Below are 115,343 nucleotides of genomic sequence, written 5' to 3'. Positions count from 1 at the left end.
TAGAGCAACGACTGAAAAATAGCCGTTGCTCTTTTTCGTTAAGAAAGTAAAGGTTGCAAGACTGACTAGCATATATCCTGAAAGTCGAGCATATATCCTAGCAGTCGAGCATATATTTCGAAAGTCGAGCATATATCTAAAATAAAGATAACCTTTATACAAGTAACGTGTTTTTATGATGAATAATCTAATAAAAATGAAAATTTTTTAAGCTTTTTTTATTCCTAAAACGTTTTTTTAACCGATTTTTGTGTTTATTTAACTAAAAATAGAAAAATGGAGGCTGAGCAAAAGTCAGATTTTTGCTCAACCTCTTTTTACATTACTTTTTCGAAAAGTCCTAATAAACTACATAGGCTATTTTAGATTATCCCACTGAAAATATATCATTGATCACTTTTTCCGTACTTTCATCTGCTAAAAGAAGAATATAATCATTTGGTTCAATAACGGTATCTCCCCGAGGAATGATGACCTCATCCTCCTTACGTAAAATGGCGATTAAGACACAATTAGAAGGAATATTAAGTTCTTTTATTGCCTTTGAAACCGCGTTTGATTTGGAATTAACGGTAACCTTAGCAATCGACAAGCTGCCACGATTTAATTTCATTAAAGTTGATATATTCTCCATATCCATCTCTTCAACTACCATTTGTGCGATTAATTCTGATTGATTGATAGCCACATCAACCCCCATATTACTATCATATAGCCATGCATTACGGGGATTGTTTACCCGTGCTACCACCCGAGGGATAGCAAATTCGAACTTACCGATTGTAGCAGCTACTAGATTTACTTCATCACTGCCAGTCACAGCTACTAATACATCGGCAGATTCAATTCCTGCCAGTTCCAAAGTGGTTGGGTCAGTACCACTGCCCAAAATAGCGATATCTTCAGAAAAATCCTTTTTTAATTTTTCAAAAAGTAATTCTCGGTTTTCAATAATTTTAATGTTGATATCATTTTCTAACAATAAGTGTCCGATATGAGATCCTGCTTGACCTCCACCGATTATAATGACATGCATGGTATTCTCCCCCTATTCTAAACCTAACATTGCCTTTAACTTACTGATGGCAGATGTGGCGACTACAATATAAAGGACATCATGTGCTTCTAAAATGGTTCCAGATACCGGGATAAAAGCATTATTTTCACGGGCAATTGTGACTACTTTTATTTCCCCGACACTTCCTAACTCCCGTACAGCATGACCAATTAGCAAAGGTGGTGTTTCAATTCTTATCATTTCGACATTCCCATTTTCCGGTACCCAAACATTATCTAATTGGTTATAGCTTAATAATTCGGTTACCCTTTGAATTCCCCACATGATAGGTGATATGGTTTGAATCCCAAAACTTTGATAAATATCTGCTTTCCTCGGATCGTATATACGGGCAATGACACGAGGGACACCATATTCATTTTTTGCAATACGGGCTAATAGTGCATTTGTTTCATCGCTATCTGTACAGGTAACGACTGCATCAGCCCTATTAATATTAGCAGCTTCTAAGACTTCCTTATCAATTCCAAATCCGACAATGGTTTGACCCGAAAAACCACTAGGTACTTTCTTAAAAGAATCTTCTTGCCGATCTATTATCGTTACTTCATGTCCCTTTTCTTGCAGTTTCATAGCTAAACCAGACCCCATATGGCTACATCCAACAATAATATCTTTCATGTTTTTTCACTCTTTTCCACTTTTTTATGGTTTCACTTGTGTTTGAGCTAACCTTCTGGAAAAAGCTTTTCGTATTTCTTCAAAAGCTAAGACAATCGGTGGAATACAGAATAGGAAGAGCCAACTTTTCATTCCTATTGGTGCTGTACCAAATGCTACTTGTAATGCAGGAACATACATAATCAATACGAGAAAAAGTACTTGTAAACTAATTCCAATGTTAATGGTTCGATTTTTCCAAAGTCCTTTTTTAAAAATAGATTGATTTTCAGTACGACAATTCATTACGGCAGCAATTTGACTGAAAACAATCGCTGATAGGGTCATCGTAGTAGCTACATTATAAATGTTGCTACCTACTGGAGCCCATCCATGTGCTGAATATCCATTGATATAGTTGACGAAGAAATAGGAAAACATCGAGGCAATAGATGCAAGGACACCATACCAACAGAAGGCTTTTAAAATAATCTTTTTATTCAATAAAGACTCATGCAAGTTTCTCGGAGGTTTGCTCATAGTCCCTTTCTCCGGTTCCTCGGAGCCTAATCCTAATCCGGGAACTAAATCTGTACCTAAGTCTATGAATAAAATTTGCATAATTGTTAATGGCAAAGGTATAATCCCTTTTGAAAACAAGAAAAACACAGATGGAACAGCTTCAGCCATATTGCTATTTAATATATATAGTAAAAATTTCCGAATATTGTTATATACCGCACGGCCTTGTTCAACCGCATTCACAATAGACGCAAAATTATCATCAGTTAATATCATATCGGCTGCTTCTTTTGCAACATCCGTACCAGATATCCCCATCGCGACACCAATGTCTGCTTTCTTTAAAGCTGGCGCATCATTGACACCATCACCGGTAACAGCAACAATTTCTCCCATTTGTTGCAAATTATCCACCACTCGATACTTTTGCTCTGGAGCCACACGGGCAAAAATGATTTCCCCATTTAAGGCAGTTTTTAACTCATCATCAGACATTTTTTCCAATTCCATACCAGATATCACACGTGGATGATCGCCTTCAACAATGCCGATTCTTTTTGCAATACTTTCGGCGGTTAATCCATAATCACCAGTAATCATGACAATACGAATCCCTGCTTTGTGGGCTTCTGCTACAGCATCAGTTACTTCAGGACGAGGTGGATCAGCCATAACTACTAATCCAATAAATGTCATCTTTTGTTCGATATTCTCCGGAGTATAAGAGCTTAAATTAGCGGGGATATCCTTGTCATCTTTACCAATGTAACGGACAGCTAAAGCTAAAACGCGCAACCCTGAGCGAGCATACTCATCATTAGCTGCCATTGCACTTAATTTGATGTCATCTGCTAATGGTGAGACGGTTCCATTGATAAATACTGTATCACACAAATCGATCAATTCTTTTGGAGATCCCTTTGTATAGGCGACGCGATTCTTTTCATTTATTGGTTGACTTAATTGATGAATGGTTGTCATTCTTTTCCTTCTTGAATCAAAATGCAATTCACGAATTCGTGGCAGTTCTTTTTGTAAATATTCAATATGAATCCCTGCTTTTTCGGCAGCCACTCCCAAACATGCCTCTGTCGGGTCACCCAGAACAGTAAAACGTGAATTTTCTTCACTGGGTGCTACAACTCTAGCATTAATGCAAAGACTTGCAGCTGTTACGATTAATTTTAACGCTGAGCTTGATTCTACTGAAATGGCTTGACCATTATCCAATATTTTTCCTTCTGGAGCATATCCAGTACCTGTGACTTCTAATTCTCTGTCTGGCAACCATATATGGTTGACGGTCATTTCGTTTTGGGTTAAAGTTCCGGTTTTATCTGTACAAATAACAGTAGTACAACCCAAAGTCTCAACCGAAGAAAGATGTTTAACCAGGGCATTTTTCTTTACCATCCGTTGTACGCCCTTTGCTAATGAAAGTGTAACAGTTGGATATAAGCCTTCTGGAATAAAAGCAACAATTATCCCTAGTGCAAAAATAAACGATTCCGCAATTGGGTTTTTTACAAAGAATATTGCCATTAAAAAGAAGGCCACACCGAATGCTAGGGCAATAATTGAAATTTGTTTCGTCAACCGATTTAGTTCTTTTTGTAGAGGACTTAATTCATGTGTAACATTTTGAGTTAATTTAGCGATTTTTCCAAATTCAGTATCCATACCGGTCTTTATAACAACAGCTTGTCCAGAACCAGTGGAGACGGTACTCCCTGTAAAAATTAAATTGGAGGTTTCAAAGCTTGTTAAATCATCTCGAAGAATCGCATCGGAAAATTTTCTTACGGGATTCGATTCACCTGTTAAGGCAGATTGATTAATTTGTAATTCGCTTGCTCTAACTAGTCGCGCATCGGCAGATATTTTGTCGCCTTCTTCAACCAACATCACATCTCCTGGAACAAGATCATCCGTTAGAATTTGTACTTCCTGTCCATCCCGAATGACACGGGCGTAGGAGGAGAGCATTCCTTTTAATGCCTCTGTTGCTTTACCAGCACGAAATTCTTGAATAAAACTAAATATCCCATTAATAATATTGACACACCACACGGCTATACCCAGTTCCGGCATCTGAGCAAAAAAGGCAATAGCGCCACTTATCCATAGAAGAATAGCCATCATACTAGTAAAGTTGGCTAGAAATTGTAAATAGAGAGGTTTTCCTTGTTTCTCTTTAATAGTGTTTTTACCGTACTGTTCTAACCTATTTTTTGCTTCTTTTGTCGTTAACCCCTCTTCTTTTGTATGTAATTGTTCAAATACTTGACTTGGAACCAATTTAGATATGGTTTGCTCTACATCCTCAAACTCTTTTTTTGCATCCATTTTAAAGTTCCCCCGTGTATAAACTTTTTAGAATCTTAATAACATACATTTTTATGCTCATAGCGATTTTCTTAATCTTCCCAGACTTTATATGTAAGGTTAAAAAGAGTAACAATTTATTAATTTTTATAGAATTTGAGTATGTAAGTCCTCTCTCTAATCGTAAGAGTATAAATGATTCCTAACGTTTCATAATTTAATATAAAAAATGTTAAAGAAACCACAAATTATATTGTCAATATAATAGTACTACCATTTATGTTAAGTGTATATTTTAATTTTTACGAATTTTGGAAAATAACTTATTAAACCAACCTAATGTATATATCTAACAGAAAATTCCCGGAAATATGATAATAAGGGCTGTATTAAAGTTCATTGTTGATTTTGCTTACATGTAAAAAAACAACCGCAAGCCTTACATAATGAAGGGCTTGCGGTTGTTTGTTATTGATCATCATTTTATAGTGCGAATTACCTAATAATGGTGCATCTATGTTTGAATAGGTTGTGAATTTCTTCTGTTACACCATTCTCCTTCATTAGTAAAAATAATTATAAACATTTTTTGCTAACAATAAAATGGTGACTAATATAAACAGTGCGCGGACATAGCCACTTCCGCGTTTAATCGCAAATTTCGAGCCACAAATCGCTCCCGCAATCTGCGCAAGACCCATCGGTATACCATAGGCATAATTGATTTGTCCTAAGAACATGAACATCAACAATGCTGCAATATTACTACCAAAGTTTAAAAACTTCGCATTCCCGGCAGCCTCTAAAAAATCAAAGCCAATCATTAAAAAAGTAAAAATTAAGAATGACCCTGTGCCGGGACCGATAAATCCATCATAGAACCCTATAACAAAGATAAGCATGATAAAAATAATAAGATGGCGGTTTGCTAATTTTTTATAGGTTGAAATACTGCCCCAATCTTTCTTGAATATGGTATAAATGGCCACAATTGCAAGCATAACAAGCATCAATGGCTTTAGCACTTCAGGATTCATCAAATGGACGGTCCAAGCACCCATCATCGAGCCAATAAAGACGAGTGGAAATAGCTTATAAACGGACGATAAATTGAGCTTACCTGAACGATAAAACATAATCGTACTGGTAAAGGAGCCGACTGACCCAGCTAATTTATTCGTAGCAACAGCTGATGCTGGCGTCAGACCCGTAAAAAGCAACGCTGGTAAGGTAATGAGCCCACCACCACCAACAACAGAATCAATAAATGCCGCTAAAAAGCCAAAAACAATCAAAATGATTAATAACGATGGATCTAAATCAAAGTGCATCTAATCAGCCTTTCTTTTTGTTAATACTGCAAATATATTTGTGATTACTTAAAAATTATTCTACTATCATATAATAATAGTTTACCAGAGTTAAATTAAAAAGGGCTTTACTCCAAAAGAAGTAAAGCCCATCCCTTATACATGTTTATTTGTAACGAGTGATTCAATGACAAATGCTTTTTCAAATCCCTCTTTTATGGCATTTGTAATGGAACCAGGATTTTCGGCATCACCTAAAACAAATACATTGTCAAAATGGTTTTGATAGGACTCTTCTAAAGGATTGTAGGCCTGTGTTCCCATGGAGAACACAACATGATCTACATCAATTACCCTCTGATTCCCTGATTTTCCATCCTCAACAATGATTGAATTCGGAAGAATTTTTGCTACTCTTTGATCTGTGATAATATCAATATTGGCCTTTTTTAGTCGATTCAATAACAGCTCTCTTGTAGGTGGTGTTACTTTGCTACCAGTCTCGGTAGGTACTTCAATCAAAGTCACTTCATTTCTCTGTTTGGCAAGCTGGCTAGTTACACTGTAACAAACCATTCCACTACCCACTACAACGATTTTTTTGTCTGAAAAATCCTTTCGATCCAATAAAACATCTTCATAATCACATACATTCTCAAGGTTAATACCCTCTAAATCCGGCAAAATTGGTTTTGCACCTGTCGCTAAGAAAACAGCATAAGGATTGATTGCCTTGATAGCCTCAATGGAAGCCTCTGTATTTAGGCGAACATCAATATTTAATCGGTCCATTTCATTGCTATGATATTGAATAATCCAATCCATTTTCTCCTTAGCGATTGGTTGTTTCACTAGGTTCAATTGTCCACCGAGTTTATCATCTTTTTCAAAAATCGTAACATCATACCCTTTTAATGTAAGAATTCTAGCCGCTTCCATTCCACCTGGGCCACCACCAACGACTGCCACATTGCGTTTTTCATCAATCGGTTTGATTTCCTTAAACTCTAGTTCTCGGCCTGCACTTATGTTGACTGAGCACTCAATATGGCCATTACCTAATGCCATTTTGACACAATTTAGGCAGGAAATACATTTCCTTATTTCTTTTTCTCGGCCCTCTAATGTTTTCTTAGCCCATTCAGGATCTGCAATTTGCCCACGCCCAATGGCAACAAAGTCGGCTTTCCCCTCTGCTAAAACGGATTCAGCAAACTCAGGTTCCCTAATTACCCCAACAGTAATCACAGGGATGTTAACTTCTTTTTTAATTTCCTCTGCAAGGTAAACTCTCCAGCCTTGTTCATATATTGAAGACTCTATGACTTTATCCATAGAATCATAGTTTCCGGCACTAATATGAAGTCCGTCTACACCAAGTTTTTCTAAATATCGAGAAATGTTCTTACTTAATTCTAAGTCAATTCCTCCATCAACAAACTCATCTGCACTTAATCGGACCGTAACCGGGTAATCCTCACCACATTTTTCCCTAATGCCAATGATAATTTCCTCTAAAAATCTGATTCTATTTTCAAAGCTTCCACCATATTCATCTGTTCGTAAGTTTGTATACGGGCTTAGGAACTGGTTAATTAAATAACCGTGAGCAGCGTGCACTTCTACACCGTCGACACCAGCGGACTTACATCTAACAGCAGCCCTTACAAATTTATTCACTAATTCCTTCACTTCTGCAGTCAGTAGTTCTCTTGGTTCTTCTCCAATCATTGCACAAGTAACTGGACTCGGGGCTACGATTTGGTTCCCACCATTCAGTAGCGAACTTGCTTGTCTTCCGCCATGATGAATCTAGGACCAGCCAGATTGGTTCCCATTGGAGGCATGACAATTCTGTTCTTCAAGGTTAAACTCCCAATTCTTCCTTTTTCAAATAAATGACGATAATTCATAGCCCGTCCTCCTCGAAAGTTTGTTCAATATTTCACAAATAAACATATAATAAATATTTCCAATATTAATTATAAACGAACAAGCCAGAAATTATTGTGAAATAAAAATGAAATTTATTCAGTCGTCTATTTACGAGGGAGATCGATTGTAGCTATGTCCCCCCCTTGGAAGAAAGTTATTTGGGTATTAGAATGGGTATTTTGCATTTATTTGTTTACTTCTATTATAGAAAAACACTTATTTATTGTTTTTCTTTATCTAAGCGTAATCAAAAAGTTTTTTTAATTAAGGAAGATTTTGTCTAAAAAATCGGGGAGATTTTCACTTCTTAAACAATTATCACAAATTAGTAAAACTGTTTTTTCTTTATCTTTTTCAATATCTTCTTCATTATACCCACAAACATTACAAACATTTTCCATTTTTCATCACTCCTTAATACATTTATATGCTTATTTTCGCCTATATCGACCCTTTTAACTCCTATTAACAATAAAAAAATATATAAAAAGCCCAATGAAATCATTGGACTTTTTATATATTAGGTTGAAGATTAATCTTTTAAATGAAATGGAACTGTCGAAACCACAACGTCTTTTCTCTTCAAAAGTAAAGTGCGAATACGAAATGCTGATTGATTGTGTAAAAGGCGATGCCACCACTTATGGGTAATAAATTCAGGTAATAGGACAGTTATTCTCTTTTGGTTACCGTAACGGTTCTCTGCTCGTTTAATAAAATCAATTAATGGCTTTATCAATGTACGGTACCGTGATACCACAACCACTAATCTAACACCTGGATTCCATATTTCCCATTTGGCCTCCATTTTTTTCGCATCCTCAGGTGAAAAAGCAACATAAAAAGCTACAACATCCGGGGTAAGAGATTTTGCATACGAAATGGTGGATACAACCACCTTATGGATACCAGCCACTGGTACAATTACAACCGTTTCCACATTTGGAACAGGCTCGCTTAAGTCAAATCTTAATTGATCAGCTACATTATCATAGTGTTTGCTAATTTTTGTGATTAACCATAATAATAAAGGTGTTATGATGATTACAATCCAAGCACCTTCTTCAAATTTAGTGATACTAAAAATGATTACAACAAAGAAAGTTACAACTCCACCTATTCCATTGATAATTGCTTTTCTTTGCCATCCTTGTGATTTATCTTTACACCATTTCAAGACAAGACCAATTTGTGCCAGAGTAAAAGATAAGAAAACACCAATAGCATAAAGTGGTATTAAAGCTTCAGTTCTGCCACGAAATACAATTAATAAAACACTTGCTAATATTCCCAGTGTGACTATTCCATAGTTAAAAGCTAAACGTTCTCCTCGATTACTAAACATTCGTGGCATATTTTTATCCTGAGCCATTATCGATGCTAAAATCGGAAATCCATTAAAGCTGGTATTTGCCGCTAATACCAATATCGACATAGTTGCAAGCTGAATAATATAATAAAACGCACCACGCCCAAACGCATCTTCTGCAACCAAAGATAATACCGATTTTGCTCCTGTCGGGTCTGGTTGAATATTATAGACTTGTGAAAGCATAGTTACTCCACCAAATATTACAGCCAACAATACCCCTAATGTTAGCATTGTTAGTTTCGCATTCTTTTGGGAAGGATTCCGAAAGTACGGTACAGCATTAGAGATTGCTTCAACTCCTGTAACCGCTGAACACCCCGAAGAAAATGCTTTTAGCAAAATGAACCAAGTTAAACTTGCTGGTAATTCTGTAGGAATAGAAGGATGGGAAGTTGCCTGACCTGTTCCCGTTAGCCAGTCGAAAAAACCTTTCCCTACTAAGATTAACATGCAAATAATAAACAAATAGGTAGGTAAAGCAAAAACATTACCAGATTCAGATGTTCCTCTAAGATTCATCCAAACCATAAACCAAATAAAAACAAGACCAATAGGGACTACATACGGCAAAGCAGAAGGGTAAGCTGAGGTAATTGCCAGTACCCCTGCTGATATAGAAACTGCTACTGTTAATGTATAGTCAATGAGTAATGAAACACCTGCTAAACGCCCCCAAATCATTCCCAAATTTTCTTTTGCGACCATATAGGCTCCTCCGCCTTGAGGATACGCATCGATAACTTGTCTATAACTGATAATAAGAATTGTAATTAATAAAATGATTGCAATAGCAATAGGTAATGAAAAAGAGAACGCAAATGCACCAACAGTTGCAAGTTCAAGTAGAATCATTTCTGTACCATATGCTACTGAAGAAAGAGCATCTGAAGATAAAATAGGTAATGCCTTCCAAATCGGCATTTTTTCTGCTTCTGCTTCTTCTGATTTTAATGGTCGCCCAAATAATATCCTTTTAAATGTCATTAATTCTTCCCCCTGAATATAGGTTCTTTTTTTATAAATAAAAAAAACCCCAATGAATTAAGTAGAGTATTCATCTGAAATGAGATGAACATTATGTTCTAAATTGATAAGATTAATGAACTTTTTTATATCATTTTCCGATTCACTAATACCAATATGCTCAATCCAAAGGGAATTATTTGTTTTTTGAATACATGTCATTGAACAAGGAAAGTGTTTGCATGATTTTATGATATACCACCCTGCTTTTTTCCCTTTCCAATTTTCTTGATAATTTGTATTATTAGGTAATTTAATTCGTTTTTCCCAAAGTCCTTTTTCCTGTTCCTCTCGAATGACTTGATAAACATCAGCAATTTGATCTACTTGATTTACAAGGTTTTTCCATTGACCACAATTAATATAGTTAATTAAATCGTTCTTATTATCACTAAACCAGTAACCGTTTATATATCTGAAACCATTTTGTATATTCCAGACAGCACCAAACATCCTATAACGCATTGTAAATATATCCAGTTGCTTATTCACTATCCCAAAATAAGTTTGAACAGCGTTATTTTTTAAAAAAACTTTTTCCTTTAAAGCCCTAAGAGATTGGTTCAATTTTTAATCCCCCCTATTCCTTACATAATCAGTATTTCCAGAAATTAAAAAAACATGAAAATCTGTATTCTTAAGTTAGAATAATCATTAAAATCTTTATTACTGCAGTAATGAAACCAACATTTCAAAATGTATCACTTATCATAGGCTTTTTTATATTCAAAGAGTTCATTTTTTAGCTTCCTTTTTCTCCCTTTTATTTTTTGCAAACAAAAAAAGACCTCAAAATCATGAGAAGGCTTTTCTTGTAAAAAGAGCACAAAAAAAGCACCTTTCATCAGGTGGTCTTTTGACCTCCTTCGCTTTAGCCGACGAAGTTAGCTGACGGGTAGGATGGCGAAAGAGTTTCACATCCCTTCTACAAATTTGTAGAATTAACCCCAAAAAAATGGTTCCTCCGTTCCCTTTCGGGATTAGACTGTATAAGATTATTTGCTATGAGGATGATATTACTCCCAAGGGTAATAAATGTAAAAGTCCAAAATAGCTCAAAAACAACTTAATTTGGCTATAATCACGGTAAAAAACGCTTTCATTTAAATAATGCTAATTAAATCTCATTATTTTGCTGTTTTTCTTAAATTTTTAATTTGTTTTAAAAATAAATCAGAAGATTTCTCTTTGACTTGAAATGAACAGAGTTAATAAAAGGCTAACATCCTATAATTAGTAAAACCATCTCATCCCCAAATGAATAATGGAGCAGTACAAAAGTTTTCGTGTATTTATTAAAATGCAGCTTACCAGCCATCAACTGCATTCTATCATGTCAAAACTTAATATACTTATTTTTCATTTTAAATTATCAGTAATTAATGATAATATCAGTAATACTCCCATCACAGACCCCGCCAAAATGGCTATTCTTAGACCTTTCTTATTAATTGATGAGGTTTTTTTGCTTCTTGAAAGGGGTGAACGAAAATATAGAATAGCACCTAAACCAATAATAACTGCCTCCAGAATTAAACTAGCAATGGGCCATTTCCAAAGACCAAATCCTAATAAAGGAAGATTTCCAAAATCCCCTGGAAAATGGGCATTTCCGGCCGGTGTAGGATTAAATCCAGAATCCAATGACTCAATACAGTCGCGGCGATTACAATCCCTCTCATCTTCCCCCACGTTCTCCACGCCAGCCACCCCGCAATCATTACAATAAGCAACGCTAATACTAAAGAGTGGGTGTAATTAGCATGAATGAGTATTACCTTTCCTTCTCCATTTCCTATTGGTTCTATCGTTTCCACTCCAGCCACAAACAAAGGGACAGTATGAATTAATGTTTGTGAACTGTACTAAATCGCAAATGTAACTGCCCTCCCTATCAGCATGCTAAGGAATGCCCGGAGATAGCCTTCAATCGTTGTCCGGATTCCCCGAACAGTAAACTTAGGTGCTCGCTGGCAATAAAAAATATATTAAGAATTAATTAGGCTGGTCTTATCCGTTCCGTATACTTTTTGCCATTGCTCTTTAAAGACTAAAACATCATCAAGAGTAGATGGGAATGCGATAAATTTCTCGATTAAATCTGGTCCAACCGTTACTGTATGTGCTCCAGAAAGACATACATCATGTACTTGTTGAACATTTTTAAAACTGGCGGCTAATATTTCAGTTGGTAACTGATAGGCCGAAAATAATTCTGCGATTTCCGTAACCACCTTAACACCGTTTTCAGTTAAATTATCTATTCGGTTCACATATGGTGATACATATTTTGCACCTGCCAGTGACGCGATCAGTGCTTGAAATGAAGTATATATCGTTGTTCCCAGTGTGGGAATATTGTCTTTTGCAAGTAATTTTATGGCTTTAATGCCTTCTTTGGTTACTGGAATCTTAACAACTACCTTGCCTAATAACTGGTGGTTAATAAATTTGGCCTCATCAACCATTTCTTCTGTGGTATCACCCACAACTTGGACAAATAATTCCTTTCCCCCGCCAATTACTTCTCTAATTTCTTTTAGTAGCCCTAAGTAAGGACGATTTTCTTTGGCAATAATAGACGGATTAGTTGTAACACCAGCAATAGGATAATAATCATTTAGGTAGGCAATTTGTTTTACATCTGCTGAATCAATATAAAGTCTCATCTGTTTTTTCCTCCCATTAATAGAAGCTTAACCATAAATAGATTAAGTCTTTTGTTTAGTATTCAACTATTAAAAGGGATATAAACGTAAAATATCTTCTCACTTACTATTTTTAGTTCCGAATCCAATCCAATATCGGGAATTTCTTTATCTTTACCTACCTTACCTCATCGCTAAGCCTTATCCTTCCTTTTATCACGGATAAGCGTGATTTAAAGATTCCTGTCATGCTCTCAACTGAGAGGGGGGAAGACCTAAGGTTAATCAACAAAATTGAAAAAAGCAATATACAGCACAGTTGAAGGGTAAGCTGAAGTAATTGCCAGTTCCCCTGCTGATATTGAAACTGCTACAGTTAAGGTATAGTTATTATTGTTAAAAAGAGCACAAAAAAAGCACCTTACATAAGGTGTTCTTCTGACCTCCTTCGCTTTAGTCGACGAAGTTAGCGACGGATAGGATGGCGAAAGAGTTTCACATCCCTTCTACAAATCTGTAGAAATAACCCCCAAAAAATGGTTCCTCCATTCCCTTTCGGGATTAGACTGTATAAAAATTATTTACTATGAGGATGATATTACTCCCTAGGGTAATAAATGTTAAAGTCCAAAATAGCTCAAAAACAACATAATTTGGCTTTTATCACCGTAAAAAACGCTATCATTTAAATAATGCTAATTAAATCTCTTATTTTGCTGTTTTTCTTCAATTTTCAATTTGTCTTTTAAATAGATGAGTAGATTTCTCTTTGACTTGCAATAGCCAAAGGCTAACATCCCATAATTAGTAAAACCACCTCATCCCAAATGAATAATGGAGCAGTACAAAAGTTTTCGCGTATTTATTAAAATGCCGCTGACCAGCCATCAACTGCATTCTATCTAGTCAAAACTTACTTTTCTTATTTTTCATTTTAAATTATCAGTAATTAATGATAATATCAGTAGCACTCCCATCACTGACCCAGCCAAAATCGCTATTCTTAGACCTTTCTTATTACTTGATGAGGTTTTTTTGCTTCTTAAAAGGGCTGAACGAAAATATAGAATAGTACCTAAACCAATAATAACTGCCTCCACTATTAAACTAGCAACTGGCCATTTCCAAAGACCAAATCCTAATAAAGGAAGATTTCCAAAATCCCCTGGTAAAATGGGCATATCCGGCCTGTGTACGATTAAATCCAGAATCCAATGACTAAATACAGTAGTGGCGATTATAATCCCACTCCTCTTCCCCCACCTTTTCCATGCCAGCCACCCCGCAATCATTACAATTAATAAGGCTCCCACTAAAGAGTGGGTGTAATTTGCATGAATAAGGATTTCCTTTCCTTCTCCATTTCCTATTGGTTCTATTGATTCCACTCCAGCCACAAACAAAGGGACAAAAAGGATATCAAGTAATTGTGTGCTGATCATCAATGCCCATAGAGGGACTTTAGGTTCTTTCGCCTTTACGACTGCAGCCAATCCGAAATGACCTGCAAACATTATTCCACTCCCTTTGTCTCATTTTTAGAAATACGAGCATCCATCCAACCGCAGCCAAATGTGAAAAGAAAAACAAATAAGATAAAAGCCATTGTTTATCATCTCCTCTTGATAGGATTCCGTCTCCCAACATAAAACCAAAAAAATGTTCGGGGAACCTTCCATTTGTTAAAAGATCCCAGAAGTTTTTTCTGCTCCTTTATTCCTCTTATTAGGAATCTATTCGGGAAGTCACTGTCCCTTGCATACTAATTTTGTTATCTAGTTTTCTCACAAAGTTAAATAAGCTATAAAGGATTGGAACATTAAAAATGTTAGGAGTGTCGAAGATAAGGGATATCCACATTGGGATACTTCTCATTCTTAACCTCTCTCCAGGTGTATACTCCTTCATAATCGATCTCATCATAAATTTCCTCTCACATCCTCTCGTTGTTTTTTCGTTTTTTCTTCTAATTATAAGATATATTTTTACAATTCATCCAAAATTTACAAAACTGTTACAAAACATTATTCTTTATCCCTATTTTCGTTCTCATATGGAGTTACTGTCCTTAAATTTGACCCACCCTGTTTGTTCACCAGATTAAAATTAAAAAGAGCTTTACTCAAATATTAGTAAAGCCCCCCGCCAATTAAATTTAAACATATATACAGTTAATACACTTCAAGAAATATGGAACATCCTTTATTCAAGATTTTTCAAGAATCACTGTGACACGTAAAGGAAATACACTGCCAAAATATTCTTAACTGTTAGTCTATCGGTTACGTCCAGATTTATTCTTACCAACATTATCATTAGGCGAATCGCCCGTTCCATTCTTACTTCTACTTTCCGGTGTTCCATATATTTGATTATCTTTTGTAACTTTAGCGCCCTCTAGAAAATTATCCTTAGTCTTCATTCTTCTCATCTCCTGAACAATAGTAAATAAATGAATGACTGGCCTAGTATGAGGACTATCTAATTCGTCCTTCTATCCCGTCATCTCCAATAATCTTCTCGCCAATTTTAGGCTTGCCTGCGAGTTTGGACTCCTTTGTATCGTGTTTAAACTCAGCTTCTGTAGCTCCAGTTGATATTAAAGGTTCTCCCACAAAATCATATGACTTATTGTTTTCTGGCATTTTATCACTCCTTTCCAACCTTCATATGTTTTGTTTAGAAGACAAGAAACATACAAAATAATCAATTTAAACTTAGGTTTTGGATAGGACTGAGAAAAGGAACTGCTTTTTATGTAAATAGATTGTCTTCCTTTTCTTTTCGATAATCAGTATCATAAACCTGATCGTAGTTATTTTTAAATCTACCTTCTTTTAAAATGTGATGACCAATTGCATCGGGTACTTCACTAAGTGTATTCAATGTAAAATATGCCCCTTTAGGCTCCACCTTTACTTCCACTTCGTTGTATTGCCATTCTATTTCAGCAGGAATATATATCGCATTGAGTTCCTTTTCCAGTGCTGGCACGATATCCGTTCTTAATGAGTTTCCAATCATCCAAGTGATTTCCGGATCGGCATCAATTGTTTTCAATATATCCGATAATGCGGTGGTATCTTTATGTTCTGAAATAAAGATACGGTGATCAAAATAGGTAGTGAGTTCTAACTGAGCTATTTTCCTCCGTTGATTAGCCTCATCTCCACCTGTGTGCAAATACAATTCGTGCCCTTCATCTTTTAGGCGTTTCAGTGTTTCATTCATAAAAGGAAGAGGTTCTACAGGAATTTTAAATACCTTAAAACCCAATTCTCTTAAAAATTCGATATTAGATTTCTTCTTTTCTTTTCCTGTTAAGTCACAAAAGTAATAATACGAATTAACAAAGGACTCAGGAAAACGATCTGATCTTAAACCGTGCGCTGAAATGGCTTCTAAATCTATTTCAAGTTGTTTCTGTCTAATTTCTTCTCTTGTTAAAGAGTCAAACCATGTGGTCATTTGATCTACAAACATTCCTATAACTTGGTTAAAATATCTATTACAATAGGCTAGTGTATCGTCAAGATTAAATAAAATAGTTTGCTTTTCCATTTTCCGCCCTTCCTTCTCCTGATTTTCTCCGGCTCTCCTTATATTCCCACCATTTTTGGTCAATATAACTTTTTTCCAAAAAAAAGAGCGCAGGGACGGTTCTATGCATCCTTTGGAAGCATAAGATCCGTTCCTGCGCTCGCTAGCACTCACTTTATTGTTTACAAACAAAACTAAACTCAAATAAAGGACTGACTGATTTTTCATTATGAATACGGTTAATGGCCTCTACCAACAATGGGGCAACTGATAGGATCGTCATTTTATCTATCATTTTCCCTTCAGGCACTTTAATGGTGTTTGTCACTACTAATTCTTTAATCGGGGATGCCTCAATCTTTCTGATTGCGGACTCTAAGAAAACAGCGTGTGTGCAGCAAGCATAGATAGCTATTGCCCCTTCTTTTTCTAAAGCGTGAGCGGCTGTTGTAATGGTTTCTGCAGTATTAATTAGATCATCAAATAAAATGGCAGTTTTCCCTTTTACATTTCCAATAACATTCACGTTTTCGGTGAAATTTTGCTCAGGTGCTCGTTCATCGATTAAAGCAATCGGAGTATTTAACTGGCTGGCCATTTTTCGTGCTCTCGTAACCCCACCTTTATGTGGTGCAACTACAACGACATCTTCCAGTCCTTTTTTTTCAAAATAATGAGATAGGATAGGAGCACCTCTTAATTCATCTACAGGTATATCGAAAAATCCCTGCATTTGTGGAGAATGGAAGTCCATTGTAATAATCCTTGTTGCTCCTGCTTTTTCTAAAAGGTTTGCTACTAATTTCGCTGAGATTGGTTCACGTGGACCGGCTTGACGATCTTGTCGCGAGTACCCGAAGTAAGGTATCACAACGTTAATCTCTTTGGCTGAAGCCCTTTTCATTGCATCAACCATAATGAGAAGTTCCATAATATGTGTATTGACTGGCTGTGAAGTGGACTGAACTAGATATACATCACATCCGCGGACACTTTCTTCAATGTTAATTTGAATTTCCCCATCACTAAATTGTTTAACGGAGCAGTTTCCCAATTCACATCCCAAAAGCTGTGCCATCTCTGCTGCAAGTTCTGGATTGGAATTTAATGTAAAAATTTTAAGACCATTTTTGAGTTGATTATTCACCTTTTTCCCCCTAGTAAAGATGTTCTCTATCAATTACCTATTCAACTTTATTTTACTATAACCGCCTCTAGGCTTCACTGAAAATATTAAAAAATTATTTTAATGTTAAAATAAATTAAATTTGACCCCTGTTTAAATCTGAATTTTCCTGAACAAACTAAGGTTTAATGACTTTTGTGTTTAGGAGGAAATTCCATCATAAATTTTTTTGAAAAAGGGTCCGGAGAGCCGCTTCTTTTAATTCACGGCTTAGGCAATAATCTTCAGCTTTGGAACAGTCAAAATATTTTGGCTAACAACCATCATTTAATCATTCCTGAATTAAGGGGGCATGGCGATTCAACCATTTCAACTGGGATGAATGTTACTACATATGTTTCCGATATCCTTGCACTTTTAAACAGGCTTAAGCTAGAAAAGGTAAATGTGTGTGGTTTATCATTAGGAGGGATCATTGCCCAAGAATTGTATTTGAGGAAACCTTCAGTGGTTAAATCATTAATTCTATGTAATACGATTTCTTACACACCTTTCATTTTTAGAAATTTCATTTTATTTTTCGGCTTCAAAAACATCCTCGAAAAATCAAAGGGAGAATTAATAAAATTTTTCGCATCACAATGTATCTATAACAATGGGGATGCAGAGTTATTGAGAACTGCCGAATCCACCTTTTCAATCAATAAAATGGCTTATATTCAATCTTCTCTCTCTTCTTTGGCTAGGAATTATCTCCCGTTTCTCCCTTTTATTAAAATTCCCGTTTTAGTTTTGGGCAGCAACAAAGATAGGGTTACACCTGTTTTTTCTGCTCTGCAAACCTATTCGTTTATACCTCATTCCGAATTACATATCTTCAAGGAATGCGGACATCTTTCGAATATCGAAAAAAAGGATGAATTTAATCATAAGGTCCTTTCCTTTTTGTCCAAAATTAGTTAAAAGAGCATGGGGACGGTCTTCATCCTTCCTTTGGAAGCAGAAGAACCATCCCCATGAATTCCCTCATTTTACAGTTTGAACAGTCAGACTTGCTAATTTCAAAGCTTGATCAATATCTACTATAATATCGTCTATGTCTTCCAAGCCAACAGAAATGCGAACGAGTTCCGGAGTCACGCCGGTTCTGACCTGCTCTTCTGGTGATAACCTCGAATGCGATGTACTAGCTGGATGAATCACCAATGTCTTAGAGTCCCCTATATTCGCGACATGGGATAGCAATTGAACAGAATTTATGAACCGTTTTGCTGGCTCCAAGCCACCCTTAATTCCAAAACTAAAGATGGAACCCGCACCTTTCGGTAAATATTTCTTGGCAATATCATTTTGGGGATTACCTTCTAGTGTCGGATAATTCACCCATGAAACTTGTTCATGATGGGCAAGATATTCTGCTACCTTTTGTGCATTACTAACATGCTGTTTCACTCGAAAGGATAATGACTCTAAGCCTTGAATGAATAACCAACCATTAAACGGGGATAAAGAAGCACCTAAATCATGCCCCAGTTCAAAACGTACTTTCGCAATAAAAGCTTTCTCCTGCGCCACTTCCACAAATGAACGATGATTTAAATTTGGATTCACTTCCGTAAACTCAGGAAATTTACCGTTTTCCCAGTTAAACGTCCCTGCATCAACAATTGCCCCGCCAATCGACGTACCGTGACCACCAATAAATTTAGTAGTCGAGTGAATGACAATATCGGCACCAAAAGCAATCGGCTGGATTAAGTATGGTGTTGTAAACGTATTATCAATGACTAACGGAACCTCATGTTGATGCGCGATTTGACTTAAAGCTTCAATATCGGCAATTTGCAAACTTGGATTTCCGATTGTCTCTGTATAAACCGCTTTTGTTTTTTCATTAATGGCTGCTTCAACCGCACTCAAATCATTCCCATCCACAAAACGAACGTTCACGCCAAATCTCGGGAAGGTTTTAGCAAATAACGCAAAAGTCCCTCCATATAAAGCGTTGGTGGCAACAATTTCATCTCCAGACTTTGCAATTGTCAGCAAGGCTAGAGCAATCGCTGCCTGTCCAGACGAAACAGCAAAAGCCCCAACTCCACCTTCTAACCCTGCTAGTCTTTTCTCAAACACATCAATCGTTGGATTAGCATTTCTAGAATATATATAGCCCTCACCATTCATTTTGAAAAGTTCCGCAGCATGTTCGGTACTATCAAACAAATAGGACGTTGTTTGATAAATGGGCACAGCTCTTGAACGTGTAATCGGATCAACGGTTTGCCCTTCATGTAATGCAATCGTATCAAAATGGAATGATTGATTTCTTTCATTCGTCATAATGTTAACCCTTCTTTTTTTAGGCTCTGTTAAACTCCCTCAGTTTAATGCGATTTTCTCCCGAATGCTCGCTAATTCGCAGGATTTCATAGTCCCATATTTTGAATTAACAGTTAAGTGGAATGAATTCAGATCATTATTGGCTCGTGGAGGCATAGTGAAATAAAGGGATAAATAATAACCCCAATTTTTACCATGTGATGTACATGCTCCACGCCGCCCCTGGAGGCTTTCCCTCCCATGTCTCAACGGGTCAATTGCCCTTTCATTCCTTCGTCATGCCTACCCAAGGGGTGGAGGCCAGTCAAGCTAGATTAATGGGTCTATGCCCTTTTGTTTAACAAATCTGGTACTCCGTACATATTTATTATCCTGCGAATAAGCCAGCATTCGGTTTATACAATTCTGTTATCTAATTTATTTTTGGTGTCACATTTAAGAAATCAGATTTAGTTCAAGGTTCTATCGTAACTATGCTGCCAACACAATAATGTGGTTAACTTTTTCAGGACAGTAGAACTCATTTCGGCGAGCGATGCCCACAAAAATCCTCGCAAGTTTCCCAATCAATTTCATGATTGACTTCATTTTCTTCATCTTTTTTACTTTTACATTATAGGAGTGTATTGCTTTAAATTCCGGATTATTCACTACAAGACTCATTGTAGCTAAATATAGGAAACGTCGTAGTCTAGACCTTCCTCGCTTAGAGATGACAATTTGACCTTTCCACTTCCCTGAACTTGCTTCAGCTAAGTGTAATCCAGCATGGCGAAGCAAAGAATTCCCATGAGAAAAACCACTTAAATCTCCTGCCTCACCTAAAATACCTGCCAATGAAATTACACTAATGCCTTTAATGGCAAGTAATTTATAAGCGAAAGGGATCTTTAATAGAGCATCAGTAACTTGTTCCTCCACTCTTTCGAGTTGTTTTAAAGCTAAATCATATTCCTCTAATAATTGTTCCAAATGAAATTTATAAGCATCAAGTGCTTGCTTTGTTCCAACTGATTTTCCAGCTACCTGAATGAGTAATAGTGCCTTTTTTAAACCAGGTTGTCTCTTCATGATTGATTTCCAACCCATTATTACTTCCTCGGGCTCCATAGTTCCTAATTCTACAGGGGATGGGAATAGACGAAGGGTTGCAATTGCCCCTTTAGCGGTAATATCTTTAAACACCTGTCGGAGTTCGGGAAATACAATATCTACCCACCGATTTAATTGGTTAGTAGAACTTACGAGACGCTTAACAACTACATCACGATTAGACATAAGAACCCTAAGTTTTTCAAATGACTCAGATGTAGGCCTAACCTCAGAGTAGTAACCGTTTTTCACCATATCAGCTATAACCAAAGCATCTTTTTTATCACTTTTAGATTGAGTATTATCACGATTTTCTTTATTTCTTTTTACTAAATAGGGATTTACCGTTACCACTTCAATATTATGCTTAAAAAGCCATTTTGAAAGATTAATCCAATAGTGTCCAGTAGGTTCCATCCCAACAATAGATTCATCTAAATTGTTTATTCTTTGAAGATTATTAATCCATTTTAATAAACTAGAAAATCCTTCTTCATTATTAGTAAATGTAAGTGGATCACCAACTACAATTCCGCGGAAATTAACAGCTCGGGCTACATGTAATTGTTGAGCAATATCTATCCCAACAACAAGATGTTTAACGGAAATTCTTTCTATTAGTTGATTTTGTTTGTTTTGCATTTTAAACTTCAAAGTAGGGTTCCTCCTTAAGGTTGAGTTTGAGTGGTGTCTTACTCATATCTTACTGAGGAGCCCTATTTTTTTCAAACTCGAAAAATAACGTTCTACAGGAATGCTAGAATGTTGATTTCCGTTCCAGGCGCTTCGCTTTCCGCGGGGTGGGCGGTGAGCCTCCTCGGCGCTAAAGCGCCTGCGGGGTCTCACCTGTCCCACTGCTCCCGCAGGAGTCTTCGCGCCTTCCACTCCAATCAACATAGAGCAAAAAAACAACATTGTGCTTTAACACAGCCTATTTTTTAAAAAAATCGTTTAAAAATTTCGCCTCAGCCTATTTTCTAAAGTCCGTTATTTTACAGCTACAGCTTGTTGTTTGGCAAATTCAGCTCCTAAAAACTTCGCCAATTCTAACATTCCAAATTTTCCAGCTGCTTTTTCAGCATCACTATTGTAATTGGTGTTCGTATTAATATCGTACGTGTAAATGTCACCAGCGCTGTTTTTAATAAACTCTATTCCGGCAACCGCTATATGATTGGCTTTTAAGAATGCTTCATATTGCGCAATGATGGGCTTATTCAATCCTTCAATGATTTGAAACTTAGGTTTTTCCTCGACTTGCTCACCAACTGGACAAAAAAGGTCACCAATATTGCAGGCATCCGCCGGGCATAGCTCAAATCCTCCCGATGTATCAACTTGAACAGCATAGAAAAACTTCCCACCAATAAACTCGCATCGGGTAATAGATTGTTCAGGAGATTTTATATATTCCTGAATTAATGTAATTCCGTCAACGGGCTCATCAAAGGTTGGTCCGTTTACATACTGTTTTAACGCTTCAACTGAATGGAATAATTGCACCCCTAATCCTTTACCAGCACGATTATGTTTAGTAATAAAAGATTCAGCACCTAATTCCTCAGCTGCTTTAATAATTTGTTCCTTCCCAACAGCAGCGATGGTTTTTGGCGTTTTAATCCCTGCTTTTGTAAGTGCCGTATATTGCTTCACCTTACTAAGCTCCAAACTTAACGCAGTACTACCATTAAATACCACCCGTTCATGTTGCTCTAACCAGGCAAAGACATTATCCGCCAATTCCGGTGCAAAACGGTGACCGCGAGTATGGGAAGACGCGCTCATTCGACTGTAAAAAATCCCTTCAGGAGGTTGTTCAGACAAATCAACCAAACCTTCATTTAAATGCCATTCTTCAAAGGGTAAATCTAATTCTGATAATCTTTTCGTTAAATGCACGGTCCACTCATTATTCTCATGTATGATATAAATCTTGCTCATTATCCATTCTCCTCTGCTTGCATGGTTATGCTCTACGCATATACCTTTTTACTTTTAGCTTCAACTAACGGTTTCACTTGAGTCGCAAAACGTTCCATTTCCTCTAAATGCGGAGAAAATTGTAAAATAAATAAATCGAGTCCAGCATTTTCATATTCTAAAATTTTATCAGCAATTTGTTCCGGTGTTCCAACGAGATTTGGACGAAGACCACGATTGGATACCGAATAATCCTGTAGAGCTAAATCAATTTCAAGTTGGGATTTATTTTTAAAATCATCATAGCCTGCATAACCACTTGTCGCTTTCACATCGGTAATGCGCGCCAGTTCAGCTTGTGCCTCTTCCTCTGTATCTCGGCAAATGACATAGGCAGCCATACCGAATCTACTAAAGGGCTCTTTACCTGCTTCAGCTTTTAACGCTTGCATTTCGGCTATTTTTTTAGCGATTTCTTCAACCGTACCGCCATGCATGACATAGGCATCACATTTATCAACAATGGCCTCTTTCCCGCGTGTACTTTCACCACCCGCATAAAGAATCGGATGAGGTCGTTGAACAGGCTTTGGATAAAGCTGTGCATTTTCTATATGATAATATTGTCCATCATATGAAAATGTATCTTCAGTCCATAGACCTTTTAACACATCAATATATTCTTCTACTCGATCATAACGATCATCGTGAGCCGTGAACTGCCCGGCATATTGACGAGCTTCCTCTTCCCACCACGCTGACACAAGGTTTAAATTAAAACGGCCATTACTGATATGGTCAATGTTAGCCGCTGCCTTGGCAATTACTGCCGGGTTATGAAATCCAGGTCGGATTGCTGTAAGGATTTCAATTTTTTCCGTTACCGCTGCTAATGCAGCAGCTGTTGACCAGGCATCTAACACATCCGCTTCTGGACCTTTAATATCATTTAAATACAGTTCAGGGACTAGCGTCATATCATAGCCCAACTTTTCCGCAGCTTGAGCCACTTCTTTTACATATTCAAATGTTGCAGGCATGTTCTCATCCTCAACATTTCGTAACCACCCTCCAAAGATTGGTGACCAATAACCAAATTTCATCATCATTCCTCTTTTCAATTTTTTTAAAATGAATCCTTATTCCGTGTACAATCCTTTTTTCCATCGAGTAAATCTAGACTCAATTAAGGCTAATAAATAATTTAAGCCTAACCCTAAGAAAGCCAGTAAGATGATTCCGGCGTACATATGGGGAATTTGGAATATTTCTTGTGAATTTAGAATGTAAAATCCCAGGCCGGACGAAGCACCAATCATTTCTGCTGCAACTAAAGCAGTAATGCAATAAGCTCCTCCAAGTCGGATCCCTGTGAAAATACTTGGTGCAGCTGCTGGGATAATGACTTTTCTAAAAATAAATCCTTGTCCCGCTCCCATCGACTTTGCTGAATCAATTAGTAGCTTATCAACATGCTTCACACCACTCACGGTATTGATTAGAATCGGGAAAAAAGCTGCCCAAAAAATAATCCCTGTCTTCGATGCTTCACCTATTCCTAAAAACAAAATGAACACCGGAAAAAGGGCAAACGCCGATATTTGGCGAAATAATTGCAATAAAGGATCAATAAATGCTTCAAATTTCTTAAACCACCCCACCACTAGACCCAGTGCAACTCCGGCAATAATAGCAAGAACCAAACCTGATAATGAACGCTGTAAACTGGCAATCAGATGCCCCCAGAGTTCTGCAGATACGATTAAATCTTTAATGGCTACAATGACAGCCGTTGGCGGACTCAAAAATGAACGGCTTACCATACCAGATCGAGGGAGTATTTCCCAAACAACAAGAAATAATAGAATCGCTGCACTTCTATACCAAACTTGATAAAAGATGTTAGACCACTTTTTCATTCAATACCTTCCCTTTCACTAGTTTGTTAACAGTCTCTGATTGGGGAATATCTTGCTCCTGAGCATGTTGCACCTCATCCTTTAAAACATCCCAGGCTTGTTGACGGAATTTTACAAATTCTCTAGAGTTGCGAATGTCAAATGATCGAGGTCTTGCTAATGGAATATCAATAATTTCCTTCACTTTACCTGGCCTGGCCGTCATAACCGCCACTCGATCCGATAAATAAACCGCTTCATCTATACTGTGAGTAATAAAAATAATCGTCTTATTACTAGATTCCCAAATTCTCAATAATTCCGTTTGGAGCACTTCACGTGTTTGCGCATCTAGTGCTCCAAACGGTTCATCCATCAATAAGACATCCGGATTATAAGCGAGTGAACGTGCAATCGCTACCCTTTGCTTCATTCCCCCTGATAATTCATGTGGGTAACGATTCGCAAATGCTTGAAGTCCTACAAGATTGATATATTCTAAAGCAATTTCTTTTCGTTCTTTCTTTTTTATTCCCCTTATTTCTAACCCTGTCTCTACATTTTCCAACACCGTTCTCCACGGGAACAAGGCATAGCCCTGAAATACGACACTATGCTTTTGATTAATGCCATTTACTTCTTGCCCATCAACTGTTAAATTCCCACTAGATTTAGAAGCCAAACCAGCCAAAATACTTAGAAAAGTTGATTTACCACAACCACTTGGTCCAAGAATAGAGATGAATTCACCTTCTTTTATTTCAAGATTAAAATCATCTAAAACAACCAAACTACTTTTTTTCCCAGAGTCATTACGGACTTTGAACTCTTTTTTCACGTTGACTGCACTAATTTTTGCCAAATGATTTCCCTCCTGTTCATCAATAAAATTTTTCTCAAGTGAAGTGGTCCAATCCAAACCCCAGATTCATTCCATTTGTTATTGGAACGAATCTAGGCGCTTGCGCTTTTCTTATTTACTTGCCGTTTCTTGTTTTACTTTTGGATTGTATTCATTTGTGTACACATCTTTTGCTTTCACTGAGCCTTTTTTAATTTTTCCTTCTTTTTCTAAAATATCAATATAGTATTGTACTGGAGCTTCAGTAATCACTTGGTCTTTTACGAAAGCATAGCTTTCAACTTTATTAACATCCATACCCAGCCTTTTCCCAATCAGTTTACGAGCTTCTTCTGGATTTTCATTTACCCAGTTACCTGCTTTAGAAATGGCTGCTACAAAATCTTTTACTGCTTCTGGATGTTCTTTCGCGAATTTACCATTAACTGTATATGGAGACATACCGCCTAAACCATGATCTAAGTCATAATCAGTCCATAAACGCTTAAGCTCAGGATTTTTTTCTGCTCCTCCTGAGTGTGGCGGGTGAATAATGGCTAAATCAACGCCACCACTAACCACTGCTTGTTCATTTTGATCATCTGGAACAACGACCCATTTAATCGAATCCACATTGACGCCCTGCTTCTTTAACCATTTCTTCGTAACAAATTCTGAGCACGCTCCAAAACTGTTGATTCCAATCGTTTTACCTTCTAAATCCTTCGCTTCCTTAATTCCTGAATCTTTTCGAACAAAATATTTCATATGTGGTGCCTTTTTTAATGTTTCTCCACCTGCTGCAACAACCTCCATATCTGCACCACTAGCAATCGCAGAAATAACAAGGGGAACCATTCTTGTACCAAAATCAATATCCCCTGTACCAACTAGAGGGATGATTTGTGGTGAAGCGATCTTCCCAACGTATTTTGGTCGTGTATTTGTTTTTTCAAAATAACCTAATTCATCTGCTAAATAAACTAAATCGAATACTGGATTATCTGGATAATTAAAATAAACAATTTTTTCTTTTGAACCTTTTTCTTCTTTTTTTGTTTCCTCTTTACTTGCTTGATCAGACGAGCAAGCTGTCAGCAACAAAGCAACCATTAGCATCATAGCAAGCCCTATTTTTGAAAATTTCCCCTTATTCATTCCAAAATCCCCTTTTTTATTACTTTTCTTTTTTTTCGACAGATATTGGTGGTTTGACCTTTTACTTAACATCAAAAGAGAGCGTAGGCATCTCGTGGAACCACTCATAATACACATGAGCTACCAATTGTTGTTGCCCGGGTGAAGAGAACATTGTCTTGATTATGTACTTGCCATCTCCTACATACTCAGAATTCCCTTTATCTACCTGTACTCCATTTTTTACAATCTCAAAATCTACTATTGTGTCATTGCTAATGTCAAGATTGTCAAACTTCAAATCAACTGTGACTTCTACTGGTTCATTCACCTTTAGCTCTTTTTTGTTACGATCAATCGTCACCAATAATTCCCCGAGCTCCGGATCGGTTTGTTCTACATCAACTGAACAATATTCAATGCGTTTTGAATCGGTTTGTTGTTCATTTCCTGAACAACCCACTAATAATAGTAGAAATCCTGCAATGATTGCTCTAATGAAAATACCAAGCTTTTTCGTTCAAAATAGATTTGTTTTTAAGCATCAGCACTTTTCAAAATGCTTGATTGCCTACGCTCACATCTTCTCCCTCCTTCTTGTTGAGTAATCATGCTTAAAAAATAAAAAAGCCATAAATCCAAATCATTGAAATGATTTGGATTTATGGCCTCTGGTAATCCAGTCAGCGTATTTATATTCTTTAAACTTATTAATTCCTATCTGTTTAGTCATATTAACAACATTTCACATTTCTGTCAATATTATTTCCAAAAACCTAGTTTCTACTAATAATATTTCAATGGAGGCATGGCCCAAAAAGGACCAGGTGCCTTCCGTATTCGGATAGTATCTGGTCCTTTCCACTTTAAATTGTATACTTAGGTTCAATCTAATTTTTATTCAAATAAGTCTGTTGATAAACTAATATTCTGATTATCCATTCACCCTTCTATTTGTTTCCACCAATTATCGATAAGCCCGTGCCAGTTATAGAAAAGCGTGCTTCTGGGCGCCAAAGAGATTCGACCAAAATCGGTGTCATTAAGGACTTCTGATCCGAACACATGTATAGCATCATGAAGGGATGAAGTTAAGAGGTACCGTCCTAGCTCATCAGCCGATTTAAAGGAAGCCAGGTTTCTGGTTATTCGATTTTCAGCATCTTGAAGCCTTCTGCTCCATCTCGGATGCCTTTTTATTTCCAAAGGAATGGAAGACCAAGGCTCTACTAATCTAGGATTCTGTCCTTGTGCTTCATACCACTTCAAGGATCTTTTTAAAAAATCACGATGAAATTCAAGGAATTCTAATCCATCCCCTGAACGTTCCCCCATCCCCATATTCGAATGCCATGAAGCATGTTCTCTTAGTAAACGTTGTGGAAAGTTTGGAATTGAAGCCATACAAAACTCCTTTTTTCCTACACCATATGAAAGATTGGTTGGCTTTGCTTGTATGTTTGTCTCTTCTTCAGAGTTCCTTTAAGTTAGTTAATTTTTTTGCTATTTTTACAATAACAAAAAGTGCAATCCAGTTTCTTTTTCGTAAGCTTCGAACATTAGATTAAAAAAAGCCTGTTCTTTGGCCCACATAATATGCCAATGAACAGACTACGTTTACATAAAATTCAATTGTTATTTTTCAAAATAACACCGTTACAAGGAAGGATGCAACTATTTCAGTTCTGTTACAAAAACCAATTTAACACAATCATTGGTTATTCATCTTCTGAATATGACTCCGTTGTTGCATCCCTGCATTCCCAACATTCAACCCGGTTTCTCTCCATAATCGCTAATTCCATCCCACAAGAAATACAGAAATCCATAAAAACTCCCCTTTCAAGTGAAAATTTTATTATAAATTTATATGATATGTTATGCCCAAACATTCCATTGGTGTTTATATAAACATACTAAAAGCAATAAGGCCCTACTTCTCTTTGAAGTAAAGCCCCTGTTCGTAAAAGAAGGTATTAATTAGAATTCGATTATTCCGCGGCTATAGCCTGTGCTTTAGTTAAGTGAACCGTACCAGATGGATGTTGTGGAGGAGCATATATAGAATATAGTTTTAATGGCGTATTACCTGTATTGGTTACATTATGCCAGGTGCCAGCAGGTATCATAATGGCAAAATCATCATAAGCTATGTGAACAAAGTTTAAATGATCTTTTCTCCTGCCCATTTGTACAACCCCTTGACCTTGTTCAATCCGTAAGAATTGGTCAACGTTAGGATGAATTTCTAAACCGATGTCTTCACCAACATTAATACTCATCAATGTAACTTGCAAATGATCTCCTGTCCACAAAGCTGTACGGTAGGTATTGTTATGCTTCGCAGCCTCATTAATGTTGACCACAAATGGTTTCCGCCCATAATCTTTTACCTTATTTCTTGCGTCATCATAAATATTCCAGTATTCAGGCTGTCTTATATAATTATTATACATTTTGACATCAGCACAATAAACATTAGGTTGATATGGGTATGGATACACCCAAGTGGTATAGTACATTTTATTCAATCCCTTCACAGATTTATACAAATTATCGTATGCACTTTTTTATGGGAATGTACTTATGTACAGGGCGAAATCGAAAAACAGCAACCCACAATTAATCTGTCTTAATTACTTTATTATCTGCATTCTGAAACCGTATAAAAGTCGAAAAAAAAAACACTGATAAAACGCCTTTTGGCCATTTATCAGTGTTTTTAGATAATCTTACATCCCTTTCATTTCCGTCATATTTGATATAATTGACGGATCCACCATTCCAGTAATCATAGCAACGTGTGCGAGTACTAAAAACAAGCCAACAAAAAATACATGAACCTTTAATCTTTCTTCTACTGATTTGCTTCTATAAATAATATTTAAATCCAAAAGAGCCATCCCTAATAATGGAATTATTCCTGATAAGTAAAATCCAACCGCCACTACATCAATCCAACCATGCCATTCTCCTTTTGATGTAATAGGAATAACAGCGTTAATAAATAAATATATAAAAATACCAGTAAAATAAATGCCAACAAATATAGAAGTGATTTTGTTTACCAATCTTAATTTTCCATTTAGGTTTCTAGTAAATAAAATTGCTAATTCCGTTACAGCGATTGTTTCAGCACAGATAACCGGAATTGCCATGAAAATCAGTAGATTCCAGGGCTGATTATCGGCTAATAAGCTCATATAATGTGTCATGTTCATCTTATTTCCTCCCACAAATTAATAACATTTTACCTTTCTAACTACAAATCTCACTCGATAAACCCTATTATGTATTCGTGATTAATATTTGCCCCCTCATTTGCCCGTCATGCAAAAAACGTCATCAACAGGCATATTATTAATAGTGAGGCTATTCCGTAATATCTCTCCTTAAATTTTAATATTACGGAAGAGCATTCGAGCAATTCATTATAATAAATTAATATGTAGTTCATATGAAGATGGATACGAATAAGTATAAAATCCGTCGTATGAGCAAATAAAAAAACAGAAGCTGCCTGAATGACAACCTCTGTAATATTTAATGTTATATCTATATGTATACATCATCCACAATCCAATGTCTTCAAAACAAATTCTACTATAGATTGCTTTAGCGTCGGGATTATCATGGAATTTGCTGATCGACCACATTAAATTTACCCATTTGCTGACTGACCTCTTGAAAAAAGAGTTTGCTTAACCTCCGCTATAAACACTATCACATGTTCCAGCTTTTGGTTCATAATAACAATGATTTTTAAATTGACCAGATGCAGGTTGACCGTACCATGAAGGAGGGCATGGAGCATATGGATTAAAATACCAAAGGGCATATTTTCCTGGGTGTTGCCTCCAATAATCCAAATTCTGTTTTGCTATTCTTTTTTCAGCACTTCTCGCTCTTTGATAAAATACATTACCTTTTTGAACAGCTTCAAAAGAATAATTTCCTCCTTGCACTTGAAAAATGACTTGTCGAACCGTTCTTAAATTTTTAAAATCTAAACAATTTGCTTTAAGTCGATTAACAATTACATTTCCAACATATAACATTCCTTGTTTTCCTTCACCTTCGGCTTCTGCTCTCATCATCCTTGCCATTAAGTCAATGTCTGAACTTCGGTAATTTACTCTCGGCATTTTTTCACCCCAAAAATAATGTATGAAAAAAAGCCTACAATGATGTCAGTATTTATAAAATAAGAATACTTAGTCTTTAAATTTTACAGTTTTTATGTGACATATTGAATTTATGACCATTAGGACCTTATTTCCCTTTGTGTATTGGTGGAAACAAATTTATTACGTTGGTTTGTGAGTAGCTCCTCTTTAACCAACCTGCACTTTCAAACTGTACATAAGGGCAAGTTAGTTGATTATTGATTTTATTTCTTAATAAGAGGAAAGATTATAATAGGCGTTGAATTTATAGAGATGCAAGTGCGCATTTCATCTCATGATCAGGAGGTTGTTAAGTATGTCGAGAGATTTATGGTTGAACCTGCCAGTACGCGAACCGGAACGGGCGAAGGAGTTTTATACGCAACTTGGTTTTCGGTTAAATGAGCAATATGCGAGCCAAGATGGCTCATTCAGCCTGATCATCGGTGACAATAAGGTTGTTTTGATGATCTTCCCGGAATCAACTTTCCTCGGTTTTATGGGGAATGCTGCTGCGAATTCGTGGCAAGGTACTGAAGTGTTATTCTCTCTTGGGGCCAACTCCATGGATGAAGTTGATGAGTTCGCCTTGAAAGCCGTAAATGCAGGAGGCTCTTTATTCAGCAAGCCGGGAGAACGGGGCGGTTGGATGTACGGCTGCGGTTTTGCCGATCCAGATGGCCATCGGTGGAACGTTTTGTATATGGATATGAGCAAGTTGCCAAAAGGCTGAACGCCCGACATTCGCGGTGTTTAACACCAATATAAAATAAAGTTACTTAACTAACGTTGGCGATGCTTGAAGCACATGGTATCGCTTTTTCTTTTGCAAATAATGGTTCATTTTTGTTTATCATATATTTATTAAAAATAAAACTCTGCTCCGTTTGACAAAAGTATAATCTGCTATTATTATCACAATCAAATCGAACTTATTTACGGGAGAGATAGAAATGAAAATTTATGTTGATGCAGATGCTTGTCCGGTAAAAGATATTATTATCTCTGAAGGTACGAATGCGGAGATTCCGGTTATCCTTGTTACTAGCTTTTCTCATTTTTCTAATGCGGAACTACCATCAGGGGTGGAAATCATTTATGTTGATTCTGGAGCAGATGCTGCGGATTATCGGATTATGAAGTTAGTAGAAAAAGGAGATATCATAGTTACGCAAGATTATGGTCTTGCTTCGCTAGGTTTACCAAAAGGATGTACGGTTCTTCACCATAAAGGGTTTAGCTATACAAATGAAAACATTGACCAATTATTACAAACACGTTATTTTAGTGCAATGGCTCGAAAAAGCGGAAAGCGTACAAAGGGGCCAAAACCATTTACATCAGAAGATAGGGAGCAATTTAGGGAGCTTTTTAAAAGAGTGATTTCACGGTAAAAATGACCGTTCACTTTTGAGTGGAAACCTAGAATGATTACTGCCATTAGAATTTACCACTTCTGCCTCTTTTGCACCAGTTCGATAAGTAATTTGCCACGCTTTGCCAACTTCTTACCAATAAAAGACTCCTGTAATTCACTATTTGTATTGTAGAGGTAGCGTCAGGAAAATGAGGATATAAACTGTTTGAAAATTAAAATATAAAAAGCCTGATTTCTCGTTGTAAGTGAGAAATTAGGCTTTAGTTACTTCATATATGCGTCGTTTAATTGAATACCTTAGATTCTATTTCAAATATATATGCTACCCGTTACTTGAAGAAGGATTATGATTTGTTCTTATCACTGAAAAGGGAAATCCACCCATCTTCCGTATAGAGTTCTCCTGCTAAACCGTCACTAATTTCTTTTATACTTATGTGTTCGCTATCTCCGTTTGCAACATTTATATCAATCAACTCATTTTGTTCAAATGTCCATAATAAGTGATGTAAGGTAGTATCAACAATTTTAGGAACTAAATCATTAAACAATTCACTTTGGCCACTTGAAGATATTAGTTTATGTAATCTTTGGCTTTCAGGGCTTTTCAACTCGCCCTGCGTAGTCTTTTCCCAATGTTCAATAGCTTCGTCACGGACTTTCTTCATCAGTATTTCGCCAAATACATCAAGCAACTCTTTATCTCTCATCAATACTTCCCCCTCAAGTATTTAAATCTCATCACATTTTATCAATTATTCCTTCTTCAACTAAACTGCCCCCTGTTACTTTAAGTGTAGAATTTCAAATTTCTTCTAAACTTTTACCTTGATATCAAGGAGTTGTTCCCAATCTGGCCCCTAACAAAAATATGCGCATCTCTTTTTTCAGATTTGCACCCGTTTGTTTAAGTGTATTTCTTCACAATTTATACAGGAAGTTATTTGTTTAGGAACGCAGCCCTTACTTTGTAAGCACATCAACAGAGGTCCTAAAAACAGTGTGGTAAAATAGTTTTAAAACCCATTGACGGAGGATGCTATGATTTGGTTATTGTTGCTTGTTTTTGTTTTTGCTTTAGTAATGGGATATCTCCAGGTTCCGATTTGGTTCATGTACTGCGTATTGGCAGTCATGATTATTTTCTTTTTAATCCGAAACCCGCTTGTGTTTGGAAAAGATCCCGAAAAGATGATGGCGTACCTAAAAAAAGCAAAAGCGCCGCATTTGCAATTCCTATACCATTTTCTTAATGGGGATCTATCGGCGGCGGAACATGGGATTGGGAAGATTCGCTCGAAAAAAGCGAAACAAGGCTCCGAACTGATGCTCTTAATGGAACGGAAAGAATACGGAAAAGCAAAAGATCTCCTTGCGAAAATGAGTGGACATAAGACAAAGTGGTACGCTTTGTCGGATATCGCGATTCAGGAAGAGGACTCCGATTCATTCAAACAATATAAAGAAAAGATTAATGACACGTTCCTTTTAAACATGTTGGAAGTCGATCAAGACGTATTTGATGGGAAAAAGGAAGAGGCGGTTGCGCTGCTCGAAAACATGATTCCTAAGTTAAGAGGTTATAAATTACTGATAGCAGTCAAAGTACGGAACCAAATACTTGAAGGAAAAGTCTGAAAGTCCGAAAGCATTCGTTTTGGGACTTTCATTTTATAATTGTGATATTGCAAATACGCATTATCACAATTATATCTCAACGCTTGATGTTCCGTCTGCCTTCATACATTAACTTGCCATTTAACTTATCAGAGAAGAAAAAGGGACTGCTGAAACAGTCTATATTTGTTCAATTCTAGCGCCCGATAGCTGAATACGGTTATTGAAGTAACCTGACCGTTACTTTAAGTACAGTTCTTCACAAATTACATCGTTTAACGATCTTATTCAAATATTTCTTTTTTGTTCTCCATTATTCTAGAAATTTTCATTTTGACACGAGGAACATCATCTTTTTGATAATAGTCATTTAATACTTTATCAACATCACCTTTGTCCGCTTCAAGTATCTTAGGAGAAAATTGCTCAACATAAATGTCACCATGACCTTTAACACAGTTCGCCATTGTATCCAGTGCAATTAAACTTAAAGGTCTTCCTTTGTTTAGCCAAGATTTCATTCTTTCCCAGGTTGGGAAGCATACGGCTACCAGCCTACCCCAATTATCGTTAAAAATTGTGCAAGTTGACTCAATCCAATCAAGTATATTGCTTGAACGGAAACGGTATAGGCAGGTAAATGCGGCTACTGGTAATTCTTTTTCACTTACCAATTTCAATTTCTCGAATATATTATTTAATCCCTCTTCGGCTGGCAAACTACTGGCTGTTGCCCAAGAAATTGGGTAAAGAAATTCCTCATCATAATTCTCCCAAAGTTCCCTTACCCATCCCGAAGCAGAAGTACCTAAAACATCAGCTACGATTTCCAACATTCTTGATTTTACTTCGTAATTTTCGGTTCTATAAAACCTAGATTTTACTAAACTCAAAGTCTTTTGGTTATCGTGCTTTTTAAGGGCATTTATTACATCAGCCTCAAGAAACCATCTGGTTATTGAAAAATCCAATAAAGACTCCATATCATTTCGAACGTTTCGTAATGTTGGTGCTTTGTCTTTTTTAGTTACAACTACATCCTCTTCTGGTTGGCAAGCCTCTCCGTCTTCTTCATAAAAATCATCGTGTAATAAAAATTTATTAGGGGAGTGTACAACAGCGAGGTTGTACCATTCGATAGGTCTTAATGAACGTTTTAATAGCCTTTCGTGGCATTGATAACATAATTTATAAGGCTGATTTGGGTCATCAGGCGTTTCTACCACATTAATTTCATTTATTTTACAGGCTTCACACAATTCAGATATCGGCATTAAAAATTAGCACCTCATATTCATTCTCTTGACCTATTCTATTCCCATTAACTTTTTTCCTTTATTTCAATAACCTGTATTGTTAGTTTGAGTGAAAGTTTTCACAAAACCACGATACCATTTTCTATATAAACGGTTTTATTCCGTAATTTGGCCCTAAAATGTAAATAAGCGCTGTTCCTTGTTAAAGATTAGCGCCCGATTGCTGAATATTGAAAGTGGGAAAGGGATGAAAAAATGACTTCTCAGTAATTTTACTAAAGCCCCCGGTGATTAAGTGTATTACTTCACAATGTATAATTTTGGACAGTCCAGTTGAAGAATCCTTTTACTTCTTTTTAACATATAGTGTTTAGGAACTAACTTAAAGGAGTGAAAACACATGGGGTTTTACCAGCCCGAGGGAACAATGGCACCACAATTCCCTCCCCCGCCTTTCGTACCACCAAAACCTTCTGTATCGTATATCATTGACTGTGTATATCAAAACACTTATGTATGGCTTAGAAATGGGGACCAATTCTGGTTTTACCCAACTCGCGTAGAATCTGGCGAAGTATCTGGATATAGATGGAATGGTGCTTTCTGGCAATTCTATGGAATTGATCCAAGATTTATAGATGCTGTTGCCTGCCCTCCAATCCCTACATTATACTAAAATCCTAAAAAAGCCATATCTCGAGCTGTCTCAAAATAAAAGATTGCCCCTATCTTTTAATTTTGGAGGTATTGTATGACAAATTTTTATTCATTCCATGGAACTGTCACGGTGATTAGTGATTTTTTTACAGGGCAAAATGGTGAAAGAGAAGGTTGTTATAAATTATTTACAATAGAAAATGAATTAGGTTCAATAGTAAATTTCGTGGTTTCACCCTCAACTTACTTCGTTGACCATGAAATGGTCATAGTAGGAGATCGCGTGACAGGATATTATGATGGAGATTTACCTGCTATTCTTATTTACCCTCCACAATATCAAGCGCTTGTCATGGTAAAAGATAACCCAAATCAGAATGTAAAAGTTGATTATTTTAATAACCAATTGGTGAGTAGCGATGGACAATTACAATTAAATTTATCTCCCTATACCCAAATATTATTAACAAATGGTCAACTCTTTTCAAGATATCCAGCGAACCGAGATTTGATTGTTTTCTATGGACCTACCGCAAGAGGTATCCCTGCTCAAACCACACCCTATCGTATAATCGTTTTATGTTGAGCGCATTATTATTTCAACCAGTAATAAAAATAGGTATTTAAAACTCGTTCAGTTTTTGGCGAGTTTTTTATTATATTTTGTTTTTTCCGTAACCCAATAAAATTAATATTCCTTTTTCAACTAAATGGCCCGATGAGCCAATAAAGGACGTAATCTTATTCCTGATATGCGCCCTTTAGTTTAATAACCAAGGTATATTTAACTGGAATTCTAATTGAATCACAGGTGGTTGCAAATCTTCTTCATCTGGGGTCATTGCAAGTTCATCAGTAAAGGCTATTTGAATACCGCTTACGGTTTCGAAATTTGGCATTGAATCATCTTCTGTATTTATCCAAAAATCAGGTCCGCTTATTATTTTTCCTACAATAAAATAGAAACCACCGTAAATATGAGAACCATCTTCGTTCTCTTTGTATTCATTAACTTCACCTTGTTTATGTGGATCTACGCCAAGAGAATGAAATAAATCCTTTACTTCTTGTGGAAATGTATCACACGCTAAAACGTAATTTTGTTCAAAAACAGAGTTCCAATTTTGTGTTATTGGTGGTTGCCTATCATAAAATGCTTTTGTATTTGCAACATCTACTTCAATAGTCCAAGAACCAATTTTTAATTGCTCCATATTAACCTCCTTTTATATTTAGACTGTTATTCTATCGAGAGTTTGTTCTTCAGCTAAACTTCCCTTTTACTTCAATAAGAAAAATGCGTATCCCACTTATTGTTGAAACGCGCCCGATTATGGAAGATCTTATTGAAGATAAGCACCCGGTTGTTTAAGTGTGATTTTTTACAATCTTAGAGATAAAAATCAAGGCTCCCTTTGTTGAGGAGTTTTTCATTAGGTAGGTTGGATTCGGACCTTCTCCCTCTTCTTTATCCATTCATAGTAAAGACCCGTTGTGGTTTGAACCACTAAGAATACCGCTACAGAATAGGGGAGCTTGTACCCATTTTGGTATTGTGTTACTCCCATCCATGTAGATACCTTTTCCATAAAAAGTCCGACTATCATCCACCCAATAACATAAAAAACAAAGCTTTTTTTGTTAATGTTAAACCTTTCAAAAAAATAAACAAAAAAATAACCAAACGTAGCAAATAAAAAATAGGATAGGACATCTGATAATTCATACCGATTTGAATCATTTACTTTATAAAAATCAAGTAAACCTCCACCAATTGTAAAATCAAATAAAGTTGAGCTGGCAAATCCCCATACTAGAAATAAAAGTGTAATATTAGGTGGAAGCTTTTTTGGCAGAAGAAATAATGCAGAATAAGCTATTACTAACATCACTATGATATAAATTTCATTTTTATCGAAATGTTCCCAGGGTATCATGAATATTCCACCACATTTTTATTTACTTTTTTAAATAATCTATAGGAATAATAAGCGATTAGTTGAAGAATTAAATAATATATTCCATCGTAGAACAAATTCCATTTTATGTAGTTAGTGAGATTAAAGTAGGTGGAGAGAACACTCAAACCTAGCATAACCATTAAACTTGTAAAGATGATTAAAACTTTCTTGGTAAAAGTTTTACTTTTCAAAAGAATATTTAATTGCACTAACAACAATAGCGGCAATATTATACTTCTGTTAAATATATATGCCGTGTAATTGATACTACTTTTTGTTAGATTAATCATCTTCATCTCTTCTGTGCTAATCCAAGAAACATTTATAATGACAATAAGTGAAATTAAGAAAATCAAAGTATTTTCCACAATGCTCAATTCCTTACGTATCATAAAAAATGTTCCAATAATAAGCCAAGCAAGAAAGAAAAAAATCGCAAATCCCATTCGAACCCTCCTTATTTCATTTTGTTTTTATTATTGGCTTTTTTTAAAATTAAATTCCGATTCAAGTAAAAAGTGAAACCGAAAAATATAGTAGGAATGGGCGTGGGAAAATAAAAAGCCGCCAAATGGGCGCTGGAACTTAAGCAACGCACATTGTTTAATAAGAATCAGTTGAAACACACTTTCCTCCTCTTAGTGTTAAGGTACTGATTCTTTCTATTCCTAAAATAATTGCTTTGCACGCATGATTAATGTTTGAGTAGATTCAAGTGATAATGATAATTGATGAGCATTTTCATTGCTCCACACTTCATAAACAAAAACAGAATTTGATTCATCATCAGATATATTTACATGATATATCTCTCATTCATCCAAATTCCCCATCCATTCTGCCACCTCCAACAGAATATCTACTTATGTGTCACGTTCGCCTTCTTTTATTTTAAACTTATTATACAATCCAAATTTGCTCATATTTGTCCTCCTTCATTATCGAATTAATATTCCTGGTAAATATTCTGAATCACAATTGGTTTTTAAAGTTATTTTTTTAATAATTTCCTTCTTTCACTATTCTGATCGTTACTTTAAGTGTAGAATTTCACAATTTCTTCTAAACTTTTACCTTAATATCAAGGAGTTGTTTCCAATCTTAACCCTAACAAAAATATGCGCATCTCTTGTTTCAGATTTGCGCCCTATAATGGAATAACTAAAATATGGCTTCTGCCCTAAAATCACTTTCGTTCCTCTTTAACTAGTCGAGTAGAAGGGAGCCTTTCTACCTTGCGGTAAATCGTACTCCACCCCTCTCACAGAACCGTGCTTGCACTATTAATGCACACGGCTCCTCCTAGTTATCATTTACAGAATGTAGCTAATCTCTTTTCTTAAATTATATATATTCACTTTAATTCTTGGTAATGGAAGTGGATACTTTTTAAGAAATAGACTGAATTTATCCCATGTAAAGGATTTCCTTTGACTTCTTCTATTGAGCCATTTGAACAATAACTTTTCGATTTTGTCTTTAAAGTTGTAAACAATTTGGGTATTATCAGTGATGCAATAATAGTTGTAATATCCTATTAGTGAGCGTTTAAATCTATCCATAATCATATGAATATCTTTACTCCTATTACTCTTCAGCCATTCTTTCGTTTCTTTTAGTTTACCTTGGACTTTCTTCCTGCTTGTTTTCCGTTTTACTCGAAATTTCCCTTGTTTACTTTTACCGCAATAGTGTGTAAACCCAAGGAAATCAAAAGTTGCTGGTTTACTTCTTCCCTGTTGATTTGCATTCTGCTCCGCAAACCGCCCGAAAGGTATAATTTTGGTTTTATCCTCAGCTATTTCTAGATTGAATTTCTTTAATCTCAACTTCAATGAATGGAAGAATTGCTGGGCTTCACTCTTATATTGAAAACAACAAACAAAATCATCTGCATATCTCACTATGTATGCTTGTCCTTTGCACTGTTTCCTTACCCTTTTCTCAAACCATAAGTCGAGGACATAATGGAGGTATACATTGGCTAATATCGGAGATATTACTCCACCTTGCGGTGTGCCACTGCCTGTTTTATATTTCTTACCTTCCTCCATGTATCCACCTTTAAGAAACCTACCAATTATCCTTAGTAGGTTAGGGTCAGCGATTCGCAGTTTTAAGAACTCCATCATCCATGTGTGGTCAACGTTGTCGAAGAAACCTTTGATATCTACATCTACTACATAATTTACTGCCCTTTTTTCAATATAATAGTTCAGTATTTTCAACGCATCATGGCAGTTGCGATTTGGGCGGAATCCAAAGGAACAATCTAGAAAATCATTTTCATAGATGGTATTTAGTATCTTTGTAGTGCCTTTTTGAACAATTTTATCTTCATGCTCTGGTATTCCCAATGGTCTTTTCTTGTTTGAATTGAGTTTTGGAATATACATTCTCCTTACTGGAACAGGACGATAACTTTTGCTTTTGAGCCTACTTACTAATTCCTCTATGTTTTCTTCTAAACTCTCACCGTATTGCTCTTTGGTTGTACCATTAATCCCAGCTGCCTTCTTATTGGGTAGTTCAAGATGACATTGAACTAATGTTTCTTATTTAATAGATGTGCAAGAGATGTAAATTTCATTTTAGGATCAGATTTTGCTAATTCTGCTATCCTTAGTAGTTTTGTTTCCATTTATTATACCTACCTCTGTGTGTAGTAAATGTGTCCCTAGTATGGGTGATAACTGGTAGCTAGCCTTTCCTCCATCGGCATTACCCAACTTCATTGGTACTACGCTGCTATCCGACTCCCTACACGGCATTTGGTATCCTTGCTTATTATCGCTTGTAAACCATACTCTTCTAAAAAAAGAAAAGACCGGTAGGGTCTCCCGAGTTGCCGTATCATATCAATGTATAACGTGCCAAGGTCTCTGACTCCAGAGAGGTTTTACCCTTCTTGCCTTTAACGAAAGATAAAATGTAGCTTTCTGCTGTGCGTAACGCATCAGCCCTCTCGGTTTACTAACATTATGGAGCTCAATCCCTTCAACCATTTGGCTTTCGGCCCGCTACCTAACTGTCTACGCTTAAAGACTAAAGTTACCTTTAGCCCTCCAAGACTCGCTACGAGCGAATGGCTAGTTCTTACTCGACGGGAATCCCACCCGCTATATGATACGACCTAGGCTCGGCCGCACACGCACCCCGTTACTTTAAGTACATTCTTTCACAATCTAGTGTACGGAGTAAACATTCTGAAGTTCTGTTTACTCGCACTAAAAAAAGGTCGTCAAAAGACTAACGGGTTCCGTTACCTATCTCAAACATTAAAAATGTAAAGTAAAATGAGTGCCTAATTGTTTATGAATTTGTCACTCATTTTTTTATGATGTGAAGCGATTTGTGCGGAGATTACACTAAAATTTGTATAGGAAAATGCATACCAAATTGTAAGGGTACACTGGTTGTTGTACCCCTACAAATTAACCTACATTTTGATATACAAATCGTCTTATTAAAAATGATTAGACTGAATGTTAAGTCTAAATATAATTGGATATTTATGTTAAAATGAAATAAGGTTTGTGAAAAAATGTAATTAAGCTAACTGGCAGGATTATGAAATATAATATCTTTGGGAGAGGTTAAATTGAGAAAGTACCTAGGTTGGGTATCTATCGGAATTATAGGGGTTACTTTTATATTACTTTTCCTTATGAGAGGAAAGGTTAGTGGGTTTGTAGGAACCAACGTCTTAATTACTGGTGCAATTCTAGCTTTGCTGACTGCCTTATTGAGTGAAAAAGGGAAACCCAAGACAACTTCAATTACAATATTAGGAATACTTGTAGGTGGATTTATAATATATGTTATAGGTTTGATGTACGGAGGACTATAAGCCCCTTATTCGAGTAAAAGGGGGCGTTAGTTTAACAAACTAATAGAAAGCAATAAAAGAAGTGGCTCAGTTTCACTATACTGAGCCATTTCTTTTATAATAAAAACAGATACAAAACACGGTACAAATTGGGTTACATTTTCGGATGCATTTTCAGGTTTTGCGATAAGAAACGGAACCCGTTATCAAAAGACGAACCTTTTTATTCAACTTATCCAAAAGCAAGTTGTCTGTTGTATTTATTTGTTGGCTATAATCAGGAACCTTTTGGAATTTGTACTGATTCCTTTTTCGGTTCGATTGTTTTCGATGAAATCGCTCAGAATAACCAAATCGTTCCCTCCCTGACCAAAATCAGGAATGATTGGTGTATGTTTAAGTAAGAATATCAGGTCCTCTGGTCTTTGATAGTAATCAATAGCATCGTAATCAAAAGATTGAACTTCAGTAAAACCAGCTGCTTTCAGTTCTTTTATATATCTTTCTTTTAACGCCCCATCGACTTCTCCAAAATTTTGTCCCCGCTCAAAAGCTGTCTTTAAATTTAATTTGTCAGCTTCACTTACTTGCTGTGTTAAAAAAATCCCGCCGTTTTTTAATACCTTGGCTATTTCGTTTGAAATAAACGGTGCGTGACAGCTTGAGATGACATCAAAAAAACCAGTGGGGAATTGTAAATTATCAGAAGACATTTGGGAAAATCGCACGTTTGGCACTTCTGATTTTTTAAGATTGGATTGAGCCGTTTCCATCATTCCACTTGATAAATCAACTCCAACCAGGAAAAGCAATGAAGAAGCGATTCTTAATACATTTTCTCCTCCGCCTGTGCCAACGTCCAAGAGAATATCCGAACTTTTGCATCTTTTCGTTACTTCTTCGTAAAATTCCCACTTAACACCTTCAGTTGTTACACTTAATTTACTAAAGTCCCAGCCGTTTATTTTTCCAACCTTATCATAAAATTCTAATTCATTCATTTATATGAACCTACCTTTCAAATGTAAAAAAGCCAAGATACATCGCAGTGACTTGGCTACCCAATTAGAATGACTAACCTACACTGTTCCAAGTTTTAGTTTCCGAAAAAGGGCAGACTCCTCCCTTTATAGCTGGTACGTGTTTTTTTCCAGCCCGAAAACTAATTACTTCGAACAATACGGAAAGACATTCCACCCACCCCATTTGAAAATACTTTTATTATAAAACGTGAAGAAAAAATTGTAAAAATAAAACTTTACCTATTTCACTAAACTGATCCGTTACTTTAAGTACAAAAGTTCACATTCTCTTCCGAAATTTAACATATAGATCCAATTTTCTTTAAAGGTGTTGTTCAATTATATGACCCTATAAATAAAGTAACGCAATCATTTATTCAATGATTGCGCCCGATAGTTGAATAACTTTCATATTTTAATTAATCCATATCCCCAACGTATGCTTGGGTCATTTCGTTACGAATACCGTAATTTATTAAATGAGGTATCATAGCTTTTCGATAAAAGTCATATTTAATAATAATTCTAATGGTATCCATCCAAGTGCCACTTGTTCAGAATCAGTTTCAATTCCTTTACCAAAACCACTTTCATCTATTATGGCATAAGCAAAAAGATGAACAACAACATGAAAATGAGTATCCAAGCATTTCGGGCGGCGGGAACACGGCATCGAAATCTACCTTAGCGATCTCTTGAATTCGCCTCATCATTAAAGCAAAGCTCCTCGATTAGGGTATCTATTCAATCCGAATTAATTCCTGTAAATGAATATTTCACTAAATTTTCAACATAGACATCATCCAAATTTTCACCTATCACAAGCAATCTATAGAAAATTGGCCCGTAAATGAGGTCAATGCTTAAATCGAGATCGAGATTTCCCCTCAATTCCCCACGCTGAACCCCCCGTTCCATAAGATGTCTAGCTTCAAGCCGGCGAGGATGGAAGTATCTGGTCCGGTATGCCTTCGCCAGCCCTGAATCAAATTGCCCTTCACCAATCAGCTCCTTAATGATTTTACCCTCCCGACTAGTCAAAAACTGAGCTAAACTAGTGGCATGGATGAGTATATCATTAAATACTGAACCCGTGTCGGGCACCGGCAGTCTTGCCGCAGCAGCAGATAAAAAGCCATCCATAACAACGGCTGCTTTGTTGGGCCACCATTTATAAATGGTGGCTTTACTAACCCTGGCCCGCTCAGCAATTTTCTCAACAGTGACCGTTCCAAAGCCATTTTCCAACAACAAATCATATGAAGCAGAAAGGATAGACTTTTGCGTTTCAACATTACGTGGACGTCCTCTTTTGGCATTCACACGAATCCTCCCCTTTACAATAAAAACTATACGTCCATTATACTAAATATTCAACAAAAAGAAAAAATAGCCATTTACAAAACCGAACGTTCAGTATATTATTTAAATATCAATTTCTAAACTATACGTACATTATTTAATTTGCGATGGCAGTACTGAATATTGTTAGCCCTGCCTCACACACAAAAAATGAAAATGGGGAGGATTACTATGCAAATTAATCAAGTTATCGAGGGTAAACGCATTTCAAGCTGGATTATGTTTCTGTTAGCGTCCGCATGCGGTCTTATCGTTGCCAATCTTTATTATGCGCAAACCCTGGTAGGACCAATCAGTGTCTCTATAGGTCTTTCTTCCGCAGCAGCAGGATTAATTGTCACCTTAACACAAATCGGTTATGTTGCAGGGTTGCTGTTTATCGTACCGCTTAGTGACATTATTGAAAATCGGCGCCTCGTGGCAGTATCACTTATTGTTGTGGTATGTGCATTGCTTGCGGCAACACTCGCCCCCAATGCGCTATTTTTCCTGACTGCATCCCTGTTTATTGGACTGGGATCTGTGGTAGCCCAAATACTGGTTCCCTATGCAGCACATTTAGCGTCTGAAGGGCAGCGCGGCCGCGTAGTCGGAAACGTGATGAGTGGACTCTTACTCGGAATTATGTTTGCCAGGCCAGTGGCAAGCTTTATAACCAGCATTTGGGGATGGCAAACAGTATTTGCTTTGTCGGCGATTGCTATCGCTCTATTGACGGTTCTGTTGTCACGTATTCTCCCTGAGCGTAGACCTTCACCAACGATAAACTACGGTAAATTAATTGTCTCTTTAGGCTCCCTCTTAAAACAAACGCCTATATTGCGCCGCCGGGGCATTTATCAAGCTTGTTTATTTGGAGCCTTTAGCCTGTTTTGGACTGTGGTTCCTTTACGATTGGCGGATGATTTCGGAATGTCCCAGCAAGGCATCGCATTGTTTGCATTGGCAGGTGTGGGAGGCGCGATAGCAGCACCTATAGCTGGAAGACTTGCGGATAAAGGCTGGACCGGATTTTTGACCGGACTGGCAATGATTATTGCCACCTTGTCTTTTTTGCTGGCATATCTTTTTCAAGGCAATTCAACAACCGCTCTCACATTGCTCATTCTTGCCGCTATTATGCTGGATGCGGCCGTATCAGGAAATCTTGTGCTTGGACAGCGGGCGATTTATTCATTGGGGAGTGAAGCAAGAGGCCGATTGAACGGGCTTTTCATGTCTATATTCTTCATTGGCGGAGCAATTGGCTCTTCTTTGGGCGGTTGGTCTTATGCCCATGGAGGTTGGAGTTTCACATCTCTAATTGGAGTTGTTATGCCGCTTTTAGCCTTACTTTACTTTCTTACTGAAAAAAGAACCTTAGCAAAGGACGTTCGAATCCTGTAGATGGTTCAGGACAGTGAAACTTTCCAAAGCGGGAGAGCGCATTGCAGGCAGCGATGAGGTTAGGGGTTCGATCCCCCTTGGCGTTGTAAACAAAACACCGACTATAGCAGGTCGGTGTTTTTCGTTTGAGAGTCTTACTCCATTAAATGGCCCTATAATACAAAAGAACGAAATCCTTATTAAAGGAAAGCGCCCTTTTATGGAATAACTAAAATATGGTCTTAACCCCATGACCATCAAGGTAAGAAATTTCTTGTTCCCCAAAACGTAAAAAATGAGCTGAATTCTCATAAATTACTGTAGAGATATAAATTTTCATTTTGGGATTACTTCAAATTATCTGCTTGATGGGTAGGGAATTCAGCCAGCATTATGTTAAAACAGGTCACTTGATGGTAATAAAATGCCACTAAGTGGCCTGTTTATTTTTTTCCTACTCATATTCCCCCAAGGATTAAATGGATACCCTCGATTTCAACTTGAACTTTCACACCAAGCCGAGTCATTAAATTCGTCTGCTGGAATTAACTATCCATAGCTGATTCGATTGTCCTCCATAAATCAAAGAATTTCTGATATGGATCATAATTAACTCACCCAAATTTAAAGAATGATCCATATTTGATCTTTTATAAATTTAATCCAAATCTCTTTAATTCAATGAAAATACTTTCCAATCGTTTTCCTTTTTCCGTTAACGTATATTCCACACGAGGGGGGACCTCTGGAAATACCTTTCTTTTCAATATCCCATGATCTTCTAGTTCCTTAAGACGGAGTGAAAGTGTTTTCGGGCTAATTCCATTCATTGATTTCAATAGGTCGCTGAATCGCATCGTTCCTTCAATAAGCAGATCACGAATAATTAAAAAGGTCCATTTAGTCCCAATCACGTCAAGCGTTTTAGCAATGGGGCAAGGCTCACCTGGCACTCCTTTGGTCAGCACGACCGGCTCAATAACACTCATCTGAAACATCCTTCCTAAAATTTTTTGACTAATTTACCTCATCATATCACAATAGTATATTTTCGGAAACTTTATGAATTAAATATCACTACTTCCATAATTGAATTTACTACATATATAATATCGATGAACCTATTACTCCATCCCTATATTGAGGAGGTGATCAAAATTAGTGCGAGAAATCAACGAAACAAACTGCCGTTAGCGCTCATTGCTCTCTTAATCAGTGCTTTTGCTATCGGTACCACAGAGTTCATCATCATGGGTATTCTTCCGGATGTAGCAAACGATTTGAATATTACCTTAAGCGCAGCAGGGTTATTGGTTACCGGCTACGCGCTAGGCGTCGCAATCGGCGGTCCAATTATCACCGCATTTACCTGACGTTTGTCACGTTAGTTGCTGCTGTTCAGTTTGATGCTGATCTTCGTTGCAGGAAATCTAATGGCAGCTGTAGCTCCCAATTATCAAGTTCTGATGACCGCCCGCGTCCTTTCTTCCTTTGCGCACGGCACGTTCTTTGGTGTCGGCTCTATCGTGGCAACCCGTCTCGTTCCTCGTGAAAAACAAGCAAGCGCCATTGCAATGATGTTTGCTGGTCTCACGTTGGCTAATATCTTTGGTGTCCCATTTGGAACCTTTATTGGGCAAATGTGGGGATGGCGCGCTACATTTGGATTGTAACGGTTCTGGGCATCGTATCTCTCATCGGGATTGCTTGGCTCGTTCCACATATCCAAGGAGAGGTTATCTCGAATTATCGTCAAGAAATTCGCGCCCTTCGCAACAAACAGGTATTGCTCGCTTTACTCATGACGGTGCTAGGGTTCGGCGGTGTATTCACGGCATTTACCTATATCGCTCCCATATTGACGGATATCACGGGATTTGACTCAGGTACAGTCACCCCGATACTACTTATATTCGGCATAGGAATGACGATCGGCAATACGATTGGCGGTAAGCTGTCGGATTGGAAGCTGATGCCTTCCCTCGTTGGAATGCTGGCACTCTTAGCTGCTATTTTGGTGGTATTCACATTAATCCGGAGGAACTGGCCTTCGCTTCTCGCAACTTTCGTAAAGATGTTCCTGATTTACAGTGTGCTATTGAGGATTTAGTGGTATCCGCTGACAAGGTAACAGCTCGTCTCTCATTCAACGGGACATACAAAGGTGAGTTTATGGGAAAAACGCCAACCGGAAAGCCTGTTCATTTCTTTGCCATTGATATTTTGCATATCAGGTATGAAAAAGTCGTTGAGGATTGGCACTTAGAGGATAATCTTACATTAATGCAACAGCTGGGAGTAGTATCTGAAAATTGAACACCTAAGAGTTTTTAAAGAGACTACAGAATTAAAGGAGCTAGAAAAAAGATGAAAAATATACTTATTATTAACGGTCATCAGAAATATAGTTCAGCAGAGGGGAATTTGAACCAAACATTGATGGACAAAATGGTCAGTTTGTTAAGTGAAAAGAACAATATAAAAACAACAATTATTCAAAATGGATATAAAATCGAAGAAGAACAACAAAAATTTTTATGGGCTGATATTGTTATTTATCAAACACCTATCTATTGGTTTAGTGTTCCAGGCTTACTGAAGACGTATATGGATGAAGTTTATGCTTATGGTTTATTTTTTAAGGGTGCTGATCAGTATGGAAGAGGCGGTTTATTGACCGAAAAGAAATATATGTTTTCGACTACCTGGAATGCTCCTGAAAAAGCATTTAACGATCCAAGTCAATTTTTTGAAGGGAGCAGCCTAGAAGAGGCATTAAGCCATTTACATCGTATACAGAAATTCCTCGGAATGAAACCTTTAAAGAGTTTTACTAGCTATGATGTAATCAAAAATCCGAAGGTTGAAAAATTTGTATCCGAACTTGATATACATCTGAAAGAGGTATTGAATTTTTAATCTATTAAGTAAAATCATGTGGAGGTAAAAACATGTTAAAAGATAAAAAAGTTGTAATTATCGGTGGAAGCTCTGGGATTGGTTTGGAATCAGCTAAACAGGTTATAGCCCAAGGGGCAGAAGTAATCATTGCCAGCCGTTCCGAAGATAAATTACGGAATGCAAAAGAGCAGCTAGGAGATAGGGCTACGGCTTTTACGCTAGATACAACACAAGAACAGCAAGTTCAGTCTTTCTTTGAAAAAATCGGCCAGTTCGATCATCTTGTGGTGAGCGCGGCAGAAACATCCGGCGGGTCATTCCTCCAAACGGATACAGCCCAAGCCCGACAACTGTTTGAAAACAAATTTTGGGGACAATATTATGCAGCAAAATACGGTGCTCCGAAAATTTTACCAAACGGCTCAATCATATTATTCTCTGGGGTTGTAGCCTATAAATCGATGGTTGGTTCGTCAATTCTAGGTGCAGTCAATGCGGCCGTTTCGAATCTAGGAAAGACCTTGGCATTAGAACTTGCTCCGACCCGAGTGAACACCGTTTCACCCGGTATAATTGATACACCTTCCCGCAGTAAAATGCCAGAAGAAACTCGTAATCATTTCTATGCTACGGTTGAAAACATACTTCCTGTGAAACGAATAGGAAGAGCTGAAGATGTTGCACAAAGTGTGCTATACTTGCTTCAAAATAGTTTCGTGACTGGAACCGTTCTTCATGTAGAAGGCGGTCACATTTTAGCTTAAGCCATCAGCTGAGGAAAAATCATATCCCCTAAACAAGGAAAACGCTATTCTTTTTGTAGAACTATACGAAAGGATGGTGTTTTTTTATGAATCTTTCCATCTCTGAGGAGCTTTACTTTTTTTCACAGGAATTACATCGATATAGGTCACCACAAGCTCTAGAACAACTAGCTAAGGAGATAGGATTTGTACAACGAAAAAGTAAGTACCGAGTACAAGATTTGGTTGCTTTATGCGTATGGTTGAGCCAAAAAGTAGCTCATACTTCATTAGCACAATTATGTAGTTGTTTAGAATCTTCAACGGGTGTCTTGATTAGTCCTGAAGGACTCAACCAACGATTTAATCCATCTGCTGTCAAGCTTCTACGACATGTATTCACTTCCTTGTTTACTCAAAAGCTATATTCCTCTAATATTCTTCCTCATTGTTATGCCACTCGGTTTCAGCGTATACGAATCATGGATTCTACTACTTTTCAACTTCCAGATGTGTTTGCCCCAGCTTATCAAGGATCTGGAGGGAGTAGCCATACAGCTGGCGTAAAGATTCAATTAGAATATGATCTTCTTAGTGGCCAATTTATGCACGTTCACTCAGGACCAGGTAAACAAAATGATCGAAATTATGAATCAATTAAAACCGGGGCAAACCTATGAAATATCTGACGCTTACATCGGGCAGTATCAAAAATTGCCAGCTAGAGTCATTATCCACAGACTGACGGATTAACAAACGAGAAAACGGAGGGGAAATCAAGCGTTAAAGGAGAAAAAGAAAGGAATTGTTATGAAGGAACGGAGTAAACGATTGAGTGCGATGAATGTATACATAACCAATGCACCACCCGAAGATGTTCCAACGGAACACGTTCACGATCTTTACTTATTACGATGGCAAATCGAATTACTTTTTAAAACATGGAAATCCTTCTTTGAAATCGATCATTGTAAAGAGATTAAAAAAGAACGATTAGAATGTCATCTCTATGGTCAACTAATTGCCATCCTACTTTGTTCTTCCACCATGTTTCAAATGAGGCAGCTATTACTTACCAAGAAAAAACAAGAACTCAGCGAATATAAAGCCATTTATATCATCAAAGATTATTTTTTATTACTGTTTCATTCGATACAAAAAAGCACCCAAGACCTATCAAAGGTCCTGTTTCGCGTGTTTACCCTCCTACAGAAAAACAGGCGAAAGGCTCATCAATTCCAATATTGAAAAGCCCAATTTCAACATTAAGATTTAGAAATTGGGCTTTTTTTCGTTACTCCATAAACTGGTCTGATTCAAAAAAGACGCACCCTTATTAAAGAAGTGCGCCCGATTCTTGAACAAGGATATGAGTGGTTAATTATATAAATTAATTGCCCACTTATATAACAAATTCATAACCCGTTGGTTTTTGGAATGGTACTTTATATTCTTTAAAGACTAGTTTATATTTAGAAATATCGTCGGGTAAAGATGGCGATACGATGAATGTAAAAGATTCATGTCCTCTGGAGCCTCCCCCTCCTTCGTTTCGACAGTCATAATGAGTTCCTTCTCCTACTATTGAGAGTTCAAAATAGGTATGTTCTCGCTGATGCCATTCAAACATTTCATCAGAAGAGATTCTGTCAATATTCAAATGAACTACACTTGCGTTTTCAAACTGACGTACAAATGTTACTGAATAAAATTTATTATCTTTTTCAAACGACTTTAATAACGGTATATTTTTAAGAAATCCTTTTGGCTCTACAATAGGTCTATATATCTCTTCGTTTAAGAAATCCGCAAAAACACTGTTTAGAAAATCCTCATAAAAATTATACTCTTTTGCCCAATTTGTAATAAGTTGTTTAGTGGGAAAACCAGGATTATTATTTGAAAGATCCTTCCATTGTTTAATTAAATTACATATTTGTTCATCTATTGCCTCTATCTGTTCATCATAGTGGTCTGTTGGTGGTTCAAATGACATTCGCTTCATATTTTCGCCTCCAAGATAAAACAATAAGACAATTTTAACATAATCTGGTAAGTAGTGTTCCACTAATCTGCCCTATGACTGATTAAAGACAAAGAAAAAAATGAACTGCTTAAAAACAGTCCATAGTTGCTCGATTTTCGCGCCCGTTTGCGGAAGATCAATTTCCTAACCCAGTACCAAAGTATCCATTTGGAACGAATTATTGCATTATGTTTTTAAAATGGACTTATAAATAATAATACCCATAATTATTCCTGGAATAAAAAAAAGCATAGGTAAAAAAACCGGTCCATAAATCACCCCAAATATTTTTAGTTTTGACGAATACATTAAACCGATTGTTAAAAAAAAAGCACCAACAACAAAGGGAATGTAAGAAAAAGAATTTATTTTTCCGTTTGCCTCTCGATAAGCATCCCACATCGCAAACATATATAAACAGGGATAAAACATAAGCCATTGAAAATCAGTTATTTCAATGGCTTTGTTTATTTCGCCTGTAAATGAATACATGATTGCTAAATTGAAATTACTTTGAACGTTTACTAGAAACTCTAAAATAATAAATGCTATGCCCTTTATTACGCTTCCATTTAAAAACTGGCCAAACCCTGGTAATGCAATGCTCCAAAGTAAAGCCTCATGATTTTTAGGCTTTTCTTTTTTCATATGTAAATTATCCTTCTTAATGTAATAGATTTGATGATGTGGGTGTACTACCTTTCTCGGTCGGCACTTGTAAGGGGTTTTTCTTACCACCCATTCTCAATTGCCATATTAAATCATCATTAATGTCAGTTATTTGTTTTTCACTTTCGCATACTCTATTTTGATGTCATTTTCCTATGATGAAGAAAATGTTTCTATTCATTATTCATCCTAAAATATCTTTGGAATAGTGTTAGATAAAAAACTTAACTAAATAGGATCTAGTTACTGCCCTTTCGCCATCGGTAATTGATCCAAAAATTTGTATTTAATCAGGAGATTAGCAGTATCTTCACCATACTTAAGAGTTTCCCCCATTAAGCGCATAAAGTGTGCTCCAATATCCTTTCTTGTTGTGCTCGACAATGTAGCTCCATATCGTGCAGAGGCCTGTGATGTTAATGCAGCGTGTTTATAAAGCATAACCCGTTCAGAAAAAGGTGAAGCAGTTGTATCAAGGATTTCAGTTTCCCATGTTGGCAGTTTGGGCAAGCCATTTTTTGTAAGAATTGATTGAAATATTTCAAGTTGTTTATCAGAAATATCAACCCCGCGTTGATAATGCTCTTTCAGCTCTTTAGAATTAGTAACCTGTGCAGCCCCACTGATAAACTCCTTATGGATCTCAGTCGCATGAAAATTATGAACTATTTGACCTATTTCGAGTGCATTTAGCGGTCTTGTATCAGTAAACAAACCTGACAAAAAATTTTGTGAATCCACTTTTTCTACCAGGTCTGGGGTGGGAATGTGAATTTCAGGGTGTTGTAACCCCTTGTTTTGCATAAGATTCATACATTGTCTTAGTAGTTCAGATGAGTTTTCAAGGCACATTTTGTAAAAAGAAAGGATATCACCACGGGATGAAGTATTTAACGATAGAGAATTCACTGTATTAGCTGCTTGGACCAATCCATATTTCAGAAGGATGACATAGTGATCTGTAAAAAGAGGGCGAGCATTTATTTTTACATCATTTTCATCAAATGGTTGTGGAAGGGGTTGTCCAGCTTCTATTAAGAATAATTTCGATTGTTCTGACTCCTTAATCGCAATTTCTTCGGTAAACTTAAGCATTTTTAACAATTCTTGATCTTGTGTTGTTGCTATAAAGTGACGAGAAACCCATACTCCCATCGTATTTGCTACATAGGAAGTCCAAAGATTAGAGATTTCTGCTGGCGTTAATTTTTTTATTTCCATGATTTTAAAAAGCCCCTCCCTAAAAATTCTTTTATAACATTCCTATATGCTAACTTTCCATTCTCTTATTTGTACAGAAAGGATGAACCAAACAGTTTAAGTATGTCCATCACCACTCGTTTTCCAATCCTCTACCACGAGTTCATGTAATAAAGTCTTTGCTTGCTTAATTTTTTCATATTTATCCATACATACCCCCATAATAAGAATTCACTTACTATTATGGGCAATTTATAAATTTTTATTAAAAATCTTATTATAAATAGAAATAAGCAATATTAAATTTCTTATGGTAAAAACGGGATTGTTCCTAAACTAATCTGCTTCTTTAGCTTAAGTACATTTCTTCACAATATCCATTTCTCTTACTTATCGTTGCTAAACAATCTGGCCCAATCATTAAGAATAGCGCATTTCTTGCTGCAGAAATGCGCCCGTTAATTTAAGTACAAAACTTCACAATCTTGCTATTTGTTCAAGAATAAAAAGGGTTGCCTCAGAAACCTATATTTATCGTTGCTCACACATTTTAATAAATTATGAACCGTTTCCTGGATATATGAGAAAAATAGTAGGGCTGAGCCTTATCAGCTACAACCCTACCTAAAAGTCTAAAAAACATTATTTTTATTGGAACAAATCTAGCTCGGTACTTCCTGATGGTTTAGCAGGGATATCATCCCCTACTAGAACACAATAACTCCACCAAATTCTCTGTCGGGAACACCCAATCCACTTCCATCACCAAATTAATTTCCGCCTTTCGGAAATGGAGAGGGTGGTGGACCCTCTGGTGGCTTCTCAAATGGTGGGGGGGGTGGGCCCTTTGGTGGATCCACAAATGGTGGGGGGGGTGGGCCCTCTGGTGGCTTCACAATAGGGTCGTCCTTATACCTAAAGTGAATGCCATTGTTTTCTTCATTATTCATATTTATCACCTCCTGTTCTTATTCTTTGCAATAAAAAAATATAAACCCTCAAATACAAAATATCTTTCCTACCGTTTGCAGACCTTATCATTCCTTGTTCAACTAAACTGCCACGTTACTTTAAGTACAAAACTTCACAATCTCTTCTAAGCTCTACCATACATTATCCAATTTTCTTTAAAGTGTTATTCAATTAAATGGCCCTAAAATGGATAAAAGCACTTTCCTTATTATAGGAAAGCGCCCGATTGCGGATAAACACAGCCATATCTTTTTATTAAGAGCAAGAGCCAAGAGAAATAATATCATTAGAACTGGTACAAAAATAATTTGATGGTTCATTAGAGAAATCAAGACTGTCTTCCTCCTTTTCGAAATCCATATATACAAATTATACCATATTAATTCTATTAACCTGCCCGTTACTTTAAGTACACACTTTCACAATCCCTTCTAAACTTTAATATCATAGGTATCTATTTTCTTTAAAGGTGTTGCTCTATTAAATGGCCCTAAAATGAAAAAAGCGCTGATCCTTATTACAGGAAAGCGCCCTTTTCTGGAATAAGCTAATGAATATTTTCATCGTACTGTTCATTAAGTTTGTTTCTCTCCTTGTACTCAAGCTCCTCCTGAATAATTATTTATGTAATACAAACACTAGCATTATTAATTATGAAAGGAGGAAAAACTGTGTTAAAAAAACTTCTATATTCATCTTGTGCCATATTGGTTACTGTAATGCTTTTCGGGATGTCCACTGGATATGCTCAAAATTCCATCTCAGACTTCTTCAATCACACTAATGGCAAAGTAACTCATTTAGCTGCTGATAACGATAATATCGGTGGTGATGATGACGATACCGATTGGGGTTGGATTGGTTTACTTGGTTTGGCAGGTCTTTTAGGGTTACGAAGAAAAGATAACGACAAGAAATAGTTAATAATCAGTGATTACACTTCCTTTTTGCCACTGTCTATAAGGATTTCCTAATCTATAGGGTCCCTTTGGGATCCTTTTGCTTTATTCATATCTTCTCTCTGTCACTCCTTCGCAATAAGAGTCAATTAAGCCTTACATAACAAATAAATTTTTTATTAAGTTCACTATGATAACTAAAAAAGACACAATGCCTTATACAAGGATTGCGCCCGATTGCGGAAGATCTTATTGAAGATAAGCCCCTGTTACTTTATGTAAAACCTTTCACAATATTCGATATAGAAAAACTACAAATACAGATTATACTCATAATCTCATCGACAAATAGGAATTTGTAAATTACTGAAGTATCTCGTTTATAAATTCTATCACTTGCTCATTCCTCAGATAGTTTTCGTGGTTTATACCATCGAATATCTTTATCTGTGCATTTGCAAAACAATCTTTTACTTTATGTTGTAGGCTTGCATTTAGTGTTTTATCTGAATTTGAGCCGATTATGTAGGTATTGCAAATTGCATTTTGAGCATAATCAATCAGTCTAATATCATTTGAAATAAATACTTTGGTAGGTCCCCAGAAAATCGGAATAATCTTGTTATATAAATCCGACAAATCACGATATGCAGCCATAAGAACAAGGCTTTCGCAATCTCTTACACTTGCAAGATAAGCAGCTATTCCTGTTCCGTAACTATGTCCCATAACAACTATATTTTTATCAGGATAATTAATCTTTGTCCAATCATATAAATCTATTGCTGTATTCTTCATAGATTTTAAATTCATTTTGCCTTTACTATTCTGACTTCCATAGAAATCAGCAGATATAAATGGACAATCAAAATTTCCACCAAAGCATCCGACAGAATTAAAAGCAATATAATTTGAACCGCCATAAAATAGAATAATATTATCAGATTCACTTATAAGATTATAACCATAACCCGACAGTTTTTCGCTAAACTGAATATACTCAGGAGTGAAGTATATCTCTTTCATTTTTTTTGCACTTTTATAAAAGGAATAGCTTATCGTCTGCATCACGAAATTACACCCAAAGCCAGCAATCAATACCCACATCAGTATTTTTAAAATAATTCTATATAGTTCCATCAAACTTGTATCAAACATCCAAATCACCAAATTCCTATTTATCTGTGTATTATATAGATTTTCTTACTTTACAATATTTTACTAATGTGCATTTATCCTCGGTTATTTGTATAACTTTATTTTTTGGGATATTAATAGGTCTAATTTTATTTTACAGTAAATATACATTCCTGTTGTCACTTCTTATTGAACAAACCTGCCCTTTAATCGATTAAAGGCCAGAAAAATGGACTGCTAAAATTAACAGTCCAAGTTGTTGCATTTTCGCGCCCGTTTCTTAAATAAAAATTAATTTTCTGTTCCTTTTTTCCCGAACCCCTCACCAAATTTAAGTGAATGTAGTTGTCCGTTTGAAGCCCAGTTATCTCTATCATATTCATCAAAAATTACAGTAACCCATTTTTCATTTACCTTTAAAGTTTTAACAGCTTCTTTGGTAATAGATTCAACAAACTGTTGTTTTTGTGGTTCTTCCTTTAGCCAATTTGACCGTGATAACAGGCATTTCCGTCACTCCTTAACAATATCCATTCTTCAAGTTTATTCATTCAATAAAGCTCTATATATTTTCTGTACACCTAACCAATTGTTTTTACATAACTTTTCTGGTAATCAAATCCAGAAAAAAAGACTCTTCTAATTGAAGAGTAGCGCCCTTTAATGGAAGAACTAAAATATGACCTCGCTCCTAAAACACTTAATTCTTCTTCAACTATCGCCCCTTTTAGTTGAACAATAGTTTCTCTTCTATTACATAATCATCAAGTGCATTCTACAGAATAAATTTTTTACTCAGATTGACAATAACCTTAGTGTTATCATTTAACACTAAACTTCAATGTGGAGGGATATACTTTGATGACTCTATTAAGTTTATTCTCAGCCTTAATTATTTTGAGTATTAAGGTAGCATTCCGAATTAGTAATATGACCTTTAGATAAAAGGGTTTGTTAAGAATGCCATCTTTAACTTAAGTATTGAGGATTCTAAAAGTATTGTCTATTTCGCAATGTTGTAAGAAAGAGGTGAGCATATTATTATGCTTGCCTTTTTTTGTAATATTAATGGAAATAATGAATATCCCCTTCTGAAAATGAAAAGAATATTCTTGAGGTGATCATGTGGATAAGAATAACTTAAAACTCACTTCTTCCGAAATAGGAACACTGTGGGGCCAGTATGTAAATGGAACAATGACAGATGTTGTAAATAGGTATATGTTCTCTATTATTGAGGACGAGTCAATAAAAACCATTTTTGAGGATGCTATCAAAACGTTCGAACAACAAAAGAAACAACTTGTTTCGTTTATTGAGAAGGAAGGGTTTCCAGTACCAATTGGATTTACTGAATCTGACCTCAATAAAGGGGCAACAAGATTGTTCACTGACATATTTTGCTTAAATTATTTACATGTCATGACTTTACATGGTTTGCTAGGACACTCAACTTCATTAGGTGTTTCTGTAAGAAAGGACTTACGGCTTTTTTACGATTCATGTGATAATGATGCAAAAAGGATGTACCATCAAACAATTGACTTATTGCTTGAGAAGGGGAACTTTCAGCGAGACCCTTTATTTTATCCTGCTAAAAACCCTGAACTTATTACTAGCCAAGATTTCAAAGACGGGTTCCTCGGAAAAGGGAGACGTTTAGCTGCAACAGAAATCATCAGTATATCTTTCAACCTTAAAAAAAGTATTATGGCTAAAACACTTTCTATCGCATTCAGCCAAGTTACTCAAACAAAAGAAGTAAGAAAGTTTTTAGAGGATTCCGAGAAAACGGCTGATGAACAAATACAAGCCTTCTCAAAAATAATGCACACCGACAATTTACCCGTACCTAGGTCGTGGGAAACAGAAGTGACAACTTCAACGGACTCTCCTTTTTCCGACAAGCTAATGTTGTATCACATTGGATTCTTGTATCAAGCTTCACAAATATATCATGGGACTGGTTTAGCATCAGCCATGCGAACAGACCTCGTAATGGCTTATGAAAGCATCATCCTAAAAACTCTAATGGTCACAAAAAAGTGGTTTACTATTATGATCCAAAATAAGTGGTTAGAACAACCACCACTTGCTCCTAATAGAAAAGAAATTGCAAAAGAAAAATAACAAAACAATGTTACTAGGTATGAATATATGAATAAGAGTGTACTTGAAAAACTTATGTGGAGTATCGCACTACCTGGGTTTGGGCAGTTTTTAAACGGAAAATATTTTAAAGGTACCATTCTATTGATTCTTGAATTCCTAATTAATGTACAAGCCAATTTTAATCAAGTCATCTTTCTAAGTTTTCATGGAAGGATTGGAATTAGAAATGCAATAGAACATGCCGATTATCAGTGGCTGATGTTTTATCCTTGCTTATATTTTTTTTCTATGTGGGATGCGGTGAAAGATGCATGCGGAGAGAAAGATCCCACTTCTTTTCTTCCGTATGTGTTCGCAGCGTTTTTTGTAACTATTGGACTGATTTTTTCCTCAAGCTTAACGATATTTGGAGCGTTATTAGGTCCTGTTTGGCTCCCAATGTTATTTGTTTTTCCTGGAATAATAATCGGATTTATTGTTAGAAAAACTTTATATAAAATATCTTAAAAAACCATCCGCTTTTAATATTAAAAGGATGGTTTTTGATGTTGAATATGCATGAAAGTTTATCTAACTAAACTGCATCGATAGTTTAAGTGCAATACTTGATAATCTCATCTTTATTTTAACAAAAATCCCCAGTATTCTTTAAAGGTGTTGTTCAATTATATGGCCCGTTTGCTGAAGATCACTGAATAATCATTGTTATCTCATTGTAGGAGGTTGATTTTCATCCGAGATACATGTTCAATTAGTCCTTGATAAGTATTTATTTTTTTCGAGACGGTTGTTTGATTTAAACGGAATATTCAATCTGGTAAAAAAAGCTGTCATTCGGTTGTAAATTCCCTGTCATTCATCGGTAAATATTATGTCATTACTGGTACATTTCGATGGCCGTAATCACTTTTAATCGTACTAAACTAATCTAATCCTTATACGCCATATCTATGGAAACATATAGTCAAAGATTAAAGCGGCTTTCTAAGAACGGCAATACTTGATTTTGACCTTATTAATTGCTTGAGGCAAACAAAAAAAGGCAAAGTGAATCTGCCTTTTTTTGTTTCCACTATTTCAATTGGAGGGCTACTCTATTAACTTGCTCGTGTATCTGGTGTAAAGCTAGGAATGTTACCGGCATTCCTTTTATCCTTCGTTTTTGGTTTCCCATTGCTCGGTGCCTTTAACATCATGGCGATGATGACAGAAACAATACTTAATACAGCAATAAGCTTAAAGGTTGGGATAAATCCGCCTAAAGAGGCAGCGATAAACGAACCTGAGATGGCACCAATACCGAAGCCTTGATAAATGATTCCGTAGTTTTTACTTTGATTTTTCAAACCAAAGAAATCGGCTACGATGGCTGGAAATACCGTAATATTACCCCCAAAACAAAACGCAATCGCGGCCACACTTCCAAAGAAAAGCCCATAGTTCAGTTGAACAAAACTTAATACTGTAACGGCTGCAGTAGTAACAAGTAAGGCACCTGCTACCACTCTTAATCGGCCGACTTTATCCGATAATGCCCCAAGAATAATACGACCGCTTGTATTAAAAATCGCCACTAATGCCACCGCATTACTTGCCGTCGCAATATCCAGACCTGCCATTTTAACACCGATGTCCTTAACAATACCGATTAGGAATAATCCGCTCAAACACGTTGTAAAGAAAATGATAAACAAGAGATACGCTTCCTTCGTTTTCAGCATTTCTTTAACCGTATAATCTTTTTGAAGTCTACCATTTTGAATATTGTTCTCATAACCTATTTTTGCTTCCCGAACTAGAAATGAACCACCAACGATCATAATCATGACGATTAATCCCCAATAAAAGAACGCTTGGGTGACTCCAACTGATTGGATGAATGCCCCATTAATGAACTTGAATATCAAACTACCCGTACCGTAAGCTCCAACAGAAATACCAGAAATCAGTCCTTTTCTTTCCGGGAACCATTTAATTAAATTAGATAATGAAGTGATATAGGCAGTACCATCTGCTGCACCAACAATAGCACCGACCAAAATATAAAGCATCCACAAGGATGATACTTGGGAACTAATCATTAATCCGGCTCCAAGTACAATGCCGGCACAAGTAAGGAGGCGGCGAATTCCCCATTTATCTTGGAGGTTTCCAGCTAACAACGTTGATAAAGCCAAGGCTAAGCTGGTAATTGAAAAAGTCAACGCAACTGAATTTAACTGCCAGCCAAAGTGGTCTACTAAAGGCTGGTTGAAAAGACTCCAAGTATAGATAGTACCTAACCCCATTTGTACAATAATCGTTCCTATTACGATTAACCATCGACGATCCATGCTTGATTTCATGATGTTCTCCCCTTTTCTTCAACAATAATAATGATCATTTTATAATTAGAAATAATGAATTATCCTGTTTACGTGATCATCATACCACCAAAAAAAAGGAGGAAATCGTTATGAGAATGAGATGCTTATTATTCGGAATGAATGGAGATTACAGTTGCATAATTTGTCGAAACTCTTTTACTTTACTTCTGCTCACAGGGATTTCGGCGTTTAAATTTTTAAGACGCAGTATGTAGGTTTGATTAAACCATGGTACAATTTCACGGATTTTCGTTAAGTTAACCGTGAAAGAGCGATGACAGCGATAGAACATGTCCTCCGGTAAAAGAACATGAAATTCCGATATACTCATGTGCATCGTATACACCTCATGCTGTGTATAAACCAATGTAACCTTTTCACTTGCTTCCGCATAATAAATGTCATTTACATCGGTCACGATAATTTTTTCGTTCTTTTTTAAATTGATTCGGTTTGAAGCCTTTGCATGGACCTCTACTTCCTGTCCCCGAGGATGTTGGCTTCTTTCTTGGATTGTCGCTTCAGTCTGATCTCGTTTATAGGCGGATTCAAGCCTGCTTAACATCGCTGCCAACCGCTTTTCATCATATGGCTTCAGGACATAATCAAAGGCCTCAAGCTCAAATGCTTGAGCCGCATGTTCTTTATAGGCAGTGGTAAAGACAATATACGGTCTTTTGGTAAATTTGCTAATGGTACTAGCCAGCAGCATTCCATTAAGGGATGGTATATTAATATCCAAAAAGATTACATCTGTTTCTTGCTCTTGCAAAAATTTTAACACATCCAAACCATCTTCAAAGAAATGAGTCACTTCAATTTCGCTGTAGGCTTCGATTAAATACTCCAACTCTTCTCGAGCTGGAATTTCATCTTCAACAATGATCGCTTTCATATATTCTCCTTTACAATATCAAAGAAAACTTCTGTTCCTGGAGATAGTCGGTGAATCACTAAACCATTTCCATAGATCAGCTTCACTCGCTGATGAACGTTATACAAGCCGATTTTGTTAGCTGGTACACTATCATGCTGCAAATGGTAGATGACATCTTCGCTGATTCCTGCACCTGTATCCTTGACACTGATTCTTACTTTTTCACGCAAATTCTTGACTGAAATGGTAACAACACCGGGACCTTTATTCTTTAAGATGCCATGGACAATAGCATTCTCCACTATAGGTTGAATGAGAAGGCTAGGTATATTTACATGCACATCATCAAGATCATATTCTACCGTCAGACGGTTGCCAAAACGGGCCTTCTCAATTTCTACATAATCGCGGACTTGCTCCAATTCTTTATGTATGTCAATCAACTGGTCACTTACCTCTAAATTGTATCGCATATAACCAGATAAATTGATAATCAACTCGCGAGCCTTGTTTGGATTCCTCCGGGTCGTTGCCGCAATCGCATTGAGGGCATTAAACAAAAAGTGCGGATTGATCTTTGTTTGCAGCGCCTTCAACTCTGCCCTATTCGCTGCTTCCTTTACCTGTTCAATACGGGAAACCTCCATAAGGGTAGAAATAATCTGTGATAGTCCGATGGCCATCGTCTGAAGCGAATAAGTCATTTTATTTGCTTTGCGATAATAGATTTTGAGTGTGCCTGTCAACTCACCATGTTCCTCAAAAGGAACAATCAGCAAAGAGTGAATTTGGGGTGTATGGTGATCCGCAATTTGATTTCGAATGACGAACTTCCCGGTACGAATCACCTCTTTTGTCAAATCACTAATGATTTCCTGACCAAGCTCATATCGTTCTTCCCCAAAGCCAACATAGGCGAGGACATTATGAATATCCGTAATTGCCACAGCATCGGCCTTAATATCATTTTTTATAATACTGCAAATCTTCCTTAATGACTCAGAATTGATCGAGCGAAAATAAGGCAGAGTCTTATTCGCGATATCCAAAGCTAATTTGGCCTGTCTAGCCGCAATCGCTTCCTTTTCCCCTTCAACACTATTGACCAGTAAGACAATCAGACCAATGGTAACCTGTCCTGCTATCATGGGAAACGCAATCCGTGAAACGATATCCAAACCAAGTGAAAATGGTTCTGACATGGTAAGAATCAACAGCATGGTCAATACTTCACAAAACATCCCAGCAATGATCCCATATATCCAACGTAACGACCTCTTTACTTTACGATTAATATAACCCGAAACAATACCCGCAATTATACTTGTGATTAAGCAAGGGATGGAGGTGATTCCTCCAATATCAATCAAATAGCGATGGATGCCGGAGACAACGCCTGAAATGATTCCTACCCAAGGTCCAAACAAAATACCACCCGAAACAACGGCGATAATCCTAATATTCACCAATGACCCTTCAACATTGATCCCAGAATAGGTTCCAAAAATAGCAAATAAACAAAACATCAGTGTAATAACAAGCCGCTCCGTATGAGAATGGCGATCTTTTTGAAGGGATTCCTTAAATCTTGGAATCCTAATCATAAAAAACAAACAAATCAACAGCAAAGCAGCCCGTTCAAATAAATGAATCAGCATTTCTAATGAAGTATTCATCGTAAAATCCTCTCAAATTATGCATCGATATATGGTGTGAGATCGTTTAGTGCACATTTTATTTTACATCTATCAGGAAAAGCCTGCCTTATAAATGTAGGCAGACTTAATTATTCAACAATATAGGTGAAAAATCTAGTGCATTGCATTATTTTTCGTGTGGTTATTTTTGGCTGTTTCTGTTAAATTGAACTGATGATTTCCGCTACAAGCACTCGCTTTCAGAGGTGCAGTCCGGGAGCCTCCTTCTTTTTTATTTTACCACTCAAGGAGCTTCACTCAGCTTTGAAGAGGACGTAAGAGGACGGGGACGGTTCTCGAGATCAGTGAAAAAGTCTCATTAATAATCACAATAAACAAGGGACACATTTTAGTGTCCTAAAAGATATAAAAAGGGTATTTCGTACGTTTAAGATTTTTAGAAATTTAAACCCTCAGCCACAGACGGGCTCCGATCTGATTGGTTATATGGAAATAGACGCAGCGCTACATTAAATTATTTAATACCTACTCACACCTTTCTTGTTATATGTGCATAACATGCCTATAAGTTTAGTTATATTCCTAAAAATTGAGGTGAAGAAAATTAATGGTCTCAAATATGGATTATACATCACCATCAACTCAATACTTTTTTGACGTAAATAAGAGCCCCCTATTCATAAAAGATAACAAAAACTTTATTAATGTATTAGGTATCAAACAGTTGAATACACTGGAAAATGTGTCACTGCTAGACATTTTCCTAAGTACAAATAATGTCGTGGAACCGCACTATCACCAAAATGCTGCACAGTTAGTCTATTGTATCTCTGGTTCTGCTACAGTATCAATGCTAAACCCATATACAAAACAGATACACAATTACACGATTACACCTGGGCAAGTGGCAAATGTTCCACAAGGGTGGTGGCATTATGAAGTTGCTATTGTTGATAACACGCATCTTTTGGCAATATTTGATGCCCCGACTCCAGAAGTAATTTTAGGTTCTGATATCTTAAAATTTACTCCTGCAAATATTATGGCGCATACCTATTGTCTTGATGAAAATCACTGGAAGCAAGTAATCGCACCAGTTAAACCTTCAACATATATAGGTCCATACCAGGACTGTCACAGCCTAAATGAACAGACAACTCATCAATATGTAAATCCACAAAATCAGCAGCCCCAATATATTCCGCAATACCCGCACACACATTACCCTCCTCAGTTTCAGCGTTATTGGGAATAACAGAGAGACAAAAACTGCAAATGGCATGGAATATCCGTGTCATTTTTTGCTTGAATATAGAAAAAGACTGTCATAACAGCATTTTTTCTGATGCTGGTAATTTTTTTTTGAAATCAGTTACGATGAGTTGTAAAGAATTATTAGGAGTAGTATCGATAACAGCAACAAGCTTTGTTTTTTATCATTTGACTTTAGAGAACTTCCGAATTCCAAAAAGTCATTTGCAAGCAAATCAGAAATTCATTTTAATCCTCAAAAGTGTGTAGTTTCAAGTTTAATTTACCTTCACAATGCCAAACTTCTGGCTTCTCATAGTCGAGATTCGATCCAAATATTGAGTGTATTCCGATTCCCCAGAGTAGGACAAGCAAAGATATTCTTTTGCTCTTGTCATGCCAATATAAAACAAGGAGACTTCTCGCTCCTTATCCTCTTCCAATGGAAACGGCATCGAATCCACATTGACGATAAACACAGCCTGAAAATCTAATCCATTGCTGCTATCTATCGTACTGATTTTGACCTTTCCGTCTTCTTTTTCAAAAGATCGTTTCGAAACGTCATTTTCGGTGATCCAGTAGAATAGTATTGCTGACTCAGTTAATGTACGCTTGATGATATCAACGATTGGAGATTTGTATGTCTTTTTTACCCGATAAAGGATCAGCATTTCTTCTAAAGGAACTTTTTTCTCTTCATGTAATTTCTTTATTTGTCTTGATACAATTCTCATTTCATCTGAAAAACTGGCTGATTTTACGATGCCTGGTTCCGCACCTTTTCTCTTTGTACTTTGTGGAGCAATAATTTCACCATCAAGATCACGATTGACGACTTTATTTTAAGAGCACGGGGAGAGCACGGGGAGAGCACGGGGAGAGCACGGGGACGGTTCTACTGCTTCCTATTGAAGCAGTAGAACCGTCCCCGGGTAATATTTAATCATTTACAATAGGCATTCTGCCTTTGTATCCACAAACTGGACATGTAACAATACGTTCGTTAATGACACCTGTCTTGAAAGCTAATGCAAAACTTAATTTCGATAATTTAAAACAACATCCACAGCGAGGACATACAAAATGAGATTTTTTTGTGCGAATATCAGCATACTTGTAAACAAATATGAAAGCCAAAGCCAAAATAAGAATGGTTTGAATTAGTCCAAATATCGGATTTCCTTGATTCATTTTATGATTTCTCTCCCCTTTAGAAGAAACAAAATGAAATTGATACATTTCTATTATAGTCTTTTCAGTATTAGTTAAGCGTAGGTTTATTTCTTGTATCTGTAGTTATAGTAGAGTGGCATTTTACAGTAAAATCAACCGATTCTTTTTGGATTTGTTTGAAATCAACGATTAGCCAATAGCTAAAGAACAAGCCGATTTTTAGAATCGGAATATACTGAATATGAAATTAGATGGTAGGGGGTGAAACCATGAATCCTTGGTTCAAGTCTTCTTGTATTAGTAAACAGGAAGTAAGTTTAAAAAGTTCCATGCGTTTAGTTTGGGAACAACACGTATACTGGACAAGATTGACAATCATTAGCCTGGCTTTTAATTTACCTGATGTAGACTTTGTCACCGCACGTCTTCTTAGGAACGCTACAGATATGGGGAATTTACTTAAGCCTTTCTATGGAAATAAAATAGCTGAAAAGTTCAGCAACCTTATTAGGGAGCACCTGGTAATTGCTGTGGAACTTGTCAAAGCTGCAAAAGCAGGCGATCAAAAAGCTGTAGCTGCGGCAGAGAGAAGATGGTACGAAAATGGCGCAGAAATTGCCAAATTCCTAAGTAGAATAAATCCTTTTATTTCAAGAGATGAATTTCAAAAAATGTTTTTCGAGCATCTGGCACTTACTACTCAGGAAGCAGTATTAATACTACAAAAAGATTTTCAATCAAGTATTGCTGTGTTTGATAAAATTGAGGTGGAAGCTTTACAAATGGCTGACACAATAACGGCTGGAATTGTGAAACAATTCCCAAAAAAGTTTCAAATATAAGAGTTGGTGATTGCACAATAAGATAACTAAATACTACTAACTCATTTTTAAAAGTTAAGCTGCCACACACAATTGTTGCAGCATTGTAAAAAAATTGCGGTACTTCTTTCAAAAATATGAAAGAAGTACCGCAATTTTTTTTACTAGTTATTTTGTGAAGTAATGTTTCCTAGAAATTGAATGTTAATCCTCAAAAGGGTGTTGTTCTAAGTTTAATTAACCTTCACAATCCCCATCTTCTGAATTCTCTTAGTCGAGATTCGATCCAAATAGATCGCATATTCAAAGAGCACGGGGACGGTTCTACTACATCACAATTGAAGCAGTAGAACCGTCCCCACACTCATGCCCACACTCATGAGATTCCTTCCAGCTCTTCTCTTATTAATAGCAAGTAAACGATTGAATTTGTCGTAAGCTAATACCGAAATAAACCCATCTAAATCCAGTCCAACGATACCCTGAGACAGCGTTTCGACCAACAAATGTTGGATAAAACCAAAATTGTTGAAAACCTCTCAGCCATACATACGTGTATCTGAATAAACATCTTGCAATACCGCCTGGGTCAACTGCAAATGCTTCTACTTGTTGTTGTGGAACAAATGAAGGCGGTGGTGCTGTTGGTGGACCTGCCGCTGGACCTTGACCAGGTGGTGCAAATGGAGGCGGTCCAGCCGCTGGTCCTTGGCCAGGTGGTGGAAATGAAGGTGGACCAAAAGCTGGTCCTTGGCCAGGTGGTGGAAATGAAGGTGGACCAAAAGCTGGTCCTTGGCCAGGTGGTGGAAATGAAGGTGGGCCACCAAATTGTCTTACATCATGGGCTGCATAGTTATTAATCTCATCTTGAAATGGATTCGAATATAAATAAGCTTCTTGATTATATGGATTGCTAAAATACGGAGGAATAGGATACATAAAATACACTCCTTTACTTTTTAACCTCACATCATCATATTCTTTAGTCATTGACCTATCAGCTTGTTCAATAACAAATGGGCACTTACCTATTATAAAGTTTCTTCTTAAGTCTCCCCCCTGTATACCTTACAAAATTGTTTTCTCTTTCATAGGTTTTTTGCATCAGTTCACGTTTTTTCACCTTGCATTACGATACAGTACATTTTATTAGCCATTATTGGTGTCATATAGGTATTTACCTGCATATGGTACACAAAGTAATTACTCATGTTTTTGGAGGGGGTTATTTGTACAGGCAATTTCAAGAACAAGTTGGTGGTAACTATACCTATTTTGTAAACGGAGCGTTGCTTGACATGAAGCAAGGTGACGTTACAGGTGACGGGATAGTGGATCACGTCTATTTATATGGAAGGAAAAACGTTGAGACCGACATCTTCGCAGATCATATTATCCTAGTCATTCAAGATGGGCGTTCTAATCAAATTTCAACCATTCCTCTTCAAAAGAATGCAGGATACAATGCGAAGCTCTTTCTTGGGGATTTTTCTAAAGATAACCTATTGGATGTTTTTGTTAGTATTGAATCGGGTGGAAGCGGAGGGTACGGTATATTCTATATTTACTCCATCAAAAATAACATTCCACGCCTATTATTTGATTTTGAAAAATATAATAAAAGCTATACATTCAAAGCCAATTTTGAAGATCTTTATAAAGTAAGTGTAGGAAGTCCACCACTAGACCTCCTTTTCACCCTTGACATTAGCTATAAAGGCTATGATTACCTTTCACAGCTTTACTATGAAAATGGCAAATTAAAACAACCCGTTCAAGGTGAGGTACTTTCCATTGGTGCATTATACCCAATTATTACGAATCAAAAAAGCAAGAGTTATGATTTACTTGTTTTTCAACGAATAATTGGTATTTCAAATTCGGATACATTAGGTCATATCGAAAACCTTTTAACATGGAATGGCACTCAATTTAAATCCACAAGCTTGGCCACAGCGATACTTGGAACAAAGTACATTAGCCTCGACTAATGTCGAAACAAAAAGCTCGCTTTATAGTTTAATATACTATCTGCTCCAAGCAATGGAGGTATTGTATGACAAATTTTTATTCGTTTCACGGGACAGTCACTATGATTAGTGATTTTTTCACTGGTAAAAATGGTAAAAAAGAAGGCTGTAATAAATTCATTACTGTAGAAAACGAATTGGGAGTCATTGTCAACTTCGTGGTTTCACCCACCACCTACTTTGTAGACCATGTAATGGTGACAGTAGGAGATCGCGTGACTGGATATTATGACGGGGATGCACCTGCACTTCTTATTTACCCGCCTCAATATCAAGCACTTGTCATGGTAAAAGACAGCCCAAATCAGACTGTAAAAGTAGATTATTTTAATAGTCAATTGGTGAGTAGCGATGGACAATTACAATTAAATATATCACCATATACTCGAATAGTATTAACAAATGGGCAGTCCTTTTCAAGTACACCTGCAAATCGAGATCTAATTGTTATTTACGGGCCTTCCACAAAAAGCATCCCTGCCCAAACCACACCCTCTAGAATAATAGTCCTTTGTTAAATGTTAGATAGACATTCCTAATTGGAATAATAATTGCTATATAAAAAACAAAAAACTCGTCACTTGAACTGACCCCTGATAGTTAGACAGGTTATTTTATTAGCAACTTTTAGGGTTTGGGTTCGGTATTGCACCGGGCTCAAACCTTTTAATTTTGTCTTAATTTGCTTGCAATTAAATGAATTTCGATTCGATTTGACTATAAGAAACCTTCTTCATCCTCTCAAATATGAAACAGTAATCAATTTATCATTTTATTCTGTCTACACTGAAATATTTATTTGCTATTATTAAACTAGTGAAATATATAACATAAGAGAATATTGTTGAATTTTTATCTATTAGATTAGAGGAGGGATTTTTTTGACAGGTACAATCGCAGTCATTATGGTTTTCTCCATTCCATTGGCGGCAATACTAACATCGCATTTTCAAAAACAATCCAAGTACAAGCTCAAAATGATTGAATTTCAGATTGAACTTGAAAAACTTAAACACGAAAACTATGTTCTTGAAACACAAAAAATGAGAATCGAACTCGAACAAATGAAACTAGAAAATTCTCAAGATATCATCAAACCACTATAACTTAGCAAAGACAATGTCGGAGTTTCAGATAAAAGACACTCCGACTCATTTTCTAAAAAAGAAAAACCATATCTTGCAAATTAACATCCTTAATGCTTTCCACTCTCCAAATCGAAGGTGGTCAACCAAAAATAGTTGAAGGAACATCCTCTGACTCAAATGGGGGCTCCTGAATGATGATCGTTTCTTCAAGTTGATTGAATAACAGCCAAACAAAACGAATACGCACACTCATTTGGTTAATCTTGTAAAAACGGGGGTATTGAGGAGGAAATAGAACAAAATAATATTTTCTCGGCCGACCATATTAATAAGAAGCATTAAACAAACCCCAGCCCTACATTTGTCTGGGGTTTGTTCGAAAGAAAATCCTTCCCTTAAATACGCAATAAATCAGAATTTTCATTGATTTAAAGAGCACGGGGAAGGTTCTACTGCTTCCTATTGAAGCAGAAGAACCTTCCCCACACTCAAAAAAGAGACTATAAAATTTTTATAGACTCTCTTAAAATAGTTTATTTTACCTGCTCAATTCTTCTTTTCTCTTGAGTTCTCTCTTCCAACATTCGATCCAAATAAATCGTATATTCCGATTCACCCGAGTAGGACAAGCAAAGGTATTCTTTAGCTCTTGTCATTCCAATATAGAGCAAGGAAACTTCCCTCTCCTTATCCTCTTCCAATGGAAACGGCATTGAATCCACATTGACGATAAACACAGCCTGAAAATCTAACCCTTTGCTACTATCTATCGTACTGATTTTGACCTTTCCGTCTTCTTTATCAAAAGATCGTTTCGAAACGTCATTTTCGGTAATCCAGTAGAATGGTATTGCTGACTCATTTAACGTGCGCTTGATGATATCGACGATTGGAGATTTGTATGTCTTTTTAACCCGATATAGGATGAGCATTTCTTCTAATGGAACTTTTTTCTCTTCATGTAATTTCTTTATTTGTCTTGATACCATTCTCATTTCATCAGAAAAGCTGGCAGCTTTTACGATGCCTGGTTCTGGACCTTTTCTCTTTGTACTTTGTGGGGCAATTATTTCACCATCAAGATCACGATTGACGACTTTATTTTTAAATACTGAATGTTCACGAAAGAAATCCCAAGCAAATTTTACAATTTGTGAAGTGTTCCGATAATTTATTGTCAACACCTTTGACCTGCCTTGAAAACTAAAACCCGTATCCTGAACATAGGAACGCTTTCGATTGTAAATAGTCTGAGCTCTGTCTTCAACCAATAACAGTGACTGTGTATCAGCATTTATTAGTAAGCTGACAAGCCGGAGCCAATCTGCTTCAAAATCCTGCCCCTCATCAATCATGACGGCATCATAAGTTGGAAGAATAGTCTCCTTCTTCTCGATTTTTTCAATAATTTCTGGTAGTTGATACTCTCTTATTTTTAAATCATTCTTAAGCCAAGAATGAAAATTCCGCACAATAATGTTTTGATTTTGAACATCCTTAATAGAGGGATCAAAATCAAAAAGGTCCTCAGGTTCGTTTAACATATGATGAATCATTTGCTGGATCGAATTCGCCAATGAAATATTATAACAAAGGATGAGGATTTTCCAATCAGGATTCTGCTTTGACAACATCTTCGCCCTACTGGCAAGAATAATCGTTTTCCCACTCCCTGCAACGCCTCGAATCAAGCGGTTCTTATCACCGATTTGCTTTGCCAACTTCTCCTGGTGAAGGTCCATTGTCTTAATATCGTGTAGGGACAATAAAAGCTGATCTTGATAAGGGACAGGTGCTTGTGCGGCTGAGCTAGGTCGTATCATATAACGGGTGGGATTCCCGTCGAGTAAGAACTAGCCATTCACTCGTAGCGAGTCTTGGAGGACTAAAGGTAACTTTAGTTTTTAAGCGTAGACAGTTAGGTGGCGGGCCGAAAGCCAAATGGTTGAAGGGATTGAGCTCCATAATGTTTGTAATTTGAGAGGGCTGATGCTTTAAGCGCTGCAGAAAGCTACATTTTATCTTTCGTTAAAGGCAAGAAAGATAAAACCTCTCTGGAGTCATAGACCTTGGCACGTTATACATTGATATGATACGGCAACTCAGGAGACCCTACCGGTCTTTTCTTTTTCTTAGAAGAGTATGGTTTACAAGCGATAAAAAGCAAGGAAACCAAATGCCGTTGTAGGGAGTCGGATAGCAGCGTAGTACCAATGAAATTGGGTAATGCCGATGGAGGAAAGGCTGCTACCTAGTTATCGCCCTTACTAGAGACACATTTACTACACACAGAGGTAGGTATACTAAATGGAAACAAAACTACTAAGGATAGCAGAATTAACAAAGTCTAATCCTAAAATGAAATTCACATCACTTGCACATTTACTAAATAAGCAAGCACTAGCTCAATGTCATCATGAACTACCCAATAGGAAAGCAACCGGGATTAACGGTACAACTAAAGAGCAATACGGTGAAAATTTAGAAGAAAACATAGAGGAGTTAGTAAGTCGGCTTAAAAGCAAAAGCTATCGTCCTGTTCCTGTAAGGAGAATGTATATTCCGAAGCTCAATTCAAACAAGAAAAGACCATTAGGAATACCGGAACATGAAGACAAGATTGTTCAAAAAGGCATTACAAAGATACTAAATACCATCTATGAAAATGATTTTCTAGATTGTTCCTTTGGGTTTCGACCTAATCGTGGTTGTCATGATGCTTTGAAAATACTGAACTTTTATATTGAAAAGAGATCAGTAAATTATGTAGTAGATGTCGATATTAAGGGATTCTTTGACAACGTTGACCACAAATGGATGGTGGAGTTCTTAAAACTGCGAATTGCTGACCCTAATCTACTAAGAATAATTGGTAGGTTTCTTAAAGGTGGATACATGGAGGAAGGTAAGAAATACAAAACAGACAATGGCACACCGCAAGGTGGAGTTATATCTCCGGTATTAGCCAATGTGTATCTCCATTATGTCCTTGACTTATGGTTTGAGAAAAAGGTTAAGAAACAATGCAAGGGACAGGCATATATAGTAAGGTATGCAGATGATTTTGTGTGCTGTTTTCAATATCAGAGCGAAGCTCAGGAATTCTTCCAATCATTGAAATGTAGATTAAAGAAATTTAACTTGGAAATTTCCGAGGATAAAACCAAAATTATTCCCTTCGGGCGGTTTGCCGAGAAATATGAAAAGCAAAAGGGAAATAGTAAACCAGCAACCTTTGATTTCCTAGGCTTTACACACTATTGTGGGAAAAGTAAACAAGGGAAATTTCGGGTGAAACGGAAATCGAGTAGCAAGAAAGTCCAAGGTAAATTAAAAGAGTCTAAAGAATGGCTGAAGAAGAATAGAAATAGAGATATTCATATGATCATGGATAGATTTCGACGATCGCTTATAGGTTATTACAACTATTATTGCATCACTGATAATACCAAAAATGTTTGCAACTTCAAAGACAAAATCGAGAACTTACTATTTAAATGGCTCAATAGAAGAAGTCAAAGGAAATCCTTTACATGGGATAAATTCAGACTATTTCTTGATAAATATCCACTACCTTCACCAAGAATTAAAGTGAATATATATGATTTAAGAAAAGAGATTAGCTACATTCTGTGAATGATGACTAGGAGGAGCCGTGTGCATTAATAGTGCAAGCACGGTTCTGTGAGGGGATGGAGTACAATTTATCGTAAGGTAGAAAGGCTCCCTTCTACTCGACTATACTCAGCACTAATTCGAACTTCTGGGAATAAATGATAACGAATTGCATTAATGTCTTCTACAGAAAGAGGTTCTTTTTTACGATATGGAACGACAAACATATTTAAGATCTTTTCCATTAGGACTTCTTCGGAAAACTCATCTTTTTCAGTATCAATCTCATCTCTTGTTAAACATAGATTGGGTTCAATCACTGAATATAGATCATTTTTTATAAAATCCTGGGAACTCATTCTGGTAAAAACGACCCCATATCCATAAGGGAATTTCAATTGAAACTTATATTTCCCTTCTAACTGAACAAGACTTTTATCCTTTTTCAACACATCTACTACATGAAACATGTTGTCCCTTGCCTGCTTCAATGGGCTTTTTACAACAGCTTGCTCACCAGTAGTCGCTACGATATGCCACTCTTCGTGGTTAACTTGGAGAAGAGTATTTTTCGTATAATCCTTCACTTCTAATACCATAATTCCAAGATCCGGACCGATAATCACAAAATCGGGCCTTCTCCCTTTAATTTCTGGTTCATAGTAAACTATATAATCATCGGGCAGAAATGTTTTTAAAGTTCGGAATAACAACCTCTCCCCAGCAGTGGCAGATGATCTAATCGTTTCAGGAATCGTAATCGCCATTTTAACCGCTCCAAAAGTTGCATTTTCCTACATTATACTACAAAAGTGGTAAAGACCAGGTTTTTTACAGAAATTAACCATATTTATAGTAAATAATTCTATTAAATTAGCATACTTCTGCCAAAATTAACAAAATTTCTCCTAAAGGATTAGTTCTTCTAGCAATTATTTTGATAAAATAAAAGAAGAATATATTTTACATAGAAATGTTTGAACTCTATGGAAGCGGAGTGGACAAATTGTTTAAAGGAATCCTTGATAAGCTATTTAAACCAAATCAACATTCAAACAAACCAGAAATTCAACCTATTAGCCCTTCTGAAGTAGAGGCAATAGTAGATGCAAAGATTAAAGAGCACGCCACAACCATACAAAGTACGACTACTGACCAGGATGATTACACATTATCAACAAAACAGATCGAATATGCTATTTCAATGATTGAAAAGCTAAAAGGTGAATTCGTATTGGCGATTGAGCCATCAAAATTAACCATTAAAGATTTGAATCGTTTGATTGCCTATCAGAAATATAAAAACAAAGGGACACTTGTTAACTTGGTAAAAAAAGGAGTTCTACAAAGAAAATAGGTAAGAACCACTAGGTGGAGGTGCCAGAACCCTTAACGAAATGGTTCCTGGCACTTTTATTTCTTATTTATAAAAAACTCTTCATTCATGCCCTGGATTTTCTTGTCTCACTAATTTAGTAATTGTTTAATCTTCATAGAGTGTTTATTCCTGTATGTAAAATGGAAGGTGCTTGCTTAAGGAACTCGGTATTTCAATGCCTTCAGGTTCAGGTTTTTATTCCCATTTCATCTAATATTTTATTGTATTGAACATCACCCAATCCAAAATGATTAAGATTATTGATTAAATCAATCAGTATTTCTTGTCTGCCTTTACCTTTTATTTTATTTATATAATTTCTTATATCATTATTTGGGTTTTTATAATTCAAATACAACTTTATTCCTTCTCTTAAATAAGGCAATTGTTTAAAGATATCTAGGTATACGTCACCTTGTATCTTTTCAAAATCTTTTTTTATTAAGGTTTCAACATACAAATCATAAAAATGATCTAGCGAATGAATTTCTATTTTATCTTTTATTATTTCAGTTATACTACTGCACTTAAAAAAAACCTGTTTTATAATGTTTACTGTGACTGATCCGTAAAATTTTATTGAATCTAAATATGCTAATATTGTTAGTAAATTAATTTGACAGAACATATCAAAATCAAACCATAAAGCTACTTCCTCATAATTTCTGTGAAGAAGCGGCCAAATTTCGCTGATTGACTTTTCTTTATATACTTCAGGAGAAACATCGTAATTTCTGGTTATAAAGTTTTCCCTAATAGTAAAAAATTCTTCGCTAAAGATTTTCCTATGTACCTCTCCATCAACAAGACAATCATTAAAAGAAATAATCCCTTCCCCGTTAGCAATATAATTTTTTCTAAAGAACTCCTTTAATGCTTCTCCATTTAAAATATTTAGCTTTTTCACAATTTCACTTCCTTAAATATTAAAATCACGCAATCAGAAAAGGTCGCTAAATTTACAGCTTCGAATCTACAAAAAAACCAGTTTGTAGGACAGTTTTCAAAACCATTCCGCAAATTTAATGTGTAAAAATACCTCAACTTAACGGGCAATTAAAATCCCTTGCCTGATTCACTAACTCTAGAAATTAATACATCCTTTTTTCAGGAATAACACCTCGTACTCCGCCTCTTGGTTCGTCAATATCTCCTGAATACCGTGGAATAAGATGCAGATGGACATGGAATATGGTTTGTCCAGCAGCTTCTCCACAATTAATCCCAATATTAAAGCCATCAGGAGAAAAGGTTTCACTTAACGAGTCTTTACACTCATCTAGTAATTCATGAATAGCAACTTTCTCTTCACAATTCGTTTCAAAATAACTACTTACATGCCTTTTCGTAATGATTAATATGTGTCCTTTGTTAACAGGATATTTATCAAATATGGCATAAGCAAGATCATTTTCTTTAACTATATTTAAACCTTTGCTGCAAAAGGGACAAGACATTTTTTGTGCACCAACCTTTAAAATTTATTCAATAAGTGAAATCAGCAATACCTTAGAAAAAAACTAGAAACTTCTTCCTGCCCTATTCACTAACTCCAACTATTACCACAGCTAAATTATACCATCCGTGGGTATAGTGGTTATTAAAAATAATGACAAACCCCAAACCAATTAATGGGTCTGGGGTTTTTTCGCCTTCCGTTCAAAATGATAATGCAGGCGGTATTCACATACTTCTTTTGTCCAATCAAACAATATCTGTTGGTTCTCAGGAACAACATCAAATTTAAGATTAAATATTTCGTTTTCAAACGAAATGAGCCCTTTTGAGCTGCCACTCCATTTTGTCATTGGCATTGTAGCAATCAGTTTGCTAACTCCTTTTTCATCGTACTCCCAGAGCTGTTTCGAAGACCTGTCGGAAAAATCGATCCGTTTCCTGTATTCCTTTTCTGTAAGATATTGATGAAAAAAAGGCGCTACCTCTGTTGGGGTAATCGACTTGAACCAGTTTGCTGGACCACGCTTCAACATTGCTAACAAGACAACCATTTTATAACTTTTAGCCATTCCAGTTTTTTCAGTTTCCTCAAGCCACGGTTTATACCGAAGAAAAACTTCTTTTTCTCTTTCACTTAATTCATTTGCCCATTCTAAGAAACCAACATATGACTTAAACTCTTGGCGGTATTGAACTGAATCTGCTGCACCTTTTAAGTGTAGATCTAAATATGTTGGCCTGTCACCTTGTTCATATTTTAGTGAAGAGTACGCATTTAGCAGTTTATCACGACGAGGATGTTTCTTTGTAATCATTTCTTTTAACAAGTCAATAACATGCACATCTAAATTCACTTGGCAAAAATCTGGAACAGTTGGGTTGATTTTTTTAGAGCCTACTTCAGATGGGGTAGTGTCAAACAAACTTAACTTAATATCGGCATTTCGATAGTTACCTATTAAATCAATAATCACACAAGTCTCTTTTTCTTGATGTAACCGAAGTCCACGTCCAATCTGTTGCGTAAACACTGTAAGTGATTCCGTAGGCCGGACAAACAACAAGGTATCGACTGTAGGAATATCGACTCCCTCGTTAAACAAGTCAACTGTAAAGATAGCATCTATGTCCCCATCTGACAGCTTCTTTATCTCATTCTTTCTGCTCAAACCAACCTGTTGGGAATGCAAACTGACAGTCTTATAGCCCTTTTGATTAAAAAAGTTAGACAGATAGTTTGCTTGTCTTATCGATGAACAAAATCCGATTGTCCTTGTCTGTTTCTTATCTTTCCATTCATAAAGGATCTTATTAGCCAATTCCTCTCGGAGCTGTGCCTGCAATAATTGTTCCTCATCATAATGATTACCTAGCCATCTAATTTGCGAGTAATCCGTATCATCATAGATTCCATAATACGTAAAAGGAGCTAACCATTTTTGCTGGATTGCATCTAGAAAGTCTATTCGAAACGCTACGTTACCATCGCAAATCGCATATACGTCCTTATTGTCATTTCGATCAGGAGTCGCGGTAATTCCAAATAAAAATTTTGGCATGAAATAATCTAAAACTCTCTGATAAGAGTCTGCAGCAGCATGATGAAATTCATCGACTATTACTAGATCAAACTCATCAGGCTGGAACTGGAGCAAGTGTGTCTTCATACTTAATGTATAGATAGACGCAAAGATAGCATCCGCATCCGCATCGCCTTCTTTTACCCTACCATTGTAAATCCCGTAACTTCTATCGGGCATTACCTTTTGAAAAGAATCTCTTGCTTGATTCAAGATTTCCTCACGATGGGCAATGAATAAAATTCGTTCAAAATTCCGGGCAAAAAAAGCTGCAAGATAGGTTTTACCTAGACCTGTTGCCATGACAACTAAAGCCTTATTATATTCTTCTTCCAATGTTTTTTGTAATTCATCAAGTGCTTCTATTTGGGCAAAACGAGGTGAAATCTTGCCATATGGTGCATTTTTATCATGGATAATCTCAGGCTGTTCTATTACATCAGTTTCAGCCGGAAGCATTAAATCTAGTTCTTCCATCTTAGACCACTGTTGAGCCAAATTTGGATTCTTAACATGGTAATCCTCATATCCGACCTCATACTCTTTTAAGGTTTCTTTGTTCAATGGGATCGTCTTTTTTGAATAAAAAGTATTACAGAACTGTTCCAGTGCTTCTTCAAAAACCTCTTTTTCATTACTAACAGAAAGATTCCATTCAACTCCATTACCAAGAGCAGATTTTGATAAATTAGAAGAACCGATAAATAAGCAATCATGATTCTTTGTTTGAAAAAGATAGGCCTTAGGGTGGAAGGAAACACCATTACTATGCCATAACCGAATTTGAATCCTATCATCAATTGATAGCAAATTCTCCAACGCTTTCGGCTGAGTAACATACAAATAATCACCTGTACAAATCTTGATATCTGCCCCTCTTTCTGCAGCAATCTTCAGGGAATCTCTTATATATTCAACCCCAGATTTCATTACAAAAGCTGCTAAAATACAAATAGAAGCTGAGGATTCAATTTGTTCCAATAACTCTTTCCCTAGATTATTGGTAATTAACCGAACATTACTCATCTTCAACCTCAATCAAGAAGATTTTTTCCTTAAAACCGCCCCGCTTCTCGGCCTTCTTTTTACGAGCTTCCTCTACCCTTTCTATTGAAACACCATGATATTCAGCCAGAGCATGGATGATTTCCAATACATCAGCTAGTTCTTCAATTGCGTCCTCAGTATTTTCCGTATTCATATATTCTTCAAGCTCTTCAAAGCTTTTTTTCTTCAATTCTTTTGTGTATTCGTCATTATTTAATATTCGTGTAGAAAACTTCTTTCCATCATTTTTTATTATTTCAGGGATACGATCACGGACGAGTTTGTTGTGAATTGGCAATTTACTCCCTCCAATCTGATATATGTTTATTATACCAAATGGATTTATTGAAATTATGACCAAATTATAAGATAGAATATTTCACCTTGTTTCCTCTAGTAGTTTCTCACCTGAATACAATAAAAGAAGTCTTTTGCTTTTTCAATATCTTCATCTAGCAATCCAGTAAGTATAAATTCTGTTCCTACCATATTTGGTTCAGATGGTTCATTTACAACAGCGTGTAACGTTACTACATCATTAAATTCGTCTTTAGGCAACTTTTGAATGGTAATATCACTAAATTTGGATTTAATCAAAAGTCCAATTTTTCTTCTATCGAATGTAGTAAGAGCGTCTTTTAAACCCACACCAAATTTTCCTATCACTTTATTTGGGTTCTTCAACTTTTCAGCATTTTCATTTTGAGTTAAATGTTCGTACTTTAATCCTCTTCCAAAATCCTTTATATGCCATTTCCCGTCCTTATCTTTAGAAATAATTGGTTCCTTGCTTCCAGTGAGATTTGATTCATCTAAAGCATTTGCAATTATTTCTCTCAAAGCGTGCGGTACTGTCCAGTGCTCTATACCTTTTCGATATTTAAATCAAATTTTTTCATTTTCCAAATCTCCTTGAAATTAAATTGGTAATTCTGAGGTAATATATTTAATGATTTATCGGCTAATTTTGGAAAGATAAGCAACGGTTAAATATTTGAGAATACATTTCTTTATTGTTTAATAGTAACGGATAAAATATCTCGGTAATTCAATTCAATATCTTGTACATATTGAATAATTTCATATTGAGGTATATTTGTATTTAATCCTGAAATCAAATTATCCAAGTAATCTAGCATCGCTTGTCTGGCAAACTCAAATTGACCATTAAGAATGTCTTTACTTACAATAACTCGCAGTTTTTCAGCTGCATCAATTAAATTTTGAGTTTCTTTAAAGTCAATTTTTTCGGCATTATTAAACTCATTAATTAATTCCTCATAATCTACTCTGGTATCCTCATAAAAAGCAATAAAAGCAGGATCCGCATTTTCTTTGTATTTCGTTGTGTTTGAAACTGTATCATTAGTAGTGTCTTGAACTGGGGCTTGTGAATTGTCGTGTATAGTGTCCTCTATTGAGGTTTCAGAAGTATTCTTTTTTGAAGTTTGTTTATCACTTTTTTGAATTGCAGAAATTTGTTTTTTAAGCTCTTCACTTTCTTTAACATTAGATTGATATCTATATATTCCAAAGGTAATGATACATAGAGCTGCAATAGAGGATAAAACTATCACTAAATTTCTAATTAGATTTCCTTTTGACTGTTGGTTTCTGTCGTTTGATTGCCGGGTATGAATATTAAATTTTTGATCAGCGGAATCAGCCTTCATCACACAGTGAGTTTTTATGTACTCTTCAAGAAGTAAATTATATTTTCTCCTTGATTCTTCATCAAATAGAACTTCATACGATTCTTTTACTAATTTAAATAAATCATCGTTTCCATTTTTCTTATCCGGATGTGTTTCTTTTGCTCTTTTTCTATAAGCTTTTTTTATCTCTTCACTGGTAGCTGATTGTCTTATTCCAAGAACATCATAATAATTAACGAATAGCTCCATTATAGAGGACTCCTTGAATCTATATTTGATATTTTTTAGAAGTTTATTGTTCATTATGTTAAAAGTAATAAAAAATTATTAATATCTTAAAAAAGTAACACAAAACGGGATTTCTTCTTTGTATTTATTTAAAAAAATAGAGGTTTTTAATTTTTATTACAAAGAATTATGACCTTTCTTGCTTTTTATAAGTGCAAATGCCCCTATAATTGTAATTCCTGCACCACCGCCAATATACCATCTGTATCTTTCCCAAAATGTTAAAATACATGTATCTTCATAGCCTATTTTATAGGCCTTTATTGCATATAGAACCATATATTCTGCAATATCCGGATCTAATTTATTGGTTAAATCCTCACTTATGATTGATACCCGATTATTTCTTTTTTTTCCGTCTTTCTGACCAATTGGAAAAAATGTATCATAGGCTTCTTCCCAAGCATCATCAAGACAAGGACCAGAATGACAATGATAAGTGCCATTTGATGTTTTGTTATGTCCACCGTAACTATCAGTTCTACCACTGTGTCCAAAAACTTCTGTAGGTGTAGGGATCAACAAAATAAAAATCAAACATATAAAAAATAAACTTTTCAATTGCTCCATCACCTTAATAAAGTTCTTCACTGTTTTTTATAATTTTCAGGTCTATCGAAAACTAATGTAATAATTAACAATAGCACCGAAATTATATCTAGTAATACCCAAACAACTTTAGTTGAATAAATTGGAATAATTGGGTTAAATAAAATAAGTAAACTAAGATATAAATACTCAAATCCATTCCTTTTTACGTTTTTAAAAGCCTCTTTTGTTAAAAATATTGAATTTAAAAACACAAAAATTCTTAAGAACTCATAATATCCGTATGGCTGTTTAAATACTCCTATGAAAATTAGGATCATCAAGCTAACTCAACTAAATATATTAATTTTGGTTTTCAAATCATATTTGCCCATTAATATTCCCTCAAATATGGTAATAATCCCCCTCATTTGAAACCTATTCGCTACTGTAAAACTAAGCACGAATCTAGAAATAATTCAGCAGGAAAATGTTGCTTTAAAGAAATCTCATAACATTTTTATAAAATCTTCTTCACTAATAATTTCAAGTTCTTTTCCTTGGCTGATCATCTCTTCGGCCTTTTTTAACTTTGTGGATTTATTATTTTTAATCATTACATTTTGAAAATCTCCAAGAATAATATAATCAGTTTCATTAGTAATCCCGTTTTGTGGCATTCCACCTTTATTGGCTACCAACTGAGCAGCTTCTTTTCGAGAAAAAAGGTTGAGCTTCCCGGTAAATACAATGTTTTTACCGTAAAAAGGATTTTCTTGATTTGCATATTCATTGACTTCGATTTCCCTTAAGTCTAACGACCTACCGTGACTTTTACTTTTATTATAAACAAGGGAAGAACGATAATTATCTGGAGAAATAACTCCTGGCCTTATCCTTGTCTTCTCAAAAAGAGTTTCAAAATCAACTAAGTCAAACTGATCAACTAATTTTAACATTAGTTCCGCACACGCCCTTGCATCACCCAGAGCGTGATGATGGTTAGTCAAGTCAATTCTGAAATAGTCACATAAAGAATCCAATGAATAACTAGATTGCCCCAAAAGTAGTCGTTTTGATAACTGATATGTACAAAGTAATTGATTGCTAGAGGGCTGAATTTGATATCTGGCTAAATTATCCCGTAAGGCATATCCATCAAAGGGTAGATAATGAGCAACCATTAATTTATTTTCTATTTTTTCTTTGATGTAATTATAAAAAACATCAAATGTTGGGGCATTTTTCACGTCGTTAGGAGTAATTTTATGAATAGCTATATTAAAAAAATCAAATTCTTCTTCTGGATTAATTAATTGATATAAGGAATACTCAATTTTACCATTCTCAACAAAGACCATACCAACGGAACAAATACTGTGACGACTACAGTTAGCAGTTTCAAAATCAAATGCAATAAAGTTTTTCATAATGACCATACTCCTTTATCGGTAATATCTGGTGTAGTATGGGTAAATATTATGACCGCATTCCTCTGGATCATCTTTATAGTAAAGAATAAATGATAATACTTTTTCTTTTAATTCTTCTTTTGTTTCTGCAAAGCAACTCCTACCATAACCAACAAATCTCCAAATATAAGCTTTTCTCTTTTTTACTTCATCGTTTTTATCTATATACATTTGATAGTCATATATAACTTTTCCAACTCTATTTTCTAGTTTCCATAATTCAAAGGTTTGTATGTTTTTCAAACTTTTATATTCCCCTAACTCTTTGGTAAAGGATTGGTATTTCCTCACACCATTATCAAACAAAAAAATTAAAGCATCCTCTTCTTTCCCAAACCATTTTTGAATATCGTTAAATTCAACTCGATATTTTAATTCAATAGGGCGATCTGGGTCAGGCGTGTTAATAAAGAATAATCTTCCTTCTTTCAATTAAATCTCCCTCCTTTTCAAAATGGCAAATTATAGTATGTATTTATTGCTTTTAACTTCATTATAAATTTCTTCTATGTCATCTTTTGTTGCAGTGTGCTTTTTAATTATTGAGGATAAAAATTGATCGTTTAAGCAAAACTCATACTTAGCATTATTAGTATTCTTTGATTTATTACTTTGTTCTATAAGGATCTTCAATAGTTGATATAGATGAGGTATCTCCTAATCTCCCTATAAATTTGCTCTTTTTTACTGAATATCTAATAAAGCGAATACCTGAAATTAGGCCCATCTAACCCCCTCCTTTTTCCCATTTTACCACTTGTAACCATTTTTTTCTTAATAGTTAAAATTTATTCATAATTTTTTCTATTTATCTTACGAAGGAATTCAATGTCTAAGAAATATGTATAATTCAACTTACCAAATGTGTTTTCTCTAAAATTTTGAGAATATAATCTCTTCGCAATACTCAATGAAACCAACATTTTGTTGCTGCAAACTTTCGAATTGATACCTTCGACATTTTGGTTCCCTTTATTAAAGAGAAGGAATCTAACAAAAATATTTTTAAATTTTTCTTTTCAAACGCTCAATGGAACCATTTTATTACCAAAAACTTTCATCTAGATACCTTCAGCAATTTGATTCTATTTATTAGAAAGTTAAAATCTAATAAAAATTTTTAAAATTTTTTCTTACCAAACATGGTTTTTCAATATTTTTGAGAATATAATCCCTACACTATACTCAATGGAACCATTTTGTTACCGAAAACTTTCACCTAGATACCTTCAGCAATTTGATTCTATTTATTAGAAAGAAAAAATCTAATAAAAAATTTTTTAATTTTTCTTGCCAAACGTGGATTTTTTAAAATCTTGAGAATATAATCCGTTTGAAATTTTTGATTTTACAAATTTGGAAGCAATTTTACCAATAATTTAACAACTATCTATAAAAGATCAGTATTGAGTTATTGTTATTTCCATTTTTAAAAATAAAGAATCCTACTACAAGGGGAAATTGTTTTGAAGATTATAAGATTTTATGCTTCACCCGAAAACTCAGTTAATGTAAAAAAATTAATTCAAGATCTAATTGTTGCTGAATTTGAAAATATATTAGATTCATCGCGAAACAATCTCGATAATCAAAAGAAGAATAGAAGCAGCTTAGGCGGTGAATGTGTTTGAGATTTTCTTAATCACTCAATGAAAAGTTGCCAGTACTTGATTCCGATTCAAATAGATTTTTGAACCCAATATTAATGAAAAAAAATGTTTTTATTCACCAGATAGTAAGACTCCAGCAAGAATGATATTAATAAATGGTAAAAAAAAAATGACACGGATTAATAAACGTGTCATTTAACGAGTAGTTCGATACCATTTTTTGTTCTTGATAGAATATATTTTTTCTTATCCTATTCTAATCAGCTAGTCTCTTTCCTTTTTCCATTTTTCTTTGTTGAAGAAGTTTTTCCTTTTCACTTCGATAGTGGTTAACTTTTATTTTTAGACCCTCTACATCTTGCTTTTTTGATAACATCTTTACAAAAAAGTCCTCGACCTTATGACAAACTGTTCGATAAAAGCCCATTAAACTACTCCCTTAACTGATCATTTTTTTTGCTATATATAATCTTCTACCTAACCAAACAATCGCAACAGCTCCAGCGCCACCAGTGGCAGCCTTTTGGTTGGTGCTTTGCTGTTCTTCGTAATCTTTAAGACCTAATTTATAATAAGCGGTGAAAATGGCTTCACCTTTTTTATATTTTGATGGAATAAATAATTTTTCGCCTTGTTTACCTAAAGAACGGCCAGCCTCTTTAATTTTTACTACTTCTTTATTCGAGTCAAAGCCTTCCCTATACCATTTCTCGAACTTTTCGTTGTTTAAGTTGGGGTCTTTATATTTGATCATTGTAAAGGCAGAATGATAGCCTAGTTTAAGATACTCATCTTTTAACTCGTTCTTTCCTTTGTTATATCCCTTTTGATAAGATGCAGCAATACCTTTTTCGCCATCCATGGGGGGAGAGTGGATATCTTTCTTTCCATCGTTATAGCCTAAATTTATATATTCTTTTTTCTTTGCCTCAATTCGTTCAGTTACAGCCCTATTAAAACCATCTTCAAAAGATTTTTTTAAACTTGGGTGAGAAGCATAGTTCTCACGCACAACAATATCTTCTTGCTTTTGGCCTAAAGCGTAACCCTCATCAGTAGCCTTTAATTTTTCAGCTTCAATTCTAGTATTGCCTTCCTCGTACCCTTTATTGTAGCCACTAGCATACCCTTGCTTGAATGAGTTAGAACCATTGATAGCAGCGCTGTTATTTGTAGCTTCTTGATATCCATCATTTACACCCTGCGCATATCCTTGTTTATCACCATTTGTAATATCTTGTTGTTCTTGGTTGTATTGAATTTGTTCAGAGCTGTTATTTATCTTTGTTTTGTCATATCCACTGGGCGCTTCACATGGTATCCCATCATCTACTTGTCCGTTTCCCCATCCATCTAGGTTTTCGGGATCATTAGTTGCAGAATATCCCTTTGAATTCCAATATTGAACCATTTCATCGTAAGTTCCAAAATCTGTACAATCTTTATCGGTACTAATGATCGGAGTACTACTACTAGTGGAACCTCCTCCATTATGATTGTGGTAGCCTGTACACAAACCCTTAGATTGAGATTGTTCACTACAATTATGACCACCACTTGAATCGGTTCTTCCAGAATGGGCATAAGTTATCGTTCCAAACAAAACTGTAAATAGTAGTGCAATAATAAATATCTTTTTACTCAAAATTTCCTCCCCTTTATCTATTATTCTTTTTTTAAAAACCACCGGAATAAATAACTTTAATAACATATTTATAAGTAAAATACTAGAAATCATTATTAATTTTTACATAATAACCATAATATAACAATAGTTTTCTCGTATTATTAATACTCAAGACGTCCTTTGGAACTCTTTTTGCAGGCGTAATAGGGACTTGGTCGTCTTAAGTAGACCTCAATATCCTAGCCATGCCATAGATTCATGCGATTACCTGTTCAGAAAGCGTGCAATCGGTGCGAAAAATCGCAAGCCATTCACTCTTTTTGTTACTGTTCTAGAAAATAGATAGGTAGATAGTGTTCACAAGGCTCTTGGAAGATATGGCAAAATATTAAATATTGTAACAATTCACAAGAATCAAGGTAAATATTTTTGAGCTTTCTTTGGTAATATGTAAAAAAGGAGGTGAATTTAATGGAGTATATAACCCCAGATAATTTAAGAAGAAAAATCTTAGATATTTGTACGACATACTTTACCAATTCATTTCAGTACAAAACTCCGGATTTGTGGAAACAAATGAACCAAGATGAGTTTTCAACCCAGACAGAGAAACTTTTTCAAGAATTACAAGCCCTTGTAAGCAATGAAAAATATCCTCATACTTTTGAATCTACAGCTAATGAAATCTCCAAAGATTATCCACTTCTTAAGCCTGTTCTTAACGAATTATTTCTGCAAGAAGGAAACCGCCAAAAGTCAGGAGAATTGATTTTGAGGCAACTTTACAATTATCACAGAATTATTTAACCTAAGATATCTTCACTACATATTCCCTGTTACATTTAGAAAAAATAGCAAATCCTATTATCTTTCTTAAGCACGCCTTGTTTGATTGATCACAAAGATGTATTGATTGAAATAAAAAAAACAGGAGACCCACCACGGTTCATCCTGTTTTTTCGTTTACTCCCAACCAAACGTATTCTTACCTACAAGTAACCGATGGTGTAGTGTGACCTCTTCTGTTGTGTTCATACTTGTCTGACTACAAAGCTTTTTCCACTCTCGTTGCTACCTGTTGCTCTCTTTTGATATCTCACATAGCCTCATTTAATCTAACGGCCTTTTTACATACACCATTTACTAGCTTAGTAGTGTTGCACTCCAGTCGCCTAAGTACAAAAATCACGACTGGAGATTATTATCCAATAGCTTAAAGCAATTTTACACTATAATATCGCATTGAATAGAGACTTCCTTCTGACTCAAATATTCCGTTTTCTATCAGCTTTTTAAGTCGATATTCGAGAAAAGCATCCCCTATATATTGGTCAACATGCCCCAGCATATCCCCTATTAATCTTGCTGATTTCATAAAAGCTTTTGGATCTTGTTTAGCTTGAAGCTTTTTTGCCCTTTTTTTCATTAATTCATCATAGTAATCTTCAGAAACGCTCTGGATCCTTCCGTTTCTCCAAAGTCTTAAAACCTCTTGATTTTCTGAAAGGGATTGCCAGTCATTCTGTAATTGTTCTTGATCATGGTCTGAAAGGAACAGTCCTTGTCCCTTTTCAAATATGATTTGGAGCTTTTCTGGCGAAATTTCACCTGTATTTAATAGTATATACTTGACGTTTTTCACTGGAAACAGTTCTTCAAACACCTTTGTTGTGTTCATTAGGGTAATATCAATATTTTTTTCCTTCAAAAGAAACATAACATATCGCAAGCCTGTCTGTTCATGTGCGTTATCAGATGTCCAAATCGTGATATGGGTTCCTTCGGGAATAGCATTTATACTATTTAGTGTCTTTTTATACCTTTGTTGATAATCAAAGAATTCAGATCCGTCGCTTATGCAATTCTTCATCCATTCAAATCTCATTTCTAGTCCGTTCTCTTTATGTAGCTGCCATATGGGTCCAAACGAGAAGATATCCCAAAACGAGATGACTTTTTCCTTCTTATCGAGCCCCATTTCCTTTAAAGCAACTTTAAAACCTTCGGAAGAAGCTGCACCAAATAAAATATGTATCATCTTCGTCAATTCCTCACACTCTTTATTGAAAATCTACCTGTCCATTTAAACGTGGGATAAGCATGGTTTATTAAATTTCAGTTATTACCATCAAACACATGCCAATATTCGCCGTTTAGGTACTGATATCCTTCTTAAGCTATCATACTTACTCTTATAAAATTAGAACAAGGATTGTACCATTGAATTCTAGCCCTCTCTCATTTGTTTGAAAATTAGGAATTTTTACTTGATTTTTCACACTAACAGGTTATAATAAAAAAACATAATCAAATTATTCATATCAGAAAGGTTGGTTTTAAAACATGCCAAAAGAGACATTTAAAGCAAATGCTCATTTACAAGCAGGAGTCCAAGTTAAGGTTAAGTCCAGAAATTTCGAGGTTACCATTGATGAACCAAAAACACTCGGAGGAACAGATACAGGAATGAATCCTGTTGAACTGGCTCTTTGTGCCTTAGGAGCTTGCCAAGCTATTGTGGCACGAGTGTATTCTAGAAAGTTTAATATTCAACTGGATGATTTCAGGATTGAACTTGAAGGTGATCTCGATACGGACGGCTTTTTGAATAAATCTGATGTCCGCCCAGGTTTTAGTGATATTCGCTATAACATTCATATTGAAACCGATGCGCCACGAGAAAAGGTTGAAGAATTTATCGCCTTTGTAGAAAGTAAATGCCCTGTTGGCGATACAATCGCTAATCCAGTAAACTTAAAGTTAAATGAAATACTTATTAGTTCTAGTGTTAAGTAATGATTGAATAAGAATTTAGTAGAAAAGGGATGCGTACGACAATCGTTCCCCTTTTCTTAATTTGAGTAATATACGGACATACGTTCCGCTATTTTTATAAAAAGTCGTATTTTGATAGACTCAGTGGACATTGAATCCCTTATTTGTTGATAAATGAGCATTATTCATTTGTTTTGAGTTGAATAAGATACTCCATGTCCGTTTAAAGTAGAAAAAAGGTAATTAAATCAAAAATAAGATCACTCATGGACCTCCGTCAAGAAAACGGACATAAATATTAGCTTTTTTCTTTTTGGAACCTCTACCGCGCTACCGCTTGGTGGCCTCTCCACCTTGTGACAATCTTTCAGATTTGTCACAAAGCAGAGAGGGGAATTATTAGAATCAAGCAGCTTCGTTTTTTAAATAATAGGCTTTTTCAAATTCATTTGGCGTGGAATAATCCAAAGTGGAGTGGATTCGCCATGAATTATAAAAACTCAGGATGTAATCGAATATACTGCTCTTTGCTTCCTTACGCGTTTTGTAGTCCTTGTGAAATATGAGCTCTTTTTTAATTACGCTGTGGAATGACTCAATGCAAGCATTGTCATAACAGTTGCCTTTTCCACTCATGCTTATTGGTATTTCAGCGTCTTTTAATATCTTTGTATACTCTTTAGATGCATACTGGCTACCCCGATCCGAATGGTGGATCAGACCTTTTTTAGGAGGCTGGTGCCTCACAGCTCGTTCCAGCGCTTGTATTACCAGTTCCTTGGTCATACGACTGCTCATAGAAAACCCGATGATTTTTCGTGAATAAAGATCCATAACGCTGGCCAAATATAACCATCCTTGGCGTGTCCAAATGTAGGTGATATCAGATACCCACGCCACTCCTGGTCCAGATGTCTTAAAGTTTTGTTCAAGAAGGTTTGGATAAATATGCTTATCATGGTCTGAATTGGTCGTAGCTTTGAACTTCTGAGCTGTTATGGATTTCATTCCTTCCTCTGTCATGATCCTCTGAACGTGGCGTTCTGATACAGAAAATCCTGTCTTACGTAGTTCTCGTGTAATTTTAATGCTTCCGTATCGCTTCTTAGATTTATAGTATATATTTTTGATTTCCTCAGTAAGTCTTTTACGGGCCATCCTCTGCTCGCTTTCGTCTCGTTTGAGCCAATCATAATACCCACTTTTAGAAACACCAAAAACACTGCACATCTTCACTACACGAAACTCGTGCTGGTGATTCTTAATAAACTCATAAATTACATCGGGCTTTTCGTGAAAATGTGCATAGCCTTTTTTAAGATTGCGTTTTCCTCCTGAAGATCCTTAATTTGCTTTTCAAGATCTTTAACTGCCTTCACATCAGGCGATAAGTTTCCACTACCTACAAAACCTTCATTCTTTTTACTCTTATAAACTTGTATCCAGTTTCTAATTGTTCCAATAGGAATATCTAGATCCCTTGCCAGCTGAGTAGCCTTTTTGCCCTCATCCACTACTAGTTGAGCTATTTGCATTTTATATTCGTTATCAAAATGTTTCCCCACTAAAGACACGTCCTCTTTTATATATAATTGTCATTATAACAAATGACCAATTCTACGTGTCCGTCTTCTAGTCTACATCCACTCATGTCCGCCAAATCTAGATGAAGTTCCCTATTGTTAAATTTTCACAAAAACTACTAACATTTTTTTATCTATATAACAACTGCCCGAACAAGCGCCCCGTTTATTGGAACTTCATAAAAGCTAAAAGCAGGTCTTTGGAATTGTTTGAGAAATTCAAGAATAAAATCGCTACAAAACTTTCCGCCTTATTGTAAATCACCGATGAATAAGAAAAACATCTACTAAATGAATATCTTCAAACAAGTTAATTTCTACTTATTTTTATTTTCTTTCGGAAACTGGTACTCCGGCAATTCCCCAATGAGTTTTTGGCATTTCAGTGACCAAAACCCTGACGCTTTGTTTAGGAGCATCTAATGTTTCAACAACTGTATCTGTAATATTTTCAATTAATGCTTTTATTTTTTCAGGCGGTCTGCCTTCCATAATGTTTATTTGAATAATCGGCATAATCTATCCCTCTCAATCATTAATAAATTTTACTCTTAACATATTTTAACTATTATTATTTATTCACCAACAGTGAAAGTAACTTCTCCAAGTCCTTCAAACTTCCCTGAAACAAAATCCCCTACTTTTAAAAGGACAGCACTTGTTAAGGCGCCAGACATGATGATTTCACCTTTTTTAATTTTGTCGCCTTTTCTGGCAAGCATATTGGCTAACACAGCTATTGCATTGGCTGGATGCCCCAAAACGGCTGCACCGGCTCCAAGTTCTTTTATTTGGCCATTAATAGAAAGTGTAACACCTACTAATTCCAAATCAAAATCACTTGGTTTTCTAAGTGTATTTCCGAAAACAACCCTTGAAGTAGATGCATTATCAGCAATTACATCTGTAAGTGTAAAGTTAAAGTTTTCATACCGGCTGTCAATGATCTCAAGTGCCGGCAAAACATATTCTGTTTTTGCTAATACTTGGGCACCAGTAATTCCAGGTCCTTCAATATCTTCACCAATAAGGAAAGCAATTTCAGCTTCTACTTTTGGATGAATTTGAAAAGGAACAACTCCGCCATTATCAACAAGCATATAATCAAATACATATCCATAAATAGGCTCAGAAACACCCATTTGATCCCATTTTGCTTTACTTGTTAAGCCCATTTTAGGACCAACGATTTTGTGACCTCGATCTAATTTCTTTTGAACAAGCAGTTCTTGTGCTTGATATGCTTCCGCCACAGTTAAATCAGGTTTAATTGTCTTTGTGATTTTTACAACTTCACGTTTTTCTAATTCTGCTGCTTCAAGATAATCTGCAATGTGTTTAATGATTTCACTAGCCATTTCTTTTCCTCCTCAGATACAAATTCATGATCTATTCAAGCCAAATTATTTAAAGTTAACGCTTACTTGTCCAAGATGGGCAAATCTCGCAGTAAAGTTGTCACCGGGTTTTGCAACCACCATGCCGGAAAGTGCACCGGAGAGAATTACTTCCCCCGCTTTAAGGGTAATATCATAATCAGCCAATCGGTTTGCCAACCATGCAACACAAGAAGCCGGATTTCCAAGAGCAGCGGCCCCCACACCAGTATTGGCAACCTCACCATTTTGCATTAATACCATGCCAATTAATTCAAGATCAATATCTTCAATTTTTGTCGGCTTGCCACCTAATACGACTAATCCTGAAGAAGCATTATCTGCAACAGTGTCTTGTAATTTGATTTTCCAATCCTGAACCCTGCTGTCGACAATTTCTAAAGCGGGAACCACATAATCTGTTGCTTGTAAAACATCAAGGACAGTCACATTTGGACCTTTTAAATCTTTTTTCAAAATAAAAGCAATTTCGCCTTCAATTTTTGGTTGAAGCATTGTTTTAATGGCAATTGTTCCGCCATTTTCAACTACCATGCTATCTAAAAGATGTCCGTAATCTGGTTCATCCACACCTAACATTTTTTGTACTACTACAGAAGTTAAGCCGATTTTTTTACCGACTATTTTTTGTCCTCCGGCTAACTTCTTTTTAATATTTTGCAGTTGAATAAAATATGCCTCATCAATTGTAATTTCTGGATCTATCGTAGTTAACGGATCAATTCCAACGCGGGTTCGTTCAGCTTCTATTAATTGAGCTGCAAATTTTTCAATTTTATTTGTCATTGAATACATCCTTTCTATTGTATATGTATATTGATCATTGCTGTTGCACTGCCTATCCTACCTAAACCGTGCAACATAGACGGTTTTAGAAAAGAGAATTATAATTTAACGCAAATATTCGTTAATTCTGTGTAGAATTCCCAGCTGTGAGCCCCGCCAACACGACCTAGCCCACTATCTTTCGTACCTCCAAATGGAGTTCTTAAATCACGTACGAACCAGCAGTTGATGTAAGATAAACCTGATTCAATTTTTTGAGCTACACGATGTGCACGACGAATATCGTTAGTCCAGATTGTGTTACTTAAGCCCACGCGAGTGTCGTTTGCTGCCGCAATTACTTCTACTTCTGTGTCGAATGGAATCACTGTAACAACTGGCCCAAAGATTTCTTCACGAACACAGCGAGAGCTTTCATCTAAACCAGTAATAATAGTAGGTTCTATGAAATATCCTTTATCCAATCCTTCAGGACGTTTACCTCCTGTAACGAAAGTTCCGCCTTCTTCTTCAGCAATTTTTAGGTAGCTCATTACTTTATCGTAGTGTACTTTGGCAACTAAAGCGCCTTGATCGTTGGCCATATCAAATGGGTTACCAACTTTTAATTCTCTAGTTTTTGCTGCAAATTTTTCTACGAATTCTTCATAAATTGGTCGCTCAACGTAAATTCTTGAACCGCATACACAAACTTCCCCTTGGTTTGTAAAACTTGATCGAATAGTTGTTGCAACTACTTCATCAATATCTACATCCGCAAAGATAATGTTAGGGTTTTTACCCCCTAATTCAAAAGAAAGCTTTTTCAACGTAGGAGCAGCTTCTTCCATGATCTTAGTACCTGTTGATACTTGACCGATAAACCCGATACCTGAAATGTCAGGATGTTTGTTGATAGCACTTCCAGCACCAGGTCCAAAACCGTGAACCAAGTTTACAACTCCATCTGGAACACCAGCTTCTTTAAGAATTTCCATTAATTTTGTTGCTGTCATTGGAGTTAATTCAGATGGCTTAATAACCACTGTACACCCAGCAGCTAAAGCTGGAGCTAATTTCCAAGTTAATAAGAATAATGGAAGATTCCATGGTTGGATTAATCCGACTACTCCGATTGGGCGGCGATATCCGTAGTTAAACGCATTATGAACTTCATCCTGGTATGATTCTGTTCCTACGGACAGCATGAAGTCAGCAAAAAATTGGAAGTTTGCTGCTGCACGAGGAGCATCAACATGACGTGAGAATTTAAGATGCTTACCGGTATCCAAGGATTCTAATTGTGCAATTTCTTCTTGTCTTGCTTCAAGAATATCACCAACTTTGCGGAGAATTTTTGAACGCTCTTGTACACTCATTTTTCTCCATGGTCCTCCTTCGAAAGCACGTTTAGCAGCTTTAACAGCTAAATCTATATCTGGTGTGCTTCCTTCTGCAACTGTACCATAAACTACTTCCGTCACAGGGTTCACGTTATTAAATGTTTTTCGATCTACGGATTCAACAAATTTACCGTCTATATAATGTAAACAATTAAATGCTTTTACGATAGGTTCAACTACTGCTTTAGTTTGGACTTGCATTGTTATACTCCCCCTTTGAATATTACGAATATTTAGTTAATTATACATACTTTTATAGATTAAGGTAAGCATACTGTTCAAATACTTTAGCGCCTGCTTCAGCACATTGTACATCTTCTATGGCACTACCGCCGGAAACACCAATGCCTCCAACAATAATGCTATTGTATATTAACGGAATACCTCCACCAAAAACAACAAGCTTATCTGTATGAACAATCCCTGTTAACAATGCAGGTTCATCTTTTATCATTGGATACCATTCATGTGTCGGTTTTCCAAATGCAGCAGCAGTATAAGCTTTATTTTGAGCAATATCTGAGCTTAGTAATGCGGCTTCATCCATACGAATGAAGGCTTTTAAATTGGCACCTTCATCTACAATGGCAGCATTTATTTTAATTCCAAACTCTTTTGCTTTATTTGTAACTGCCTCAAGAATTTTCAATGCTAAGGACTGGGTTAAAGCGTATTTTTGATATAGCATCTTAATCAGCCTCTTTCAGGCTAGCTTTTTTTTGCTGATTTTCGTAATCTTCTGCCGAAATAATAACAAGATTACTTTTAACAATCATACAACATACTAGAGCAAAGCCATTATCTAGTTCCTCATCAGACAATGCGTCATGAGAGCGAACTAATTCTTGCTCACATTCCCCTTCTAAAACTTTAATCTTGCACATCCCACAGCCGCTGCGCTGGCATACTGTCGGAAATGGTATAAACTCGTTTCGAGCAGCTCTTAAAGGTGGTTGGTCTGGGGTACAATTATACTCAAATTGTTGGTTTCTTACCTTTAAAGCTACTTTATACATATCGTTTCTCCTTTATTGTTGATAGACTCTCTGCATTCGCCGAGTCAGCGGGATGACGAATCCCTTGCCCCGCCCAATTTATTGCATGACCTTTTTTGAAAATACTAAAAAACACACTCCCGACTATCCAAATCACGCGTTATTCCAAGTGATTTTTTTGGTATTCAGCGTTTTTTTTATTACAGAAATACCGAGAGAGTCTATACATTTAGTACCATTCGTATCACAGTAAGAAAAAAAGGGTAATCTCAAACATAACTAAAGTGCCTATTACTGCAGTTTTGTTAATGCTCACCCAATTTGATTAGTATAAACCGTTATCGGCTCCCAAGGACCATTGTATATGTTGAGCAAATTACTTAATTTAACAAAGGAAGAGATGGTTGTTAGAGAACCTTTCTAAGCTGAAGAATTCAAATTAAACTACCCCACTATCCTTGTAAATTGTAATAAATGATTCCAAGTTGGTTTTTAAGCCGCCTTTTCCAAACTTTTTAATATTATAATGCTGTAAAAAGGCCAAAAATTTAAGGATTGTATATCTTCTTGATTCAATATCTTGATAGCCTTGGAGAAAGAACCAATCATCAATGACATTGTAGACCCCTTTGTTCACACCATATCGTTCATGGCATATGTCAAAGAAAGATTTATCGGGAAGGCATACGGATAGCGATTCTTTCATCATACTGATATTTTGACTCAATGGATTATCACCTTTCCTTATTCAAAAAGTGCCATACCATAAAGTCCCTATGTAACAGCGAATTTTTTATTCAGAGATAAATCGCCATCTTGTAATTGAGGGACCCGTTCTCAAGTAGAAGCATCTCTCGCAAGCGAAGGTTTTTTATATAAGAATCCAGAAACAAAAAAATATTGCTTAGTTTACCGTTTTTTGCGAATCTAAATTGGAATAACTTAGCCCGAAAAAGAAACATTGGATTAAGTTATTCCAAAAAAGTTGCAATCAACTAAAAAATTTCATCATCTTGGAGCTTTTATTCTTCCAAATCTTTCATAAAAACACACCTATAAGCAAATTTTCACCATATTAAAAAGATATTCCCTCTTACTATCTTCATTTTTTTCCTGATAACTTGGAAAATTGCTAAGAAAAAATAACAATTAAAACAGCTTTGCCAATTCGTAAAATTCTTGCCATCTGAGAATTCTCCATATGTTTGGATGATATTAATTAAACAAAATTCCCACAAAACTGGAAAACCTAGTTTTTCATTACAAAGCACCTACATCTCTTCTTCCTCATGATTAATATTTAGTATTTACTGGAAGTTGTTGGGGTTGTAAGATTATTAATACTCCCTTTATAAAAAATAAGTGGTTTTTTCTCTTCATTTATAGAAATATCTTTTACGTGCCCCGTCACAATGTAGTGATCACCACCTTCAAGAACCTCATGAACATCACAGACAATCGTTGATAGATTTTCTTCTAGAATTGGTACTCTATCAGAAGAAACTTTAAATTGTGAATTCGCAAATTTATCAGTACCTTTTTTTGCAAAAATCCAGCAATCATTTTCTTGTTCTTCTGATAATATGTTTACAACAAATGGACGACCTTTTTGGAAAGCGGACACACTATCACTTTTTTTATCGATACAAACTAATATTAAAGGCGGATCTAATGACAATGATGAAAATGCATTTGCCGTAAGTCCAATTTTTTGATCATTATCCCCTTTTATTGTAATGATTGTTACTCCTGTTGCAAATGTTCCCAATGTATTACGAAACTCTCTTCGATCCATAGTGAACCCTCCTAATTAATTACAACATAAGTTAATGTTTATTTTGTTGCGCTTCTGACTATTACCTTCTAATTTACAACAAGGTTTTTTTAGAGCACTTTATTTCGCTTTTTCCAAACTAGTTTTTTTTAATAGATTCTCATAATCCTCTGCTGTAATGAGTTCAAGATTACTTTTAGCTTTCATCCAACATGCTAAGGCAAAACCATTTTCTAGTTCTTTATCAGAAAGAGCTTCTTGTGAGCGAACTAATTCTTGCATATACTCTCCATCTAATACTTTTACCTTACACATTCCACACCCTCCACGCTGACACCCTGTTGGAATCGGGATAAACTCGTTTCGTGCAGCTCTCAAAGGTGTTTGATTTGGACCACAAATATATTCAAATTGTTGGTTTCTTGCCTTTAATTTCACTTTAAACATAGTTATCATCCCTTTATTAAAGTCAAAAAACTCAAATTAGGTTAACGCTTTCATAAAAGATTCAGATAGTTCTCTGCGGTGATAGAAAATCCCCTGTCCTATCTTATCTTCTGTCCAAGTAATTGTAGGCATATCGGCATATGTGATATATCCATTTGCAAATGCTTCATTACGATTACCAGATGGATCAAAAAAGTAAATGGTTTGTCCTCTAGTAATACCGTGACGAGTTGGTGTTACATCAAAAGGTACTTCATACATTGATAAAAGGTCAGCCGCTTTAAATACATCATGGAGAGAATCAACGTAAAATGCAGCGTGATGCAACTTTGCATCAGGACCTTTAACAAAAGCTAAATCGTGAGCTTTGTTACCAGTAAACAAAAAGCTTCCTAATAATTCTTCTCCATCCACTGTTGTAATTTTTTCACTTTGTCTGAAGTTAAGTGCTTCAATAAAGAATCGGGTTACTGTTTTTAAGTCATCCCCAGTCAATAGACAGTGGTCAAGACGATGTGGAGCAACTCCATTGGTCCCTATCGGCCATGGATGAGGATTTAATGTACCAACTTTTGTTCCAAGAAGTTCAATTTCATGATAAAGTTCACAGTGATGTCCAGTAGGTAAGATAAAATGAACAGCTTCCCCTTCACCTATTCTTGTCCCGTTTGAAATCCTTGTTGTAGTACATCCAAATCGTTCCACTTGCTTTTCATAATAAGCTAGGTCTTGTAGGCTTTCGACTTTAAAAGCTAAATGGGCTAATCCGGGTGAAGTTGATTTCGTTAGAATCAAACTATGATGATCAAATTCATCCCAAGCTTTTAGGTAAACGCTTTCACCCATCCGTCCAGTTTCTTCTAATCCAATAATTTTAGTATAGTAATCTACTGACTTTTCAAGGTCGAGGACTTTTAACTCCACTCTTCCAATTCGTAAAATTCTTGCCATTTTAGAACTCTCCCTTTTTTTTATATTTTTTTATCAATTGAAACCCTTACAAAACGTTAATATTAGAACGATTACTATTTTTACGTAATCCTCGTTTTTCAAGAATCGGTAATACATGATCACGAAAATAGGGGAATTCAGCGTTATAATCAACAAATGATAAGGTAGTTCCTTTAAATCCGGCTTCTGCCATTGCTGTAATTCCATCCGCTACTTGTTCTGGTGTTCCCACTAACGGGAATCCTCCGTGTCCCAAAGCAAAACGATCACGAATTAAGTTTAATAAATCGTGTGGAAAAGACTGAGCATTGGCAAATTGCATATTTACCACATTATCAACGGCTGTCCAATCAGCATTTGTTTTGGCTGCATACTCCCAATATTGAAGCGCCTCCTCCTCAGTCGGGCGGCAAATGACATGTGAAAAAGTAAGAACATCCACTGAACGTCCTTTATCTGCAGCTTGATTCTTCAATGCAACGATTTCTTCCCTAGAACGCTCTAAATCAATTGCCGGGGTAAATAAGAAATTCGCATTTCCGGTCGCAAAATCACGGCCCTCTTTTGACCCGGCAGCGTTTATGATTGGTATATCAGCAGTGGGGCGCGGATCACTTTTCACCCGTTTAAGATTGAAATACTTTCCTTCCCAATCGAAATAGTCTTCTTCCTGCCAAAGCATCTTAACCACATCAAACCACTCTTGAGCATAAGCATATCTCGTTTCATGGTCATCAGGTAATTCTAGTCCTAATGCTTCGTATTCCGGTCTATGCCAGCCGGCAACGATATTCAGCCCTACACGGCCATTCCCGATTTGGGTCATGGTAGCTAATTGTTTAGCCAATACTACTGGATGGTTAACTGCGGTATGGATGGTTGAGATTACATTTATATTTTTTGTGAATGCTAAAAGCCCTGTTGCCCAAGTGATTGTTTCAAGAACTGAACCATGAAAATCAATTTCTTCACCAGGAGTCCCAATCCAGCGAGCAACCGGAAGCATGAAATCAATCCCAGCTTCATCGAGCATTTTTCCTAACTTAAGATTGTTGTCCCATGAGTTTACCCATCTCTCAGGTATTTTTGTAATCGACATCCCATTTGAACAATTGCTGCAGAACGAGCCAAGTAAAAAATGATCCTTTTTTAACAAAGTTTTATTCCTCCTATAATAATTTATTAAATTGTATATTTCGTTCTTTATGAATGTTTATAAGGGGGATAGGTATATCCCCACAAATGGAAATTACAATTATTTCGTAATCCGAGGTTGAATGGTTTGATTCCATGGTTTCCACAAATCAAGTTTTGAAAGAACTTCCATAATTTGAACATAATCCTCACGATTTATGGAGAGCCAATCTGAATCTTGCTCACCTGAATAAATACTTCTGTCCATTACAGCAGCGCTACGGATCTTCTCTGCCAACTCTTCGTAAACCTGTATGTTTTTTTGGAGACGTTGAATTTGTTTGATAAATTCAACGTCTGCAATCGGCTGAGTGTGCATATATCTTATTCCCACCTTTATTTTTATCGTAGGAAAAGGAATTAGAAAATTTCAAAATATTCCCGATGCTCCCAATCAGTCACAACATTTTGATAATCCTGCACCTTCTCTTGTTCCACATAAGTCATATAACGGGAAATCTCATTTTCTTTCATCTTAATCATGTAATCCACAAACAACTGACCCATTTTATTTTGAAAAAGATTACTTTCACTTAATGAGTCTACTGCTTCTTGCAGACTTCTTGGAATCGACTCACGTTCGTCCAAATAAGCTTCATCACTCGCTTCTCCCGGATCCAAGCGATTTTCAATGCCGTCCAGTCCAGCGAAAATCTGCGAAGCAATATACAGATATGGGTTCGCCGCCGGTTCTCCCGCTCTATTTTCAAAATGTGTGTTTTTATCTCCGTAGCCTCCTAGGACGCGAATCATTGTGCCGCGATTGTCTACACCCCATCCAGCACGATCCGGGGCTAATGAATTTGGTTTAAACCGCTTATAACCATTTATGGTTGGCGTTGTAAACACAGTAGATGCCCGAGCATGTTTGAGAATTCCGGCAATATATTGTTTGCCAAGAACAGATAGTGATTCGGTCTCCACTTCAGGGATAAACAGATTCTCGCCTGTTTCAGCATCCACAAGAGATTGGTGCAAGTGCCAACCGCTCGAGAAAAAACCAGGAATGGAAGGTCGGCACATAAAGGTCGCAATATACCCGTGTCTGCGGCTAATTTGTTTAACAGCTGTCCTAAACAGAAGCATCGCATCAGCTGCAGCGATCCCGCGCATCGGCGCAAATGTCACTTCAATTTGACTTGGCCCCCATTCATCTTCAATGGTCCGTAACGGAAGCCCTAGATCTTCCAAGTTGGCCACAATCACCTGGAGGATTTCATCAATTTCATCGTTATGGGCTTCCAGTTGATACTGGTAACCTCTTGCCACTGGTCTGACCTTCGGCGGTTCGCCCGGACTCCCCGGTGCTCCTAATAACTCTGGATTAATCTCATTATCCACAATTTTAGTTAAGGAAAACTCGACTTCTAGACCTGACATTAAATCGTAGCCTTTTTCATCCAATTCTTTTAATGCTTTACGGCATACCTGACGGCTGTCAAACGGCAGCGGAGCACCCGTTTTTAAATAGGCATCACATAAGATCCAGCCCGTTTGCGGTGCCCACGGCAGCACGCGGAATGTTAATGGGTCCGGTACTAGCGCATAGTTCGGACAGCCAGTCATTTCTTCTAAATCAAAGCCGCCGCCTTTCACAAATGGATTAAAGACAATCGCGTTGGCCGTGTCAAAAAAGAGCGGACCTGTATTAAAGTCAATGCCCTCCTTTAGTGCTCCCTGAAAAGCAGGGATGGTCAAGGTTTTCGCCCTAGAGATGCCGTGTTGGTCAGACCATGCTACCCGAATCAAACGCAGATTTTTTTCCTGAATCGATGTTTGAATTTTTTCAACGGCGGCAATTTGTTCACTGCTCCATAATTGATGACGAGAGATAAATCCATCGTGACTTACATGCAGGGTTTTATTCATATATCCATCTCCTTTTATATAATATTTTTAATTTTCAGTTATTTTAAAGCGTAAAAGTCAGATTCTCATGTCCTTGATCGGAATCGAGTAAATTGACCTGTTTCACTTCAATCTTCCATAAGCCGTTTTCCTTTTTCAAACGGTAGCCGCACCAGCCGGAATATCCTTTCTGATTGCTGTTCCGTAACTCGTTCAGCATAAAATTCGCCCTCACTCTGAGGTGACCATCCCCGCCATCCTGCCAAACTTCTACATTACTAATCATACGAATTGTCCGCGAAGGAGGAGTTTGCGACCAGGCATAGCCAGTTCGCAGCCGGTAAATACGGTCCTCTAGACGCCTACGGTCATCAAATGCTAAAGAAACCTCCTGCAGTGGATTCCCGCCGCCGGGTGTAATTGGGACCCAATAAAGGCACTCGGAACTAAACAAGTCCAGCCACTCTTCCATCCTCCCTTCATCAAGGAGACGAGCCTCACGATACAGGAACCGCTCAATCTCAAGATGCGTTTCCTTTGAGGCATAGCCCGCTTCATTTTCCCAGTCTTTTATGCTGTCTATTAATTTTGTATAGTAATCTTTATTTATATAGTAGGAAACTTTTGAACTATCATTATTCCTCATGACGACACCCCCTTCATTCCTTTTCTGGCAGCTTGAATCCCTACACCTCCACTCATCAGCCTTTTCCACTCCTGATAATAATTGCGGATATGCAACTCGTCTGTAACCGGTCCTGAAATCACACCACGTTCATCTACCTTTTGCCGCCCCGGCACTCCTTGTCCCCTACCGGTATGAATCCACTCTATTTCCGGAATCGTCAAGCCCAGATGACACTCTTCAAAATTTGTCATGTCGTCCGGCTCTCCAAAAGCTGGGAAATCTTCTTGCGTCCGCATTCTTAACAGATTGATTTCTTCCGGTAAACCTTCAACAGTTGTTGAGTACCAGGTTAACTCTGTTTTATCGACGGCATACGGCTGAATCACCTGAATTTGATTTCCGATAAACAGGAGATTCGGGAAAATATTAAGATTCATTTGCGCTCCGATTGCTTGATCTAGTAATGAATCCGCCTCTTCCTGATAGCGCTCCCTGATAGCCGCTTCATAGACCTCCCTGCCCGGCTGCGGACGCTGTTGTTTCCAATAATCGCCCGGATTTTTATAATTTGGACGCTGATCAATAAGAGTATGACCGTTACCAAGATATTGAACATTCATCTCACTGTAATCCGGATTTTCGGCAAAATACGTCATATCCTTATTTTCTCCCAGCCTTCCGCCCATCTCGAGCAGGGAACGGTGCGAGAACATGACATGATAACCGTCAGCCGCGTTATCGTACGTTAATTTCCAGTTACCTTTATAAACCATGCGGTGCGGATTCCCTACTACCAGTCTTTTTCCATCATAGCGGTCAAGCCACTGGTCCATATAGTCACGAGCAGGACCTAAATAATCAATTAAGCTTGGAGCATGCAGATTTAGGGTACCGAAAATAAAGCCGCGATAACTTTCAACCCTTACCTGCTTCAACCCCCATTCCTTTTTATCAAAATCCTCTCCATACGCTTTCGGCCAAGGTACACCAGCTAGCTCACCGCTGTTCTTGAAATTCCAGCCGTGATATGGACAGGTGAATAGCTTCGCTGAACCGCGATGAGTACGGCAGACTGTTGCGCCACGGTGCGTACAGCGGTTAAACAAAGCCCGGAACTTGTCACTGTCTTCTCTCACCACAATGATCGGACGATTCCCTAAATAGCCGGTTTTATAGTCATTGACATTCGGAATTTCACTTTCATGAGCTAAATAAACCCACGTCATGCCGAAGATATTGGTCATTTCCTCTGCAAATATTTCCGGATCAGTATACAACTTTTGATGTATCCGATCCGGTTGGATGAGTTCATCCCATTTATATTTTTTCACCCTCAACATCCTCCATTTCTTGGAAAAGCGTCTTTTCTAGAGCGCTAAATAACCGCCATCAGCCACTAAGGAAGTTCCTGTTACATACGAAGCTTCATCAGATGCTAAAAACAAAATACAATTTGCTATCTCGATAGGGTCTGCGTATCTGCCAAGTGGCTGCACTCCCTCCACCGCCTGCCAAAACCCGTCTAAATCAGGCGTATGCTCCGTGGTTATTTGATTTGTCTTTGTAACCCCCGGTGCCACACAAGTGACACGGATGCCGTCTTTCGCATAGCGTGTCGCCAGCGAACGAGTCAACTGAAGGATCGCCGCCTTCGTCATGTTATACAGAAACGTACTTTTGCCTAACATTTCTTGTCCCACATATCCGGAAACCGAGCTCAAATTCACAATCACCCCACCCTGCTGACTTATCATCTCCGGTATGACATTTTTACAATTCAAAAACATGCTTTTCAAATTTGTCGATATCACATGATCAAAATCCTCCGAAGTGGTCTCGGTGATATCCTGAATCCAATGAATGCCCGCATTATTTACTAATATATCAATTCGACCAAACCTCATTAAGGCAGTTTCTCTCAATAAAGCCGCCGTGCTTACCAACGCGACATCTCCGCTGACCAGGGCACAATTTTCAGGCTGCTCAATTTCAGTCAATAATCCTTCTAGAGCCGCCGGGTTAATATCGTTTAAGACTAACTTTGCCCCTTCTTCGGCAAAGCGTTTGGCTGTTGCCCGGCCTATGCCGCTTCCTGCTCCTGTAATGATCGCAACTTTATTAGTTAACCGCTGCAGTTTCATCAGCCTCCTCCTCCTTTAAAAATGGTGCTAATTCAGCTGGATCCAGTCCCAAATCAATGACACCGATTTGATCTAAAACAGCATCTTCATTCGGCGGCATTATAGGAGCTGTAAAAGCATCGCGAACCATTCTCTCAAACGGTAACCCTTTGATTAACCCATGTGCGCCGCAAGCGATAGACGCTGATCGGACTGTTTTGCTGACCGCCTGCATCATAATATACTTTGCTCTTAAACAAGCTGCATACGTTTCAGGCCCCGGTCCTTTCGTATCATGAGTCCAAGCAGCATAATAAACCATTAACCGAGCTGCTTCCATTTCGGAAAAAATTTCACCAGCACGTAGACGCATAGAAGGATGATAGCCCATCGGCTGTGCGTATCCTTTTGGTTTGCGGGTAGTCAAAGTTTCTTTCACCCAATTCGCGATTCCCCGCCCAATTCCGTAGTACATTGAAGCAAACGTTCCAAACGCCCACGCCGCGTTTTTTAAAATAAACGATTCTAAAAAGGCCTCGGTTTTATGCAACACTTGACTTTCCGGTATAAAAACATTGTTGTATTCAACCGTATTACTACGGGTAGCGCGCATGCCCAGCGTATCCCACACATCATGCACCTTAATTCCTTCTGAATCCGTCGGAACAAAGAAACCGATGCTGCTTTGCGGATTTGGATCTGCTTCCGGATGAGCAAAAAGGTATACATAATCACTCGCTTCAAACATGGATGCAAATGCTTTTTTACCATTTAATAGATAGCCGCCCTGAACTTTTTTAGCCATTAATGAAGGGGTATAAGATTGGCCAATTAAACTGGAAGAAGTCGGCTCAGATACTGATTGACAAAGCAGTTTCCCTTCCTTGATCACCAAATCTGCGACATATTGTTTCTTTTCCTCCGGAATTTCCGGGTTCTCCATGATCGCTGCCGTACCTGAAGCATGCATGTTCCATGACATGGCCGTGGCCGCACATCCTTGCGCTAACTCTTCAATCGCAATCGTATAGCCTAAAAAGCCGGAACCAAGACCACCATATTTTTTGGGGATCGTCAGTCCAAACAAACCTGCATCATATAATTTTTTATAGTTTTCAGAGGGAGAAGTCCGCTCCCGATCATGCTCTGCTGCTCGTTCAGCAAAATCTTTTGCTAACTCCTTACAAATTTGCTTCCATTTCTTTTGCTCAGCAGTTAATTCGAAATTAATACACATTCTTCATCTCTCCCATTCTAAATTTTTAAAAAAGTGATGTATGATAATAAAGCAATGTTGATTAAACGACTAAATAACATTGTACTAATTTAGATATCATCCTAATTTTCTAAATATCCACCTGACTTTCCTCTGGCACTGCAGACTGAACCTTCAGTAAACTAAGTCCGGTATAAAGTACAAATGCAATTGGCGTTGCGATCATAAATGGAACCCCAAACCAATTTAATTGATAAAAGAACATGCCAATGATTGTACTAACAACAAGCGTCAAGAGCCCCTTCCAATTAACTGCTGGTATATTGGCAAGATCCTCAATGCCCTGCTTTCCGATTTTCATTTTGCCCCTAATGACGTAGTAGTCCGTTAACACAATCGTTACCCAGACACATAACAGCACACTGCCAAATGTTAAAAAGGTTTCAATATAATGAAGAATGTTTCCAAAGATAAATAGCAGGGAGGTAATATTCGCCAACACCACCATCACCGCCCTGCCAGGACGCCAATTAAAACCGGTGTCGAACAGGTTAACTAGAGCAAGTGCCCCTTCATAGGAATTCCCAACCTGTACCTTGGACTGGGAAAAAATAATCGTCAAAAGCCCCCAAACACCACCGCCAAGTACAAGCATAATCCCCGGATTGGTAATAGCTGCCATTCCGGCTGCACCTGGTTTCATTCCTTGATCTAAAAAATAATCCATTGTAATTTGATAGCCAAAATATGTGATTATGGCTCCAAACACCATGGTTACACCATATAAAGAAAAGTTAGAAACTACACTGACTTTTACTACATCTTTGGATGATTTGGAGAATCTGGTAAAATCCGCAACCACAATCGCTAAAAGACCTGCCAGAACAATTGTCGCATTCAAGGCAATCGCAAACCCTTGACCAGCCGTCATGTTAGGAATTAAGATACCGTGGGTTACAGCTTCTAATAATGATCCTTTATTCATAAGGAGATACACCATAAATAGCAGCATTAGAAAAAGTAGAGGAATCATGATCTGAGCAACACGAGAAACTAATTTATTTCCAAATAATGAGAGGACAATCCAAATGCCAGTTATGATCAAATAGAAGATAAATTTAACAAAAAAAGTGGGTTCAATATCAAAGTAAAACAGCAGAGAATTTCCTATTAAAACACTTTCCATACCAAGGAAACCGATAATCATAAACGCCCAAATTAATGACCCAAATGCGGAACCCCTTGTGCCAAAAGCGTAGGCCCGAGAAATGATATTACTGGAATAACCATCCCGAAAGGAAATGATGCCTAATGATATGGTAAAAAAAGTACTGACCAAAAAAGCAATAAAGGCCGCCAACATCCCCATCCAAAATCCAGCCATATAGGTGATCATACCCCCAGTAAGTAATACAGCAAGACTGGAACCGATCCCGGCTCCAACTGCTGCCAATTCTCTCCAGGGTCTTCTCATCTCTGCCGGAACTGCCTCTAGGGAATAGTCCTCCATCATGTTTTCTAAATTTTTCGACATACATTTCTCCTCCAACCTTTTTATATCCCCATCTATCCTGGAAAGGAGTCTCCCATCCATAAGAACCGGATAGCGCACCCTCTCTTCGGTACAGACAGGGTAAAGATTTGATAAAGATGAACTTCCCTATGCCAACATTTGCTTTCTTAATTTTTCAGTACCCTCAAAATTCACGTAACCTGTCGCAGCATCAATTTCGACCCCGTATTCTTTCTTTGCTTTATCGATCGACAGTAATCCAGCCATGACTTCTTCCTGAACTTTTTGCGGATCACGGAAAACTGGAGAGCCATAACCGCCACCTCCGCCGCAGTACATTTCCAGCCATGTTCCTTTTGGTACCTGGAAAACCATATCTTTAGAGCCAACCTTCTGTGTACTACCGTCCGGGAAATGCAAGATATAGTCATTACTTGTCCCTGCTTTTCCGCCAAACAAACCATTAGGTACTTGGGCCCCTTCATACTCCATGCCATCACCGAGCGTACCTACAGAATTGTTTTCCCCATCAATTCGCATTTTGACATACGTACCGTACCCGCCGCGGTATTGCCCCGCACCTTCAGAATCCGGCAAATATTCATAAGCCTCCATAAAGAAAGGATCTTTAATTTCTAACATCTCCGGATCCTGAGAGCGCATGCAGCCGGCTGCGCCGGCAAAGCCAATGCCATTAAAGCCGTCATACCCGGCCAGAGCCCCCTGCCCGCCTTTTGCCATGAAGCCAAAGTCAAAGTATGGTTCATTTTTACGAGGATCAGTTCCTGAGAATACCGGCGGACATGCTTTACACCAACCGGCTGTCACTTGATCCGGAACGGCCTCCTTGAAGGCATTCATGATCGCTTCAAGTAAAACATCAGCAATTTGGTTTCCAACAATCGTTGCCGCCGGGAAGTTAGGATTTAGAATGCTACCTTTTGGAAAATAACATTCTAATGAAGAAAACAGTCCTTCATTCGAGGCAATCTCCGTGCCTGGATTAATCAGCATTAAATAAGCAATCGCGCACGCTGCTTTTGCCCCAGCCGGAGGCATATTGGTAAAGCCTGGCGCTTGTTTATCTGTGCCGGTAAAATCCATTTTCACTTTGCCATCGTTAATGGTGATTTTTACAACAACCTTATATTTCTTTAATGGATCCACACCGTCTGACACCATATAGCTTTCACCATAATACGTTCCCGGTTTCCATTTACGGACGATTTCCTTCGTCTGCTTTTCAGTTGCTTCTATTATATAGTCCAAATGGCTGCGGAATGTTTCTAGACCATATTTTTCAATGATATTTAACACCCCGCGTTCACCAATATTGCAGGCCCCAATCATCGCTTTGACGTCTTCCTCAACAATTTTGACCCGTGTATTCGCGAACAGCATCTTCCATACATCCGGTATGATCTTGCCCTTCTTCATAATTTTCAGGCCTGGAATACGGATCGCTTCCTGCCAAACTTCGGTATGCTGGGGATTATAGCCACCCGGAGTGGCGCCACCAAGGTCGGACAAATGACCTTTACTAACTGTCCAGCCAACTAATTCATCTTTATAAAAAACCGGCTTATAAACACCAACATCATGAGTTTGATTACCGCCCTCATAGACATCATTATGAACAATCACATCACCCGGATAGAGGTTATCTTTAAACGACTCCATAATATACGGCAGAGCCGGCTGGGCTCCAAAACCAATAATTGGAATATTCGCACTCTGTTCCATCATTCTTGTTTTATGATCAAATAATCCAGTCACAAAATCACCGGCTTCATTGAAAACAGGAGAACGTGATGTTTGTTGAAGCACCTTTGCCATATCATGTGTAACTGCGTTTAAGCGGCGTTGAATAACGGAAGCCAAAATTGGATTATTGCTAGCTTTAGTATTCTCACTCATATATGACACCTCTTTTCTCCTCAATAAAGTGCTGAATAGATTCCTTAGAAACTTCTTTACTATGCATAATATAATTATCATTTTTATCGACGATAACATTAAAGAAATCAGAAACAATAATAGTGGTCACTTTTTGCTCAATGATTGCCGGGCCGATAACCACATTGCCGTGAACAAGGGCATCTCCGTCATAGACAGGCGTTTCCACTAATTTACCGCTCTCCCCATGTGACATTGGCCGGCTTCCTTTAAAGGCGTGTTCAGAGGATTTTCCATGAAATTCCGCGTGTTTTATATTAGGCTTTTGCGTAATTCCTAGAGCAGAAAGATTGAAGTTCATAATTTCAATTTCCATTTCAGGTGTGCTGTAGCCAAATAATTGATCATGCCACTTGTGAAACTTATCTTCAATCGTGGCAATCGTCAATGTACTCGTTTCTTCCGCAGTGAATGGGACATTTACCTGGAAGTATTGACCTTTATACATCATGTCTAGACTGTAATGGAATTGCATGTCTTCTTCATTAACGCCATCTCCCCTCAGCTCCTGGGTGCCCTGCTCTTCCAGTTGATGGAATGTATTCAACACTTCTGCCAGTGTGGTTGTTTTCGTTGATGTTCGTAATACTTTGACAAAGTCATGGCGTAAATCGGACATCAGCATGCCGGCAGCACAGAAAATCGAAGATTCTTTCGGAATAAAAACAAGTGTGCTTTCAAGCTCTTCAGCGATGGCCGCAGCATGCAGAGGTCCAGCTCCTCCGGCACAAACAAGGGGAAACTCCCGCGGGTCATAACCTCTTTTTGTGGTAATTTCACGGATTCCATTGGCCATATTGACATTAACCATATCAATGATGCCTTGTGCTGCTTCTTCCACCGAAATGCCCAATTTATCAGCTACCTGTGTTTTAATGGCCCTTCTTGCTGCCTCTAAATCCAGTTTCATTTTCCCGCCAAGAAAATAACCCGGATTTAAATAACCGAGAACCAGATTGGCATCTGTAACTGTCGGTAATTCCGCCCCAAACCCATAGCAGGCAGGTCCCGGATGTGCACCTGCACTCTTCGGACCGACATGAAGCAAGCCTCCTTCATCAACCCAGGCGATCGAACCGCCACCGGAGCCGATCGTATGAATATCGACAGTCGGCAGGCTGATCGGCCAATCAGCAATTTCGCCTTCAGTTCGGATTAACGGGTAACCATCTTTTACAAGGGCCACGTCAAAACTGGTGCCGCCCATGTCCATCGTTAAGGCATCCCCTATCCCGTGAGGTTTTAAATACCAGCTGCCGGCAACAGGCGCTGACGCTGGACCTGATAAAAGCGTGTTGGCAGCTTTCGCAATCGTAGCTTGAGGGGTTGCTACTCCTCCATTTGATTGCATGATTAACAACGTACCACTAAAATGGAGATCTTCTAATTTCCGAGTCAAATTCGTTAAATAGTTTTTAATGATAGGGCCGATATATGAATTTAAAACCGTTGTACTACTTCTATCGTATAACCGGGAACGTGGAACAAGTTCACTAGAAATCGTCACATAATGATCAGGCAATCTTTCTCTCAAAATTTCGCCAGCTTTTTTTTCATGCTCAGCATTTGAATAAGAATGCATAAAGCTAATCGCCACCGCTTCTACGCCTTGCTCGCGGATATAATCGATCGAATCATGAATATCCTGCTCTGATAAAGGGGTCACTTCCCGTCCGGTATAATCTATTCTCTCTCGAATCCCGATTCGTAAATGGCGGGGTACAAAAGGTTTTGGAGAAATATACTGGTTGTTATAGGCATCAGGCCGTAACCCTTGACGCATCTCCAGAACATCCCGGAAGCCCTTTGTTGTTAACAGCGCCGTTTTTACTCCCGAATAGGTAAGAGCCGCATTTGTGCCGACCGTTGTCCCGTGGACGATCAGTTCGATCTGTTGAATAAACTGTTGGAGTTCCATGTTATGATCCTGAGCCATTTCAGTGAGTCCATTAAAAAATCCGATGGTGGGATCCTTTGGAGTGGACAATGTTTTGTAAACGGTTGAGTTACCTAACTGGTCAGTCATTAAAAAATCAGTAAATGTTCCTCCTACGTCTATGCCAATGCGGTATTTCATTCATGTCACCTTCCCTTTATAAAAATTACTTCATGATTGCGAGTAGATAATCGTTCTGCACCATTTTCTGTGATAACAAATACATCAGACATATAAGCTGATTTTTTCATGTCAGGATTCATGATTTGAGGATGGAAGCTGATGACCATTCCTTCTTTTAAATACAAGAGCTGTTCATCTTCTTCTCCAGGAACCTCTACACCAATAAAGAAAGTTCCCGTCTTCTGTGCAACAAAAGGCCGTTCGATGACATCCATTCCAATTCCATGTCCGGTCAGGTGTCCGCATACAGTTCCAGCTTCGGCAGCCATTTTTTCCAGTTCCTTCTGAATATCTGTCACCTTTACACCCGGCTTCATCGTTTTTTCCGCATAGTCAATTCCTTTCGCAACTAAGCGTGCCAGTCTTTCCATTTCTTCGTCACGCTGTCCAAAACAAAACATTCGGGAGTGCTCAACCCAGTGTCCACTCGGTCCAGTTATTTCAAGCGAAACGATTAAATAATCATTCTCTTTAATCACGCGTGTACGGGGATTTAAAAAGATTGGCTCGACTGCACCAGGTTCTTCACTACACAAGGTCAGGAAAAGCGTGTCCTTGGCTCCTAGAGCATGAACGGTTGAATAAGCGATGGAAACTGCTTCTTCTTCTGTCATTCCAGTACGAATATGTTTAATGATGCTGTCAAAACCTGCTTCAATAATCCGATTAGCTTCTTTCACACCTTCAATTTCCATTTTACTTTTAATGGAGCGAACCTCTTCAAAAGGAACACTGGCATCTACCCAATGAATCCCTGGAAGCTCTTGTTTTAGATAGGTATAATCTTCTAATTTCATCGTATTATTTAAACCGATTACCCCGACAACTCCATCCGTTATATTGTTTCGTTTGAATATTCTGACAACTTCGAGTATTTCATGGTCTTTTGGGAAAAACGTATCCGGAACCCTCCGGTCCGTACACCAGTGCAAGCCGGAAGGAAGGATTTGATACTGTGCTTCCTCTAACACTAGCCCATAGCCATACCGGTGAATTAAATGGTTATCAAACAAATAACGCAACGAACCTTTTTTGCCAAGATAGGAATCAGCTACAAATAACAACCCTTTATAGCTTTTTTCTTTTATAATTGATCTTACTCGACTTAAACGTTGTTCCCTTTCTGATTTTTCGATAGAAATAATCAATACTTAAACCTCCTTCTGAATATTTTGAATATTCATAATTTAATGATATTTTATTCCTTTAACTTTGTAAATATCTTTGTTTGTTAATTATTTTTACATTTAAATATAATAATCATTTTATTGTTAAAGACTTACCGATTTTTATTCCCTTCATTACGTACCTGCAATTTATAGTGGAGTCCTGGAAAATGGCGCACGAACAGGATTTTTTTGTTCGCCATTTGACTTTTTACCAAAAAAATGAAGGCAAATCGATTGATTATAATCTTTATGAATTATATAATTCTTATATATACTTCAAATGTATATTATTTTTACATTTAATTATATTATCAATTTTTACAATCAATTTTCCCTAATGATTGAATTGATAGATATCTTAAGTATTCACAATTTTTTAGAAACACCAGATTCATGTAATAAGTTCCTCAATAAATATTTCAAATAATATAATGAGTGTGAGATGAGATGAATGATGAAATTTAAAAATAAAAAACTATTATCCTTATCTGAACAAATTGCAGACCATATAAGAGCCGCGATTATTAGCAAAGATTTAAGTCCCGGAGACAAGTTGCCGGCAGAACAAGAGTTAGCAGATCAATTTCAAGTCAGTAGACCAACAATTCGTGATGCTATTAAAATATTAGCTGCATCCAAATTAATTGTTACAAAATCAGGAGCTAAAGGAGGTCATTTCGTTGCTGAAATTGATCTTAATGCTCTTATTAACGATATCAGTGATTATATTACCCTTTCCCTAAGTCTTGAAGGTATGACAATCGATGAAGTCCTAGAAGTTAGAGATACAGTCGAACTTAAGTCCTGTTCTCTTGCAGCCTTAAGACGGACAGAGGATGATTTAGAAATGTTAAAAGAATCCCTGCCAAGTATGGATGCCGCGGCTTCCAGCAAACTTTTTTATGAACTGGATTATAAATTTCACCAGGCGATTGCTAAAGCAACCCATAATCGGATGGTCATTATAACCATTGAAGGAATCACTCTATCCTTACGCAAGTATTTAACACACGCTGATTGTCCAACTGAACTAAGAGAGAAATTAATCACGCAATTATATGAAATTTATGAAGCCATTGAACAGAAAAAACCCGATCTTGCCGCTGAGAAAATGGAACAACATCTTAGCCTTTTCGAGAATTTTTTACCATTAGCAATTATTGATTAATCAATTTAGATTTACATTATTAAGAATTGACATATTTAAATATCGAAAGATTTTTTATTTGAAGGCTGAAAATATTCGATTTGAAAACTTAATGAAGAATTAAGAGGCAAGGAGAAGATATCCACCCAACGCGGCTAATGTTGATTTCAGGTTAAAAAAAGCCGGATACCTATCGGTAGGATCCGGCTCTTTCTGGTGAATGTCTGCTTTCCTAAGACTGTTTTAATAATCCCTACTACTTTACTTTTTGGAATAGTGGGGGTGTGTTGGACGACAAATACTTTTGAGAATCCATTCCAATGTCCCCCTCTAATCTGCTAGACTTTGACCAAGCCCTTCCCGTCATTTAATTCGGTCTTTCCTTAATACCCTATGGATTGCTCAGACGCAAAATGTTATGTCGTACACGCTGTCCATCAGCTGGATTTTGCCTTCGGATAGTAAGATAACGGCTCAAATCAATATTATGTCCGACTTGTTCGCTTGCCACCTGACACTAACCCTCACATTTACAACGCTTCACACGCCCACAGCTCTTCTCTTATTTTGTTAGAACCTTTCGCTTCGCAATTTCTGCGGCTACATCTATAATCATATCCTCTTGACCTCCTATAACCTTACGCCGACCTAATTCTAGTAAAATTTCACGAGAATCAATGCCAAATTTGGTTGCGGCCCGTTTGGCATGAAGGGCAAAGCTTGAATATACACCCGCATAACCAAGAACAAGACTGTCTCTAGTAATCTCCTGTGGTGTTTGCAAAATTGGTGCAACAATTTCTTCAGCCAAGTCCATCATTTTATAAACATCAATTCCTGTTTGAATACCCATACGATCAAGTACAGATACAAGGACTTCTGTTTGCGTATTTCCCGCACCTGCACCTAAGCAGCGAACACTTCCATCGATTCGAGTAGCTCCCTCTTCAATTGCCACAAGCGAATTTGCCATTGCCAGGGATAGGTTATTATGACCATGGAATCCTATATTGATTCCAATGTGTTGTTTCAGTGTCCGAATTCGTTCACTAACCTGATTAGGTAGTAAAGCACCAGCCGAATCCACAACATATACAGTATCTGCGCCATAGCTTTCCATTAATTTTGCTTGTCCAACTAATTTATCAACCTCAACCATATGGGACATCATCAAAAATCCGACCGTTTCCATGCCAAGTTCTTTAGCTGCTGCGATGTGTTGTGATGCAACATCTGCTTCCGTTACATGCGTAGCAATTCTTGCCATTTTAGCTCCATGTTGTGCAGCTTCTTTTAAATCTTTAATTGTTCCAATCCCCGGTAATAGAAGGACAGCAACTTTTGAATGATCTGATACTGAAGCCGCTGCTTCAATTAGTTCCATTTCATTTGTTCGGGAAAGCCCAAATTGTAAGGAGGAACCTGATAATCCATCTCCGTGAGAGACTTCTATATAAGGTACTCCTGCATCATTTAATGCTTTTGCTACTTTTAGAACGTGATCAACGGTATATTGATGTGCAATAGCATGGCTTCCATCACGCAATGCCACTTCAGTGATAATAATATCTTGGGTATTTGTCATTCTTATAACTCCCTTCTATTAAACTGTTAATTTCGCTAATTGATTTTTCGCAAACTCTTCCGCTATTTTAATACCAGCAGCAGTCATAATGTCGAGATTACCTGAATACTTCGGCAGATAATCACCGGCACCTTCAACTTCCAAAGAAATAGTCACTTTATTGCCTTCGAAAATTGGGATTGTTCGAAGGCGATATCCAGGCACATACGATTGTACCGTTTTTTCCATTTCTCTAATAGATTCCGTAATTGTTGCTTCGTCCATTTTCCCATCCTCTACAAGTGCATAAACTGTGTCACGCATCATAATCGGTGGCTCTGCGGGATTTAAGATAATAATAGCTTTCCCTTTTTTAGCTCCACCTACCTGTTCAATTCCTTGCGTCGTTGTCACAATAAACTCATCAATATTCGCTCGAGTACCCGGACCTGCACTACGGCTCGAAATCGTTGCCACTATTTCAGCATATTCAACAGGGCTAACACGATTAATAGCATGTACCATTGGAATAGTAGCCTGACCACCACACGTAATGAGGTTGATATTTTCCGTTTCAATATTTTTCCCCATATTTACAGCTGGAACAACAAAAGGTCCTCTCGCCGCAGGTGTCATATCAATAACCTTCTTTCCCGCTTTTTTCAGCATTTTTGCATGCCGAACATGCGATTTCGCTGAAGTAGCATCAAAAAAGATATCTGCTAATTCCAAATGATTTTCAAGAAAGCCCTGCAAACCTGTATCAATTGCTAAATAACCTGACTCTTTTGCATGTTTTAGTCCTTCTGATTCTGGATCAATTCCAATCACTGCTGTAAGCTCTAAAATCTCAGAGCGCTTCAACTTAATCATAAGATCTGTTCCAATATTTCCTGAACCTATAATAGCAACTTTCACTTTTGACAAATTCATTCTCCTCCTTTTCAAACTGGAAAATTTAGAAAAAATTATTATTCGTTATTATCGAACGGCGTTCGTAAATATTGTGTCTAAGGTTTATATTATTATCCGCACCTCAATTTGTCAAATATTTTTAATATTTCCACTACTTAATTTTTCATTAGAAAATCTTTACTTCTTCAAATTAAACTAGAGATTTTTTGACTCAGTATTGTACTTTATGAAACTTCGGAAAAATTTAAATGGAGTACTTGGTAACAAGGGGGGGCTCTTCAGCACTTGGAAATTCAGCTATTTTGTGCTTGGTTAGCGTAGTATGCAATTTATTTGAAAATATATATCTAAATAAAAAAA

Annotated in this window: 113 protein-coding genes, 5 pseudogenes and 2 riboswitches; of the genes and pseudogenes, 28 read left to right on the top strand and 90 right to left on the bottom strand. The window is 36.8% G+C overall.

The window, feature by feature from the left end:
• Window positions 1-367: 367 nt before the first annotated feature.
• The 16 genes from B1NLA3E_RS10220 to B1NLA3E_RS10165 form a co-directional block, all read right to left on the bottom strand.
• Entirely contained in the window at window positions 368-1,036 is a 669-nt protein-coding gene (locus tag B1NLA3E_RS10220; RefSeq protein WP_015593763.1) for a potassium channel family protein, read from the bottom strand.
• Window positions 1,037-1,048: 12 nt separating this feature from the next.
• Window positions 1,049-1,699, bottom strand: coding sequence for a potassium channel family protein (locus B1NLA3E_RS10215; protein WP_015593762.1), 651 nt, complete (start codon window positions 1,697-1,699; stop codon window positions 1,049-1,051).
• 24 nt (window positions 1,700-1,723) lie between these two features.
• Complete coding sequence (locus tag B1NLA3E_RS10210) at window positions 1,724-4,546, bottom strand: cation-translocating P-type ATPase (RefSeq protein ID WP_015593761.1); 2,823 nt, start codon at window positions 4,544-4,546, stop codon at window positions 1,724-1,726.
• A gap of 542 nt (window positions 4,547-5,088) precedes the next feature.
• Window positions 5,089-5,856, bottom strand: coding sequence for a TSUP family transporter (locus B1NLA3E_RS10205; protein WP_015593760.1), 768 nt, complete (start codon window positions 5,854-5,856; stop codon window positions 5,089-5,091).
• A gap of 135 nt (window positions 5,857-5,991) precedes the next feature.
• Window positions 5,992-7,596 carry an oxidoreductase gene (locus B1NLA3E_RS10200; RefSeq protein WP_328285177.1) on the bottom strand — a complete coding sequence of 535 codons (1,605 nt, stop codon included), beginning with the start codon at window positions 7,594-7,596 and terminating at the stop codon, window positions 5,992-5,994.
• A 14-nt stretch (window positions 7,597-7,610) separates the two neighbouring features.
• The gene (locus B1NLA3E_RS25615) at window positions 7,611-7,748 is read right to left on the bottom strand and encodes a hypothetical protein (protein WP_236619627.1); all 138 of its coding nucleotides are present in this window, start codon (window positions 7,746-7,748) and stop codon (window positions 7,611-7,613) included.
• A gap of 282 nt (window positions 7,749-8,030) precedes the next feature.
• Complete coding sequence (locus B1NLA3E_RS25270) at window positions 8,031-8,171, bottom strand: hypothetical protein (RefSeq protein ID WP_187292170.1); 141 nt, start codon at window positions 8,169-8,171, stop codon at window positions 8,031-8,033.
• A 131-nt stretch (window positions 8,172-8,302) separates the two neighbouring features.
• Window positions 8,303-10,126, bottom strand: coding sequence for an APC family permease (locus B1NLA3E_RS10195; RefSeq protein WP_015593758.1), 1,824 nt, complete (start codon window positions 10,124-10,126; stop codon window positions 8,303-8,305).
• Window positions 10,127-10,183: 57 nt separating this feature from the next.
• Window positions 10,184-10,732, bottom strand: a complete 549-nt coding sequence (locus B1NLA3E_RS10190) for a hypothetical protein (RefSeq protein WP_015593757.1) — start codon at window positions 10,730-10,732, stop codon at window positions 10,184-10,186.
• A gap of 291 nt (window positions 10,733-11,023) precedes the next feature.
• Window positions 11,024-11,162, bottom strand: a riboswitch (cyclic di-AMP (ydaO/yuaA leader).
• A 571-nt stretch (window positions 11,163-11,733) separates the two neighbouring features.
• On the bottom strand, window positions 11,734-11,886 hold the full coding sequence (locus B1NLA3E_RS25890) for a hypothetical protein (RefSeq protein ID WP_328285176.1): 153 nt from the start codon (window positions 11,884-11,886) through the stop codon (window positions 11,734-11,736).
• A 267-nt stretch (window positions 11,887-12,153) separates the two neighbouring features.
• The gene (locus B1NLA3E_RS10180) at window positions 12,154-12,834 is read right to left on the bottom strand and encodes a transaldolase family protein (protein WP_015593755.1); all 681 of its coding nucleotides are present in this window, start codon (window positions 12,832-12,834) and stop codon (window positions 12,154-12,156) included.
• A 419-nt stretch (window positions 12,835-13,253) separates the two neighbouring features.
• Window positions 13,254-13,391: riboswitch (cyclic di-AMP (ydaO/yuaA leader) on the bottom strand.
• A gap of 351 nt (window positions 13,392-13,742) precedes the next feature.
• Window positions 13,743-14,327 carry a metal-dependent hydrolase gene (locus B1NLA3E_RS10175; RefSeq protein WP_015593754.1) on the bottom strand — a complete coding sequence of 195 codons (585 nt, stop codon included), beginning with the start codon at window positions 14,325-14,327 and terminating at the stop codon, window positions 13,743-13,745.
• A gap of 761 nt (window positions 14,328-15,088) precedes the next feature.
• Window positions 15,089-15,235, bottom strand: a complete 147-nt coding sequence (locus B1NLA3E_RS25265; protein WP_187292169.1) for a hypothetical protein — start codon at window positions 15,233-15,235, stop codon at window positions 15,089-15,091.
• Window positions 15,236-15,290: 55 nt separating this feature from the next.
• Entirely contained in the window at window positions 15,291-15,458 is a 168-nt protein-coding gene (locus tag B1NLA3E_RS25260) for a hypothetical protein (protein WP_187292168.1), read from the bottom strand.
• A gap of 109 nt (window positions 15,459-15,567) precedes the next feature.
• On the bottom strand, window positions 15,568-16,374 hold the full coding sequence (locus B1NLA3E_RS10170) for an HAD family hydrolase (protein WP_083935183.1): 807 nt from the start codon (window positions 16,372-16,374) through the stop codon (window positions 15,568-15,570).
• Between the two features lie 154 nt (window positions 16,375-16,528).
• Complete coding sequence (locus B1NLA3E_RS10165; protein WP_041580449.1) at window positions 16,529-17,500, bottom strand: ribose-phosphate diphosphokinase; 972 nt, start codon at window positions 17,498-17,500, stop codon at window positions 16,529-16,531.
• Window positions 17,501-17,674: 174 nt separating this feature from the next.
• Between B1NLA3E_RS10165 and B1NLA3E_RS10160 the strand changes: the two genes are divergently transcribed.
• Entirely contained in the window at window positions 17,675-18,442 is a 768-nt protein-coding gene (locus tag B1NLA3E_RS10160) for an alpha/beta fold hydrolase (protein ID WP_015593751.1), read from the top strand.
• A gap of 63 nt (window positions 18,443-18,505) precedes the next feature.
• Here B1NLA3E_RS10160 and B1NLA3E_RS10155 read toward each other — a convergent pair whose 3' ends face one another.
• From B1NLA3E_RS10155 to B1NLA3E_RS10100, 12 genes are all read right to left on the bottom strand, one after another.
• A complete protein-coding gene (locus B1NLA3E_RS10155; RefSeq protein WP_015593750.1) occupies window positions 18,506-19,819 on the bottom strand; it encodes an O-acetylhomoserine aminocarboxypropyltransferase/cysteine synthase family protein in 1,314 nt (437 codons plus the stop codon).
• A 471-nt stretch (window positions 19,820-20,290) separates the two neighbouring features.
• Window positions 20,291-21,565: an IS110 family transposase gene (locus B1NLA3E_RS10150; RefSeq protein ID WP_015593749.1), complete on the bottom strand. Its 1,275-nt coding sequence runs from the start codon at window positions 21,563-21,565 to the stop codon at window positions 20,291-20,293.
• A gap of 333 nt (window positions 21,566-21,898) precedes the next feature.
• Entirely contained in the window at window positions 21,899-22,852 is a 954-nt protein-coding gene (locus tag B1NLA3E_RS10145; RefSeq protein ID WP_015593748.1) for an ATP-grasp domain-containing protein, read from the bottom strand.
• 32 nt (window positions 22,853-22,884) lie between these two features.
• Window positions 22,885-23,934: an LLM class flavin-dependent oxidoreductase gene (locus B1NLA3E_RS10140; protein ID WP_041580448.1), complete on the bottom strand. Its 1,050-nt coding sequence runs from the start codon at window positions 23,932-23,934 to the stop codon at window positions 22,885-22,887.
• 36 nt (window positions 23,935-23,970) lie between these two features.
• A complete protein-coding gene (locus B1NLA3E_RS10135; protein WP_015593746.1) occupies window positions 23,971-24,750 on the bottom strand; it encodes an ABC transporter permease in 780 nt (259 codons plus the stop codon).
• Entirely contained in the window at window positions 24,734-25,591 is an 858-nt protein-coding gene (locus tag B1NLA3E_RS10130) for an ABC transporter ATP-binding protein (RefSeq protein ID WP_083935077.1), read from the bottom strand. Before B1NLA3E_RS10130 ends, B1NLA3E_RS10135 begins: the two co-directional genes overlap by 17 nt.
• A gap of 111 nt (window positions 25,592-25,702) precedes the next feature.
• Window positions 25,703-26,728 (bottom strand): ABC transporter substrate-binding protein, encoded by a 1,026-nt coding sequence (locus B1NLA3E_RS10125; RefSeq protein ID WP_144061457.1) that lies wholly within the window; start codon window positions 26,726-26,728, stop codon window positions 25,703-25,705.
• Window positions 26,729-26,789: 61 nt separating this feature from the next.
• Complete coding sequence (locus B1NLA3E_RS10120; protein ID WP_041580447.1) at window positions 26,790-27,170, bottom strand: hypothetical protein; 381 nt, start codon at window positions 27,168-27,170, stop codon at window positions 26,790-26,792.
• A gap of 479 nt (window positions 27,171-27,649) precedes the next feature.
• Complete coding sequence (locus tag B1NLA3E_RS10115; protein WP_041580446.1) at window positions 27,650-28,111, bottom strand: hypothetical protein; 462 nt, start codon at window positions 28,109-28,111, stop codon at window positions 27,650-27,652.
• Window positions 28,112-28,698: 587 nt separating this feature from the next.
• Window positions 28,699-29,229, bottom strand: a complete 531-nt coding sequence (locus tag B1NLA3E_RS10110) for a cupin domain-containing protein (RefSeq protein WP_015593741.1) — start codon at window positions 29,227-29,229, stop codon at window positions 28,699-28,701.
• 210 nt (window positions 29,230-29,439) lie between these two features.
• Entirely contained in the window at window positions 29,440-29,928 is a 489-nt protein-coding gene (locus tag B1NLA3E_RS10105; RefSeq protein WP_015593740.1) for a DUF6803 family protein, read from the bottom strand.
• 480 nt (window positions 29,929-30,408) lie between these two features.
• Window positions 30,409-30,852, bottom strand: coding sequence for a cell wall hydrolase (locus B1NLA3E_RS10100; protein ID WP_015593739.1), 444 nt, complete (start codon window positions 30,850-30,852; stop codon window positions 30,409-30,411).
• 337 nt (window positions 30,853-31,189) lie between these two features.
• On the opposite strand from B1NLA3E_RS10100, the gene B1NLA3E_RS10095 reads away from it, so the two are divergent.
• A complete protein-coding gene (locus B1NLA3E_RS10095; protein ID WP_015593738.1) occupies window positions 31,190-31,606 on the top strand; it encodes a VOC family protein in 417 nt (138 codons plus the stop codon).
• 220 nt (window positions 31,607-31,826) lie between these two features.
• On the top strand, window positions 31,827-32,267 hold the full coding sequence (locus B1NLA3E_RS10090; protein WP_015593737.1) for a YaiI/YqxD family protein: 441 nt from the start codon (window positions 31,827-31,829) through the stop codon (window positions 32,265-32,267).
• A gap of 328 nt (window positions 32,268-32,595) precedes the next feature.
• On the opposite strand, the gene B1NLA3E_RS10085 is transcribed toward B1NLA3E_RS10090, so the two are convergent.
• Window positions 32,596-32,961 carry a hypothetical protein gene (locus B1NLA3E_RS10085; protein ID WP_015593736.1) on the bottom strand — a complete coding sequence of 122 codons (366 nt, stop codon included), beginning with the start codon at window positions 32,959-32,961 and terminating at the stop codon, window positions 32,596-32,598.
• A 331-nt stretch (window positions 32,962-33,292) separates the two neighbouring features.
• On the opposite strand from B1NLA3E_RS10085, the gene B1NLA3E_RS10080 reads away from it, so the two are divergent.
• A complete protein-coding gene (locus B1NLA3E_RS10080; protein WP_015593735.1) occupies window positions 33,293-33,889 on the top strand; it encodes a hypothetical protein in 597 nt (198 codons plus the stop codon).
• Window positions 33,890-34,152: 263 nt separating this feature from the next.
• On the opposite strand, the gene B1NLA3E_RS10075 is transcribed toward B1NLA3E_RS10080, so the two are convergent.
• The gene (locus tag B1NLA3E_RS10075) at window positions 34,153-35,142 is read right to left on the bottom strand and encodes a hypothetical protein (RefSeq protein ID WP_015593734.1); all 990 of its coding nucleotides are present in this window, start codon (window positions 35,140-35,142) and stop codon (window positions 34,153-34,155) included.
• 382 nt (window positions 35,143-35,524) lie between these two features.
• On the opposite strand from B1NLA3E_RS10075, the gene B1NLA3E_RS10070 reads away from it, so the two are divergent.
• The gene (locus tag B1NLA3E_RS10070; protein WP_041580445.1) at window positions 35,525-35,800 is read left to right on the top strand and encodes a hypothetical protein; all 276 of its coding nucleotides are present in this window, start codon (window positions 35,525-35,527) and stop codon (window positions 35,798-35,800) included.
• A 75-nt stretch (window positions 35,801-35,875) separates the two neighbouring features.
• The gene (locus B1NLA3E_RS10065) at window positions 35,876-36,367 is read left to right on the top strand and encodes a hypothetical protein (protein WP_015593733.1); all 492 of its coding nucleotides are present in this window, start codon (window positions 35,876-35,878) and stop codon (window positions 36,365-36,367) included.
• 175 nt (window positions 36,368-36,542) lie between these two features.
• Here the strand turns inward: B1NLA3E_RS10065 and B1NLA3E_RS10060 are convergent, their stop codons facing one another.
• The 4 genes from B1NLA3E_RS10060 to ltrA (B1NLA3E_RS10045) all read right to left on the bottom strand — a co-directional run bounded on the left by B1NLA3E_RS10060 (window position 36,543) and on the right by ltrA (B1NLA3E_RS10045) (window position 40,246).
• On the bottom strand, window positions 36,543-36,995 hold the full coding sequence (locus tag B1NLA3E_RS10060) for a hypothetical protein (protein WP_015593732.1): 453 nt from the start codon (window positions 36,993-36,995) through the stop codon (window positions 36,543-36,545).
• A gap of 219 nt (window positions 36,996-37,214) precedes the next feature.
• Complete coding sequence (locus B1NLA3E_RS10055) at window positions 37,215-37,718, bottom strand: hypothetical protein (RefSeq protein ID WP_015593731.1); 504 nt, start codon at window positions 37,716-37,718, stop codon at window positions 37,215-37,217.
• The gene (locus tag B1NLA3E_RS10050; protein ID WP_015593730.1) at window positions 37,715-38,188 is read right to left on the bottom strand and encodes a hypothetical protein; all 474 of its coding nucleotides are present in this window, start codon (window positions 38,186-38,188) and stop codon (window positions 37,715-37,717) included. The genes B1NLA3E_RS10055 and B1NLA3E_RS10050 overlap by 4 nt, the downstream gene beginning before the upstream one ends.
• Window positions 38,189-39,055: 867 nt before the next feature.
• Window positions 39,056-40,246: a group II intron reverse transcriptase/maturase gene (gene ltrA / locus B1NLA3E_RS10045; RefSeq protein ID WP_236619659.1), complete on the bottom strand. Its 1,191-nt coding sequence runs from the start codon at window positions 40,244-40,246 to the stop codon at window positions 39,056-39,058.
• Window positions 40,247-41,343: 1,097 nt separating this feature from the next.
• On the opposite strand from ltrA (B1NLA3E_RS10045), the gene B1NLA3E_RS10040 reads away from it, so the two are divergent.
• Window positions 41,344-41,592, top strand: a complete 249-nt coding sequence (locus tag B1NLA3E_RS10040) for a hypothetical protein (protein WP_015593728.1) — start codon at window positions 41,344-41,346, stop codon at window positions 41,590-41,592.
• 239 nt (window positions 41,593-41,831) lie between these two features.
• Here B1NLA3E_RS10040 and B1NLA3E_RS10035 read toward each other — a convergent pair whose 3' ends face one another.
• The 3 genes from B1NLA3E_RS10035 to B1NLA3E_RS10025 form a co-directional block, all read right to left on the bottom strand.
• Window positions 41,832-42,572 (bottom strand): class I SAM-dependent methyltransferase, encoded by a 741-nt coding sequence (locus B1NLA3E_RS10035; RefSeq protein WP_015593727.1) that lies wholly within the window; start codon window positions 42,570-42,572, stop codon window positions 41,832-41,834.
• Window positions 42,573-43,080: 508 nt separating this feature from the next.
• A complete protein-coding gene (locus tag B1NLA3E_RS10030; protein ID WP_051120143.1) occupies window positions 43,081-43,266 on the bottom strand; it encodes a hypothetical protein in 186 nt (61 codons plus the stop codon).
• Window positions 43,267-43,337: 71 nt separating this feature from the next.
• Window positions 43,338-43,916 carry a TetR/AcrR family transcriptional regulator gene (locus tag B1NLA3E_RS10025; RefSeq protein ID WP_015593726.1) on the bottom strand — a complete coding sequence of 193 codons (579 nt, stop codon included), beginning with the start codon at window positions 43,914-43,916 and terminating at the stop codon, window positions 43,338-43,340.
• A 210-nt stretch (window positions 43,917-44,126) separates the two neighbouring features.
• Between B1NLA3E_RS10025 and B1NLA3E_RS10020 the strand changes: the two genes are divergently transcribed.
• Complete coding sequence (locus B1NLA3E_RS10020) at window positions 44,127-45,341, top strand: MFS transporter (RefSeq protein WP_041580444.1); 1,215 nt, start codon at window positions 44,127-44,129, stop codon at window positions 45,339-45,341.
• Window positions 45,342-45,970: 629 nt separating this feature from the next.
• On the opposite strand, the gene B1NLA3E_RS10010 is transcribed toward B1NLA3E_RS10020, so the two are convergent.
• Entirely contained in the window at window positions 45,971-46,309 is a 339-nt protein-coding gene (locus tag B1NLA3E_RS10010; protein WP_015593724.1) for a winged helix-turn-helix transcriptional regulator, read from the bottom strand.
• Between the two features lie 444 nt (window positions 46,310-46,753).
• Here B1NLA3E_RS10010 and B1NLA3E_RS25605 point away from each other — a divergent pair, with 444 nt between their 5' ends.
• From B1NLA3E_RS25605 to B1NLA3E_RS09985, 6 genes and pseudogenes are all read left to right on the top strand, one after another.
• Window positions 46,754-46,993, top strand: coding sequence for an MFS transporter (locus B1NLA3E_RS25605; RefSeq protein ID WP_051120141.1), 240 nt, complete (start codon window positions 46,754-46,756; stop codon window positions 46,991-46,993).
• On the top strand, window positions 46,969-47,430 hold the full coding sequence (locus tag B1NLA3E_RS25885; RefSeq protein ID WP_328285149.1) for an MFS transporter: 462 nt from the start codon (window positions 46,969-46,971) through the stop codon (window positions 47,428-47,430). Before B1NLA3E_RS25605 ends, B1NLA3E_RS25885 begins: the two co-directional genes overlap by 25 nt.
• Window positions 47,358-47,636, top strand: a pseudogene (locus B1NLA3E_RS10000) (ester cyclase); the annotation flags it as partial. The gene B1NLA3E_RS25885 and the pseudogene B1NLA3E_RS10000, both read left to right, overlap by 73 nt.
• Before the next feature lie 51 nt (window positions 47,637-47,687).
• On the top strand, window positions 47,688-48,239 hold the full coding sequence (locus B1NLA3E_RS09995; RefSeq protein WP_015593721.1) for an NAD(P)H-dependent oxidoreductase: 552 nt from the start codon (window positions 47,688-47,690) through the stop codon (window positions 48,237-48,239).
• A 32-nt stretch (window positions 48,240-48,271) separates the two neighbouring features.
• Entirely contained in the window at window positions 48,272-48,985 is a 714-nt protein-coding gene (locus B1NLA3E_RS09990; protein ID WP_015593720.1) for an SDR family oxidoreductase, read from the top strand.
• Window positions 48,986-49,071: 86 nt separating this feature from the next.
• A pseudogene (locus tag B1NLA3E_RS09985) lies at window positions 49,072-50,206 on the top strand (IS4 family transposase); the annotation flags it as partial.
• Window positions 50,207-50,366: 160 nt separating this feature from the next.
• Here B1NLA3E_RS09985 and B1NLA3E_RS09980 read toward each other — a convergent pair.
• The 3 genes from B1NLA3E_RS09980 to B1NLA3E_RS09970 all read right to left on the bottom strand — a co-directional run bounded on the left by B1NLA3E_RS09980 (window position 50,367) and on the right by B1NLA3E_RS09970 (window position 52,880).
• Window positions 50,367-50,969, bottom strand: a complete 603-nt coding sequence (locus B1NLA3E_RS09980; protein ID WP_041580442.1) for a hypothetical protein — start codon at window positions 50,967-50,969, stop codon at window positions 50,367-50,369.
• A gap of 207 nt (window positions 50,970-51,176) precedes the next feature.
• Window positions 51,177-51,638 carry a membrane protein gene (locus B1NLA3E_RS09975; protein ID WP_015593717.1) on the bottom strand — a complete coding sequence of 154 codons (462 nt, stop codon included), beginning with the start codon at window positions 51,636-51,638 and terminating at the stop codon, window positions 51,177-51,179.
• A gap of 264 nt (window positions 51,639-51,902) precedes the next feature.
• On the bottom strand, window positions 51,903-52,880 hold the full coding sequence (locus B1NLA3E_RS09970) for a DUF3231 family protein (RefSeq protein WP_015593716.1): 978 nt from the start codon (window positions 52,878-52,880) through the stop codon (window positions 51,903-51,905).
• A gap of 1,622 nt (window positions 52,881-54,502) precedes the next feature.
• Between B1NLA3E_RS09970 and B1NLA3E_RS09960 the strand changes: the two genes are divergently transcribed.
• On the top strand, window positions 54,503-54,751 hold the full coding sequence (locus tag B1NLA3E_RS09960) for a WGxxGxxG family protein (protein ID WP_015593715.1): 249 nt from the start codon (window positions 54,503-54,505) through the stop codon (window positions 54,749-54,751).
• A 342-nt stretch (window positions 54,752-55,093) separates the two neighbouring features.
• Here the strand turns inward: B1NLA3E_RS09960 and B1NLA3E_RS09955 are convergent, their stop codons facing one another.
• Together B1NLA3E_RS09955 and B1NLA3E_RS23860 are read right to left on the bottom strand one after the other, a co-directional pair.
• Window positions 55,094-55,888: an alpha/beta hydrolase gene (locus B1NLA3E_RS09955; protein ID WP_015593714.1), complete on the bottom strand. Its 795-nt coding sequence runs from the start codon at window positions 55,886-55,888 to the stop codon at window positions 55,094-55,096.
• A 270-nt stretch (window positions 55,889-56,158) separates the two neighbouring features.
• Window positions 56,159-56,311, bottom strand: a complete 153-nt coding sequence (locus B1NLA3E_RS23860; protein WP_236619658.1) for a tautomerase family protein — start codon at window positions 56,309-56,311, stop codon at window positions 56,159-56,161.
• A 681-nt stretch (window positions 56,312-56,992) separates the two neighbouring features.
• Between B1NLA3E_RS23860 and B1NLA3E_RS09950 the strand changes: the two genes are divergently transcribed.
• Complete coding sequence (locus B1NLA3E_RS09950) at window positions 56,993-57,997, top strand: DUF3231 family protein (RefSeq protein ID WP_015593713.1); 1,005 nt, start codon at window positions 56,993-56,995, stop codon at window positions 57,995-57,997.
• A 27-nt stretch (window positions 57,998-58,024) separates the two neighbouring features.
• Window positions 58,025-58,486 (top strand): hypothetical protein, encoded by a 462-nt coding sequence (locus tag B1NLA3E_RS09945; RefSeq protein WP_015593712.1) that lies wholly within the window; start codon window positions 58,025-58,027, stop codon window positions 58,484-58,486.
• Between the two features lie 590 nt (window positions 58,487-59,076).
• On the opposite strand, the gene B1NLA3E_RS09940 is transcribed toward B1NLA3E_RS09945, so the two are convergent.
• From B1NLA3E_RS09940 to B1NLA3E_RS09930, 3 genes are all read right to left on the bottom strand, one after another.
• The gene (locus B1NLA3E_RS09940; protein WP_041580440.1) at window positions 59,077-60,324 is read right to left on the bottom strand and encodes an L-lactate MFS transporter; all 1,248 of its coding nucleotides are present in this window, start codon (window positions 60,322-60,324) and stop codon (window positions 59,077-59,079) included.
• 148 nt (window positions 60,325-60,472) lie between these two features.
• Window positions 60,473-61,240 carry a LytR/AlgR family response regulator transcription factor gene (locus B1NLA3E_RS09935; protein ID WP_015593710.1) on the bottom strand — a complete coding sequence of 256 codons (768 nt, stop codon included), beginning with the start codon at window positions 61,238-61,240 and terminating at the stop codon, window positions 60,473-60,475.
• Window positions 61,237-62,898, bottom strand: coding sequence for a sensor histidine kinase (locus B1NLA3E_RS09930; protein WP_015593709.1), 1,662 nt, complete (start codon window positions 62,896-62,898; stop codon window positions 61,237-61,239). Before B1NLA3E_RS09930 ends, B1NLA3E_RS09935 begins: the two co-directional genes overlap by 4 nt.
• A gap of 589 nt (window positions 62,899-63,487) precedes the next feature.
• Here B1NLA3E_RS09930 and B1NLA3E_RS09925 point away from each other — a divergent pair.
• A complete protein-coding gene (locus B1NLA3E_RS09925; RefSeq protein ID WP_015593708.1) occupies window positions 63,488-64,135 on the top strand; it encodes a cupin domain-containing protein in 648 nt (215 codons plus the stop codon).
• A 274-nt stretch (window positions 64,136-64,409) separates the two neighbouring features.
• Here B1NLA3E_RS09925 and B1NLA3E_RS09915 read toward each other — a convergent pair whose 3' ends face one another.
• A complete protein-coding gene (locus tag B1NLA3E_RS09915; protein WP_015593707.1) occupies window positions 64,410-64,868 on the bottom strand; it encodes a 3'-5' exonuclease in 459 nt (152 codons plus the stop codon).
• 205 nt (window positions 64,869-65,073) lie between these two features.
• Complete coding sequence (locus B1NLA3E_RS09910; RefSeq protein WP_041580438.1) at window positions 65,074-65,325, bottom strand: hypothetical protein; 252 nt, start codon at window positions 65,323-65,325, stop codon at window positions 65,074-65,076.
• 233 nt (window positions 65,326-65,558) lie between these two features.
• Here B1NLA3E_RS09910 and B1NLA3E_RS09905 point away from each other — a divergent pair, with 233 nt between their 5' ends.
• A complete protein-coding gene (locus tag B1NLA3E_RS09905) occupies window positions 65,559-66,149 on the top strand; it encodes a hypothetical protein (RefSeq protein ID WP_015593706.1) in 591 nt (196 codons plus the stop codon).
• Window positions 66,150-66,533: 384 nt separating this feature from the next.
• Here the strand turns inward: B1NLA3E_RS09905 and B1NLA3E_RS09900 are convergent, their stop codons facing one another.
• Complete coding sequence (locus B1NLA3E_RS09900) at window positions 66,534-67,067, bottom strand: hypothetical protein (protein WP_083935075.1); 534 nt, start codon at window positions 67,065-67,067, stop codon at window positions 66,534-66,536.
• A gap of 290 nt (window positions 67,068-67,357) precedes the next feature.
• Here B1NLA3E_RS09900 and B1NLA3E_RS09895 point away from each other — a divergent pair, with 290 nt between their 5' ends.
• Together B1NLA3E_RS09895 and B1NLA3E_RS09890 are read left to right on the top strand one after the other, a co-directional pair.
• A complete protein-coding gene (locus tag B1NLA3E_RS09895) occupies window positions 67,358-68,119 on the top strand; it encodes a hypothetical protein (RefSeq protein WP_015593704.1) in 762 nt (253 codons plus the stop codon).
• 65 nt (window positions 68,120-68,184) lie between these two features.
• On the top strand, window positions 68,185-68,676 hold the full coding sequence (locus tag B1NLA3E_RS09890; RefSeq protein WP_015593703.1) for a hypothetical protein: 492 nt from the start codon (window positions 68,185-68,187) through the stop codon (window positions 68,674-68,676).
• Between the two features lie 59 nt (window positions 68,677-68,735).
• Here B1NLA3E_RS09890 and B1NLA3E_RS26005 read toward each other — a convergent pair whose 3' ends face one another.
• Entirely contained in the window at window positions 68,736-68,879 is a 144-nt protein-coding gene (locus B1NLA3E_RS26005) for an IS3 family transposase (protein ID WP_442852663.1), read from the bottom strand.
• Between the two features lie 160 nt (window positions 68,880-69,039).
• Here B1NLA3E_RS26005 and B1NLA3E_RS09885 point away from each other — a divergent pair, with 160 nt between their 5' ends.
• Window positions 69,040-69,264, top strand: a complete 225-nt coding sequence (locus tag B1NLA3E_RS09885; protein WP_015593702.1) for a hypothetical protein — start codon at window positions 69,040-69,042, stop codon at window positions 69,262-69,264.
• A 515-nt stretch (window positions 69,265-69,779) separates the two neighbouring features.
• Here B1NLA3E_RS09885 and B1NLA3E_RS09880 read toward each other — a convergent pair.
• Complete coding sequence (locus B1NLA3E_RS09880) at window positions 69,780-71,069, bottom strand: DEAD/DEAH box helicase (protein ID WP_015593701.1); 1,290 nt, start codon at window positions 71,067-71,069, stop codon at window positions 69,780-69,782.
• A gap of 484 nt (window positions 71,070-71,553) precedes the next feature.
• On the opposite strand from B1NLA3E_RS09880, the gene ltrA (B1NLA3E_RS09875) reads away from it, so the two are divergent.
• Window positions 71,554-72,882 (top strand): group II intron reverse transcriptase/maturase, encoded by a 1,329-nt coding sequence (ltrA, locus tag B1NLA3E_RS09875; RefSeq protein ID WP_015592909.1) that lies wholly within the window; start codon window positions 71,554-71,556, stop codon window positions 72,880-72,882.
• Between the two features lie 104 nt (window positions 72,883-72,986).
• Here the strand turns inward: ltrA (B1NLA3E_RS09875) and B1NLA3E_RS09870 are convergent.
• Window positions 72,987-73,628 (bottom strand): annotated as a pseudogene (locus tag B1NLA3E_RS09870) (nuclease-related domain-containing protein); the annotation flags it as partial.
• A gap of 230 nt (window positions 73,629-73,858) precedes the next feature.
• Here B1NLA3E_RS09870 and B1NLA3E_RS09865 point away from each other — a divergent pair.
• Window positions 73,859-74,218, top strand: a complete 360-nt coding sequence (locus B1NLA3E_RS09865) for an ABC transporter ATP-binding protein (RefSeq protein WP_236619624.1) — start codon at window positions 73,859-73,861, stop codon at window positions 74,216-74,218.
• 208 nt (window positions 74,219-74,426) lie between these two features.
• Here B1NLA3E_RS09865 and B1NLA3E_RS09860 read toward each other — a convergent pair whose 3' ends face one another.
• The 10 genes from B1NLA3E_RS09860 to B1NLA3E_RS09815 form a co-directional block, all read right to left on the bottom strand.
• Entirely contained in the window at window positions 74,427-75,146 is a 720-nt protein-coding gene (locus B1NLA3E_RS09860; protein WP_015593698.1) for a hypothetical protein, read from the bottom strand.
• 184 nt (window positions 75,147-75,330) lie between these two features.
• Entirely contained in the window at window positions 75,331-75,696 is a 366-nt protein-coding gene (locus B1NLA3E_RS09855; RefSeq protein ID WP_015593697.1) for an HIT family protein, read from the bottom strand.
• Window positions 75,697-75,867: 171 nt separating this feature from the next.
• Window positions 75,868-78,303, bottom strand: a complete 2,436-nt coding sequence (locus B1NLA3E_RS09850; protein WP_015593696.1) for a DEAD/DEAH box helicase family protein — start codon at window positions 78,301-78,303, stop codon at window positions 75,868-75,870.
• The gene (locus tag B1NLA3E_RS09845; RefSeq protein WP_015593695.1) at window positions 78,296-78,622 is read right to left on the bottom strand and encodes a nucleoside triphosphate pyrophosphohydrolase; all 327 of its coding nucleotides are present in this window, start codon (window positions 78,620-78,622) and stop codon (window positions 78,296-78,298) included. The genes B1NLA3E_RS09850 and B1NLA3E_RS09845 overlap by 8 nt, the downstream gene beginning before the upstream one ends.
• Window positions 78,623-78,717: 95 nt before the next feature.
• Entirely contained in the window at window positions 78,718-79,164 is a 447-nt protein-coding gene (locus B1NLA3E_RS09840) for a hypothetical protein (protein WP_015593694.1), read from the bottom strand.
• Window positions 79,165-79,334: 170 nt separating this feature from the next.
• Window positions 79,335-80,228 (bottom strand): J domain-containing protein, encoded by an 894-nt coding sequence (locus B1NLA3E_RS23265; RefSeq protein ID WP_015593693.1) that lies wholly within the window; start codon window positions 80,226-80,228, stop codon window positions 79,335-79,337.
• 156 nt (window positions 80,229-80,384) lie between these two features.
• On the bottom strand, window positions 80,385-80,828 hold the full coding sequence (locus B1NLA3E_RS09830; protein WP_041580437.1) for a YHYH domain-containing protein: 444 nt from the start codon (window positions 80,826-80,828) through the stop codon (window positions 80,385-80,387).
• 26 nt (window positions 80,829-80,854) lie between these two features.
• On the bottom strand, window positions 80,855-81,136 hold the full coding sequence (locus B1NLA3E_RS26000; protein ID WP_015593691.1) for a DUF6804 family protein: 282 nt from the start codon (window positions 81,134-81,136) through the stop codon (window positions 80,855-80,857).
• Window positions 81,137-81,304: 168 nt separating this feature from the next.
• Window positions 81,305-82,225: an exonuclease domain-containing protein gene (locus B1NLA3E_RS09820; RefSeq protein ID WP_015593690.1), complete on the bottom strand. Its 921-nt coding sequence runs from the start codon at window positions 82,223-82,225 to the stop codon at window positions 81,305-81,307.
• 15 nt (window positions 82,226-82,240) lie between these two features.
• Window positions 82,241-82,699: a hypothetical protein gene (locus B1NLA3E_RS09815; RefSeq protein WP_015593689.1), complete on the bottom strand. Its 459-nt coding sequence runs from the start codon at window positions 82,697-82,699 to the stop codon at window positions 82,241-82,243.
• 1,034 nt (window positions 82,700-83,733) lie between these two features.
• Between B1NLA3E_RS09815 and B1NLA3E_RS25255 the strand changes: the two genes are divergently transcribed.
• Window positions 83,734-83,898 (top strand): hypothetical protein, encoded by a 165-nt coding sequence (locus B1NLA3E_RS25255; RefSeq protein ID WP_187292167.1) that lies wholly within the window; start codon window positions 83,734-83,736, stop codon window positions 83,896-83,898.
• A gap of 235 nt (window positions 83,899-84,133) precedes the next feature.
• Here the strand turns inward: B1NLA3E_RS25255 and B1NLA3E_RS25250 are convergent, their stop codons facing one another.
• The 3 genes and pseudogenes from B1NLA3E_RS25250 to B1NLA3E_RS25995 form a co-directional block, all read right to left on the bottom strand.
• Window positions 84,134-84,304 (bottom strand): hypothetical protein, encoded by a 171-nt coding sequence (locus tag B1NLA3E_RS25250; RefSeq protein WP_187292166.1) that lies wholly within the window; start codon window positions 84,302-84,304, stop codon window positions 84,134-84,136.
• Window positions 84,305-84,316: 12 nt separating this feature from the next.
• A complete protein-coding gene (locus B1NLA3E_RS09810) occupies window positions 84,317-85,615 on the bottom strand; it encodes a YHYH domain-containing protein (protein WP_015593688.1) in 1,299 nt (432 codons plus the stop codon).
• A gap of 60 nt (window positions 85,616-85,675) precedes the next feature.
• Window positions 85,676-85,835: pseudogene (locus B1NLA3E_RS25995) on the bottom strand (IS4 family transposase); the annotation flags it as partial.
• Window positions 85,836-85,975: 140 nt separating this feature from the next.
• Here B1NLA3E_RS25995 and B1NLA3E_RS09805 point away from each other — a divergent pair.
• The gene (locus tag B1NLA3E_RS09805) at window positions 85,976-86,311 is read left to right on the top strand and encodes a hypothetical protein (RefSeq protein ID WP_015593687.1); all 336 of its coding nucleotides are present in this window, start codon (window positions 85,976-85,978) and stop codon (window positions 86,309-86,311) included.
• A gap of 406 nt (window positions 86,312-86,717) precedes the next feature.
• Here B1NLA3E_RS09805 and B1NLA3E_RS09800 read toward each other — a convergent pair whose 3' ends face one another.
• Window positions 86,718-87,542, bottom strand: a complete 825-nt coding sequence (locus B1NLA3E_RS09800) for a DUF1835 domain-containing protein (protein WP_015593686.1) — start codon at window positions 87,540-87,542, stop codon at window positions 86,718-86,720.
• Between the two features lie 305 nt (window positions 87,543-87,847).
• On the opposite strand from B1NLA3E_RS09800, the gene B1NLA3E_RS09795 reads away from it, so the two are divergent.
• A complete protein-coding gene (locus tag B1NLA3E_RS09795; RefSeq protein ID WP_015593685.1) occupies window positions 87,848-88,300 on the top strand; it encodes an OsmC family protein in 453 nt (150 codons plus the stop codon).
• Window positions 88,301-88,684: 384 nt separating this feature from the next.
• Here B1NLA3E_RS09795 and B1NLA3E_RS09790 read toward each other — a convergent pair.
• From B1NLA3E_RS09790 to B1NLA3E_RS09675, 22 genes and pseudogenes are all read right to left on the bottom strand, one after another.
• Window positions 88,685-89,844: pseudogene (locus B1NLA3E_RS09790) on the bottom strand (IS3 family transposase).
• 345 nt (window positions 89,845-90,189) lie between these two features.
• Window positions 90,190-90,378, bottom strand: coding sequence for a 4-oxalocrotonate tautomerase (locus tag B1NLA3E_RS09780; RefSeq protein WP_015593682.1), 189 nt, complete (start codon window positions 90,376-90,378; stop codon window positions 90,190-90,192).
• Between the two features lie 59 nt (window positions 90,379-90,437).
• Window positions 90,438-91,220, bottom strand: a complete 783-nt coding sequence (locus tag B1NLA3E_RS09775) for a 2-keto-4-pentenoate hydratase (RefSeq protein WP_015593681.1) — start codon at window positions 91,218-91,220, stop codon at window positions 90,438-90,440.
• 45 nt (window positions 91,221-91,265) lie between these two features.
• Window positions 91,266-92,045, bottom strand: a complete 780-nt coding sequence (locus B1NLA3E_RS09770) for a 2-keto-4-pentenoate hydratase (protein WP_015593680.1) — start codon at window positions 92,043-92,045, stop codon at window positions 91,266-91,268.
• Window positions 92,046-92,143: 98 nt separating this feature from the next.
• Window positions 92,144-93,628 carry an aldehyde dehydrogenase gene (locus B1NLA3E_RS09765; protein ID WP_015593679.1) on the bottom strand — a complete coding sequence of 495 codons (1,485 nt, stop codon included), beginning with the start codon at window positions 93,626-93,628 and terminating at the stop codon, window positions 92,144-92,146.
• Window positions 93,629-93,680: 52 nt separating this feature from the next.
• Window positions 93,681-94,115, bottom strand: coding sequence for a GlcG/HbpS family heme-binding protein (locus tag B1NLA3E_RS09760; RefSeq protein WP_015593678.1), 435 nt, complete (start codon window positions 94,113-94,115; stop codon window positions 93,681-93,683).
• A 1-nt stretch (window position 94,116) separates the two neighbouring features.
• Window positions 94,117-94,443: a 2Fe-2S iron-sulfur cluster-binding protein gene (locus B1NLA3E_RS09755; RefSeq protein WP_015593677.1), complete on the bottom strand. Its 327-nt coding sequence runs from the start codon at window positions 94,441-94,443 to the stop codon at window positions 94,117-94,119.
• Between the two features lie 418 nt (window positions 94,444-94,861).
• Window positions 94,862-95,149 carry a hypothetical protein gene (locus B1NLA3E_RS09750; protein WP_051120139.1) on the bottom strand — a complete coding sequence of 96 codons (288 nt, stop codon included), beginning with the start codon at window positions 95,147-95,149 and terminating at the stop codon, window positions 94,862-94,864.
• A gap of 573 nt (window positions 95,150-95,722) precedes the next feature.
• The gene (locus B1NLA3E_RS09740) at window positions 95,723-96,217 is read right to left on the bottom strand and encodes a flavin reductase family protein (RefSeq protein ID WP_015593675.1); all 495 of its coding nucleotides are present in this window, start codon (window positions 96,215-96,217) and stop codon (window positions 95,723-95,725) included.
• Between the two features lie 99 nt (window positions 96,218-96,316).
• The gene (locus B1NLA3E_RS09735) at window positions 96,317-96,643 is read right to left on the bottom strand and encodes a 2Fe-2S iron-sulfur cluster-binding protein (protein ID WP_041580434.1); all 327 of its coding nucleotides are present in this window, start codon (window positions 96,641-96,643) and stop codon (window positions 96,317-96,319) included.
• Between the two features lie 36 nt (window positions 96,644-96,679).
• Complete coding sequence (locus B1NLA3E_RS09730; protein ID WP_015593673.1) at window positions 96,680-97,594, bottom strand: catechol 2,3-dioxygenase; 915 nt, start codon at window positions 97,592-97,594, stop codon at window positions 96,680-96,682.
• A 46-nt stretch (window positions 97,595-97,640) separates the two neighbouring features.
• Window positions 97,641-98,750 (bottom strand): LLM class flavin-dependent oxidoreductase, encoded by a 1,110-nt coding sequence (locus B1NLA3E_RS09725; protein WP_041580433.1) that lies wholly within the window; start codon window positions 98,748-98,750, stop codon window positions 97,641-97,643.
• Window positions 98,751-98,849: 99 nt separating this feature from the next.
• Window positions 98,850-99,107 carry a hypothetical protein gene (locus B1NLA3E_RS09720; protein WP_015593671.1) on the bottom strand — a complete coding sequence of 86 codons (258 nt, stop codon included), beginning with the start codon at window positions 99,105-99,107 and terminating at the stop codon, window positions 98,850-98,852.
• Between the two features lie 41 nt (window positions 99,108-99,148).
• Window positions 99,149-100,657 (bottom strand): glutamine synthetase family protein, encoded by a 1,509-nt coding sequence (locus B1NLA3E_RS09715; RefSeq protein WP_015593670.1) that lies wholly within the window; start codon window positions 100,655-100,657, stop codon window positions 99,149-99,151.
• A gap of 43 nt (window positions 100,658-100,700) precedes the next feature.
• Window positions 100,701-101,282: an aromatic-ring-hydroxylating dioxygenase subunit beta gene (locus B1NLA3E_RS09710; RefSeq protein WP_015593669.1), complete on the bottom strand. Its 582-nt coding sequence runs from the start codon at window positions 101,280-101,282 to the stop codon at window positions 100,701-100,703.
• Complete coding sequence (locus tag B1NLA3E_RS09705; protein ID WP_041580432.1) at window positions 101,279-102,604, bottom strand: aromatic ring-hydroxylating oxygenase subunit alpha; 1,326 nt, start codon at window positions 102,602-102,604, stop codon at window positions 101,279-101,281. The genes B1NLA3E_RS09710 and B1NLA3E_RS09705 overlap by 4 nt, the downstream gene beginning before the upstream one ends.
• Window positions 102,605-102,631: 27 nt before the next feature.
• Entirely contained in the window at window positions 102,632-103,405 is a 774-nt protein-coding gene (locus B1NLA3E_RS09700; RefSeq protein ID WP_015593667.1) for an SDR family NAD(P)-dependent oxidoreductase, read from the bottom strand.
• Complete coding sequence (locus B1NLA3E_RS09695; protein ID WP_015593666.1) at window positions 103,383-104,621, bottom strand: acyl-CoA dehydrogenase family protein; 1,239 nt, start codon at window positions 104,619-104,621, stop codon at window positions 103,383-103,385. The genes B1NLA3E_RS09700 and B1NLA3E_RS09695 overlap by 23 nt, the downstream gene beginning before the upstream one ends.
• 109 nt (window positions 104,622-104,730) lie before the next feature.
• Window positions 104,731-106,134 (bottom strand): purine-cytosine permease family protein, encoded by a 1,404-nt coding sequence (locus B1NLA3E_RS09690; protein WP_041580431.1) that lies wholly within the window; start codon window positions 106,132-106,134, stop codon window positions 104,731-104,733.
• Window positions 106,135-106,260: 126 nt separating this feature from the next.
• Entirely contained in the window at window positions 106,261-108,030 is a 1,770-nt protein-coding gene (locus tag B1NLA3E_RS09685; protein ID WP_015593664.1) for a hydantoinase B/oxoprolinase family protein, read from the bottom strand.
• A complete protein-coding gene (locus B1NLA3E_RS09680; RefSeq protein ID WP_015593663.1) occupies window positions 108,023-110,146 on the bottom strand; it encodes a hydantoinase/oxoprolinase family protein in 2,124 nt (707 codons plus the stop codon). The genes B1NLA3E_RS09685 and B1NLA3E_RS09680 overlap by 8 nt, the downstream gene beginning before the upstream one ends.
• Window positions 110,147-110,151: 5 nt before the next feature.
• The gene (locus B1NLA3E_RS09675) at window positions 110,152-111,336 is read right to left on the bottom strand and encodes a M24 family metallopeptidase (protein ID WP_015593662.1); all 1,185 of its coding nucleotides are present in this window, start codon (window positions 111,334-111,336) and stop codon (window positions 110,152-110,154) included.
• Window positions 111,337-111,808: 472 nt separating this feature from the next.
• Between B1NLA3E_RS09675 and B1NLA3E_RS09670 the strand changes: the two genes are divergently transcribed.
• Window positions 111,809-112,525 (top strand): FadR/GntR family transcriptional regulator, encoded by a 717-nt coding sequence (locus tag B1NLA3E_RS09670; RefSeq protein ID WP_015593661.1) that lies wholly within the window; start codon window positions 111,809-111,811, stop codon window positions 112,523-112,525.
• Between the two features lie 541 nt (window positions 112,526-113,066).
• Here the strand turns inward: B1NLA3E_RS09670 and dmpG are convergent.
• Both dmpG and B1NLA3E_RS09660 read right to left on the bottom strand, forming a co-directional pair.
• On the bottom strand, window positions 113,067-114,089 hold the full coding sequence (gene dmpG / locus B1NLA3E_RS09665; protein ID WP_015593660.1) for a 4-hydroxy-2-oxovalerate aldolase: 1,023 nt from the start codon (window positions 114,087-114,089) through the stop codon (window positions 113,067-113,069).
• A gap of 18 nt (window positions 114,090-114,107) precedes the next feature.
• Entirely contained in the window at window positions 114,108-114,995 is an 888-nt protein-coding gene (locus B1NLA3E_RS09660; RefSeq protein WP_041580430.1) for an acetaldehyde dehydrogenase (acetylating), read from the bottom strand.
• Window positions 114,996-115,343 lie beyond the last annotated feature (348 nt).

The sequence above is a fragment of the Bacillus sp. 1NLA3E genome, assembly GCF_000242895.2.
GTDB lineage: Bacteria > Bacillota > Bacilli > Bacillales > Cytobacillaceae > Bacillus_BU.
This window is presented reverse-complemented; position numbering and strand designations above follow the sequence as displayed.

Coding starts and splice junctions, on each gene's coding strand:
- B1NLA3E_RS09910 (WP_041580438.1), bottom strand. CDS start 65,325: ATGAATCAAGGAAATCCGATATTTGGACTAATTCAAACCATTCTTATT.
- B1NLA3E_RS25270 (WP_187292170.1), bottom strand. CDS start 8,171: ATGGAAAATGTTTGTAATGTTTGTGGGTATAATGAAGAAGATATTGAA.
- B1NLA3E_RS09980 (WP_041580442.1), bottom strand. CDS start 50,969: ATGAAGCGAATGTCATTTGAACCACCAACAGACCACTATGATGAACAG.
- B1NLA3E_RS10090 (WP_015593737.1), top strand. CDS start 31,827: ATGAAAATTTATGTTGATGCAGATGCTTGTCCGGTAAAAGATATTATT.
- B1NLA3E_RS09770 (WP_015593680.1), bottom strand. CDS start 92,045: ATGACAAATAAAATTGAAAAATTTGCAGCTCAATTAATAGAAGCTGAA.
- B1NLA3E_RS09975 (WP_015593717.1), bottom strand. CDS start 51,638: ATGAAAAAAGAAAAGCCTAAAAATCATGAGGCTTTACTTTGGAGCATT.
- B1NLA3E_RS25615 (WP_236619627.1), bottom strand. CDS start 7,748: ATGAATTATCGTCATTTATTTGAAAAAGGAAGAATTGGGAGTTTAACC.
- B1NLA3E_RS09970 (WP_015593716.1), bottom strand. CDS start 52,880: ATGGAAATAAAAAAATTAACGCCAGCAGAAATCTCTAATCTTTGGACT.
- B1NLA3E_RS10070 (WP_041580445.1), top strand. CDS start 35,525: ATGGGGTTTTACCAGCCCGAGGGAACAATGGCACCACAATTCCCTCCC.
- B1NLA3E_RS09705 (WP_041580432.1), bottom strand. CDS start 102,604: ATGTTGAGGGTGAAAAAATATAAATGGGATGAACTCATCCAACCGGAT.
- B1NLA3E_RS10065 (WP_015593733.1), top strand. CDS start 35,876: ATGACAAATTTTTATTCATTCCATGGAACTGTCACGGTGATTAGTGAT.
- B1NLA3E_RS25250 (WP_187292166.1), bottom strand. CDS start 84,304: ATGGGCTTTTATCGAACAGTTTGTCATAAGGTCGAGGACTTTTTTGTA.
- B1NLA3E_RS09990 (WP_015593720.1), top strand. CDS start 48,272: ATGTTAAAAGATAAAAAAGTTGTAATTATCGGTGGAAGCTCTGGGATT.
- B1NLA3E_RS09820 (WP_015593690.1), bottom strand. CDS start 82,225: ATGAAAAACTTTATTGCATTTGATTTTGAAACTGCTAACTGTAGTCGT.
- B1NLA3E_RS25260 (WP_187292168.1), bottom strand. CDS start 15,458: ATGCCAGAAAACAATAAGTCATATGATTTTGTGGGAGAACCTTTAATA.
- B1NLA3E_RS10095 (WP_015593738.1), top strand. CDS start 31,190: ATGTCGAGAGATTTATGGTTGAACCTGCCAGTACGCGAACCGGAACGG.
- B1NLA3E_RS09795 (WP_015593685.1), top strand. CDS start 87,848: ATGCCAAAAGAGACATTTAAAGCAAATGCTCATTTACAAGCAGGAGTC.
- B1NLA3E_RS09890 (WP_015593703.1), top strand. CDS start 68,185: ATGACAAATTTTTATTCGTTTCACGGGACAGTCACTATGATTAGTGAT.
- B1NLA3E_RS09695 (WP_015593666.1), bottom strand. CDS start 104,621: ATGTGTATTAATTTCGAATTAACTGCTGAGCAAAAGAAATGGAAGCAA.
- B1NLA3E_RS10050 (WP_015593730.1), bottom strand. CDS start 38,188: ATGGGATTTGCGATTTTTTTCTTTCTTGCTTGGCTTATTATTGGAACA.
- B1NLA3E_RS10100 (WP_015593739.1), bottom strand. CDS start 30,852: ATGCCGAGAGTAAATTACCGAAGTTCAGACATTGACTTAATGGCAAGG.
- B1NLA3E_RS10075 (WP_015593734.1), bottom strand. CDS start 35,142: ATGCCGATATCTGAATTGTGTGAAGCCTGTAAAATAAATGAAATTAAT.
- B1NLA3E_RS09700 (WP_015593667.1), bottom strand. CDS start 103,405: ATGAAACTGCAGCGGTTAACTAATAAAGTTGCGATCATTACAGGAGCA.
- B1NLA3E_RS09855 (WP_015593697.1), bottom strand. CDS start 75,696: ATGTCTTGTCCCTTTTGCAGCAAAGGTTTAAATATAGTTAAAGAAAAT.
- B1NLA3E_RS10145 (WP_015593748.1), bottom strand. CDS start 22,852: ATGAGCAAGATTTATATCATACATGAGAATAATGAGTGGACCGTGCAT.
- B1NLA3E_RS10085 (WP_015593736.1), bottom strand. CDS start 32,961: ATGAGAGATAAAGAGTTGCTTGATGTATTTGGCGAAATACTGATGAAG.
- B1NLA3E_RS09925 (WP_015593708.1), top strand. CDS start 63,488: ATGGTCTCAAATATGGATTATACATCACCATCAACTCAATACTTTTTT.
- B1NLA3E_RS09685 (WP_015593664.1), bottom strand. CDS start 108,030: ATGAGTGAGAATACTAAAGCTAGCAATAATCCAATTTTGGCTTCCGTT.
- B1NLA3E_RS09900 (WP_083935075.1), bottom strand. CDS start 67,067: ATGTATCCTATTCCTCCGTATTTTAGCAATCCATATAATCAAGAAGCT.
- B1NLA3E_RS10170 (WP_083935183.1), bottom strand. CDS start 16,374: ATGGAAAAGCAAACTATTTTATTTAATCTTGACGATACACTAGCCTAT.
- B1NLA3E_RS09730 (WP_015593673.1), bottom strand. CDS start 97,594: ATGGCAAGAATTTTACGAATTGGAAGAGTGGAGTTAAAAGTCCTCGAC.
- B1NLA3E_RS10010 (WP_015593724.1), bottom strand. CDS start 46,309: ATGAGTGTTATTGAGCCGGTCGTGCTGACCAAAGGAGTGCCAGGTGAG.
- B1NLA3E_RS10135 (WP_015593746.1), bottom strand. CDS start 24,750: ATGAAAAAGTGGTCTAACATCTTTTATCAAGTTTGGTATAGAAGTGCA.
- B1NLA3E_RS10175 (WP_015593754.1), bottom strand. CDS start 14,327: ATGTTTGCAGGTCATTTCGGATTGGCTGCAGTCGTAAAGGCGAAAGAA.
- B1NLA3E_RS09945 (WP_015593712.1), top strand. CDS start 58,025: ATGAATAAGAGTGTACTTGAAAAACTTATGTGGAGTATCGCACTACCT.
- B1NLA3E_RS09735 (WP_041580434.1), bottom strand. CDS start 96,643: ATGTTTAAAGTGAAATTAAAGGCAAGAAACCAACAATTTGAATATATT.
- B1NLA3E_RS10030 (WP_051120143.1), bottom strand. CDS start 43,266: ATGCCGTGTTCCCGCCGCCCGAAATGCTTGGATACTCATTTTCATGTT.
- B1NLA3E_RS09720 (WP_015593671.1), bottom strand. CDS start 99,107: ATGCACACTCAGCCGATTGCAGACGTTGAATTTATCAAACAAATTCAA.
- B1NLA3E_RS10205 (WP_015593760.1), bottom strand. CDS start 5,856: ATGCACTTTGATTTAGATCCATCGTTATTAATCATTTTGATTGTTTTT.
- B1NLA3E_RS09690 (WP_041580431.1), bottom strand. CDS start 106,134: ATGTCGAAAAATTTAGAAAACATGATGGAGGACTATTCCCTAGAGGCA.
- B1NLA3E_RS09775 (WP_015593681.1), bottom strand. CDS start 91,220: ATGGCTAGTGAAATCATTAAACACATTGCAGATTATCTTGAAGCAGCA.
- B1NLA3E_RS09905 (WP_015593706.1), top strand. CDS start 65,559: ATGGTAGGGGGTGAAACCATGAATCCTTGGTTCAAGTCTTCTTGTATT.
- B1NLA3E_RS10115 (WP_041580446.1), bottom strand. CDS start 28,111: ATGGCTTCAATTCCAAACTTTCCACAACGTTTACTAAGAGAACATGCT.
- B1NLA3E_RS10180 (WP_015593755.1), bottom strand. CDS start 12,834: ATGAGACTTTATATTGATTCAGCAGATGTAAAACAAATTGCCTACCTA.
- B1NLA3E_RS25605 (WP_051120141.1), top strand. CDS start 46,754: ATGGCAGCTGTAGCTCCCAATTATCAAGTTCTGATGACCGCCCGCGTC.
- B1NLA3E_RS10080 (WP_015593735.1), top strand. CDS start 33,293: ATGATTTGGTTATTGTTGCTTGTTTTTGTTTTTGCTTTAGTAATGGGA.
- B1NLA3E_RS09915 (WP_015593707.1), bottom strand. CDS start 64,868: ATGAGAATTGTATCAAGACAAATAAAGAAATTACATGAAGAGAAAAAA.
- B1NLA3E_RS09670 (WP_015593661.1), top strand. CDS start 111,809: ATGATGAAATTTAAAAATAAAAAACTATTATCCTTATCTGAACAAATT.
- B1NLA3E_RS10020 (WP_041580444.1), top strand. CDS start 44,127: ATGCAAATTAATCAAGTTATCGAGGGTAAACGCATTTCAAGCTGGATT.
- B1NLA3E_RS09765 (WP_015593679.1), bottom strand. CDS start 93,628: ATGCAAGTCCAAACTAAAGCAGTAGTTGAACCTATCGTAAAAGCATTT.
- B1NLA3E_RS10220 (WP_015593763.1), bottom strand. CDS start 1,036: ATGCATGTCATTATAATCGGTGGAGGTCAAGCAGGATCTCATATCGGA.
- ltrA (WP_015592909.1), top strand. CDS start 71,554: ATGGAAACAAAACTACTAAGGATAGCAGAATTAACAAAGTCTAATCCT.
- B1NLA3E_RS09930 (WP_015593709.1), bottom strand. CDS start 62,898: ATGAATACTTCATTAGAAATGCTGATTCATTTATTTGAACGGGCTGCT.
- B1NLA3E_RS09715 (WP_015593670.1), bottom strand. CDS start 100,657: ATGAATAAAACCCTGCATGTAAGTCACGATGGATTTATCTCTCGTCAT.
- B1NLA3E_RS09940 (WP_041580440.1), bottom strand. CDS start 60,324: ATGAAATCAAGCATGGATCGTCGATGGTTAATCGTAATAGGAACGATT.
- B1NLA3E_RS10210 (WP_015593761.1), bottom strand. CDS start 4,546: ATGGATGCAAAAAAAGAGTTTGAGGATGTAGAGCAAACCATATCTAAA.
- B1NLA3E_RS09805 (WP_015593687.1), top strand. CDS start 85,976: ATGGAGTATATAACCCCAGATAATTTAAGAAGAAAAATCTTAGATATT.
- B1NLA3E_RS10060 (WP_015593732.1), bottom strand. CDS start 36,995: ATGGAGCAATTAAAAATTGGTTCTTGGACTATTGAAGTAGATGTTGCA.
- B1NLA3E_RS09995 (WP_015593721.1), top strand. CDS start 47,688: ATGAAAAATATACTTATTATTAACGGTCATCAGAAATATAGTTCAGCA.
- B1NLA3E_RS09780 (WP_015593682.1), bottom strand. CDS start 90,378: ATGCCGATTATTCAAATAAACATTATGGAAGGCAGACCGCCTGAAAAA.
- B1NLA3E_RS10105 (WP_015593740.1), bottom strand. CDS start 29,928: ATGAACATGACACATTATATGAGCTTATTAGCCGATAATCAGCCCTGG.
- B1NLA3E_RS10110 (WP_015593741.1), bottom strand. CDS start 29,229: ATGTACTATACCACTTGGGTGTATCCATACCCATATCAACCTAATGTT.
- B1NLA3E_RS10215 (WP_015593762.1), bottom strand. CDS start 1,699: ATGAAAGATATTATTGTTGGATGTAGCCATATGGGGTCTGGTTTAGCT.
- B1NLA3E_RS10035 (WP_015593727.1), bottom strand. CDS start 42,572: ATGAATGAATTAGAATTTTATGATAAGGTTGGAAAAATAAACGGCTGG.
- B1NLA3E_RS25885 (WP_328285149.1), top strand. CDS start 46,969: ATGGCGCGCTACATTTGGATTGTAACGGTTCTGGGCATCGTATCTCTC.
- B1NLA3E_RS09710 (WP_015593669.1), bottom strand. CDS start 101,282: ATGAGGAATAATGATAGTTCAAAAGTTTCCTACTATATAAATAAAGAT.
- B1NLA3E_RS09880 (WP_015593701.1), bottom strand. CDS start 71,069: ATGATACGACCTAGCTCAGCCGCACAAGCACCTGTCCCTTATCAAGAT.
- B1NLA3E_RS23265 (WP_015593693.1), bottom strand. CDS start 80,228: ATGGAGCTATTCGTTAATTATTATGATGTTCTTGGAATAAGACAATCA.
- B1NLA3E_RS09955 (WP_015593714.1), bottom strand. CDS start 55,888: ATGTTTGATACAAGTTTGATGGAACTATATAGAATTATTTTAAAAATA.
- B1NLA3E_RS09740 (WP_015593675.1), bottom strand. CDS start 96,217: ATGGATCGAAGAGAGTTTCGTAATACATTGGGAACATTTGCAACAGGA.
- B1NLA3E_RS10140 (WP_041580448.1), bottom strand. CDS start 23,934: ATGAAATTTGGTTATTGGTCACCAATCTTTGGAGGGTGGTTACGAAAT.
- dmpG (WP_015593660.1), bottom strand. CDS start 114,089: ATGACAAATACCCAAGATATTATTATCACTGAAGTGGCATTGCGTGAT.
- B1NLA3E_RS09935 (WP_015593710.1), bottom strand. CDS start 61,240: ATGAAAGCGATCATTGTTGAAGATGAAATTCCAGCTCGAGAAGAGTTG.
- B1NLA3E_RS10195 (WP_015593758.1), bottom strand. CDS start 10,126: ATGACATTTAAAAGGATATTATTTGGGCGACCATTAAAATCAGAAGAA.
- B1NLA3E_RS26000 (WP_015593691.1), bottom strand. CDS start 81,136: ATGATCCTAATTTTCATAGGAGTATTTAAACAGCCATACGGATATTAT.
- B1NLA3E_RS09800 (WP_015593686.1), bottom strand. CDS start 87,542: ATGATACATATTTTATTTGGTGCAGCTTCTTCCGAAGGTTTTAAAGTT.
- B1NLA3E_RS10155 (WP_015593750.1), bottom strand. CDS start 19,819: ATGACGAATGAAAGAAATCAATCATTCCATTTTGATACGATTGCATTA.
- B1NLA3E_RS09760 (WP_015593678.1), bottom strand. CDS start 94,115: ATGCTATATCAAAAATACGCTTTAACCCAGTCCTTAGCATTGAAAATT.
- B1NLA3E_RS09850 (WP_015593696.1), bottom strand. CDS start 78,303: ATGAGTAATGTTCGGTTAATTACCAATAATCTAGGGAAAGAGTTATTG.
- B1NLA3E_RS25890 (WP_328285176.1), bottom strand. CDS start 11,886: ATGATTGCGGGGTGGCTGGCGTGGAGAACGTGGGGGAAGATGAGAGGG.
- B1NLA3E_RS09680 (WP_015593663.1), bottom strand. CDS start 110,146: ATGAAATACCGCATTGGCATAGACGTAGGAGGAACATTTACTGATTTT.
- B1NLA3E_RS10125 (WP_144061457.1), bottom strand. CDS start 26,728: ATGAATAAGGGGAAATTTTCAAAAATAGGGCTTGCTATGATGCTAATG.
- B1NLA3E_RS09810 (WP_015593688.1), bottom strand. CDS start 85,615: ATGATTTCTAGTATTTTACTTATAAATATGTTATTAAAGTTATTTATT.
- B1NLA3E_RS09755 (WP_015593677.1), bottom strand. CDS start 94,443: ATGTATAAAGTAGCTTTAAAGGTAAGAAACCAACAATTTGAGTATAAT.
- B1NLA3E_RS25265 (WP_187292169.1), bottom strand. CDS start 15,235: ATGAAGACTAAGGATAATTTTCTAGAGGGCGCTAAAGTTACAAAAGAT.
- B1NLA3E_RS10055 (WP_015593731.1), bottom strand. CDS start 37,718: ATGATACCCTGGGAACATTTCGATAAAAATGAAATTTATATCATAGTG.